At 45.3% G+C, this 115,343-nt stretch carries 91 protein-coding genes, 4 tRNA genes and 1 other RNA gene (2 of these 96 running past the window's edge); 67 read left to right on the forward strand and 29 right to left on the reverse strand.

Annotated features, from left to right (window positions below; translation table 11 throughout):
- Positions 1–331, reverse strand: partial view of a beta-ketoacyl synthase chain length factor gene (locus L1076_RS10540; protein WP_237303581.1) — the start only. 410 nt of this gene lie to the left of the window's left edge; the window shows 331 of its 741 coding nt (coding positions 1–331); it begins with the start codon at positions 329–331; its stop codon lies beyond the left edge, outside the window.
- Between the two features lie 74 nt (positions 332–405).
- Between L1076_RS10540 and L1076_RS10545 the strand changes: the two genes are divergently transcribed.
- The 4 genes from L1076_RS10545 to L1076_RS10560 all read left to right on the forward strand — a co-directional run bounded on the left by L1076_RS10545 (position 406) and on the right by L1076_RS10560 (position 5,836).
- Entirely contained in the window at positions 406–804 is a 399-nt protein-coding gene (locus tag L1076_RS10545; RefSeq protein ID WP_104027384.1) for a hypothetical protein, read from the forward strand.
- A 27-nt stretch (positions 805–831) separates the two neighbouring features.
- The gene (locus L1076_RS10550; RefSeq protein ID WP_038879344.1) at positions 832–1,899 is read left to right on the forward strand and encodes a class I SAM-dependent methyltransferase; all 1,068 of its coding nucleotides are present in this window, start codon (positions 832–834) and stop codon (positions 1,897–1,899) included.
- Positions 1,900–1,907: 8 nt separating this feature from the next.
- On the forward strand, positions 1,908–3,152 hold the full coding sequence (locus tag L1076_RS10555; RefSeq protein WP_038879347.1) for an NAD(P)/FAD-dependent oxidoreductase: 1,245 nt from the start codon (positions 1,908–1,910) through the stop codon (positions 3,150–3,152).
- A 227-nt stretch (positions 3,153–3,379) separates the two neighbouring features.
- A complete protein-coding gene (locus tag L1076_RS10560) occupies positions 3,380–5,836 on the forward strand; it encodes a DEAD/DEAH box helicase family protein (RefSeq protein ID WP_038879350.1) in 2,457 nt (818 codons plus the stop codon).
- A 37-nt stretch (positions 5,837–5,873) separates the two neighbouring features.
- Here the strand turns inward: L1076_RS10560 and L1076_RS10565 are convergent, their stop codons facing one another.
- Complete coding sequence (locus tag L1076_RS10565) at positions 5,874–6,242, reverse strand: hypothetical protein (protein WP_038879351.1); 369 nt, start codon at positions 6,240–6,242, stop codon at positions 5,874–5,876.
- Between the two features lie 76 nt (positions 6,243–6,318).
- On the opposite strand from L1076_RS10565, the gene L1076_RS10570 reads away from it, so the two are divergent.
- Complete coding sequence (locus L1076_RS10570; protein ID WP_080971540.1) at positions 6,319–6,468, forward strand: hypothetical protein; 150 nt, start codon at positions 6,319–6,321, stop codon at positions 6,466–6,468.
- Positions 6,469–6,641: 173 nt separating this feature from the next.
- Here L1076_RS10570 and L1076_RS10575 read toward each other — a convergent pair whose 3' ends face one another.
- Positions 6,642–7,037 (reverse strand): hypothetical protein, encoded by a 396-nt coding sequence (locus L1076_RS10575; RefSeq protein ID WP_038879353.1) that lies wholly within the window; start codon positions 7,035–7,037, stop codon positions 6,642–6,644.
- Positions 7,038–7,186: 149 nt separating this feature from the next.
- Between L1076_RS10575 and L1076_RS10580 the strand changes: the two genes are divergently transcribed.
- The 7 genes from L1076_RS10580 to L1076_RS10610 all read left to right on the forward strand — a co-directional run bounded on the left by L1076_RS10580 (position 7,187) and on the right by L1076_RS10610 (position 16,949).
- Positions 7,187–8,665 carry an N-6 DNA methylase gene (locus L1076_RS10580; RefSeq protein ID WP_237303582.1) on the forward strand — a complete coding sequence of 493 codons (1,479 nt, stop codon included), beginning with the start codon at positions 7,187–7,189 and terminating at the stop codon, positions 8,663–8,665.
- The gene (locus L1076_RS10585) at positions 8,662–10,452 is read left to right on the forward strand and encodes a restriction endonuclease subunit S (RefSeq protein WP_237303583.1); all 1,791 of its coding nucleotides are present in this window, start codon (positions 8,662–8,664) and stop codon (positions 10,450–10,452) included. Before L1076_RS10580 ends, L1076_RS10585 begins: the two co-directional genes overlap by 4 nt.
- A 2-nt stretch (positions 10,453–10,454) precedes the next feature.
- Positions 10,455–11,801 (forward strand): DUF262 domain-containing protein, encoded by a 1,347-nt coding sequence (locus L1076_RS10590; RefSeq protein WP_237303584.1) that lies wholly within the window; start codon positions 10,455–10,457, stop codon positions 11,799–11,801.
- Entirely contained in the window at positions 11,794–13,707 is a 1,914-nt protein-coding gene (locus L1076_RS10595) for a DUF262 domain-containing protein (protein WP_237303585.1), read from the forward strand. Before L1076_RS10590 ends, L1076_RS10595 begins: the two co-directional genes overlap by 8 nt.
- Before the next feature lie 190 nt (positions 13,708–13,897).
- Entirely contained in the window at positions 13,898–15,589 is a 1,692-nt protein-coding gene (locus L1076_RS10600) for a class I SAM-dependent methyltransferase (RefSeq protein ID WP_237303586.1), read from the forward strand.
- A gap of 96 nt (positions 15,590–15,685) precedes the next feature.
- Positions 15,686–16,096 carry a DUF5991 domain-containing protein gene (locus tag L1076_RS10605; RefSeq protein ID WP_237303587.1) on the forward strand — a complete coding sequence of 137 codons (411 nt, stop codon included), beginning with the start codon at positions 15,686–15,688 and terminating at the stop codon, positions 16,094–16,096.
- Between the two features lie 130 nt (positions 16,097–16,226).
- Positions 16,227–16,949, forward strand: coding sequence for a transglycosylase SLT domain-containing protein (locus L1076_RS10610; RefSeq protein ID WP_171373612.1), 723 nt, complete (start codon positions 16,227–16,229; stop codon positions 16,947–16,949).
- A 24-nt stretch (positions 16,950–16,973) separates the two neighbouring features.
- On the opposite strand, the gene L1076_RS10615 is transcribed toward L1076_RS10610, so the two are convergent.
- Positions 16,974–17,765 carry a 2,3-dihydro-2,3-dihydroxybenzoate dehydrogenase gene (locus L1076_RS10615; protein ID WP_237303588.1) on the reverse strand — a complete coding sequence of 264 codons (792 nt, stop codon included), beginning with the start codon at positions 17,763–17,765 and terminating at the stop codon, positions 16,974–16,976.
- Between the two features lie 102 nt (positions 17,766–17,867).
- Here L1076_RS10615 and L1076_RS10620 point away from each other — a divergent pair, with 102 nt between their 5' ends.
- The 6 genes from L1076_RS10620 to L1076_RS10645 all read left to right on the forward strand — a co-directional run bounded on the left by L1076_RS10620 (position 17,868) and on the right by L1076_RS10645 (position 27,969).
- Positions 17,868–18,965, forward strand: a complete 1,098-nt coding sequence (locus L1076_RS10620) for a hypothetical protein (protein WP_237303589.1) — start codon at positions 17,868–17,870, stop codon at positions 18,963–18,965.
- A gap of 290 nt (positions 18,966–19,255) precedes the next feature.
- Positions 19,256–20,476: an isochorismate synthase gene (locus L1076_RS10625; RefSeq protein ID WP_050568409.1), complete on the forward strand. Its 1,221-nt coding sequence runs from the start codon at positions 19,256–19,258 to the stop codon at positions 20,474–20,476.
- A complete protein-coding gene (locus tag L1076_RS10630) occupies positions 20,473–22,092 on the forward strand; it encodes a (2,3-dihydroxybenzoyl)adenylate synthase (protein WP_237303590.1) in 1,620 nt (539 codons plus the stop codon). Before L1076_RS10625 ends, L1076_RS10630 begins: the two co-directional genes overlap by 4 nt.
- A 65-nt stretch (positions 22,093–22,157) precedes the next feature.
- A complete protein-coding gene (locus L1076_RS10635) occupies positions 22,158–23,048 on the forward strand; it encodes an isochorismatase family protein (RefSeq protein WP_042602181.1) in 891 nt (296 codons plus the stop codon).
- A 33-nt stretch (positions 23,049–23,081) separates the two neighbouring features.
- Entirely contained in the window at positions 23,082–27,029 is a 3,948-nt protein-coding gene (locus tag L1076_RS10640; RefSeq protein WP_237303591.1) for an enterobactin synthase subunit F, read from the forward strand.
- Entirely contained in the window at positions 27,022–27,969 is a 948-nt protein-coding gene (locus L1076_RS10645) for a hypothetical protein (RefSeq protein WP_237303592.1), read from the forward strand. The genes L1076_RS10640 and L1076_RS10645 overlap by 8 nt, the downstream gene beginning before the upstream one ends.
- 8 nt (positions 27,970–27,977) lie before the next feature.
- On the opposite strand, the gene L1076_RS10650 is transcribed toward L1076_RS10645, so the two are convergent.
- Positions 27,978–28,700: a 4'-phosphopantetheinyl transferase superfamily protein gene (locus tag L1076_RS10650; RefSeq protein ID WP_038879384.1), complete on the reverse strand. Its 723-nt coding sequence runs from the start codon at positions 28,698–28,700 to the stop codon at positions 27,978–27,980.
- A gap of 140 nt (positions 28,701–28,840) precedes the next feature.
- On the opposite strand from L1076_RS10650, the gene L1076_RS10655 reads away from it, so the two are divergent.
- Positions 28,841–30,802 carry a TonB-dependent receptor gene (locus L1076_RS10655; protein ID WP_042602177.1) on the forward strand — a complete coding sequence of 654 codons (1,962 nt, stop codon included), beginning with the start codon at positions 28,841–28,843 and terminating at the stop codon, positions 30,800–30,802.
- 113 nt (positions 30,803–30,915) lie between these two features.
- Here the strand turns inward: L1076_RS10655 and L1076_RS10660 are convergent, their stop codons facing one another.
- Positions 30,916–32,223, reverse strand: coding sequence for a hemolysin family protein (locus L1076_RS10660; RefSeq protein ID WP_237303593.1), 1,308 nt, complete (start codon positions 32,221–32,223; stop codon positions 30,916–30,918).
- A gap of 182 nt (positions 32,224–32,405) precedes the next feature.
- Here L1076_RS10660 and L1076_RS10665 point away from each other — a divergent pair, with 182 nt between their 5' ends.
- Entirely contained in the window at positions 32,406–33,638 is a 1,233-nt protein-coding gene (locus L1076_RS10665) for a DEAD/DEAH box helicase (protein ID WP_237303594.1), read from the forward strand.
- Positions 33,639–33,747: 109 nt separating this feature from the next.
- Here the strand turns inward: L1076_RS10665 and L1076_RS10670 are convergent, their stop codons facing one another.
- A complete protein-coding gene (locus L1076_RS10670) occupies positions 33,748–35,349 on the reverse strand; it encodes a BCCT family transporter (protein WP_038865577.1) in 1,602 nt (533 codons plus the stop codon).
- 411 nt (positions 35,350–35,760) lie between these two features.
- Here L1076_RS10670 and L1076_RS10675 point away from each other — a divergent pair, with 411 nt between their 5' ends.
- The 8 genes from L1076_RS10675 (at position 35,761) to L1076_RS10710 (ending at position 46,970) form a co-directional block, all read left to right on the forward strand.
- Positions 35,761–36,423: a TrkA family potassium uptake protein gene (locus L1076_RS10675; protein WP_038865576.1), complete on the forward strand. Its 663-nt coding sequence runs from the start codon at positions 35,761–35,763 to the stop codon at positions 36,421–36,423.
- Positions 36,420–37,787 carry a TrkH family potassium uptake protein gene (locus L1076_RS10680; protein ID WP_042602174.1) on the forward strand — a complete coding sequence of 456 codons (1,368 nt, stop codon included), beginning with the start codon at positions 36,420–36,422 and terminating at the stop codon, positions 37,785–37,787. Before L1076_RS10675 ends, L1076_RS10680 begins: the two co-directional genes overlap by 4 nt.
- 227 nt (positions 37,788–38,014) lie before the next feature.
- A complete protein-coding gene (locus tag L1076_RS10685) occupies positions 38,015–40,996 on the forward strand; it encodes a M6 family metalloprotease domain-containing protein (protein WP_237303595.1) in 2,982 nt (993 codons plus the stop codon).
- Between the two features lie 170 nt (positions 40,997–41,166).
- Positions 41,167–41,982 (forward strand): sugar transporter, encoded by an 816-nt coding sequence (locus L1076_RS10690; protein ID WP_104028845.1) that lies wholly within the window; start codon positions 41,167–41,169, stop codon positions 41,980–41,982.
- 178 nt (positions 41,983–42,160) lie between these two features.
- Positions 42,161–43,630: a YdiU family protein gene (locus L1076_RS10695; RefSeq protein WP_237303596.1), complete on the forward strand. Its 1,470-nt coding sequence runs from the start codon at positions 42,161–42,163 to the stop codon at positions 43,628–43,630.
- 216 nt (positions 43,631–43,846) lie between these two features.
- Positions 43,847–44,845 (forward strand): TRAP transporter substrate-binding protein, encoded by a 999-nt coding sequence (locus tag L1076_RS10700; RefSeq protein ID WP_038865570.1) that lies wholly within the window; start codon positions 43,847–43,849, stop codon positions 44,843–44,845.
- Between the two features lie 88 nt (positions 44,846–44,933).
- Positions 44,934–45,605 (forward strand): TRAP transporter small permease, encoded by a 672-nt coding sequence (locus tag L1076_RS10705; RefSeq protein ID WP_054756927.1) that lies wholly within the window; start codon positions 44,934–44,936, stop codon positions 45,603–45,605.
- 3 nt (positions 45,606–45,608) lie between these two features.
- Positions 45,609–46,970: a TRAP transporter large permease gene (locus tag L1076_RS10710; protein ID WP_039978295.1), complete on the forward strand. Its 1,362-nt coding sequence runs from the start codon at positions 45,609–45,611 to the stop codon at positions 46,968–46,970.
- Between the two features lie 37 nt (positions 46,971–47,007).
- Here the strand turns inward: L1076_RS10710 and L1076_RS10715 are convergent, their stop codons facing one another.
- The 3 genes from L1076_RS10715 to L1076_RS10725 form a co-directional block, all read right to left on the reverse strand.
- A complete protein-coding gene (locus L1076_RS10715; RefSeq protein ID WP_038879460.1) occupies positions 47,008–47,190 on the reverse strand; it encodes a hypothetical protein in 183 nt (60 codons plus the stop codon).
- Positions 47,191–47,267: 77 nt separating this feature from the next.
- Positions 47,268–48,605, reverse strand: a complete 1,338-nt coding sequence (locus L1076_RS10720; RefSeq protein ID WP_237303597.1) for a sigma-54 dependent transcriptional regulator — start codon at positions 48,603–48,605, stop codon at positions 47,268–47,270.
- A 12-nt stretch (positions 48,606–48,617) separates the two neighbouring features.
- A complete protein-coding gene (locus L1076_RS10725) occupies positions 48,618–50,414 on the reverse strand; it encodes an ATP-binding protein (protein ID WP_237303769.1) in 1,797 nt (598 codons plus the stop codon).
- Positions 50,415–50,937: 523 nt separating this feature from the next.
- Between L1076_RS10725 and tig the strand changes: the two genes are divergently transcribed.
- The 7 genes from tig (at position 50,938) to L1076_RS10760 (ending at position 59,795) form a co-directional block, all read left to right on the forward strand.
- Positions 50,938–52,245: a trigger factor gene (gene tig / locus L1076_RS10730; RefSeq protein WP_038865559.1), complete on the forward strand. Its 1,308-nt coding sequence runs from the start codon at positions 50,938–50,940 to the stop codon at positions 52,243–52,245.
- A gap of 105 nt (positions 52,246–52,350) precedes the next feature.
- Positions 52,351–52,977: an ATP-dependent Clp endopeptidase proteolytic subunit ClpP gene (clpP, locus tag L1076_RS10735; RefSeq protein ID WP_005430931.1), complete on the forward strand. Its 627-nt coding sequence runs from the start codon at positions 52,351–52,353 to the stop codon at positions 52,975–52,977.
- A gap of 72 nt (positions 52,978–53,049) precedes the next feature.
- Entirely contained in the window at positions 53,050–54,330 is a 1,281-nt protein-coding gene (clpX, locus tag L1076_RS10740) for an ATP-dependent protease ATP-binding subunit ClpX (protein WP_038865557.1), read from the forward strand.
- 130 nt (positions 54,331–54,460) lie between these two features.
- Positions 54,461–56,812 carry an endopeptidase La gene (lon, locus tag L1076_RS10745; protein ID WP_038865555.1) on the forward strand — a complete coding sequence of 784 codons (2,352 nt, stop codon included), beginning with the start codon at positions 54,461–54,463 and terminating at the stop codon, positions 56,810–56,812.
- Positions 56,813–57,003: 191 nt separating this feature from the next.
- Positions 57,004–57,276: an HU family DNA-binding protein gene (locus tag L1076_RS10750; protein WP_005430934.1), complete on the forward strand. Its 273-nt coding sequence runs from the start codon at positions 57,004–57,006 to the stop codon at positions 57,274–57,276.
- Positions 57,277–57,490: 214 nt separating this feature from the next.
- On the forward strand, positions 57,491–59,350 hold the full coding sequence (gene ppiD, locus L1076_RS10755; RefSeq protein ID WP_038865553.1) for a peptidylprolyl isomerase: 1,860 nt from the start codon (positions 57,491–57,493) through the stop codon (positions 59,348–59,350).
- Between the two features lie 145 nt (positions 59,351–59,495).
- On the forward strand, positions 59,496–59,795 hold the full coding sequence (locus tag L1076_RS10760; protein ID WP_039978302.1) for a helix-hairpin-helix domain-containing protein: 300 nt from the start codon (positions 59,496–59,498) through the stop codon (positions 59,793–59,795).
- Positions 59,796–59,929: 134 nt separating this feature from the next.
- On the opposite strand, the gene rrtA is transcribed toward L1076_RS10760, so the two are convergent.
- Positions 59,930–60,481, reverse strand: a complete 552-nt coding sequence (rrtA, locus tag L1076_RS10765; RefSeq protein WP_054756931.1) for a rhombosortase — start codon at positions 60,479–60,481, stop codon at positions 59,930–59,932.
- A 3-nt stretch (positions 60,482–60,484) separates the two neighbouring features.
- Between rrtA and L1076_RS10770 the strand changes: the two genes are divergently transcribed.
- Complete coding sequence (locus L1076_RS10770; RefSeq protein ID WP_038865547.1) at positions 60,485–61,102, forward strand: DTW domain-containing protein; 618 nt, start codon at positions 60,485–60,487, stop codon at positions 61,100–61,102.
- Positions 61,103–61,121: 19 nt separating this feature from the next.
- Here the strand turns inward: L1076_RS10770 and L1076_RS10775 are convergent, their stop codons facing one another.
- The 3 genes from L1076_RS10775 to L1076_RS10785 all read right to left on the reverse strand — a co-directional run bounded on the left by L1076_RS10775 (position 61,122) and on the right by L1076_RS10785 (position 64,373).
- The gene (locus tag L1076_RS10775; protein ID WP_237303598.1) at positions 61,122–62,456 is read right to left on the reverse strand and encodes an anti-phage deoxyguanosine triphosphatase; all 1,335 of its coding nucleotides are present in this window, start codon (positions 62,454–62,456) and stop codon (positions 61,122–61,124) included.
- 3 nt (positions 62,457–62,459) lie between these two features.
- Positions 62,460–63,044: a 5'-deoxynucleotidase gene (yfbR, locus tag L1076_RS10780; protein ID WP_042604605.1), complete on the reverse strand. Its 585-nt coding sequence runs from the start codon at positions 63,042–63,044 to the stop codon at positions 62,460–62,462.
- A 114-nt stretch (positions 63,045–63,158) separates the two neighbouring features.
- Positions 63,159–64,373 (reverse strand): pyridoxal phosphate-dependent aminotransferase, encoded by a 1,215-nt coding sequence (locus tag L1076_RS10785; protein WP_005437583.1) that lies wholly within the window; start codon positions 64,371–64,373, stop codon positions 63,159–63,161.
- Between the two features lie 217 nt (positions 64,374–64,590).
- Here L1076_RS10785 and L1076_RS10790 point away from each other — a divergent pair, with 217 nt between their 5' ends.
- The 6 genes from L1076_RS10790 (at position 64,591) to menE (ending at position 71,824) form a co-directional block, all read left to right on the forward strand.
- Positions 64,591–65,898, forward strand: coding sequence for an isochorismate synthase (locus tag L1076_RS10790; protein ID WP_237303599.1), 1,308 nt, complete (start codon positions 64,591–64,593; stop codon positions 65,896–65,898).
- The gene (menD, locus tag L1076_RS10795) at positions 65,895–67,613 is read left to right on the forward strand and encodes a 2-succinyl-5-enolpyruvyl-6-hydroxy-3-cyclohexene-1-carboxylic-acid synthase (RefSeq protein ID WP_237303600.1); all 1,719 of its coding nucleotides are present in this window, start codon (positions 65,895–65,897) and stop codon (positions 67,611–67,613) included. Before L1076_RS10790 ends, menD begins: the two co-directional genes overlap by 4 nt.
- Positions 67,600–68,394: a 2-succinyl-6-hydroxy-2,4-cyclohexadiene-1-carboxylate synthase gene (gene menH, locus L1076_RS10800; protein ID WP_054756935.1), complete on the forward strand. Its 795-nt coding sequence runs from the start codon at positions 67,600–67,602 to the stop codon at positions 68,392–68,394. The genes menD and menH overlap by 14 nt, the downstream gene beginning before the upstream one ends.
- 26 nt (positions 68,395–68,420) lie before the next feature.
- Positions 68,421–69,287 (forward strand): 1,4-dihydroxy-2-naphthoyl-CoA synthase, encoded by an 867-nt coding sequence (menB, locus tag L1076_RS10805; protein WP_054756937.1) that lies wholly within the window; start codon positions 68,421–68,423, stop codon positions 69,285–69,287.
- A gap of 129 nt (positions 69,288–69,416) precedes the next feature.
- Positions 69,417–70,406 carry an o-succinylbenzoate synthase gene (gene menC, locus L1076_RS10810; protein WP_045408762.1) on the forward strand — a complete coding sequence of 330 codons (990 nt, stop codon included), beginning with the start codon at positions 69,417–69,419 and terminating at the stop codon, positions 70,404–70,406.
- A complete protein-coding gene (menE, locus tag L1076_RS10815; RefSeq protein WP_045408764.1) occupies positions 70,391–71,824 on the forward strand; it encodes an o-succinylbenzoate--CoA ligase in 1,434 nt (477 codons plus the stop codon). The genes menC and menE overlap by 16 nt, the downstream gene beginning before the upstream one ends.
- 50 nt (positions 71,825–71,874) lie before the next feature.
- On the opposite strand, the gene nagE is transcribed toward menE, so the two are convergent.
- Positions 71,875–73,329: an N-acetylglucosamine-specific PTS transporter subunit IIBC gene (nagE, locus tag L1076_RS10820; RefSeq protein ID WP_045408767.1), complete on the reverse strand. Its 1,455-nt coding sequence runs from the start codon at positions 73,327–73,329 to the stop codon at positions 71,875–71,877.
- Between the two features lie 157 nt (positions 73,330–73,486).
- Between nagE and L1076_RS10825 the strand changes: the two genes are divergently transcribed.
- Both L1076_RS10825 and L1076_RS10830 read left to right on the forward strand, forming a co-directional pair.
- Positions 73,487–74,368 (forward strand): LysR substrate-binding domain-containing protein, encoded by an 882-nt coding sequence (locus L1076_RS10825; protein WP_038865535.1) that lies wholly within the window; start codon positions 73,487–73,489, stop codon positions 74,366–74,368.
- A 96-nt stretch (positions 74,369–74,464) separates the two neighbouring features.
- Positions 74,465–74,647, forward strand: a complete 183-nt coding sequence (locus tag L1076_RS10830) for a hypothetical protein (RefSeq protein ID WP_038865532.1) — start codon at positions 74,465–74,467, stop codon at positions 74,645–74,647.
- Between the two features lie 3 nt (positions 74,648–74,650).
- Here L1076_RS10830 and L1076_RS10835 read toward each other — a convergent pair whose 3' ends face one another.
- The 3 genes from L1076_RS10835 to L1076_RS10845 form a co-directional block, all read right to left on the reverse strand.
- On the reverse strand, positions 74,651–75,556 hold the full coding sequence (locus L1076_RS10835) for a putative sulfate exporter family transporter (RefSeq protein WP_054756939.1): 906 nt from the start codon (positions 75,554–75,556) through the stop codon (positions 74,651–74,653).
- Between the two features lie 160 nt (positions 75,557–75,716).
- Positions 75,717–77,591: an MFS transporter gene (locus L1076_RS10840; RefSeq protein ID WP_237303601.1), complete on the reverse strand. Its 1,875-nt coding sequence runs from the start codon at positions 77,589–77,591 to the stop codon at positions 75,717–75,719.
- 13 nt (positions 77,592–77,604) lie between these two features.
- A complete protein-coding gene (locus L1076_RS10845; RefSeq protein ID WP_038865527.1) occupies positions 77,605–78,195 on the reverse strand; it encodes a TetR-like C-terminal domain-containing protein in 591 nt (196 codons plus the stop codon).
- Positions 78,196–78,450: 255 nt separating this feature from the next.
- On the opposite strand from L1076_RS10845, the gene L1076_RS10850 reads away from it, so the two are divergent.
- Positions 78,451–79,323: a TIM44-like domain-containing protein gene (locus tag L1076_RS10850; RefSeq protein ID WP_042602159.1), complete on the forward strand. Its 873-nt coding sequence runs from the start codon at positions 78,451–78,453 to the stop codon at positions 79,321–79,323.
- Between the two features lie 409 nt (positions 79,324–79,732).
- Here L1076_RS10850 and L1076_RS10855 read toward each other — a convergent pair.
- The 4 genes from L1076_RS10855 to L1076_RS10870 form a co-directional block, all read right to left on the reverse strand.
- Positions 79,733–79,817 (reverse strand) — tRNA-Tyr (locus L1076_RS10855).
- Positions 79,818–79,900: 83 nt separating this feature from the next.
- A tRNA-Tyr gene (locus L1076_RS10860) sits at positions 79,901–79,985 on the reverse strand.
- An 85-nt stretch (positions 79,986–80,070) separates the two neighbouring features.
- Positions 80,071–80,155, reverse strand: a tRNA-Tyr gene (locus L1076_RS10865).
- An 85-nt stretch (positions 80,156–80,240) separates the two neighbouring features.
- Positions 80,241–80,325 (reverse strand) — tRNA-Tyr (locus L1076_RS10870).
- Between the two features lie 283 nt (positions 80,326–80,608).
- Here L1076_RS10870 and L1076_RS10875 point away from each other — a divergent pair.
- Positions 80,609–81,697: an efflux RND transporter periplasmic adaptor subunit gene (locus L1076_RS10875; protein WP_039978329.1), complete on the forward strand. Its 1,089-nt coding sequence runs from the start codon at positions 80,609–80,611 to the stop codon at positions 81,695–81,697.
- Positions 81,697–84,810 carry a multidrug efflux RND transporter permease subunit VmeF gene (gene vmeF / locus L1076_RS10880; protein WP_237303602.1) on the forward strand — a complete coding sequence of 1,038 codons (3,114 nt, stop codon included), beginning with the start codon at positions 81,697–81,699 and terminating at the stop codon, positions 84,808–84,810. Before L1076_RS10875 ends, vmeF begins: the two co-directional genes overlap by 1 nt.
- A gap of 89 nt (positions 84,811–84,899) precedes the next feature.
- On the opposite strand, the gene L1076_RS10885 is transcribed toward vmeF, so the two are convergent.
- Positions 84,900–85,475: a porin family protein gene (locus L1076_RS10885; protein ID WP_038866614.1), complete on the reverse strand. Its 576-nt coding sequence runs from the start codon at positions 85,473–85,475 to the stop codon at positions 84,900–84,902.
- A gap of 202 nt (positions 85,476–85,677) precedes the next feature.
- On the opposite strand from L1076_RS10885, the gene L1076_RS10890 reads away from it, so the two are divergent.
- Positions 85,678–85,995, forward strand: a complete 318-nt coding sequence (locus tag L1076_RS10890; RefSeq protein WP_005431642.1) for a DUF1244 domain-containing protein — start codon at positions 85,678–85,680, stop codon at positions 85,993–85,995.
- Positions 85,996–86,066: 71 nt separating this feature from the next.
- On the opposite strand, the gene L1076_RS10895 is transcribed toward L1076_RS10890, so the two are convergent.
- Positions 86,067–87,161: a PLP-dependent cysteine synthase family protein gene (locus L1076_RS10895; RefSeq protein ID WP_038866618.1), complete on the reverse strand. Its 1,095-nt coding sequence runs from the start codon at positions 87,159–87,161 to the stop codon at positions 86,067–86,069.
- 145 nt (positions 87,162–87,306) lie between these two features.
- Here L1076_RS10895 and L1076_RS10900 point away from each other — a divergent pair, with 145 nt between their 5' ends.
- Positions 87,307–87,774 carry an Lrp/AsnC family transcriptional regulator gene (locus L1076_RS10900; protein WP_039978205.1) on the forward strand — a complete coding sequence of 156 codons (468 nt, stop codon included), beginning with the start codon at positions 87,307–87,309 and terminating at the stop codon, positions 87,772–87,774.
- 78 nt (positions 87,775–87,852) lie between these two features.
- On the opposite strand, the gene tesB is transcribed toward L1076_RS10900, so the two are convergent.
- On the reverse strand, positions 87,853–88,713 hold the full coding sequence (gene tesB / locus L1076_RS10905; protein WP_039978202.1) for an acyl-CoA thioesterase II: 861 nt from the start codon (positions 88,711–88,713) through the stop codon (positions 87,853–87,855).
- Positions 88,714–88,880: 167 nt separating this feature from the next.
- Between tesB and L1076_RS10910 the strand changes: the two genes are divergently transcribed.
- The gene (locus L1076_RS10910; protein WP_038875861.1) at positions 88,881–89,315 is read left to right on the forward strand and encodes a YbaY family lipoprotein; all 435 of its coding nucleotides are present in this window, start codon (positions 88,881–88,883) and stop codon (positions 89,313–89,315) included.
- 38 nt (positions 89,316–89,353) lie between these two features.
- On the opposite strand, the gene L1076_RS10915 is transcribed toward L1076_RS10910, so the two are convergent.
- The gene (locus L1076_RS10915; protein WP_038876030.1) at positions 89,354–89,656 is read right to left on the reverse strand and encodes a DNA base-flipping protein; all 303 of its coding nucleotides are present in this window, start codon (positions 89,654–89,656) and stop codon (positions 89,354–89,356) included.
- Positions 89,657–89,929: 273 nt separating this feature from the next.
- On the opposite strand from L1076_RS10915, the gene L1076_RS10920 reads away from it, so the two are divergent.
- The 5 genes from L1076_RS10920 (at position 89,930) to L1076_RS10940 (ending at position 97,462) form a co-directional block, all read left to right on the forward strand.
- Positions 89,930–90,673, forward strand: a complete 744-nt coding sequence (locus L1076_RS10920) for a hypothetical protein (protein ID WP_038866630.1) — start codon at positions 89,930–89,932, stop codon at positions 90,671–90,673.
- Positions 90,674–90,845: 172 nt separating this feature from the next.
- Positions 90,846–92,849, forward strand: coding sequence for a GGDEF domain-containing protein (locus L1076_RS10925; RefSeq protein WP_042602643.1), 2,004 nt, complete (start codon positions 90,846–90,848; stop codon positions 92,847–92,849).
- 136 nt (positions 92,850–92,985) lie between these two features.
- Positions 92,986–93,082: signal recognition particle sRNA small type (ffs, locus tag L1076_RS10930), an RNA gene on the forward strand.
- 707 nt (positions 93,083–93,789) lie between these two features.
- Entirely contained in the window at positions 93,790–96,543 is a 2,754-nt protein-coding gene (locus L1076_RS10935; RefSeq protein WP_237303603.1) for a cation-transporting P-type ATPase, read from the forward strand.
- Positions 96,544–96,727: 184 nt separating this feature from the next.
- Complete coding sequence (locus L1076_RS10940; RefSeq protein WP_237303604.1) at positions 96,728–97,462, forward strand: RNA methyltransferase; 735 nt, start codon at positions 96,728–96,730, stop codon at positions 97,460–97,462.
- Positions 97,463–97,552: 90 nt separating this feature from the next.
- On the opposite strand, the gene fdxA is transcribed toward L1076_RS10940, so the two are convergent.
- The gene (gene fdxA, locus L1076_RS10945; RefSeq protein WP_005431654.1) at positions 97,553–97,876 is read right to left on the reverse strand and encodes a ferredoxin FdxA; all 324 of its coding nucleotides are present in this window, start codon (positions 97,874–97,876) and stop codon (positions 97,553–97,555) included.
- 232 nt (positions 97,877–98,108) lie between these two features.
- On the opposite strand from fdxA, the gene L1076_RS10950 reads away from it, so the two are divergent.
- From L1076_RS10950 to udp, 5 genes are all read left to right on the forward strand, one after another.
- Entirely contained in the window at positions 98,109–99,728 is a 1,620-nt protein-coding gene (locus tag L1076_RS10950; protein WP_237303605.1) for an NAD(P)/FAD-dependent oxidoreductase, read from the forward strand.
- A 344-nt stretch (positions 99,729–100,072) separates the two neighbouring features.
- The gene (locus tag L1076_RS10955; RefSeq protein WP_038866642.1) at positions 100,073–100,492 is read left to right on the forward strand and encodes a CBS domain-containing protein; all 420 of its coding nucleotides are present in this window, start codon (positions 100,073–100,075) and stop codon (positions 100,490–100,492) included.
- Positions 100,493–100,555: 63 nt separating this feature from the next.
- Positions 100,556–102,007, forward strand: coding sequence for an MATE family efflux transporter (locus tag L1076_RS10960; RefSeq protein WP_237303606.1), 1,452 nt, complete (start codon positions 100,556–100,558; stop codon positions 102,005–102,007).
- A 100-nt stretch (positions 102,008–102,107) separates the two neighbouring features.
- Positions 102,108–104,417 carry a zinc/cadmium/mercury/lead-transporting ATPase gene (locus L1076_RS10965; RefSeq protein ID WP_042602651.1) on the forward strand — a complete coding sequence of 770 codons (2,310 nt, stop codon included), beginning with the start codon at positions 102,108–102,110 and terminating at the stop codon, positions 104,415–104,417.
- Between the two features lie 308 nt (positions 104,418–104,725).
- Entirely contained in the window at positions 104,726–105,484 is a 759-nt protein-coding gene (udp, locus tag L1076_RS10970) for a uridine phosphorylase (protein WP_038866646.1), read from the forward strand.
- Between the two features lie 160 nt (positions 105,485–105,644).
- Here udp and L1076_RS10975 read toward each other — a convergent pair whose 3' ends face one another.
- Entirely contained in the window at positions 105,645–106,805 is a 1,161-nt protein-coding gene (locus L1076_RS10975) for a DUF1887 family protein (RefSeq protein ID WP_038866647.1), read from the reverse strand.
- A 165-nt stretch (positions 106,806–106,970) separates the two neighbouring features.
- Complete coding sequence (locus L1076_RS10980; RefSeq protein WP_039978186.1) at positions 106,971–108,962, reverse strand: methyl-accepting chemotaxis protein; 1,992 nt, start codon at positions 108,960–108,962, stop codon at positions 106,971–106,973.
- A gap of 235 nt (positions 108,963–109,197) precedes the next feature.
- Between L1076_RS10980 and hinT the strand changes: the two genes are divergently transcribed.
- From hinT to L1076_RS11015, 7 genes are all read left to right on the forward strand, one after another.
- Positions 109,198–109,548, forward strand: coding sequence for a purine nucleoside phosphoramidase (gene hinT, locus L1076_RS10985; RefSeq protein ID WP_038866649.1), 351 nt, complete (start codon positions 109,198–109,200; stop codon positions 109,546–109,548).
- 73 nt (positions 109,549–109,621) lie between these two features.
- A complete protein-coding gene (locus L1076_RS10990; RefSeq protein WP_039978209.1) occupies positions 109,622–111,016 on the forward strand; it encodes a lipoprotein in 1,395 nt (464 codons plus the stop codon).
- Positions 111,016–111,408: a YcfL family protein gene (locus L1076_RS10995; protein ID WP_038866655.1), complete on the forward strand. Its 393-nt coding sequence runs from the start codon at positions 111,016–111,018 to the stop codon at positions 111,406–111,408. The genes L1076_RS10990 and L1076_RS10995 overlap by 1 nt, the downstream gene beginning before the upstream one ends.
- Before the next feature lie 87 nt (positions 111,409–111,495).
- On the forward strand, positions 111,496–112,086 hold the full coding sequence (gene lpoB, locus L1076_RS11000) for a penicillin-binding protein activator LpoB (protein WP_038866656.1): 591 nt from the start codon (positions 111,496–111,498) through the stop codon (positions 112,084–112,086).
- Between the two features lie 43 nt (positions 112,087–112,129).
- On the forward strand, positions 112,130–113,008 hold the full coding sequence (thiK, locus tag L1076_RS11005; RefSeq protein WP_237303607.1) for a thiamine kinase: 879 nt from the start codon (positions 112,130–112,132) through the stop codon (positions 113,006–113,008).
- A gap of 79 nt (positions 113,009–113,087) precedes the next feature.
- A complete protein-coding gene (gene ycfP / locus L1076_RS11010; RefSeq protein ID WP_038866663.1) occupies positions 113,088–113,627 on the forward strand; it encodes an alpha/beta hydrolase YcfP in 540 nt (179 codons plus the stop codon).
- Between the two features lie 526 nt (positions 113,628–114,153).
- Positions 114,154–115,343: the 5' portion of an NAD(P)/FAD-dependent oxidoreductase gene (locus tag L1076_RS11015; RefSeq protein WP_038866664.1), read on the forward strand. Its footprint extends 100 nt past the window's final position; the window shows 1,190 of its 1,290 coding nt (coding positions 1–1,190); it begins with the start codon at positions 114,154–114,156; its stop codon lies off the right edge, out of view.

A 115,343-nucleotide genomic window follows, 5' to 3' on the forward strand; every position in this document is an offset into this window, starting at 1 on the left:
GAGAAAACGCCATTGGGGAAGCTTCTTCGCCTTGGATAATGTCTTCAATCAACGCTGCGCTGCGATGTAACTCACCATGGCGACTCGCAAACACCAAGTAATCCACATCGTACTGTTTGAGTAAATCAATCGCGGTTTGGACCGCAAGTTTGCTTAATGCGCTCATACGTCGGCGCATCATTGGTGGGATATCTGCGACGTGTAATTTGCCCTCTTCAGGCCATATACAGTCCGATGCCCACTGCTCCCATTCTTCTGGTTGATTTAAACCCAATGAATTGGCGGATAATGCATCGATATTAAACGAAATTTTGATCTTCGAGTTTGGCATATTTGTTTAAATTGTTTATTTTACAGCTCGATAGAATCTGGGTTTCACCAGAGTCACAATAAAAGGAAACGACCATGTCTCGCTTAAAGCTGCTTATCTCTGTGTTATTAACAGTGCTTCTTGTCGGTTGTGGAAGAGTACAACCTGTAATGAATGTGGAGGATACTCCAGTTGCTTATGATCTTCAAAATAAACAAGTAAAAGCTGCGATTGTGCAATCAGCAACAAATCGTGGTTGGACGATAGAAGAAGTGAACCCAGGTGTATTAATTGCCAAAATTCACGTTCGTAGCCATTTTGCTGAAGTAAAAATTCCATATAACAACAAATATTATTCAATTATTTATCTCAACTCAGTAAATCTAAAAGCGAGTGATGGCAAAATTCACCGTAATTACAATCGTTGGGTTAACAACCTGAATGTTGATATTCAGAGAGCCATCGCACTTTTAGGTGCTGAGTCTCAACAATAATTTTATTAATAGTAGTTAGGTTTTTTCGTGTTAAATCAAAATATTGATCCATTCAACGCTTTTGAAGCAAAAACAGAAGCTCAAAAATTATCTTTCGCCCCTATTGTTTTCCAGACCGCGAGAACACTTCGAGATCTTGGGATTTTAGCTGCGTTGGATAGTGCGGGCTCAAAAGGCATGAATGCCGTAGAGATCGCAGAGAAAACGGGCGTATCTGAATATGGCGTCAAAGTGCTGTTAGACATGGCCATTAGCGCGCATATCGTGCTGTGGGAAAAACCTAACTACTCATTGGCAAACCTTGGCTTCTATTTGCTTTATGATGGCATGACGCAAGCCAACATGGATTTCACAGCAGACGTTTGTTATGCCGCAATGATGCACCTAACCGATGCGATCAAAGAGGGCAAACCGTCAGGCTTAAAAGAATTGGGTGATTGGGAAACCATTTACCAAGGGCTATCGACCTTACCAGAGCAAGCGAAGCAGAGCTGGTTCAAGTTTGATCATTTCTACTCAGACCGTTCCTTCCCATTGCTACTAAAAGAAGTGTTTGCCAACAAACCAAGCCACATTGTCGATATCGGTGGTAACACAGGTAAGTGGGCGATGCAGTGTTGTAACCACAATCAAGACGTTCAAGTGACGATTGTCGATTTACCACAGCAGCTTGAAGTGGCGATGTCGAACGCAGCGGATAACCAGCTAAGTGATCGCATCAAACCATTCCCTGCTAACATGCTGGACAAAGCTCAAACCTTGCCTGAGCATGCCGACATTTGGTGGATGAGCCAGTTCCTCGATTGTTTCTCTCCAATCGAAATTCTCAATATTTTAAAGAAAGTCAAAGCGCAACTACGACAAGGCGATACCGTATACATTCTCGAATTGTTCTGGGACGCGCAAAAATATGCCGGTGCCTCTTACAGTTTGAATGCCACGTCGCTGTACTTTACTTGCCTTGCAAATGGTAACAGCCGCTTCTACCGCAGTGATGACTTCCTAGAGATTGTTGAAGCTGCAGGCTTAACCGTGGCAGAAAGAACAGACAACATTGGCCTTGGTCACACACTATTAAAACTACAAGCAAACTAGAAAACAGAATGAAAACAGAGCAAAAGCAAGTCGTCGTTATTGGTGCGGGCCCGTCAGGTTCTACCGTATCAGCATTGCTCAACGCACGAAATATCGATGTTGTTGTGATTGAAAAAGCCACCTTTCCACGTTTCTCTATCGGTGAAAGCCTACTTCCAGCGTGCATGGAAGTTGTAGAGCAAGCGGGCATGTTAGAGGCAGTCAACCAAACTGGTTTCCAATACAAAGACGGGGCTGCATTTCGTCGCAACGGCGTTTACACCCAATTTGATTTTACCGATAAGTTCACCTCAGGTCCGGGTACAACCTACCAAGTCCAGCGTGGTCACTTCGATAAAGTATTGGCAGACAGTGCCGCGCAGCAAGGGGTTGAAATTCGTTACCAGCACGAACTGAAAAGCATCGAATTTGAAGGCTCAAAGTCGGTTCTTTCTGTTATCGATGAAAACGAATTAGCGTATCAAATTGAAGCCGATTATGTATTAGACGCCAGCGGCTTTGGACGTGTGCTTCCAAGATTGTTAGAGCTGGAAGAGCCGTCTTGCTTGCCACCAAGAAAGGCGATCTTTACCCACATTGAAGACAACATCACTGCCGAGAACATCGAATACGATCGCAACAAGATCCTGATCTCTGTGCATCCAGATAACCACGATGTTTGGTATTGGTTGATCCCATTCTCCAACGGCACCTGTTCATTTGGTGTGGTGGGTGAGCCAGCGTTTTTTGAAAACTACCCAGAAGACAAAATCGCAGCCATTAAACGGCTAGCAAGTGAAGAGCCTGGTTTGGCTGAGTTGCTTAATCAAGCCAACTACCCGAACCCAGCCGGTGAGCTCGGTGGATACTCGGCCAATGTAAAACACCTTGCAACATCGCACTATGCGTTGCTTGGCAATGCCGGTGAATTCCTTGATCCTGTCTTTTCATCTGGCGTGACCATCGCGATGAAGTCGGCTCAATTTGCAGCAGACTGTATTGAGCGTCAGCTCAACGGTGAAGCCGTGGATTGGCAAGCAGACTACGCCGATCGCCTGATGGTTGGAGTGAACACCTTCCGCACCTATGTAGAAGGTTGGTACAACGGTAAGCTACAAGATGTCATCTTCTACCAAGAACCGAATCCACGTATCAAACAAATGATCAGCGCGATCCTCGCTGGTTACGCATGGGATGAAGCAAACCCATACGTCAAACAAAGCGAGCAACGCTTATCTACATTAGCGGAACTGGTAAGAAGCGAAAAGCGTTAAGGCTCAGAGCCGAAACTGAGTGATAGTAATTTAATATCAAAGCCCCGATAACTTTATGAGTTTTCGGGGCTTTGTTGTTTTCGCTGCTTTCATTTTCAACATAATCTCTCAAGCCTGCAATTTGTGATCGGATTACCCATTAACCATACTATTGTTGCGTTCTTATTTTTCACCCATATGAACTTTGTTATATAATCCGTCGCAATTCAGTATGGAATCAAAGTTGTATGGTCGAAAAGTTCTCCAAGTCTCAGCTGTCTGAAGCCGACATCATCTCCAAGTTCATTCTTCCCGCTATTAAAGAAAACGGCTGGGATGACATGAACCAAATTCGCCAAGAAGTAAAACTGCGTGACGGTAAAGTTGTAGTTCGTGGTCAGATTGCCGCGCGTAAGAAAGTGAAGTCTGCTGATATTGTGCTGTATCACAAACCGAGTATGCCGCTTGCTGTAGTGGAAGCGAAAGCGAACAAGCACGAAATTGGTAAGGGAATGCAGCAAGGCTTGGATTATGCGTCACTTCTGGATGTTCCGTTTGTGTTTGCGAGTAATGGTGATGGGTTTATATTTCATGATAAAACGAACCCTGAGCAACTAGAAACAGAAATCAGACTCGAAGACTTCCCATCACCTCAAATGCTGTGGGAAAAATACTGTCAATGGAAAGGTTACTCAGACGAGCAACTGCCGCTAATTACACAAGCTTACTACGATGATGGAAGCGGTAAATCTCCGCGTTACTATCAATTAAATGCGATTAACAAAACCATAGAAGCCGTCTCTGAAGGAAAGAACAGAGTGTTGCTGGTGATGGCAACGGGTACGGGGAAAACCTACACAGCATTTCAGATCATTTGGCGGTTATGGAAGTCTGGGACGAAAAAGCGAATTTTGTTCTTGGCAGATCGTAATATCTTAGTTGACCAAACGAAGAACAACGATTTCCAGCCATTTGGTACTGCCATGACCAAAATTGGAAACCGTAATATCGATCCTGCTTTTGAAATTCACCTAGGTCTCTACCAAGCGATGACGGGGCAGGAAGAGCAGAAGAAAATCTTTAAGAACGTGAGCCCTGACTTCTTTGACTTAATTGTTGTTGACGAGTGTCACCGCGGTAGTGCGTCTGAAGACAGCGCTTGGCGAGAAATTCTGGAATATTTTAGTTCCGCTACTCAAATTGGTTTGACTGCTACGCCAAAAGAAACAGACGAAGTTTCTAATATTGAATATTTTGGTGAGCCTGCTTATACCTATTCTCTAAAGCAAGGGATCGAAGATGGATTCCTCGCTCCTTATAAAGTGGTTCGTGTCGATCTCGATGTAGACTTACAAGGTTGGCGTCCAACCAAAGGTCAGAAAGACAAGCATGGGGAAACCATCACTGATCGCATCTACAACCAAAAAGATTTCGACCGAACAATGGTGATAGATGAGCGAACAGCATTAGTTGCTCACACCATTACTAAATATTTAAAACGTACAGATCCGATGGCGAAAACCATCGTATTTTGTAACGACGTCGACCATGCAGAGCGTATGCGACGTGCCATTGCTAACTGCAACCCAGAGCAAATGGCAAAAAACGAAAAATACGTAATGAAGATTACAGGGGATGATGAAATCGGCAAAGCTCAGCTTGATAACTTCATTAACCCGAAAAAAGCATATCCGGTGATTGCAACAACATCTGAATTGATGACGACAGGGGTCGACGCAAAGACATGTAAATTGGTCGTACTTGATTCGACGATCAAATCCATGACCAAATTCAAGCAGATCATTGGTCGGGGCACGCGTATTGATGACCGATTTGGTAAGCTGTGGTTCTCTATTCTTGACTTTAAAAAGGCGACAGAGCTCTTTGCCGATGAACGTTTTGACGGTACACCAGAAAGGGTAAAAGTCACTAAACCAGAAGATTTTGAAAACCCAGATGATCTCAACGATATTGTCGATGGCACAGGTGATGAAGGGATAGATGACTCGTTTTTCGAGGATGATATAGACCCCACTACAATTTCTGAACCGACGACGCCAACAGATACCCCAACGGATGGAGGTAACATCCCTGAAGGTGGAGATGAACCGATTCAAGAAGAAGTGCGCAAGTTTTATGTGTCTGGTGTTTCGGTAACTAAGGTCGCTGAGCGTGTCCAGTACTATGACAGTGACGGTAAATTGGTAACGGAATCATTTAAAGACTATACCCGCAAAGCAATGGCAACGCAGTTTGCGTCAATGGATGATTTCACCAAGAAATGGAATGATGCAGATCGCAAGCAAGCCATTATTGATGAACTTGCTGAGCTCGGCATTATATGGGAAGCGCTGGAGCAAGAAGTGGGCAAAGACATGGACCCATTTGATATGATTTGTCACGTTGTATATGACCAACCGCCATTGACTCGAAAAGAGCGAGCGGAGAACGTGAAAAAGCGCAACTACTTCACTAAGTACGGTGAAACAGCACAGCAGGTACTGAATAATCTACTGGATAAGTACGCGGATGAAGGCGTTCAAGAGATTGAAAATATTCATGTATTGAAAGTAAAACCTTTCGATGAAATGGGTCGACCGATTGAAATCATCAAGAAAGGCTTTGGTGGTAAGCCGCAGTATCTCGAAGCGGTAAATGAACTAGAAGCGGCAATCTATCAAACTTCATTTGAACAAACCGCATAAACTCCCTTCGCAAAGGTCGCTAAATTTAGCGACCTTTTTATTTTGACTCACCCACTCGATCTAACTCTGAAGAAAACTCTGAAAGAAGCTTAGTGAACTCATCGTCTAAGCAAGAATGATTTATGTACTTTGTAGGCACCATATTTAGCTTTAAAGAAAGGTAGTCTGGGTGTTCAGTAATGACTTTTAGATACGCATCAAGGCGCTTTTCCGATGTCGTTTCTCTTTTCAAATGTTTCTTTAGCTTCTCATAAAAGTTTGAGACTGCCTCTGGGGTTACATCTTGAAGATCCTCGTAATCATCGCAATAAAGTTCTTCATATAGCACATCAGCCAACTGACGAATGCTCCATCCCAAAGACGCAATAAGGTCTCGTATCTCTGTTTGTTTTTTTCTTGTCCCCATTTGTCCCAAGTCCGTTCGTTAATATGCAATTGTCTTAGCGAAGACACGTAAATAATCAATTTTAAAGGATAAAATCATGACTAAATCAAAAACACCAATGACACCAGAAGCCGCTGCTCGCATCCAAGGTAATGCCGCAAAACAAAATGGTGGGCAAGTTCCTAAAGGTGACTTTGCTGGCCGAGCTCAACGCGCGGCTGCTCACAACCAAAAACAAGGGAAATAGGAGTTCATCATGAATAAACCAGCTTCAAGTACACCAAAAGGTGGTGCTAAGCCGAATCCAAATTACCCAAGCACGACGGGCAAACCATCGGGCGGTGGTCGAGGAAATACCCCTAAAAACAAATAGCTGTACATACCCAGAGGCGCACTAGCGCCTCTTTTTCGTTTATTTACTCAACAGCTTTTAGAGTTGTGGATGAATGCTGCGATAAACGGCTTGTTGTCAGCTTTATATTCCGAATACGGGATGGCTTTTTCAGTTTTACTCATCGCACATAAACAAGTATCTCGCTTGTTTTCATACCAGCTTACATCGACCATATTTTGGGAAGAATTCACGCAGGTATCTATGATCGCGTACTCCACTTCCAGGGGATAGCGTTCTTCATCGAAAGCATTATTCACTTGGTAACCACCAAAAGCACCAATAAGCAATGTGGTACTTGCTGATATCCATTTTCGCTTACTAAAGCTAAAGCCTTTAAAACTCTTCTCGCACTCTTTACAAGAGATATTCTCAGCAAACTCGATGTCATTATCGGCTTGGCAATGGGGGCATTCTATTTTCATTGGCAACTAACATGATTGATTTATAAGTATTTATTGAATCTATAATTCTAGCGTGATTATACGCCTACATTCATAGACATAAATCGATTTTTTCGAGCGATGTTCTGCTATAATTCGCCCCAATTTTCAGTTAGCTAAAGTAGTAAAACATGTCTATCAGTTCTGTAATTAAATCCATTCAAGACATTATGCGTAAAGACGCAGGTGTTGATGGTGATGCTCAACGCCTTGGTCAAATGTCATGGCTTTTATTCCTAAAAGTATTCGATGCTCAGGAAGAAGAGCTAGAGCTAGAAATGGACGACTACAAAACACCGATTGATGAAAAATATCTGTGGCGTAATTGGGCAGCAGATGCAGAAGGTATTACGGGCGACAAACTGCTGGAATTTGTAAACGATGACCTGTTTTTTCATCTAAAGAACATGACGGCGCCGGTAGATAAGAACCCGCGTGGTTTTGTGGTAAAAGAAGCGTTCAGTGACGCGTTCAACTACATGAAAAACGGTACGTTGCTACGCCAAGTCATCAATAAGCTGAATGAAATTGACTTTACTGACTCTAATGAACGCCACTTATTCGGTGATATCTACGAGCAAATCCTGAAAGACCTCCAAAGCGCAGGCAATGCAGGTGAATTCTACACCCCTCGTGCTGTGACTCGTTTTATCGTTGACCGTTTAGACCCTAAGCTTGGCGAAACTATTATGGACCCAGCAACGGGTACGGGCGGCTTCCTTGCTTGTTCAGTCGATCACGTTAAAAACAACTACGTGAAAACGGCGGCTGACCATCAAACGCTGCAAAAGCAAATTCACGGTGTAGAGAAGAAGCAGCTTCCGCATCTACTGTGTATCACCAACATGATGCTGCACGGTATTGAAGTACCTGTACAAATCAAACACGGCAATACGCTAAACAAGCCGCTTTCAAGTTGGGACAGCAACATCAATGTGATTGCGACCAACCCACCGTTTGGTGGCACTGAAGAAGATGGTATTGAGAAAAACTTCCCTGCCGAAATGCAGACGCGTGAAACTGCAGACTTGTTCTTGCAGCTAATCATCGAAGTTTTAGATGAAAACAATGGTCGAGCAGGAGTAGTACTGCCAGATGGCACATTGTTTGGTGAAGGTGTTAAAACCAAAATTAAAAAGATGCTGACGGAAGAGTGTAACCTGCACACCATCGTTCGCTTACCTAATGGCGTGTTTAACCCATATACAGGTATTAAAACCAACATTCTGTTCTTCACCAAAGGCAAGCCGACAAAAGACGTGTGGTTCTACGAGCACCCATACCCAGAAGGCGTTAAGAACTACAGCAAAACTAAGCCAATGAAGTTTGAAGAGTTCAAGCAAGAGCAAGAGTGGTGGGGTAGCGAAGAAAACGGTTTTGCTTCTCGTGTTGAGAATAAGCACGCATGGAAAGTCTCGATTGAAGAGATCATCGAGCGCAACTTCAACCTCGATATTAAGAACCCATATCAAGAAGAAGTGGTAAGCCATGATCCGCAAGAATTGCTAGCAAGCTATCAACAGCAGCAACAAGAGATCACAGAGCTACGTAACAAACTGAAAGGCATTCTTGGTGATGCGCTGAAATCATCTGTAGGTGAGGGTGAATGATGAGCCTTGACCAAACTCCTATTAATCAGTTGATTACCGACAATATCGACACTTGGACTTCAACAGTAAAGACCAAAGCAACAACAGGCCGTGGCAGTAGCAAAAAGCGCGAGCTTTATGGCGTGAAGAAACTGCGTGAGCTGATTTTGGAATTGGCGGTGCGCGGTAAGTTAGTGCCACAAGACCCAAATGATGAGCCTGCTTCGGTATTGGTGGAATTAGCCGATAAAGCTAAAGAACGTTTAGCTGAACAAAAAATAATTCGCAAGCAGAAACCTCTTGCGCTTATCGATAATGAACAAATGCCTTTTATTCTGCCAAAGAACTGGACATATCACCGTTTGGGAAGTTTAGGGCTTGTAGGTTCGAGTAGTAGGGTTCAGAAAAAAGATTGGACTGATAATGGCGTTCCATTTTATAGAGCTAGAGAAATCGTCAAATTATCGAAAAATGGATTTGTTGAAAATGAATTGTTTATTTCAGAAGAACTCTTTAGTCAGTTGTCTCAAAGTGGAATTATTCCTGAAGAAAATGACATTATGTTTACTGGTGTTGGCACGATAGGTGTGCCTCATGTTGTAAAAGCGCAAGAGAGGTTTTACTTCAAAGATGCTAGTGTTCTAATTTTTAAAAATATTGCAGGAGTTAATGCTGATTACCTATCAATGTATATGCGTTCTCCTTTATGGAATCGAGATATTCATGAAGATAGCATGGGAACGACGGTTCATACTCTTACCATAGCTAGAGCCAACAATGTTGTTACGCCATTTCCTCCCATTAAGGAACAAGACCGCATTGTCGCAAAAGTCGATGAACTCATGACACTCTGCGACCAACTAGAGCAACAAACCGAAGCCAGCATGGAAGCGCATCAGGTCTTGGTGACAAAGCTGTTAGACACGTTAACCAATTCTACTGATGCTGACGAGCTAATGCAAAATTGGGCTCGAATTAGCGAGCACTTCGATACTTTGTTCACCACCGAAGCGAGCATCGACCAACTAAAACAAACCATCCTGCAACTGGCGGTTATGGGTAAGCTTGTCCCACAAGACCCGACCGATGAACCTGCTGCAAAATTGCTTGAGCTTATTGCAGAAGAAAAAGCGCAGTTAATTAAAGACAAGAAAATCAAAAAGCAAAAAGCACTGCCACCGATTACTGATGATGAAAAGCCGTTTGAGTTGCCTAATGGGTGGGGCTTTGCGCACATGCAAGACTTATGTGAATTAATAACAGACGGTACGCATCAAACACCTAAGTATACGGATACAGGGCGACCGTTTATCTCAGCACAATGTGTTAAGCCTTTTCGATTCATGCCTGAAAATTGTCGATACGTATCAGAAGAGCATTATCAGGCATATATCAAAAATAGAACTCCAGAGTTTAGGGATATTTTGTTGTCTCGTGTTGGTGCTGGAATCGGTGAAGCAGCGATGATAGATACAGATCTTGAATTTGCTATCTATGTAAGTACTGGATTGTTAAAGCCACATAAATCATCAGTAATTTCAGAGTACCTTGTTTTGTGGTTGAATTCTCCATTAGGGCGAGGCTTTTCTGAAAGGAACACCCTAGGTAAAGGTGTTTCTCAGGGGAACTTAAATTTATCTTTAATTAGAGCGTTTGTTGTCTCGTTACCTCCGTTACAAGAACAGCGAAGGATAGTGGTTCAATTTGAGGAATTAAGTAATTTGTGTAACTTGCTGAAAGAAAGATTACAGGCCACTCAATTAACTCAGTTACACTTAACCGACGCCATAGTTGAACAGGCGGTATAACCATGGCAATCGTCTTCAATCAGCCTCAAACCATTGTGCAGTTATTGGAACAGAAACTCACTATTCCTGAGTACCAACGCCCATACAAATGGCAACCTAAGCACGTTAATCAACTGATTGATGACATCTTTAACCACCGCACTAAGCCATGCTATCGGCTTGGTACGGTGGTACTGCATGAAGACAAAAAATCAGAAACTGAAGAAGACAATATCACACTCAATATTGTTGATGGCCAGCAACGCCTGCTTACCCTAACGCTACTTTGTACCATCCTGGATAAGGAAAATAAGCGTATTTCATCGACTCTTCTTGAGCACAAATTTGAATCATCAGTCAGTATCGAAAACCTTAAGAATAATGCACAAATCATCTCTGAACGAGTAGCCAGTCTGCCAGCTACAGAAAAACAGGAACTGCTCGATTTCGTTCTTAACAAGTGTGAGCTTATCCAAGTTACGCTAGATGATCTCAGTGAAGCCTTCCAGTTCTTCGACTCACAAAACGCTCGTGGTAAAGCCCTTGCCCCTCATGATCTGCTAAAGGCGTACCATCTGCGAGAAATGATGGACTCAACAGAGCAAACCGAACGTTTACACCATGTTAGCTTGTGGGAGCAGGGTGTAAACCCAGATGACGACTCTGCGAATTTGCACACCATCATGGGTGAGTTCTTGTTCCGCATGCGCCGTTGGGTTGATGGTGACTACGGCATACAGTTCAGTCGCCATAACATTGATGTATTCAAAGGCATCAACCTAGAAAGCACTCAGTACGCCTATGTGGACTCTATGCTTGCGCTCGATTATGCGATTGAAACCTTTAATGCTGATCCCGCACGTAAATGGGACAAGCAAACCAAGGGTTATCCATTTCAAGTTGATCAGGTGATGATCAACGGTAAACGCTTCTTTGAGTACATTCAGCACTACATGGCGATTCACTCGACCTTGTTCGTTGGTGATGAGGCAAGGCTATCTTCATTCGTCGATAAGCACGCTAAGTACAAAGGTAGTAGCCGTAAAGGGGATAGCTATGTACGAAACCTATTTTTGTGTGCAGTGATGTATTACTACGACAAGTTCGGTGATGTGGAGTTAGAGAAAGCGGCACAGGTTTGTTATCGCTGGAGTTATTTCCTTCGCCTTGAGCTGCAACGTATCGGTATGGAGTCGGTAGATAATCATGCCAAGGCACGTAGTGGGTTGTTCAGAGCAATCAGCAAAGCTGTTCACCCTCAACAGGTGTTGAACTTTCAGCCTCCTTACATTCAAGAGCCGAAGTTCAAGAACGCGAAGGACGTGCAGGCATCTATTGAAGCAATGAAGTCGGGATGTGTAAATGAATGATTCGAACCAGGTAGAGCAGTTATCCGTTAGAGCACTTTTCGACAGCAAAACCCAATATGTAATTCCTATCTACCAGCGTAATTACGCTTGGGGGGCGACTGAGGTTGAGCAGCTTATCCAAGATATCAGTGATGCTGCAGGGCTTATTACTCAATCTGATGAAACCGTTACTGCCAAACAAGTAAAGTATTATCTAGGTAGCCTTGTGGTTTATCAGCGCACAACACATTCACACCAATCTAATGTGGTGTACGAAACCATTGATGGACAGCAAAGACATACTACACTCTCTATCTTGTTGGCGTACCTCAAACATCGCAATGTGCTCGAAGAGAATGAGCTAGAAGGGCTAGACATTAATCTCACCTTTGATAGTCGTCCCAAATCCTCCAGAGCATTAGATGACATTTATACAGGCAGAACTAATGGCGAGTCAGAAGAACCTAACATTCATGCTGCCTTCAACATCATCAAGCGTTACTTCAAAACCAAAGGATTAGATACACAGGCGAAAACTAAGCAGTTCTTTGAGTATCTATTAGAAAACGTCACCATTCTTAGAGTCGTCGTTCCACCTCAAACCGATCTTAACCACTACTTTGAGATCATGAATAACCGTGGTGAGCAGCTAGAAAAGCATGAAGTATTGAAAGCAAAATTCATGGCAACGCTTGGTGATGATGAGGAAAGAGGCTGCTTTTCCACTGTTTGGGATGCTTGTGCGAATATGACGTGCTATACCCAAATGGGCTTCCAATCGGACTTACGAAAAGAGGTATTCGGCTCAGATTGGCAGACAATGCCAATAAGCTTTGAAGCGATTCAAGAAAAGCACACGAGCAAGCAGCAAAAAGAAGATGCAATGACTCTGCGAGAAATCATCAGTAACAAGGCATCTAGCTCAAATACTGACGATGATGATCGAGAGAAAGAAGAACGCTTTGGTTCGGTTATCGACTTCTCAAACTTCTTACTTCATGTCTTAAAACTGATGAAGACGGAAGAGAACGTTTCGCTTGATGATAAAAAGTTGATCGATGCATTTATCTCTACAGACGATGGCTTGAAGGTTGGCGCTAAAGCTTTTGTCTATGAACTGCTTAAATGCCGAATTTTGTTTGATAGTTACGTAATTAAGCCTGACCAGCACGATGAAAAGCGTAAGTGGTGTTTGTTAAGACTTAATGCGTATAAATACGGCAATAGTCTAAGTCCTGAATATCCAAATGCGTTTAGAAGTGATCAGAGCGAAAAGATACGGATGATCTTGGCAATGTTCCATGTGTCGAACCCTGCTTTGGTATATAAGCGTTGGTTGAATGACACTTTAAGTTTACTAAACGAACTCGCTACAGAAGGCCGATTGGAAGTTGATGGTAGTTCATACTTGGCTGCCCTTGAAAAGCAAAGTGACAAGTATTTTGGTGAAATCTGCGAAGGTTCTCAGCTTGAGTTTACAGAGAATAATGTCGGTGTGTTACATCAGGGAACTGGTGTGCAAAACTTTGTTTTCAACCGTTTAGACTACTTATTGTGGAAGCGCTTCTCAAACAATGAATCGTTTGATGGTATTGGTAAAAATGAACTTGGAAAGCACTTTGACGATTTCCAGTTTTCATTCCGAACCTCTGTTGAACATTACTTCCCGCAAACCGATCCATCAGGGGCAAGTAAGATGCAGGACGTGGATCGTTTCGGTAACCTTTGCCTTATTTCGCCAAGCAGCAACTCAAGGCTTAGCAATTACTCTCCGCAAGATAAGAAGAAGTTCTATCAAGAAAACAATCGTGCCGAGAGTTTAAAGCAAGCCATCATGATGAGTTATGACGATTGGGGGCCTGATAATAAAGGAAGAGCTAATATCCAGAATCATGAAACACAAATGATAGAGGTGTTAAGAGGCTAAAGCCACTTTTAACCCACTCGGTTTACTTTTACGTATCACTTATCCCGATAGCTACTCGAGTTATCGGGGTTTTGTCGTTTTAGGCGACAGAACTTCCAACGCAACGTTTCCTACAACTTTTGCACTACCTTCTAGTCTTTGCAATCAATAGCACTTACTATGTGTTCAGTTCAATTGCAGTCTTACCTTTATGTCCTCTACCTTCAATTTCTATCACCAAAATGCGAGCTCATTAGCGGAGCAATACAACTCGACGACATTTGAGAATGTTCACGCGAGCTGGCAGGCTTTTTGGCCTCATGCAGGCGATCGGATCTTGGATGTGGGAGCGGGGTCTGGGCGAGATGCAAAATGGATGATGGAACAAGGCTGTGAGGTGATTGCTCTTGAACCAGCGGCATCTCTACTAGAGCTTGGTAAAGTTAAGACGGGTAATTTGGTTACTTGGCTTGATGATGCCTTGCCTGCTCTTGAGAAAACCACCAACTTGGGACTTCGCTTTGATCTGATATTGGTGAGTGCGGTTTGGATGCATCTTGCGACTTCTCATCGTGAGCGTGCTTTCCGTAAACTCTCTAATCTGCTTGCGCCTAATGGCCGATTGGTCATTAGTCTTCGCCATGGAGAGTTTACTGATGGGCGCAAAGCTTACCCTGTCGCTGTTCAAGAGTTAGAACAACTGGCAAAGAACAGTGCGCTTATGGTTAGGCATGTCTCGGACAGTGACGATCAACTCAAGCGTGATGATGTTCATTGGCAGACGGTTGTCATGTCACTTCCCGATGATGGTGCCGGTGATCTCAACAAGGTTCGCCATATCATCGTAAACGACTCTAAATCGGCGACTTACAAACTGGCATTGCTACGAACCTTATTACGAATTGCAGATGCACATTCCGGAGCCGTTATTGATCGTACAGACGGCAAAGTTGCGATCCCTCTTGGTTTAGTTGGTCTGTATTGGATTCGTCAGTTCAAACGCCTCATCGATAAAGAAAACATCCAGCAGAACTCTAATGCATCAAAAGGGCTCGGCTTCATTAAGCCTGATGGTTGGGGCAAGCTTTCTCATTTAAGTCCGGATGATTTAGCAATTGGTACCATATTTGTTGGTGACGATGCCGTCGCTTTAGATAAAGCTGTCAAAGACAGTTTGAAAACCATTAAAGATGGACCAGTTACCTATACATACCAAGGTGACAAATCGAATCCATATTTTGAAATGGTACGTTCTTCTAAAAAGCATAAAGGTACTATCGTTGTTGATGGGGAGTTCCTTGAAAGCTATGGCAAATTTATTTTGGATGAGAGCTTGTGGGACTGCTTTAGGCTTTATCATTCATGGATTGAGCCGCTGGTGGTCAATCAGTGGATTCTTGAAATGCAGCGGTTTAGCTCAAACCAAGACCGAGGCATTGCCCTTCAAACCTATCATGATTGCTTGGTTTGGATTGATAAAGACCACGACACTCGCGCAGTACGCAAAAGGGTAGAGCTGTTGCGTTCGAATCAATCTGAGATCATCAGTGTATGGAGTGGGAGTAAGTTGCGTAACGAGTACCATGTTGATCACTGCTTGCCCTTCGCTTATTGGCCGAACAACGATAAATGGAATCTGCTGCCAACATCCAAAACTGAAAACCTCAACAAGCGTGATCGACTGCCCGCGGTGTATCGATTGAATGCGTCTAAACAACGCATCTTGAATTGGTGGGAACTGGCGTGGGGAGAATCAGAAACCCTGAGTCGGTCATTCTTTACAGAAGCGTCGTTGTCTTTACCGAATGTACCTGCCTCCTGCCAAGATTTTGAGCATGTATTTGAGGCGATGGGATTACAGATTCGTGGTGTGAAAAGCCGTCTTTGTATTGCAGAGTGGTAACTGGGTATCACTCGAAGTTTTGTTATTGTTAAGTGCAGCGATAGTTGGGTTGAAATACTCTCTCATTTTTAGCCAGAGAAGTGAGAGAGTATGATAATGAGCACAATCGGATTCGTAGCGACGGTGGCCTTTGTCACTCCTAGTTGGAATGGGATTTTTCATTGTGATGTCGATTTGGGGCAAAGTAACGCAGGGCCATTTGTGTGGATTGAATATGAACTTCAGGTACAAGATGAAGAGTGCACATTTCGTAGTTTAGGCGTTCAAACTGATGAAAGGATAAAGTGTAAATTGAATAGGCGAGGACCCGCATTAGATGTGTTGTTTGAGTCTTATTCAAATGGCAACTTAACTAACATCCATGGTGTTCAAGTTTACGAACGTGATGCAGTATTAGTGCAGCTCCGACAAGATCAAGGTCGTATTGTCACTCAGTGGTTTACCATCCAACCTAGCGAGAATACACCACAAATTTCTCATTGTTTTCAACGTACAGAAAAACGCTGAGTATACTTTTCAAACAGCATTATTTATAAATTTTCCATTTCTTATAAAGCTCACAGATCTACCTCACATTTTTGTGCCTCATAACTGATACTGATATTAAAAGAGTGAGAAATGGATTACAGTTTGGGACATGTTTTCCAAATGTGGTTGTATCGTGAAAACGGTTTCTAAGCGATTGTATCAGCTATTAAAAATTGAAAAGATTAAGCACAAAAAAGATAAGGTTTTTTCCTTTCAAAACAGGTTGATAGATAATAATTCGAAAAGCCTGAACATTTTTTCACCTTCATCTTTATTCCTTAAAAAAAGTGATGTTTCTTCAGCGTCTTTATCGGTTCCAACTACCGATGCCCTTGCTTGGGGAAATCGCGTCTCGGTAGAGTTCAAAATCAAGGTTTACAACATTTCTAAAGAGCTCAATATCGATCCTAATCATTTGATGGCTTGCATGGCATTTGAAACAGCAGAGACATTTAGCCCAAGTATTAAAAATGGATCGGGAAGCGGTGCGACAGGGTTAATTCAATTTATGCCTTCAACCGCAGAAGCTCTAGGAACAAGCACAAAGAAGTTGGCTAAAATGAGTGCTCTGGATCAGCTGGATTATGTCAAAGCGTACTTTATGCCATATCGAAATGACATGGCGTGTCTTGAGGATGTGTATATGGCGATCCTTTATCCTGCTGCAATCGGCCAACCGCCAACACATGTGCTTTTCAAGAAAGGCTCGATCGCTTATCGCCAAAACGCGGGGATTGACCGCAAGAACTCAGGCAAAATCACATTAGCTGATGTGTCCTATAAAGTGAGGCGCAAGTTAGAGAAGGGCATGCACCCCAAATTTTACGGTTAAACTTTCCGATATTTTGGCGGGGGATCAGAAGGTTGCTCCGCCATCCACTCTCAAATCATGCATAGTGATATGGCCAGATTTATCACTGAGCAAAAATTCAATCGCATTGGTGATGTCTTTGGTTTCGGCAATCTTGTTTAACGGAATGCCAATTCGATGCGACGCTAAGTTGCCTTGAACCGTTTCTCGCTCGCCATAAGATTCATTCCACATTTGCTCTTGCATTGGTGTTCTGGTTGAACCGGGGCTAACAATATTGCAGCGAATGCCATGCTCTGCCAGTTCTAATCCCAAACATTGCATCCACATGTGCAGGCCAGCTTTAGATGTGCAGTAGGCGGACATCTTCACGCGAGGTGTGTCTGCGGCATTTGATCCTACTGCGACAATCGCGCCTTTTCTGCCGTTCTCGATCAACATTTTTGCGAGCTGTTGGGTGAGTAGCATGGTGCCTTTTAAGTTGATATCTAGGGTTTTATTGAGCGCTTCATACGGCAGTTCGAGAATAGAGGCGAGGTGTAATGTACCAGCACAAGTGATGATGAGCTCAGGGATAAGGTTATCCTGCTGAAGGTTCTGGCAGGCATTGAGGATCGCATGTGGATCGGATAGATCAAACGGAAGTAATGTGGTGTATTGTTGCTGGTTGGTCGACAAGTTTTGTTGTAGTTCATCCAATGTTGCTTGAGTCACATCGCAAGCAATAACATGCGCCCCTTGGTCTAATAAGCTTTTAGTACATGCTAGGCCAATCCCTTGTCCGGCACCAGTGACCAAGCACAGTTTGCCGTAGAATTCTGAGCGGTTTTCACGCATCACCTTCTCCCTTTCGCGATACAAATATGAAATCTAAGTTGGATAGATGATAATGATTTTTGTTATCGTTGTCATGATATTAACAAGGAGGTATAGAATTCAATGAAAATATTAGGCTGGAAAATCAAGCCCTTGGTACTGGTTTTAGGGTTGGTTGGGATCTCAGGGTGTGAGTATTTACCGCACTTTGCAAAGGTCGATTTGCCGGAGCAAAAAATTGAACAAGTGGTTGAGCGAGCTAAGCCCGCTGATGCTGCAATTCTGAAGGCATTCGAGCAACACAGTTTTGTTGGGATTGGCGATTACCATTGGAATGACGCTTTTTTACGTTACGCAACGGAACTGGTTTCGACCGATGCTTTCTCTGACCAAGTCACCCATATTGTGGTCGAATTTGGTAATGCGAAATATCAACCTGTATTGGATAAATATCTGGCAGGCGGTGAGGTCAGTGAATCACAGCTGAATGAGGTGCTACGTGGTTCGATTTACTTTATGGCTTGGATGCCAGATGCGTATATCAACTTCTTCAAGGCGATCAGAGCGCGTAATTTGTTGTTACCTGAAGGCAAAAAAATTCAGGTGCATCTCGCGGAAGCGCCCTTTGAATGGGATGGTGTCGCGGATGCAAAAGTTTGGAAACAAGCGGCGCAGAGTAAAACGGATTACTTTTACCAAATTGCTCAAGAGCGAATTGAGCACAATGAAAAAGCACTGTTGATTTTCGGGGCTTTCCATCTGGTGAATGCACCGAAGGACTATGTCGCGAAAACGCAAGCCAGCGCTTGGCCGCTTGCGACTCGATTAGAGCAAGCGTTTCCTGATAGTACGTATTTAATTTGGCCGATGACAGAGCCCGAAGTCGTGCAAACCTTCCACAATGTAAAATCGCCAGCGCTACTCGAGGTGACGAATAGTCCTATTGAGCCACTTCGATTCATCGATTTATTACCTAAAGCGCGCTATAAACTGGCGGCAATGGATAAGATGGATGCCCCGGTCGGGGAACTGTTTGATGCGTTTCTGTACCTTGGTGAGAATGCGCGCTCCACCTTATTTCCACGTGAAGTGATGGCAGATCGTGAATGGGTGAATGAGATGCAAAGGCGTGTCGATTTGATCGGAGGCAAGATGCAAGATCGCTTCAACGAGATACGATCGCTGAGTGATGATAAGTATGGTTTTTCTGATAACGGGTAATATGGCTAATAAGCATTTCTAAGTAAGAACTATCACAACAATCAATGGCTGACAGCATAAGGTGTCAGCCATTTTTTTATGCGTCATTTTGAGGCTATTTTACTGATAAGACTAAAGAATTATTTGCGTTTCCCCATATTAATACTATGGGATTAATTTATAAAATTATAAATAATACGAATGATAATTATTATCAAAAGTGTTTGAATAAATGATTTTGTGTGTGTAGTCTCACCTCTTAAATGAGAAGGAATCTCATTTGGAACGCCATGTTTAATACAGTTTGAGAGATGATTATGCTTCGTAACTCAACGGGAAGCAGCACTATGCTCACAGAGTTTCTTAATGCCCATACGGATGATGCTTCGTTCTTCTTTAGCTCTCCGACAGTGACGTTATTGACTCAAGGGATTGCTGCCGAATTTTCCCAACAAGTCAGGTTCTCAGAATTAGATACTCACATCAGCCAATTATTGGATTCGGCGAAGGAAGAGGGCAATGAAAACCCTATCGCTGTAGGTGTGATCCCATTTTCTGAACACAACCCAGTACATTTTATTGTCCCTGAACGTCTGATTACGACATCACCAATCCGACCGGATAAAGTGTCGGATGTGGATGGGTTAACGGATTGTCATCCATCTTCTATTCAACCCATTCCCGATCCTAGTGATTACATGCGTAGCGTTGAACAAGCCGTAAGGAGTTGCTGTCGAGAGGATGTGGAACTCGACAAAGTCGTCTTATCTCGCACCATGCAAGTCGAGACGGAAGAGGATATTGACCGCGCTCGTTTCCTAAAAACGTTACTCAAACAGAATCCCGGTGGCTACACCTTTTCGACTCGCATTGGAGGAAGCCATTCCGATGCATATTTAATGGGCTCTAGCCCTGAGCTTCTTGTTTCGCGCAAAGGCCCTCATGTTTGCTCCAACCCGTTAGCAGGCTCCCGTCGCCGCAGTGACAACGAATCAATGAACCAACAACAAGGTGAGTTGATGATGGAAAGCAGCAAGGATCTTCACGAGCATGCGGTAGTTGTGGATGCCGTCGAGAAAGCGCTCCAACCTTGGTGCCACAATTTGTATGTGCCGATGGTGCCATCGGTGATTGAAACCAAAGCGATGTTACACCTTTCGACTCGTATCGAGGGCATGGTTTCAGATGCCAATACCAGCGTATTAAAACTCGCGAGTGCATTGCACCCGACACCTGCGGTATGCGGTTACCCTACAGCGCAGGCTTATGATTTTATCAGCAATGTAGAGCCCTTTGACCGTGGTTACTTTACCGGACTGGTTGGTTGGGTGGATGCCCGCGGTAATGGAGAATGGGTTGTCGTGATCCGTTGTGCTGAGGTCGAGAAAAAACGTCTTCGCGTTTACGCGGGTGCTGGCATTGTTGCTGGCTCAGAGCCACAAAGTGAACTTGAAGAAACCGGCAACAAGATGCGAACCGTGCTTAACGCATTGGGTATTGAAATCCGTGAGAACATGGAGGTGGTTCAATGAACCGCCCGTGCATGAAGGCATCAGGATTTACCCCATGGCCGCAAGAGATGACTCAAAAGTATCGCGATGCAGGGTTTTGGACGCAGCAAACCATCCCAGAGATGCTTGAGGCGAGCGCACAGCGTTATTCAGAATGCGTAGCTTTGGTTGCGGGCGATCAGCAATGGACTTACCAAGCGTTAGTTGAACAAGTTGACAAACTTGCTGCCGGGTTCCAGCACAAGCTCAATCTAAAATCCGGTGATAAAGCGGTTTTGCATTTGCCCAACGTTGGTGAGTTTTATTTGAGTTTCTTTGCCTTGCTTAAAATTGGGGTTCAACCCGTTTTAGCGTTACCTGCGCATCGCTATTCGGAGATTCGATACTTTTGTCATTTTACTGAAGCGAAAGTATTGATTACCGCACCTCAATTGGGCGTCAAAACCGCTGAGATAGCTCAACAAGTGGCCGCAGATTTACCGAGTTTAAAAACGGTAGTGTGGGCTGGTGAAGAGAGCTTAATGCCTACTGGTGCCCAAGCGCTAAACACACTGTTTTTGGAAGAGGTTGATGCTCAATCTAATGTCGCCGAAGACTTTGCTTTTTTCCAACTTTCTGGTGGGACAACGGGTACGCCAAAGCTCATCCCAAGAACCCACATTGATTACCTTTATAGCGTTAGTGCGAGCAATGACGTTTGTCAGTTCTCTGCTCGCACTCGTTACTTATGTGTTTTACCTGCTGCGCATAATTTCCCATTAAGTTCGCCTGGTGCGTTGGGTTGCTTTATGGCTGGTGGCATGGTCGTACTAGCGCCAGATGCCAGCCCTCAAACGGCCTTTTCTTTGATTGAAAAACACCAAATCACTGTCGCGGCTTTGGTTCCTCCATTGGCGTTGTTATGGCTAGATGAAGCAGCAAGAACCCAGCAAAACATTGCGTCACTTCAGGTACTGCAAGTCGGTGGCGCTCGTTTTAGTGAAGAGGCGGCAAAGCGAGTGAAGCCAGAGCTTGGTTGTACTTTACAACAAGTGTTTGGCATGGCTGAAGGGCTGGTAAATTACACCCGTTTGGATGATCCAGACTCAGAAATTGTCACTACGCAAGGCCGTCCTATGTCACCTGCAGATGAGCTTTTGGTACTAGACGAAGCAGGTAATCCGGTTCCGAAAGGGACTGCGGGGATTTTGTTCGTGCGTGGTCCTTATACCATTCAGGGTTATTACCATGCACCGGAACACAATCAGCGTTCTTTCACCGATCTTGGTTATTACCGTACTGGGGATATCGTCGTTATGACTGAAGCCGGCAATTTGCAAGTTGTGGGGCGGGATAAGGACCAAATCAATCGTGGTGGTGAAAAAATTGCGGCCGAAGAGGTGGAGAATCACCTTCTTGCTCATGATTCCGTTCACGATGCGGCGGTGATTGCGATCCCAGATGAATACCTTGGTGAGCGCAGTTGCGCGGCATTGGTGTGCAGAGCGCAAAATCCCAAGCCTATTGAAATCAAGCGATTCTTGCGAGGTCGAGGATTGGCGGATTTCAAAATTCCAGATCGCGTGATCTTTGTTGATGTTCTACCTAAAACGCCAGTAGGAAAGATCAACAAAAACAAACTTCTAGAACTGATTTAATCGAACCACCACACCACGATATCAAAGGTGTCGTGTGTATAAATAAAATTTTGGAGATTAGCCCCATGGCCATTCCATCTATCTCTGGTTATTCACTATCTAAGCCGATGCCAGAAAACCGAGTAAATTGGTCTGTAGAGCCAAAGCGCGCTGTGTTATTGATTCACGATATGCAGCAGTATTTTCTCAATTTCTATGATGTCGATAGTGAGATGATCCAAACGCTCACTCATCATATTAAGCAAATTAAACAAGCGTGTATCGATGCGGGTATCCCTGTGGTTTACACAGCTCAACCGGGTGACCAACGCCAAGAAGACCGTGCCTTGCTAACGGACTTTTGGGGACCAGGTCTGAAAGCAGATGATGATATTACGCGTATTTTCCCTGCGCTTGCGCCTTCTGAACAAGACATTGTTTACACCAAGTGGCGTTACAGTGCGTTTCAGCGTACTCCGCTTAAATCCATGATGGATGAAACGGGTCGTGACCAGCTGATCATCGTAGGTATTTATGCCCACATTGGCTGTTTACAAACCGCTGCCGAAGCGTTCATGACCGATATTAAAGCTTTTATGGTTTCTGATGCTGTCGCAGATTTCTCAGCGAACGAGCATGAAATGGCACTCAATTATGTCGCAGGTCGCTGTGGCTATGTGTTGGATAAGCAGCAATTGCTATCCCAAATCAGCAGTGCAGATGAATTTGTCGGTGATGACTTTTCCATTCCTCAATCTCAGCAACATTTAACTCAGCAGTTAGCGGCATTGCTAGAAGTGCCAGTCGATGAAATGACGCCGGAAGATAGCCTGCTGGATTTCGGTTTAGATTCGGTTCGTATGATGTCACTGGTCGGTGATTGGCAGCAAGCTGGTCTAGACGTGAGTTTTATGGAACTTGCCGCCAAGCCCAGTGTGCAAGATTGGTGGCAACTGATTGAGAAGAAGCTGACTTAACAGCCTACGAGGAAGAGTAACAAAGGAATGGACATGTACGATTTACCTTATACAGCGGAGCAATTGCTGCCGCTTACGGATGCCCAAGCAGGGATTTGGTTTGCTCAGTTGCGCGACCCGGATAATCCAATTTACAAGACTGGCGAATACTTAGTGATTGATGGCAAGGTGGATGAGCCTTGTTTTGTTGAAGCGGTAAAAACCGCCATTGATGAAGTTGACTCGTTACACGCGAAGTTTGTCACCACCACCGAAGGTCCTCGCATGGTGATTGATAGACAAAACTGGCAGGTAGAGCGAATCGACTTCTCGCAACATGATGTGCCACTTGAGTCTGCAGTCAATTGGATGAAGAAAGAGTTGAAGCAGCCCGTCGATTTGGAGCAAGGCCCATTGTTTATTATGGCGCTGCTTAAGCTTGCAGAAGATAAGTTTGTTTGGTTCCTGTCACTTCACCACATTGCTATTGACGGCTACAGCATGTCGTTGATCGCTTCGCGTATTGCTCATATCTATGGCCAACTTACGAAGGGAGAGCAGTTTGACGAGATCCAATTGGTGGATCAACACGCTTTGCTTAAAGAAGACAACGACTATAAAACGTCGGATAAATACCAAAAAGACCGTACCTTCTACTTACAACGTTATGCCGACCACTCTGATACGGTTAACTTAGCGGGTAAACCAACAGTGACATCTGATCACTTCTTACGCTTGAAAGGCGCGATGCCAGTAGAAGACTTCCAGCATATGGAATCGTTGGCGAAGCAATGCCGAACGCACTGGTACAGTGTGCTGATCGCTTCCATTGCTGCGTATGTTCATCGTATGACGCGTTCCAACGAGGTGGTGCTTGGTGTGCCGTTGATGGGTCGCTTAGGTTCAGTGGCAATTCAAACGCCAGCGATGCGAGTGAATATCTTGCCAGTGCGAGTGAGTTTTACTCAAGGTACGGACATCAAAACGCTAGTTAAACAGGTAAACCAAGAGTTCTCATCTGTTCGTCGTCACCAAGGGTACCGCTATGAAGAACTGCACCGCGAATTGAATCTAGTAAAAGACAACCGCAATCTATTTGGCCCTTTGGTCAATATCATGCCGTTTGAGTATGAACATAAATTTGGCGAGTTGGCTTCGAAGGCACATAACCTGTCAGCGGGGCCCGTGGATGATATTTCCTTCTATTGTTATGAGCTTGACGGTCAACTTCACATAGATATGGATGCCAATCCAGAGCTGTATTCTGACCAAGACATTAAAGAGCACCAGCAGCGCTTGTTCCACTTTATGAGCGACTTTTTTGCAAGCGCGCAAGCTCAAGATCCATCGTTATGCCAAATCAGTGACGTGAATATTCTTCTCTCTGGGGAGAAAGAAAAGGTCATCGAAACTTGGAATGATACCGACCACGAGGTGCCAGAAACGACCCTAGCTGCCTTGTTGGCAAGGCAACGTATTCTGACGCCTCATGCTCCCGCCCTCATTTTTGAAGGACAAAAGCTCAGCTATGAGCAGTTAGCGAAAAAAGTGTACTCCTTGACTAACTGGTTAACCGCGCAAGGGGTTGAGCTGGGAGATCGCATTGCGGTTTGCATCCCAAGAAGTGAAGAACTGATTGTTGTACAACAGGCGATTCTTGCTGCTGGTGCGGTTTACGTACCGATCGATCCAGATTACCCAGAAGGCCGAATCCACTACATGTTGGAATCTTCTGCACCGAAGTTTGTATTCTCGACGACCGAGCTACAAAGCAAGTTGCCACAAGGTGTGGAGGTGAAGTTGGTTGATGACGCGACGTTGCCAACTATTTATAAGGTGGTTGAGGCATTACCACCACAAGTGCGTCCGGAACCTCACTCTCCGGCTTACATGATTTATACCTCTGGTTCTACGGGCAAACCAAAAGGTGTTGTGGTTACTCACGATGCTATCGTCAACCGACTACTTTGGATGCACGACCAATACCCAATTGATGCCAAAGACCGAGTATTACAAAAAACGCCTGCAGGTTTTGATGTCTCTATTTGGGAATTTTTCTGGCCAATGATCGTCGGTTCATGCTTGGTGGTCGCAAAACCGGAAGGGCATAAAGATCCTATTTATCTGCAAGATCTTATCCATCGAGAGAAAATCACGACCTTGCACTTCGTGCCTTCAATGCTGCAAATCTTCGTCCAACAAGCCGATGCCAATTTGTGCCAGAGTTTACGCCAAGTGTTTTGTAGTGGTGAAGCGCTACCGATGGAATTGGTGAATCATTATTACCAAGACTTTAGTGCGCCATTACACAACTTGTACGGTCCGACAGAAGCGGCTGTTGATGTGACTTATTGGCCAAGTGAGGCGAATGCGCAAGGTAATTCGACACCAATAGGCCGCCCTGTGTGGAACACCCAAATTTACATTTTGGATGATGCATTAAATCCAGTACCGCCGGGTGTCGTCGGTCATCTTTATATTGCGGGTCGACAATTAGCGTTGGGTTATCACGGCCAGCCAGAACTGACCGCAGAGCGTTTCATTGAAAGCCCATTCGGACCAAAAGGCAGCCGAATGTACTTATCTGGTGATTTGGCTCGTTGGCGAAAAGACGGGGCGATTGAATACTGCGGGCGTAGTGATTTTCAGGTCAAGATTCGAGGTTTCCGTATTGAGCTTGAAGAAGTTGAAAACGCCTTAGCAAATCACCCAAGTGTCGCGCAAGTTGCGGTATTGGCGCAGGAATATGCCGATGGTGACAAACGCCTCGTAGCGTATGTTACGGCAGAAGATCCAGAACAGGGTGTTGATAGCAACTTGCTGCAGCGATTCCTTGCCGAACCGCTGCCAGAGTACATGGTTCCAAGTTACTTTGTGACGTTGGATACTTTCCCGTTAACGCCAAACGGTAAGCTGGATCGCAATGCGTTGCCGAAGCCAGATTTGTCTGGTCAGGTTGGTACAAAAGGGCCAAGCAACCTTGTTGAAGAACGTTTGTGTAAGCTGTTCTGCCAACTGCTTGATTTACCTGCGGTAGGCGTTGACGACAACTTCTTCGAACTAGGTGGCCACTCTTTGCTTGCCGCACAGTTGATTGCTCATGTGAAAGAAATCATGGGAATTGAACTGTCATTGGCAGCCGTATTTGAATCGCCGACTGTCTCTGGGATTGCCGCCAAGTTGAATGGCAGTGAAAGTGATGATGCCCTGAACATGTTATTACCACTGCGTAAACGTGAAGGGAAAGCGGCCATTTTCTGTGTACACCCTGCGGGTGGCTTAAGTTGGTGCTACGCGGCTTTAACGCCGATCATTCCATCCAATGTTCCTCTCTATGGCGTGCAAGCTCGTAATCTGGGTGACCCTTCTGCACCATTGCCAAAGAGCATGAAAGAAATGGCAGAAGACTACGTTGCCGCGATTCGTGAAGAGCAGCCTTTTGGTCCTTACCATCTTCTGGGCTGGTCAATTGGTGGCATGATTGTTCACCTAATGGCGGGCATCTTACAAGAACAAGGCCAAGAAGTTGGTTTGGTTACGCTGTTAGATTCTTACCCTGCAGAGCAGTGGCAAACCATCCATCCACCGGGAGAAGAGCAAGCGCTCGGCGCACTGATTCGTATGGCCGGCGTTGAGTTTGATGAAGCCGCGCATTCCAGTATTACGAAGCCAGAAGTGATCGATATCTTGCAGGATGCGGGCTCGTCTATGGCGCACTTAAGTACTGAAACCATCACGGCGATGATCGACGTCGTAATTAACAACAACCAACGTGTCCGTGATGCCATTGACTATCAATATCAAGGCGATGTGCTGTTCTTTAATGCTGAGAAGCCACCAGAAGAGGCCTTTTTGGATCGCAATGGATGGTTCAAATACATGGACGGTGACTTGAAAGTGATTGATGTGGCCTGTATTCACCGTGACATGATGCGCCCAGATATGCTGCGTGAAATCGGTACGCATATGGTGAAAGAGTTGAGAGAGAATTTCGATGTTTGATTCGACAGCTCAATTTAAGCCAAGTGCGATGTTGGAGGGGATGATTTCCCCTCTGACTTTCTTCAAAAATAAGTTGGAATCAGGCGCTATTTTGGCGCTTGGCGAGGCACATTGGTATGCCGATTTATTTGAGCAAATGACCGAGGTGTTGCTCGATCCTCAATTGGATGGGGCATTCACGCATTTGTTCATCGAGTTTGGTAACGCTAAGCATCAAGCGCTGCTTAACAACTACTTATTGGGAGAGGCGGTCACCGACACTGAATTGTCTGCCGTATGGTTAGATTCAATCGCCTTTCCTGCATGGATGCATCCGTGTTACGGCCAATTTTTTCATCGATTGCGAGCAGCGAATGCTGAGCGCAACGTGCCGATCAAAGTCGTGCTGACGGAGCCGTCGTTCAATTGGCAAGCCATTCAACATCCTTCTGAACTGAGTAAGTTGAATGCTCAACGTGACCAAGCCTTAGTGGACGGCGTTGAAAAGCTGCAACAGAAACAGGCACAGAGTGTGGTGGTGCTTGTTGGAGCAAGACACATTCTTAAGCGTTCCCCAACCTTAGGGTTCATGTCCAAACATAAAACTTTTGGTGACCTAGCGAAACAGAAGTTTGGCGAACAATATGTATCAGTTTGGCCACACATTTTACCAAGTGAATGGGGCAGCACTGAGCGGGGTATTTATACAACGACGCAGCCTCATCTTAAAAAGAAATCGTTTCTCGACATTATTCCGAAAAAGCCACCGGTGAACCCTTACGCGTTTACTTCCCTTGAGCAGCTGGTGGATGCCTATTGGTATTTAGGTCCACAAACGCGTCAGTTAGATGCCAAGGGCGTCACAGTACCACCAATGTGGAAAGCGCTTTTAGAACAACGGTTGCCGCTGGTTAATGCTCGACAACAAATGGTGATCAAAAAGGTTATTGAACAAAAATAATGACACATTCATGAGGAAAAAAAGCACAACGAGAAAACGTATTGCTCGGTAAAGCAATAGCGGCCATGAAAGGAGAGATTCGGCAAGTTAGCCTGCAATAAAGTTCGATTCTCTCCAATCAGTTCGAAGTGAAATTGACCGGTGTTTTCAGCGTCCGGCTGCAGGGTGATTTGTGCATCTAGAAAGTCGAAATACACCTGAACAAACGGGTAGAGACATTTAAACAGGCTCTCTTTAATGCTGAATATCAGTGTATCTGGGAGGGTGTTGGACGTCTCCATTAATGCCTTTTCGCTCTGGGTGTAGATGCTAGAAAAAAGGTGCGAGGCGAGAGGGGTATTGTTTTCCACATCAATACCCAAACTCGGTACTTCACTTTTTAACGCACACGCTGCGAGGCATAGGCTGTCGGTGTGACTGATGCTGCCGCTGATGAGGCTCGGGAATAAGGGCTCTCTAGCTTTGCCTGAAAGAATGGGTACCTGAGCTAATTCAGAATCGTTTGATACCAATCGCTTTATGGCTTCTCGAGCGGATTGACGTCCGGCTCGGAATTCTCGTTGACGCTTTTTAACGGCTTTATGAATTTGTTGCTCTTCCTCGAGAAGGCCCACTTTATCGTACATATCGGGTGTGGCTTTTACGATGTGAACCGTTGGACTGGCACTTTCTAAGTGAAGACAGAGAGGGGCAAGAATGTTAACTAGCTTGTCGTTTTTCAATAGTGTCACTTTTCAACCTGTTGCAGTTCAAAAATACAATACAGCTCAAATGTAAATGCTAATGCGAGTAATAATAATTGTCATTTATACATTCGTTTATTAGAGTTTGCGAGCTCAATTTATTTATAAAATAGATATAAGGATATGCAGTGAAAAGTTTAGTTAAAAAGCCCACATTTATGCCTTCTATGCTCGCAGGAGCACTTTTGACGGCGCTAAGTGGTTATGCTGTTGCTGATGATCAAGATGAAGTGTTGGAAATGGAACGTATGGTTGTTACTGCAACCCTTACCCAACACTCAGAATTGACCGCACCAGCTTCTGTTTCGGTTATCACCGCAGAAGACATCTCAAAGATGCCAGTGAAAGATATCTCAGAAGCGATTCGTAGTGCGACGGGTGTGAGTGTTTTGAGCAGCACCGCTTATGGTCGTAATACTATCCGTATTCGTGGTTTGGATTCCAAGCACACGCTAATCTTGATCAATGGTCGTCGAATTAACTCACAAGATGCGCTTATTCGAGGTAATGACTTTGACCTATCGAGTATCCCTTTAACGGCTATTCAGCGTATTGAAGTGGTTCGTGGCCCGGTTTCTTCCCTTTATGGTTCTGAGGCCATGGGTGGTGTGGTGAACGTGATCTTGAAATCACCAACGGAAGAGTTATCCGGCTCGGTTGGTCTTGAATACGAGAGCATTCTTGAAGGTGATGGTGGTGATGGTCTGAAAGGTCATGCTTACGCGAGCGGCGAACTGACGCAAAATGTAGAAGGCAGCATCATTGTTGAAAGCTCTACACGTGACCCTTGGCGCACAGACACAAATCCTAATTTTGATGCGCTAGAGCAGAAAGACACGACCAATGTGTTTGGTGAGGTCGCATGGCAATTAACCGAAGAACAGCGTTTGATTGCGGATGTTATCTACACCAAAGATGAGCGTGAAGCAGATTGGGTTCACCCTCGTTCAGGCCCTCAAACGAACACACAAGACTCGACGCGCTGGAACTACGGTTTAACGCATGAAGGCGCTTGGGACACGGTAGATTCACAAGTACGTCTCTACGGTGAAAGCATGCAACTTGACGATGCAAGTACGGCTTACACTAACGGCGCTGCGGATGTCGACTTACAAAATAATACTCTCGATTTCAAACTTTCTGGTTTGTGGCGAGATTCGCATGAGTGGGTATTCGGTGGTGAATACCGTACTTCTGAGCTGAAAAACAGCCGTGATGTTCCATCTGGTGATATCGATAACTACCAAGGTGCGGTATTTGTTCAAGGTGAATTTGATCTCGACAAACTGGCGCTGACATTGGGTGGCCGTCAAGATTTTCATGAGGTCTATGGTAGTCACTTTAGCCCGCGTGCTTATGCCGTTTACAGCATCACCGATGAGTTTGTCTTGAAAGGCGGTGCTGGTGGTGGCTTCCGAGCTCCTGGCATGATGGAAAGCAGCGACCAAGTTCGCGTAATCAGTTGTGGTAACCGTTGTTGGTTAACGGGTAATGATGATCTTAAACCGGAAGAATCAGAAAGCTACGAAGCGGGTCTTGCGTACGAATCAACATCAATGGGTGTAGGTCTGATGTACTACTACACGGACTTGAAGAACAAGATCGAACGTGACCTAACCAAGGTTGTTGGTATGGATGGCCCTATGCCAATCTTCACTTACCAAAACATCGGTAAAGCGGAGATCAAAGGTATTGAGCTTGAAGGTTGGTATGACATTACAGACAGCATCAACCTGAAAGGTAACTACACTTACACGGACGCTAAAGACAAGAGTACAGGTGATACGCTCATGCAAACACCTGAGCATCTAGCGAACCTGGACGTCAATTGGGAAGTGTTTGATTCATTCACAACGTTTGCTCGTGTGAATTACATCGGTGAACAAGTGATCACGAACCTAAGCCGTGAAAACAAAACGGTGGATGGTTACACGCTAGTCGGTCTTGGTGTGGGTTACGATTTCCAACAGTTGAACCTTAAAGCGGGTTTAAACAACATTTTTGATGTCGAGTTGGACGATGAAGACGATTACTACGGCTACTCTGAAAAAGGCCGTAGTGCGTATGTAAGCGCAACGTACTTGTTCTAATCGAAACGAAGATCGTGAATCTCATTTAGCAAAACAGCCTCTATCGAGAGGCTGTTTTTTGTTTGAGTCAAACACTCGTAAATTCGTAATTAGCCTTATTGCTCAGCTTCGAATTATCTCACCATTTCCGTTACTTTAACTTGTGTGATCCGATTGCTCTTGACCTGCAACACGTCAAATTGCCACTGTTGATATTCAACGGTTTCTCCTTGAGCAGGCACGCGGCCAATTAACCAAGTCAGAAAACCATTTAAGGTTTGGAAGCCCTCGCTTTCTTCTCCCTCAATGCTGCTGAGCTCAAGTTTGTATTTCAGCTCATTCATCGGAATCAAGGCGTCCATTATCCAACTGCCGTCTTTCTGTTTTTTCGCCCAGATTTGCTGTGGTGCCATGCCTAACTCACCAGCGATAGATTTGAGCAAATCGTAGTGTGTCACTAGGCCCTGCACGTCGCCATATTCGTCAACGATAAAGACCATTTCGGTGCTGGTTTGCTGCATATAGTTGAGCAACGGTAGCCCTTTCATGGACTCAGGAACAAAACGTGAACGTTTGAGTAATTTTGCTAACCGCGATATTGATAGCTCGTCATACTCATCGAGCAACGCTTTAGAAGAAATGGTCCCAATGATGTTATCCAAGCCGCCTTTACATACCGGCCAAACGGAATGCTGAGTTTGACGTAAATTCTTCAGCATTGCATCGAGTGGTAAATCCAGATCGAGATAGTGAATGTCACAGCGTGGTGTCATTAAAGAGAGCGCCAAACGGTCATTCAAGTGCAGAAGGTTACGGATCATCAGCTGTTCCTGAGGCTCGATTGCACCACATTCAGAACCTTCACTGACCACAGCAAATATATCTTCTTCTGTTACGATTTCACCGGTGTGGTTTTGGCGTAGCAATCTCAGTAAAGATTCTGTCGATAGCGTCAGTAACATGACAAACGGAGTCGTTAACTTGGCCAACCAATGAATAGGGTAGGCCACAAGAACAGCAATACGCTCTGCGTTGTTTTGAGCGAAGCGTTTCGGAACTAGCTCACCCACTACGATTGCAAAGTAGGTGATCACGACGACGACAATGGCGGTGGCAAGGATGGTGGCAACTTCTCGTTCTAGGCCTTGTGCGACAAGCCAATGCTCAAAGGGAACTGAAAGGGTGGCTTCACCAAAAATACCGCTGAGGATACCAATCACGGTGATGCCGATTTGGATTGTGGAGAGGAATTGCGTTGGGTTGTTTTTTAATTGCAGAGCGAGGCGGGCAGAAGCGCTGTGTTGGGCAAACTTTTTCAGTCGGCCGCTTTTGGCTGTGACTAACGCTATCTCAGACATGGCAAAAACACCATTAAGCGCGATTAATCCAACCAGTAATAAAATATCCATGAAGTTTTCCAGTGATGCACACTCTTGCAGCATAACGAGGTTCAAGGGGAAGAAATGTGAGGTGGTCAATAAATCATCACGCCGTAACAATCAGATGCCTTATTAAAAGGATAGAATTTGCTTATCGTCTCCGGCTTGTTCAGGTATGAATGATTCTGTTACTTAGTTCGGATTCTGATACACTACGCGCCCATTTCCTCTGTTGAGACTTTTCTATGCCATTTTCTAAGCTTGGTTTAAGCGCACCTATCACTGAAGCAGTGAAGGCGCTGGGTTATGAAAAACCGACTTCTATCCAACAAAAAGCCATTCCGATTGTTTTGCGTGGCAGCAATTTGATTGCCGCAGCACAAACTGGTACCGGTAAGACTGCTGGCTTTGTACTACCAATCTTAGAAAAACTCAGCAAAGGGGAAACTCAGCGTAAGAAGCGCGCTCGTGCGATCATTTTGACCCCGACACGTGAGTTAGCACTTCAAGTACACCAGAGCATCGAGGCATACGGCAAAAACTTATCGCTTCGTTCTATGGCGATGTTTGGTGGTGTGGATTATGCGCCACAGAAACAAGCGCTGATTGAAGGCGTGGATATTGTCGTAAGCACGCCAGGCCGTTTGATTGACCTTTACGGCCAACGTGCCATTCACTTTGATGAAGTGGAAATGCTGGTTCTGGATGAAGCCGATAAGATGTTGGATATGGGCTTTATCGATTCGATTGATAAGATCGTCGATTGCATGCCAGAAGACATTCAAAGCTTGTTGTTCTCAGCGACGCTATCAAACCCAGTTCGTGACTTGGCGAAAAACGCTATCGTTGACCCTGAAGAGATCACCATTGCGAAGCACAGCGCATCTAAGTCGAACATCAAGCAGTGGATCACTACCGTCGATAAAGACATGAAGTCGTCACTACTGAGCCATATGCTGACGGAAAACGACTGGTCGCAAGTGTTGGTGTTTATAGAGACAAAACACGGCGCGGCGAAGTTGGTTTCTCAACTAGAGAAGCGTGGTATCGTGGCAGAGGCGTTCCACAGTGGTCGTAACCAACGCGTTCGCCAAGAGTTGATTGAGCAGTTTAAAGCGGGTGAAATCCAGTACTTAGTGGCAACAGGTGTTGCGGCGCGTGGTATTGATATCGACAACCTACCTGTTGTTATTAACTACGACTTGCCATTCCCAGCGGATGAATACGTTCACCGTATTGGTCGTACTGGCCGTGCTGGTGCACAAGGTGAAGCGATTTCACTGGTATCAAAAGATGACTTCAAAAACCTATGCATGATTGAAAGCCGTCTGGGTCACTTGCTTGAACGTGTGGAAATCGAAGGTTTCACACCAAGAAAGCCTGTGCCAATTTCTATCTTGAACTACGTACCAAAGAACAAACGTAAACCACAAGACAATGATCGTCCTCGTCGAGACAACGCTGACAAGCGCGATTAAAAATAATCCTTGTTAAAGACGCAGAACTAAAAAAAGAAGCCGCATTTCGATGCGGCTTCTTTGCTTTTTACAACCCTGTTCAAGCTAGGTGGGTTCAGGTTCTGTCTGTCTAGTTCGCTTTCGCTAAACGTCGCTGAATGAACTGAGGTTCTGTGCGCATACCCATCACCAGACTGACACACATAACCAATAGAATGATGGTGAATGGCAGACCAGTTGAAATCGTACCGGCTTGCAGGGCTTGAATTGCTTCTGTACCACCAATCCACAGTAGAACAGCCGCAATAGCACCTTCTATGGTTGCCCAGAAGATACGTTGTGGTACTGGCGCATCCACTTTACCACCAGCGGTAATACTATCGACAACCAGCGATGCAGAGTCTGACGAGGTAATAAAGAACACCATGATCAGAACAATCGAAATGACAGACAAAATCGAGCTCATTGGCATTGCTTCATAAGCATAGAATAGTGACAGTGTTAGGTCGGTAAGCCCATTCGTACCAAGCTCTCCCACTTTGTTCATTACTTGGTCTATCGCAATGCCACCAAATGCGGACATCCAAATTAGCGTTATGAGCGTCGGAATTAAAATCACAGCAGTAAGGAATTCGCGAACCGTACGTCCTTTTGATACTCGTGCAATGAACATACCCACACATGGTGACCATGAAATCCACCAAGCCCAGTAGAACACCGTCCAACCGTGCATCCACGCTTCATCTTCTCGGCCATACGGGTTGCTAAGAGGAATAATGTTCTCAACGTAACCCATTAGCGTAGTCGGGATAGTACTCAACGCGACGGCAAGACCCGCTAGGATAACAAAGACCAATAGAGCAAAAGCCATAGTAAGGTTGATGTTGCTCAGCACTTTTACGCCGCCATCGATTCCTCGAATGACCGACACAACCGCAAGTGTAGTAACGAAAGCGATCACCCCAAGTTGCATTCCAATGCCACTTTCAATGCCCATCACATGCGCGATACCGCTTGCAGCTTGCTGCGCGCCTAGACCTAACGAGGTTGCTAGACCAAAGAGTGTTGCGAGCACGGCCAGAACATCAATCACATGGCCAAACCAACCCCACGTGCGATCACCAAGCAGTGGGTAAAAGACGGAACGGATTGAAAGTGGTAGGCCTTTATTAAAGGCAAAGAAAGCCATAGACAGTGCAACAACGGCGTAGATTGCCCAAGGGTGCAGACCCCAGTGGAACATGGTTGCCCCAAGTGCGACTTGTTTGGCTTCTTCTGTAAATGGCGTTACGCCAAGTGGAGTCTCGTACCAACCTGTAAAGTATGCGACAGGTTCGGCAACGCCCCAAAACATGAGACCGATGCCCATGCCAGCAGCAAACAACATCGCAATCCAAGAAATGTTGGAATGTTCCGGCTTTGCGTTCTCACCGCCAATGCGGATCTTGCCAAAAGGAGAAAAGATCAAACCAATACAGAAGATTAAAAAGATATTGCCAGCCCACATGAAAAGATCATCAAAGCTTCCGATGATCTGCCATTTGACACCATCAAGGCTTGCTTTTGCAGTGGCTGGGTCGACGAGCAGAAGTGCGATTAAAAAAATAATGATCAAGCCAGCGCTGGTGCCAAAAACAGGATTATGAACATCAAATCCCCACTTTTGAACGTTGTCTTGGCCGACCGTGTAGTCAGTATTATCAATACTGTACTTATCCTTAGTTGTAGACATCATCCCTCTCAAACTACTTAGAGTACAAACTAATTTGTCGGCGCGCACTATAACAAACGTCAGAGTAAATGGCTAATTTGTTGATGAAAAGATCAACTTGGTTGGTTTTTATACGTGCAAAAAGCAAAGAACACGAAATAATTTTCGGGATTGATAGTCTTTACAAATAAAGCATCTGTCAAAAATATATATTGATAACTGTGTGAATAGCATGAGTGTGAGTCAGTTAGCTATTGTTCTGATTTAATTGACAATAAGTAGGAAAACTCGCTAGTTGCGTCTACGCTTTAAAAAGTTTTTGTGCGAATGTTTCAGTTAATCTTCTGTCAATTTTCTGTCGTCTAGTTTGCAGATGATAGGGAATAGGCGCAGACTTTCGCGCTTGCTATTCAACGCATAAATGAGGCACAAATGAAAACGGGTGATAAGCAATTTGCTGTAATTGGTCTAGGTCGTTTCGGCTTAGCCGTGTGTAAAGAACTGCAAGATTCTGGCTCACAAGTTTTGGCGGTAGACGTTAATGAAGATCGTGTAAAAGAAGCGGCGAGTTTTGTTAGCCAAGCCATTGTTGCAAACTGCACTCATGAAGAGACGGTGACCGAACTTAAGCTCGATGACTATGACATGGTCATGATCGCCATCGGTGCTGATGTTAATGCCAGCATCCTCGCCACTTTGATCGCGAAGGAAGCCGGCGTGAAATCCGTTTGGGTGAAGGCAAACGACCGCTTCCAAGCTCGCGTACTGCAAAAAATTGGTGCAGACCACGTGATCATGCCAGAGCGAGACATGGGTATCCGCGTTGCACGTAAGATGTTGGATAAGCGTGTGTTGGAGTTCCACCCTCTGGGCAGTGGCTTGGCAATGACTGAGTTTGTCATTGGCTCTCGTTGGATGGGCAAAACCTTGGGCGAACTGGCTTTGTGCAAAGTGGAAGGTGTTCAAGTGCTGGGCTTTAAGCGTGGTCCAGAAATCATCAAAGCGCCCGAGCTCACCACGACATTAGAAATTGGTGACCTTATTATTGTTGTCGGCCCTCAAGATAAATTAGCAAGCAAGCTGAAATCATTATGAGCCAATTTCACCAGAGAGGCGTGTTCTACGTCCCAGACGGCAAACGAGATAAAGCGAAAGGTGGCGAGCCGCGCATTATATTGCTGAGCTTTCTCGGTGTGTTATTGCCTTCTGCTGTTTTGCTAACCTTACCTATGTTTTCGGTGACCGGTCTGTCGATTACCGATGCGCTATTTACTGCGACTTCTGCCATCAGTGTGACGGGGCTTGGGGTCGTTGATACGGGGCAACACTTCACCTTGGCCGGTAAGATTTTGCTGATGTGCTTGATGCAAATCGGTGGGCTAGGGCAAATGACGTTGTCTGCGGTATTGCTTTATATGTTTGGTGTTCGCCTTAGCTTGCGCCAACAAGCCTTAGCAAAAGATGCCTTAGGACAAGACCGTCAGGTTAACTTGCGTAAGCTGGTTAAGAAAATCGTGGTGTTTGCCCTGATCGCAGAAACGATAGGTTTTATTTTCCTTTCTTTCCGTTGGGTGCCTGAAATGGGTTGGCAAACGGGGATGTTCTACGCACTGTTCCATTCTATCTCTGCGTTCAACAACGCCGGATTTGCATTGTTCTCAGATAGCATGATGAGCTTTGTGAATGACCCAGTGGTGATCTTTACGTTGGCGGCATTGTTCATATTCGGTGGTTTGGGTTTCACTGTTATTGGTGACTTGTGGTTGCATTGGCGAAAAGGTTTTCACTTTTTGCACTTGCATACCAAGATCATGTTGATTGCGACCCCCGTATTGCTTGCCGTTGGGACCATCATGTTCTGGTTATTGGAAAGACACAATCCGAACACAATGGAATCTTTGCCTGTAGCGGGGCAGTGGTTAGCGGCGTTCTTCCAATCTGCCAGCGCACGTACAGCGGGTTTTAATAGTGTCGATCTAGCACAATTTACTCAACCAGCTTTGCTGGTGATGATTGTATTGATGCTTATCGGTGCAGGTTCTACCTCAACCGGCGGTGGTATTAAGGTGTCTACTTTTGCTGTCGCGTTTATGGCGACATGGGCGTTCCTTCGTCAGAAAAAGCATGTCGTCATTTTCAAACGTACCGTCAATTGGCAAACCGTTACTAAGTCGCTTGCGATTATTGTTGTGAGCGGGGCTATTCTCACGACGGCAATGTTTTTGCTCATGCTCACCGAGAAAGCCGACTTTGATAAGGTGATGTTCGAGACGATTTCTGCTTTTGCGACTGTTGGATTAACTGCTGGTTTGACGGCTGATCTTTCTGAACCAGGCAAGTACATCATGATAGTAGTGATGATCATTGGTCGTATTGGTCCACTGACACTGGCTTATATGCTAGCGCGTCCAGAACCAACGCTAATCAAATACCCAGAAGACAATGTCTTAACTGGTTAGTAATAGATCTGTTATCAGCAAACGATTACGCGAGTATGGCGGTTTAACTGCGCTCGCGTTTTTTATAAATACGCTGCAGAAATGAGAATAATTTCGATTTATTTGCATTAGTAGTATTTCAATCCTTAACGATTTCTGTACTATCCCATAGTTCTTTCATATACAACTTGTTGTTTTATTTGCGTATGGAATGCGTAATTCGCGCATCGAACTCATGGAGCCGTAGTTTGAAGTTCAAGACACTAGCACTCACCATGCTGGCCGCTTTCGTATCTGGTCAAAGCATGGCAACCACCCCTCCTTCCCCCAATTGGCGAGTAGTCGCCCTAAGCGATGGTACTTCTAGTGATGTGATTCTGCGTGGTAGCGCAAGTTTTCACTGGCACGAAGATAAACAAGGTAATGCGCTGATCAAACAGGGTGAGACTTGGTTTTACGCCCAAATTGAACGTAAATCCGATCGCCCTATTTTGGTTTCAACGGGCGTTGAAAAGACACAAGCAGCCACTGCACCTGCCATTGCAAAAAATCGCCCAAGCGTCTTGCTCAAGCAGTCGATGTCTTCATTGAAAGGCATAGAACCAAGAGCGCGCGCCAATATGATGCGCCAAGCTCAGGGAATTCAAGCGATGAGTGGGGCGAGTGTTAAGCAGCAACCACTATTGGTTGTCGAAGTGTCCTTTAATGATCAAGCGATGGTGCATGATTTCCAACCTTTGGTGTTTGGTGAAAATCGTCAAAGTGTGGTGGATTACTACGACAAGAACTCGAAAGGGCAATATCGTGTTGTTCCAGCCGTTGAAACATACGGGACGGAAAATGATGGTGTGATCGGTGTTAGCGTTAACCAAAACCACCCAGATTGTAACAGCAGTTTTGGTGGTGATGCGTGTGATGTAAAGACCAAGGCCGTTTTTGCGGAGGCCTATCAAAAATTGGACCCGTACTTAAACTTGGCCCAATACGATGTCAATGACAACGGGCGTATTGACCCGACAGAACTGTCAGTGATGTTTATTTTTGCTGGTGGTGACCGTTCGACAGACTATCTTGATCGTCCATCAATTTGGCCGCACAAATTCTCTCATGATGATGTAACCATCGACGGTAAAACGATCACAGAGTATTGCGTATTTGCTGATTTCCAAGTGACGCATCAATCGACATTGGGAGTGATCGTTCACGAACTCGGTCATCTTATGCTTGGTTTACCGGACCTATACTCCTACAACGGTTTGGCCTCTATTGGTCAGTGGGGAGTGATGGGCGCTGGTTCATGGGCGATGAAACCAGGGGACAGCTATGCTGGCGATACCCCCGTTAATATGAGTGCGTGGAGCAAGCATGCCGCTGGGTTTGTCGTACCAGAAATTGCCCAAACGGACGAATCTTCCTCGGTATCGAATGGCGAGGTAGAGCTGGTTTACCTTGATCCTTACTTAAAAGAACATGGCCCTCGCGTTTACCTTGAAAATCGTACCCATGTTGATTACGACCGTGCATTGGCAGGAGAAGGTGTTCTCGCTACGTCGGTGAATATCTTGAATCCTTTCAATGGTGCTGGCGATATGCAGGTGCAAATCATGCAAGCCGATGGTGAGCGTGAGCTTGAGTGGGGATTCCCAAGTGACAGTGGCGATTTGTACCCAAATGGTGCTACGGCTATCTCTGATTTCTCTATTCCTAGCTTGAGTAGTATTACGGGATACAACACTGACGTCACTATTTCGAATATTACGAGTAACGCCAGTAGCGCGACCTTCTCATTAACGATGCCAAATGAGCCAAATAAATCGGCTTGGAAAAATTCGTTCTATCAAGGCTATGTGATGTCGGGAACGGATAACGCGTTGGGCATTTCTATTGACCTCAAAGCCGCATCGCAACTTGATGGCCTTCAGGTTTACGCCACGTTAGACAGCTTTGAGAATTCGATGAATTATAAGGTGTGGCGTTTTCCATCAACAGGTTTAGAAACTTACAGCCTGTGGTTAGAGGAAAGTGAAGCTCAGTTGCTACAAGAAGGTTCTTTGCAAGGTTCCTCACGTATTCTTTTTGATCAACCTAGTCAACTAAGTGCGGGTCATCACTTGCTAGTCGTTGAGCTTGAAGGTGGGCGTTTTGAAACTAATTTCAATTTTGAAAGTGCGTTAGCGACAGAATTGCAATCTCAACCAACGATGTGGGCTGGTCGCAGCAACGCGATTTACGCAAATGGTTTAACGAGACAAAGCTTTTCTTTCATTCCTTTCGCCGCCTTATTTGATATCGACACAAACAGCCTTGTTGAAGCAAAAGCCGATATCATTGAAACCGATAAGAATGTTTCTGTTGATCTGAACTTAATGGACAATGACTTTGTTGCTCCAGGTTATCAATTTAATGTTGAATACACGCAGCAACCGACACATGGATCTATTAGTGGGAATAAATACCAACCACAAATGGGCTTTGTAGGGACAGATCGTTTCCAATATCGTCTTGTTTCTTCTGATGGTGCATTGAACTCGGCATCAGTCACCGTTCAAGTGACAGTGAATGGTCAAAATGAAGCGCCAACCGCGAGTATTGACGTTGATACCAGCAGCATGAGTGTTGATGGCAAAGGAAGCTTATCAGCGGCATCGAGTACGGACCCAGATGGCGATACGCTTGAATATACGTGGGTACAAACCTCCGGTACGGCAGCAACATTGACGAATACAAGCAGCGCAGACGCAAGTTTTAGTGTCGTTCAAGGTACGAAAGCCGGTGAGGTTCTAACGTTCCAAGTGACGGTCACCGATCCAAGCGGATTGTCTTCAAATGCAACAGTCGATGTTGAAGTTGAGAATACTGCGCCGGTGACGCAACCAGACTCTGCCAGTGTTGAAGCGGGTAAGAGTATTGTGATTGATGTGTTGAGTAATGATTCGGATTTCAATGGAGACACACTCATATTGCAAAGTGTAAATAACTTGTCTGGAGACGGCTCTGCGAGTGTCCTTAACGGTAAAGTCGAATATCAAGCACCAGATGATGAAGTCGCGAACGTTCAGTTGGAATACACTGTTTCTGATGGCATGGGTGGTACTACCAAAGGATCCATCAATGTTTCCGTCGTGGCTTCAGTTAAGAGTGTCGATTTCAAAAAATCTGACAGTGGCGGTAGTGTCTCTTATTGGGCATTAATGTTACTGGCGCTACTTGGTTGGCGTCGCCGCACTTAATTGATGTTTCAAAGCCACTCTTTTGAGTGGCTTTTTTCTGTTCATTCTTATTCCAACAATGTACTCATCGATCTTTTTACTATGAGATGAGTTTCACCTTTATTTTTGTACGCCTTCTATTCTTGAGGCGTAATCTATGGCTAGGTATTTATAAAAGTAAGGATATTTTTATGTCTGATAATCGGTTTTCTGTTGCGGCTCTTTGCCAAGAAGCAGTAGTAATGGTCAGAGCAAACCTGCTCGCGATAGTTGTCGCTTGTATTCCTTTGATCGTGGTTCACACGATCTTTATTACCCAATACCAAGAAGCCCTAGTTCAAGGATCGCAAGAGCCTGACTTTTCTAACTTTGGTGCTGGTTTCTTTATTACGACTTTCCTTTTGTACCCTCTGGTTGCGGCAATGGCGGCGGTTCGCATCCACCGTATTTATCTTGCTCATGAATACATGCGTTCTGTTCTCGATGTAATGCGCTTATCCATGCGAGAGTTACGGTTTATTGGCTGGTGGATTTTGTTCGGTTTATCAATGGGCTTGATCATCGCGTTACCAATATTTCTCGTGACGTTTTTTATCGTCTTTGAAGGCGGAGAGATCAGTGAGTTCACAATGAACCTTGTTACCTTGCTGCTGAGTGTTCCGGGATACTGGGTTCTTTCCCGTTGGTCCTTAGTGTTACCTGCAACGGCGTTAGATCGTGAACCGAGAAGCCTTGGTAATGCATGGCGACAAAGTCGTCCTTTCAACAAGCAGATTTTTATTTTGATGGGGCTAATTCCTTTGGTTGTGGGATCGGTTAGTCAATTTGTGTTCGCTGAGTTCACCCATCTTTTCGCATTGGTCGTATCTGGCGTTATTTTCGGTATTTTTGGAGCCTTCCAAATCGCACTTCTATCTTTGAGTTATCGAACGATTCTGGATATCGAACGCGCTCAGTTTAAGGGTGTTCCAGACTCTCAGAGCGATGCTTACGAGTTTCGAGGGTAAGTCATCATGGCAGCCCCGTTAACGATGCTGTAAAGCGGGGCCGCTTCTTTTTACTCCTTTCGCTAAAGTGGTTTCTTTGATCTGCTCTTTCTGAAATACCCATGAATAATTCGTGGCTGAAAGCTATGGCATACAGGGCGTATACTTTCTAACAGGAAGCCGTATTTGAGGAACCATCATGCCTATCTTAGAAGGTGTCAATTTCACCCATCGATTTAGTGAACTACCATCTGCGTTTTTCACCTATGTTACTCCGCAGCTCTTAGACAATACGCGTTGGGTAGTGTGGAATGGCGAGTTTGCTCAACAGTTTGGTTTACCAGTGAAAGAGAGTGACGAGCTTTTGAAGGTATTTTCTGGGCAAACGGATTTTGTGCCTTTCGCGCCTTTAGCAATGAAGTACGCAGGTCATCAGTTTGGGGTTTATAACCCAGACTTGGGGGACGGTCGCGGCTTGTTGTTCGCTGAAATGCAGCACAATGATGGCACTTGGTTTGATATTCACCTCAAAGGAGCAGGGCTTACCCCGTACTCGCGAATGGGGGATGGCCGAGCGGTACTACGTTCTACTATTCGTGAATATCTGTGCAGTGAGGCGATGGCTGGGTTAGGCATTCCGACCACCAGAGCACTGGGTATGATGGACAGTGATACCCCCGTTTATCGCGAGAAGATGGAATATGGTGCGTTGTTGATTCGCGTAGCAGAAACGCACATCCGTTTTGGTCACTTCGAGCACTTCTTTTATACCAATCAACTTGCTGAGCAAAAGCTGCTCGCTGACAAAGTGATTGAATGGCACTTCCCTGCGTGCTCCCAAACGGAGAAGCCATACGCAGCTATGTTCGAGTCTATTGTGGAGAAAACCGCAGAGATGATTGCCTACTGGCAAGCTTACGGTTTTGCGCATGGCGTGATGAACACCGATAACATGTCGATACTCGGACAAACTTTCGACTATGGCCCGTTTGGCTTCCTCGACGATTATGATCCAAATTACATTTGTAACCATTCAGACTACCAAGGTCGTTATGCGTTTGAGCAGCAGCCACGCATCGCGCTGTGGAACTTATCTGCCTTAGCGCATGCATTATCGCCGTTGGTGGTGCGAGAAGATCTTGAAGCGGCGCTTGGTAAATTTGAAGTTCGCCTGAGCCAGCAATTCAGTGCACTGATGCGAGCCAAACTCGGTCTCCATACTAAGGTGGACGAAGATGGACGTTTGTTCGAAGCTATGTTTGAGCTGTTGAACCAAAACAAAGCTGACTACACTCGCTTCTTCCGTGAGTTGTCTAATCTCGATGTTAAGTCGCCTCAAGCTGTGATCGATTTGTTCCTTGATCGCGAAGCCGCTAATGCATGGGTGGATTTGTATCTTGCTCGCTGCGAATTAGAGGTTGATGAACGAGGTGAATGTGTTAACGCAGCCACACGATGTGGACGCATGCGTCAAGTGAATCCGAAATACATCTTACGTAACTACCTTGCGCAGCTTGCCATTGATAAGGCAGAGGAGGGAGATTTCAGTGAAGTAAATCGTCTCGCTGAGTTGCTAAAGCACCCATTTGATGAACAGCCAGAGTTTGATGATTATGCCAAGTTACCTCCAGAATGGGGTAAGACGATGGAAATCAGCTGCTCTTCCTAAAATGTGTCATTTCCCACCCATAGAGCCTGTTCTCGTGGGTGGATTTAACCCCTTATCTTCACCATTGATTATTCTTTATTATTTAAATTACTGAATAATAGGGATTAATTAACTTGGCCTGCAACTTGCCCCTTGTTGAACATCCGTACCCATCACCCTCTACCCATTTAGGTACTCATGGAAAGGATGGGATGTGATTCAACAAGGAGAATAATAATGTTTAAACCTCTAACCCTTCTGTCTGTCTCTGCTCTTGCTGTCACTAGTTTTAACGCTGCCGCAAATTGTGACCCTGGTGAAACCGTCATCAAGTTCAGCCACGTAACTAACACTGATAAACACCCGAAAGGCATTGCAGCTTCGCTGCTAGAAAAGCGCGTGAACGAAGAGATGAACGGCAAAGTCTGTATGCAGGTTTTCCCTAACTCGACACTGTACGATGATAACAAGGTGCTTGAAGCGCTCCTTAATGGTGATGTTCAACTCGCTGCCCCTTCTCTTTCAAAGTTTGAGAAATTCACCAAAAAGTACCGCATCTTTGACCTTCCTTTTCTATTCGAAGATGTGGCGGCTGTTGACCGTTTCCAAAACTCAGAATCTGGCGAGAAGCTAAAGAACGCAATGAAGCGTCGTGGCTTACAAGGTCTCGCTTTCTGGCACAACGGTATGAAGCAGATGTCTGCCAACAAGCCATTAATGCTGCCAAGCGATGCCGAAGGGCTGAAGTTCCGCGTGCAAGCATCCGACGTTTTGGTCGCTCAGTTCGAGCAACTTGGTGCGAACCCGCAAAAAATGTCATTTAAAGAAGTGTACGGCGGTCTTCAAACCAAAGTTATAGATGGTCAAGAAAATACGTGGTCGAACATTTACGGTAAGAAGTTCTTCGAAGTACAAGATGGCATCACTGAAACCAACCACGGCATTCTGGATTACCTTGTTGTAACGTCAAACGACTTCTGGAAAAAACTCCCAGATGATCAACGCGAGCAGCTCAATACCATCATTCAAGAGGTAACGACTCAGCGCAATGCAGAATCGACACAAGTTAACCTTGCGAATAAGAACAACATCATTGAAGCGGGTGGGGTAGTTCGAACTCTAACGCCTGAGCAACGCCAAGAATGGGTGACTGCACTTCAACCTGTGTGGAAAAAGTTTGAGAAAGACATCGGTACCGATCTTATTGATGCCGCAATAGCGTCTAACCAACAATAAATATTACACGAGCACTACGATTGGCCCTCATGTACTCAGCGGTCTGAGGAAGAGGGCCCTTTTCTCCCAATAATGATGTGATGTAATTATGGAACAGACTTTTTTTGCCAAGGCAGGGCGAATCACTGACGCCTTAGAAGAAACGCTGATTGCATTTTTTCTCGGTGCAATGACGTTGCTGACGTTTGCCAATGTGATTTTTCGCTATGTCTTTAACGACAATATACTTTGGGCGCTGGAGCTGACCGTATTCATGTTCGCGTGGATGGTGTTGGTTGGTGCGTCTTATGGAGTAAAGAAACATTTTCACATTGGTGTCGATGCCATCATCAATATGGTTTCTGAGCCTAAACGTAAAATACTCGCGTTGCTTGCCGCTGTTTGCTGCCTAGCGTTTTCGGTTCTACTACTGATTGGTTCTTGGAATTACTGGTACCCATTTGCGACGGAGCGTGCATGGTATGAGACGGATGACATTCCAATGCCAGAGATGTTTCAATTCTTGGCCGATTGGCTTAATGAAGGTGAACGCTACGAAAAGCTACCAAGATTTATTCCTTACTTTGCGCTGCCACTTGGTATGGCGCTGCTGACGTTCCGTTTTGTACAAATTACATGGCAAATTGCGACAGGTAAACTCGACCGTCTAATTGCAGGTCATGAAGCCGAAGAAGAGTTAGAAGCGTTAAAAGAAGAGCTGAGTGAAGCGGCGGATGCCATTCCAAATAGTTCCTCTTCATCAGATCGCAAGGAGCAATAAACCATGGATATTCTGTTTTTATTCTTGATGGTGATTGGCTTCATGCTGATTGGTGTGCCAATTGCTGTCTCGCTGGGCCTTTCTAGTATTCTGTTCTTATTGATGCACTCGGATGCATCTTTGGCCTCTGTTGCTCAAACTCTGTTTAATGCGTTTGCTGGTCACTACACCCTTTTAGCGATTCCCTTCTTTATTTTAGCCTCAAGCTTTATGTCTACCGGTGGTGTAGCCAAACGTATTATCCGCTTCGCGATCGCTATTGTCGGCTGGTTCCGTGGTGGCTTAGCGATGGCGTCGGTTGTGGCGTGTATGATGTTTGCCGCGCTTTCGGGGTCATCTCCAGCAACGGTAGTCGCGATTGGTAGCATCGTTATCGCCGGTATGATCAAAAACGGCTACTCGAAGGAGTTTGCGGCGGGTGTTATCTGTAATGCGGGGACATTGGGCATTTTGATTCCACCTTCAATTGTGATGGTTGTGTATGCCGCTGCGACGGATGTATCGGTGGGGCGTATGTTCCTCGGCGGTGTGATACCGGGCTTGCTTGCGGGTGTGATGTTGATGATTGCTATCTACATCGCCGCGAGGATTAAGAACCTGCCAAAACAACCTTTTGTCGGTTGGAAAGAAACCTTCGATGCCGCTAAAGACGCCAGTTGGGGATTGTTGTTGGTGGTGATCATTCTTGGTGGTATTTACGGTGGTATCTTCACACCAACAGAAGCTGCGGCGGTGGCAGCAGTTTATTCGTTTTTGATTGCCAACTTTATCTATAAAGACATGGGACCATTTGCGGATAAACATAATACCAAACCAGCGTTGGTAAAGATCTTCCAAACGTTTGTCCATAAAGACACCAAGCACACGCTCTATGAAGCCGGCAAACTGACCATCATGCTGTTGTTCATCATTGCCAATGCTTTGATTCTTAAACATGTACTGACAGAAGAACGCATCCCGCAAATGATCACTGAATCTATGCTGTCTGCGGGGCTCGGCCCGATCACCTTCTTAATTGTGGTCAACGTGTTGCTGCTGATTGGCGGTCAGTTTATGGAGCCTTCAGGGTTGTTGATTATCGTCGCACCTTTGGTTTTTCCAATTGCAATCGCACTAGGTATCGACCCTATTCACCTTGGTATTATGATGGTGGTGAATATGGAGATAGGCATGATAACGCCACCTGTGGGGCTTAATTTGTTTGTAACCGCCGGGGTGGCGAAAATGTCGATGATGAACGTGGTGAAAGCGGCTTTGCCTTGGGTGGCGGTGATGTTCTTATTCCTCATTATCGTAACGTATGTACCTTGGGTTTCGACTTGGCTACCAACCACGCTGATGGGACCAGAAATCATCACTAAGTAATGGTTTTTAGCCACAAAAGCAAAAGAGGTGTGACTGTTCACACCTCTTCGTTTATGGATTTATAGGTTGGCCTTCTCGGATCGGGTTTGATCCTCCGCTCGTAGCCAAGCCACTTCTTTTTGTTTTTGCGCCTATCTTCGCCAGAACGCCTTTCTTCTTGATAATGTCCGTCGACCATTACTGTATCAGTGATCACCGGTATTTTAATTTTTTCTGTCATATCCGTATGAGCCATCTTTTCGTTGTTATAAAAAGTATGATTCAAGTTGGATATAACAACAAACCGCAAACTGCGTTTTATTTATATAGATCTTTATCTATCTGATAGCGTTGCATTTTGTCATACAGGGTTTTTCGAGGCACATTCAATTGTTCCATGGTGTGCTTAATACTGCCGCGGCTTTCTAGTAAAACACTCTCTATTGCTGCTTTCTCAAATTCTGCCACTTGTTCTGCAAGGCTTGATGCCGTTGTTGGGTGAGAGGGTGTCTCTCCGAGTTGTATCAGCTTACCCAGTAAGACAAAGCGTTCGGCTGCGTTGCGCAGTTCACGAACATTACCGGGCCAATCATGGGCCATTAATTGAGCGAGATCTTGCGACGAAAGGCTAGGTGAGGTTTTACCATAACGTGATGCAGCGACTAACAGAAAGTGGTGGAACAGCGCAGGAATGTCCTCTTTTCGTTCGCGCATGGGTGGTAAGTCGAGCGTGACTACATTGAGACGATAATACAGGTCTTGTCTAAAGTAGCCTTCTTCAGCGGCTTGCTTTAAGTCGACCTTAGTTGCGGCAATGACTCTGATGTCCAATGGCAGTAATTCATTTGATCCTACTCGTTCAATCACTCTTTCTTGAAGAACACGTAGTAATCGAATTTGTGCCTGAATCGGCATAGATTCGATTTCATCTAAAAACAGAGTGCCGCCCTGAGCGAATTCAAATTTGCCGATACGACGGGTTTCTGCGCCGGTAAACGCGCCTTTTTCGTGACCGTACAACTCGCTCTCAATTAGGTTTTCCGGTACTGCGCCGCAATTTACTGCGACAAAGTTTTGATTGCGGCGAGCACTTTGCTCATGCAGCGAACGAGCAATCAGTTCTTTGCCTGTTCCTGTTTCGCCAAATAGTAAAATATCGGCGTTCGTATCCGCGATGTGACTGATGGTTTCGCGCAGCATCTGGATGCTAGGAGTTTCGCCGATAATTCTTGGCCCAAGGGTTTTGCTGGCTTTGAGTGACTGTCGCAGTTTTTCATTTTCGTTGGTGAGCTTTCGCTTCTCAATAGCCCGCTTAACGGTTTCTACTAGATGATCTGGCGCAAAAGGTTTCTCGATAAAATCGTAAGCGCCCTGATGGAGAGCTTGTACTGCCATGGATATATCGCCATGTCCGGTGATCATGATGACGGGGAGGTTTGCATCGCGCTGAGTGAGTGTGGTCAGCAAATCCATTCCGGAAATGCCCGGCAAACAGATATCAGTGACAACGACGCCAGCTTCTTCGCCTTGCTGCATCGCAATTAAAGCCGATTCTGCATCGGAGAAAAACTTGGCGCCAATATCGGCAAGTTCGAAGGTTTGTTCTATCGCCAGTCTGAGATCGGCTTCGTCATCAATAAAAAATACCTGACACATGGTCTCATCCTTCTATGGTTTGGCGTTTGGTGAAGCAATAGGTAAACAGAGTGAGAATCGAGCACCACCTTGTTTTCTATTCTGAGCACTCAATCTACCGTTCATCCCGGCTAAGATTTGTTGGGAGATTGAAAGCCCTAACCCCAAACCGTTTTGTTTGGTGGTCAAAAACGGTTCGCACAATTCTGAAAGTGTGAATGCACCCAAACCTGAGCCGTTGTCATCGACATGAATCCAGACAGTTTTCGTTGTCTCATCACGTTCCACAGACAACGCCACTCGTCTCTGTTCTTGGACTTTCATTGCTTCAATCGCGTTGGTTAGCAGATTTACTAATACTTGCTCAAGCTGGATAGTATTGATGTACACATCGATATCATGCTTTGGAACATTCGTTTCTAATGTCACTCGCGCCGATTTGAACGCGGGCTTCATCAACTCTTGTGCCGACGCAATGACGGGTAATAGGCGGGTGTGAAGTAGTTCACTCCCACTGGTTTTCTTGGCAAAAGAACGCAATTGTTGGCTGATGTTTGCCATTCGGTCGGTGAGTGCGGAAATGCGGGTGAGGTTATCTTCAACTCGTTCCCACTTTTCTTTTTGAAGAAATAGCTTCCCGTTCTCAGCAAAACTGCGAATGGCGGCGAGCGGGTTATTAAGCTCATGACTGATGCTTGCTGACATTTGCCCAAGTACCGCCAGTTTTGCGGCTTGTATCAACTCATCTTGCGTCAAGCGTAAGGTCTGCTCGGTTTCGGTACGCTGGGCAACTTCGGCTTGCAGCTCAGCGGTACGCGCCATGACTTGATATTCAAGTTTCTGATTGGCTTCTTGCTGGATTCGATCAAGTTGACGATGTCGCTGCTGGCGGTGATAAACCAGTTGGCCTAGAAGGAATAAAACGGTAAAAGCTAGAGTCAAAACGAGCAAATAGCCCATGGTGAACCAAACCACCGTTTGCTTAGGCGAGAGTACCCGGATCGTCAGTTTGAGTTCGTCAAGGGGCAAGGAAGAGATCACCAAGGTTCCTTTATTGTAAGGGTAGCCCTGCTTTACCTCAGAATGTTTCGGCAGCATGTCACCGACAAAACCAAGTGACTCAATATGAGTGTCTAAATACTGTCGGCTTGCCCAAACTTCGGCTTCTTTTATTTCATCAAGTGATTGTAGGCTTTTGAACAACCAGTCGTTACGGCTGCTCATAAACACTATGCCATTTGGGTCACTGGCGACGAAAACACTTTTAGGCTGCTGCCAATTGTCTTCTATCTTGTTCAAATCCATTTTGACCACCACGACACCAATTACGCCACCGGCATAGACGATGGGGTAGGAATAGTAATAGCCGCGTTTACCCGAAGTGGAGCCGAGGGCGTAATATTCACTTCTCTCACCGACAATGGCTTGCTTGAAATAAGGGCGAAAAGCGAAGTTGCGCCCCACAAATGAACGCTCTTTGCGCCAATTACTGGCGGCGATCGTCGTCCCCCATTTGTCGATCAAATAGGTGTCTGCCGCTTCAATCACGTGATTAACCGATTCTAGATAGCGGTTGGTGATTTCGAGCTGCGCACTGTTATTCGGGGTTAGTAGTGCTTGTACCAAAGGTTCATCTTTAGATAGTAAATGGGGAATGTGCGCGTATTTGTCTAATTTGTTTTGGATATGACTGGAAAAACGTTCCAGCTGAGACTGGTGTTTTTCGAGCAAAGATTGGTAGCTGTGACTCCAAACCCAATGCCCACCGATGAAAGCGCAAAGTAAATAGAAGGCAAAAAAAATCAGTAGAATACGGTTTTTCTGCGACATCATTACGCTCCTTGCCCCTTCCTTTGGTGACGTAAGAAAATGTTAATAGTTTGTAGTGATGAATAGGGATTTAGTTTTCAACTCTGTGGAGTAAAACAAGAGCAAGATCTCTTTTTAGGCTTTTCAATAAAAAAAGCAGTCGATTCTCTTGAAAAAGTCGCTATTGTCCCCATTCTAGATATGCTGGCTAAGGCGAAGCGATGCTAAAAGGGCATTTTTCGCAAAAATTGAGCCCGTATTCGAGAATTTAGCGCAGACAATGTCCACATAGTGGCTATTGGCTCGACAGGATTGCGACAGATCGCTAGAATGTCGCGTCTAAAAATTCTGTCCTGAGGCTAATAGGAGATACCTTTTGCGTTTGCGGAGGATATCACTGATTAGTCTGGTGTTGGTTTCCAGCATCGATACTCGGTTTTAACTTAGGTGTTCGGACAGAACACTACACAAGGATGAAGCGTGAACTCACAGAGTCTCGCTCATAAGCTCGGGAAGACCGAGCCACTTTAGAGGTTTATATATAATGCAAGTTACTGTTGAAACGCTAGAGGGCCTAGAGCGCCGTCTAAACATTACTGTTCCAGCTGCAAACATCGAAGACGCTGTAACAGCTGAACTACGCAACATCGCTAAAAACCGTCGTTTCGATGGTTTCCGTAAAGGTAAAGTGCCTCTAAAAATGGTTGCTAAGATGTACGGCAAAGCAGTACGTCAAGACGTTCTTGGTGAAGTTATGCAACGCCACTTCATCGAAGCGATCGTAAAAGAGAAAATCAACCCAGCAGGCGCTCCAACTTTCGCACCAGTTGAAAACAACGAAGGCGCTGACCTAGTTTTCGCTGCAACTTTCGAAGTTTACCCAGAAGTTGAGCTAAAAGGCCTAGACAGCATCACAGTTGAAAAACCAACAACTGAAGTTAACGATGCAGACGTAGAAGAGATGATCGAAACTCTACGTAAGCAACAAGCTACTTGGGCTGAAGTAGAAGAAGCTGCTGAAGCTGGTAAGCGTGTAAGCATCGACTTCGTTGGTTCTATCGATGGTGAAGAGTTCGAAGGCGGTAAAGCTGAGAACTTCCCACTAGAGATGGGCGCAGGTCGCATGATCCCAGGTTTCGAAGACGGTATCGAAGGTAAAACTAAAGGTATGGAATTCGAGATCGACGTAAACTTCCCAGAAGATTACCACGCTGAAAACCTAAAAGGTAAAGCTGCTAAGTTCGCAATCAAAGTGAACAAAGTTGAAGCTCGCGAACTACCAGAACTAAACGACGAATTCGTTTCTAAGTTCGGTGTTGCTGAAGGTGGCGTTGACGCACTTAAAGCTGAAGTTCGTAAGAACATGGAGCGCGAACTTAAGCAAGCTATTAAGAACCGCATCAAAGAGCAAGCTATCGACGGCCTAGTTGAGCAAAACGAAATCGACGTACCAGCTGCACTTATCGACCAAGAAATCCAAGTTCTACGTCAACAAGCTGCACAACGCTTCGGTGGTAACCCAGAAGCAGCTGCACAGCTTCCACGTGAACTGTTCGAAGAGCAAGCTAAGCGTCGCGTAGTTGTTGGTCTTCTACTAGGTGAAGTAATCAAGTCTGAAGAGCTAAAAGCTGACGACGAGAAAGTGAAGTCTCTTATCGAAGAGATGGCAACAGCTTACGAAGATCCAACAGAAGTTATTGCTTACTACGAGCAAAACGAGCAAATGATGAACAACATGCGTAACGTTGCTCTAGAAGAGCAAGCAATCGACGCGATCATCGCTAAAGCACAGGTTACTGAGAAAGAAGTAAGCTTCAACGAGCTACTTAACCAACAACAACCTGCTGCTTAATAAGCAATATCTTGCGTAGAAGGTTGACTTAACGTCGACTATTCTGCTAACAATGGTCCGTATGATAGTCATCATCCGGGCCATTTATTTTAGGGACATAAGAATATGAGCTACCAAGAAAAAAATGCAATGTCGCCAATTATTGACGCGCTAGTGCCAATGGTGGTTGAACAAACTTCCCGCGGCGAACGCTCTTACGACATTTACTCACGTTTGCTTAAAGAGCGCGTGATCTTTTTAACCGGTCAAGTGGAAGACCACATGGCAAACCTTGTCGTGGCTCAGCTACTTTTCCTAGAATCTGAAAATCCAGATAAAGATATTTTCCTATACATCAACTCTCCAGGCGGCAGCGTGACTGCGGGTATGTCTATTTACGACACTATGCAGTTCATCAAGCCGAATGTGAGCACAGTATGTATGGGTCAAGCTTGCTCAATGGGTGCGTTCCTGCTTGCAGGTGGTGCGCCAGGTAAGCGTTACGTTCTGCCTAATTCACGTGTGATGATCCACCAACCACTTGGTGGTTTCCAAGGTCAAGCTTCTGATATCCAAATCCATGCTCAGGAAATCCTGACTATCAAGCAGAAGCTAAATAACCTGTTGGCAGAGCATACTGGTCAGCCTCTTGAAGTGATTGAACGTGATACTGATCGTGATAACTTCATGTCGGCAGATCAGGCAGTAGAATACGGTATTGTGGATGCAGTGTTGAGCCATCGCGGCGAGTAATTTAGCCAGCGCATTTTGGCTAAATTTGATATACACTCAATTCATAAAGAGTAAAGGCTAAGAGGTTAGCGAATGACAGATAAAAGCAAAGAAAGTGGCAGCGGCAAATTGCTGTACTGCTCTTTCTGTGGCAAAAGTCAGCACGAAGTTCGCAAGCTAATCGCAGGTCCGTCAGTTTACATTTGCGACGAGTGTGTCGACTTATGTAACGATATCATTCGCGAAGAAATCAAGGATGTTCTCCCTAAGAAAGAATCTGAGGCGTTACCAACGCCAAAACAGATCCGTGAACACCTTGATGACTATGTGATCGGACAAGATTACGCGAAAAAAGTGCTCGCAGTTGCGGTATATAACCACTACAAGCGTTTACGCAATGGTGATACAACGAGTGAAGGTGTGGAGCTTGGTAAGAGTAACATCCTTCTAATTGGTCCAACGGGTAGTGGTAAAACACTGCTTGCTGAGACGCTAGCTCGATTCTTGGATGTGCCATTTACAATGGCTGACGCTACCACACTAACCGAAGCTGGTTACGTAGGTGAAGACGTTGAAAACATCATCCAGAAGCTTCTGCAAAAATGTGATTACGATGTAGCTAAGGCTGAACGCGGCATTGTATACATTGACGAAATTGACAAGATTTCTCGTAAAGCTGAAAACCCATCAATTACGCGTGACGTATCTGGTGAAGGTGTTCAGCAGGCGCTACTAAAACTTATTGAAGGTACGGTTGCATCGGTTCCACCACAAGGTGGTCGTAAGCATCCACAGCAAGAATTCCTACAAGTGGACACGTCTAAGATCTTGTTCATCTGTGGCGGTGCATTTGCTGGCCTAGATAAAGTGATTGAGCAACGTGTAGCAACAGGTACTGGTATCGGCTTTGGCGCAGAAGTGCGCTCTAAGAACGAAACCAAAACCGTCGGTGAACTATTTACTCAGGTAGAGCCTGAAGATCTAGTGAAATACGGTTTGATTCCTGAGTTTATTGGTCGTCTACCAGTAACGACAACGTTAACTGAGTTAGATGAAGAAGCGTTAATTCAGATCCTATGTGAGCCGAAGAACGCACTAACCAAGCAATACGCAGCATTGTTCGAGCTAGAAGACGCTGAGCTTGAGTTCCGTGAAGACGCACTACGTGCTATCGCTAAGAAAGCAATGGAGCGTAAGACAGGTGCTCGTGGTCTACGTTCAATTCTAGAAAGCGTTCTGCTGGAAACCATGTATGAACTGCCATCAGCGACGGACGTAAGTAAAGTCGTGATTGATGAATCAGTCATTAATGGTGAATCAGAACCACTGCTTATTTACAGCAACGCCGACAGCCAGGCAGCTGGAGCAGAATAAATTCAGCCATGAATAAAAAGGAGGTAAGTAATTACCTCCTTTTTTTATTTCTCTTATTGAATCCAAATAATTAGACCCCATATACTTCGTTAAGTAATACGTTAAACGTGAAAGCGGAAGAGAGAATTATATGAACTTGGAACGTTCCGAGCGTATCGAGATCCCGGTATTACCTCTACGTGACGTAGTGGTCTACCCACACATGGTTATTCCATTGTTTGTTGGTCGTGAGAAATCGATTAGTTGTCTAGAAACGGCAATGGAAACAAACAAACAAGTTCTGCTTGTGGCACAAAAGCAAGCTGATACTGACGAGCCGACGGTTGATGACCTATTTGAAGTAGGTACGGTTGCAACCATTCTCCAGCTTCTTAAGCTACCTGACGGCACAGTTAAAGTGTTGGTTGAAGGTCAACAGCGCGCGAAAATTAACCACTTTAAAGAAAGCGAATTCTTCCTAGCAGAGGCAGAGTTTGTGGTTACGCCTGAGCTTGAAGAGCGTGAGCAAGAAGTGATTGTTCGCAGTGCGATCAACCAATTCGAAGGCTTTATTAAGCTAAACAAAAAGATCCCACCAGAGGTGCTTACCTCACTAAATGGTATTGATGAAGCAGCTCGTCTTGCAGACACCATTGCTGCGCACATGCCTCTAAAGCTGGTGGACAAACAGCAAGTACTTGAAATTGTTGATGTGACTGAGCGTCTTGAATTCCTTATGGGTCAGATGGAATCAGAAATCGATCTTCTTCAAGTCGAAAAACGCATCCGTGGTCGCGTTAAAAAGCAGATGGAAAAATCTCAGCGTGAGTACTACCTGAATGAGCAAATGAAAGCGATTCAGAAAGAACTTGGCGAGATGGAAGATGCTCCTGACGAGTTCGAGACCCTGAAGCAAAAGATCGATGAATCGAAAATGCCTCAGGAAGCGCGTGAAAAGACAGAACAAGAGCTGCAAAAGCTTAAGATGATGTCTCCAATGTCAGCAGAAGCGACAGTGGTGCGTAGCTACATCGATTGGATGGTGAGTGTGCCATGGGCGAAGCGTTCAAAAGTTAAGAAGAACCTTGCGAAAGCAGAGGAGATTCTAAACGAAGACCATTACGGTCTAGAGCGTGTTAAAGAGCGTATTCTTGAATACTTGGCGGTACAAAACCGTATCAACAAACTGAAAGGCCCTATCCTTTGTCTTGTTGGTCCTCCTGGTGTTGGTAAAACATCCCTAGGCCGCTCTATTGCTGCTGCTACGGGCCGTAAATACACGCGTATGGCACTGGGTGGTGTACGTGATGAAGCGGAAATTCGCGGTCACCGTCGTACATACATTGGTTCATTGCCGGGTAAGCTCATTCAGAAAATGTCGAAAGTTGGGGTGAAAAACCCACTATTCCTTCTGGATGAGATCGACAAAATGTCTTCAGACATGCGTGGCGATCCGTCTTCAGCACTGCTTGAAGTACTAGACCCAGAGCAAAATAACGCGTTTAACGATCACTACCTAGAAGTCGATTACGACTTATCAGATGTGATGTTCGTTGCAACGTCGAACTCGATGGATATTCCTGGTCCTTTGTTAGACCGTATGGAAGTGATTCGTCTGTCTGGTTACACAGAAGACGAAAAGCTGAACATCGCGAAACGTCACCTTGTTGACAAGCAAGTTCAACGTAATGGCTTGAAACCAAGCGAAATTATTATCGAAGACTCAGCGATCATTGGCATCATTCGTTACTACACGCGTGAAGCGGGTGTGCGTAGCCTAGAGCGTGAGATTTCTAAGATCTGTCGTAAAGCAGTGAAGAACATCCTGCTTGATAGCAGCTTGAAATCAGTTACCGTGACAATGGAAAACCTAAAAGAGTACCTAGGTGTTCAGCGTCATGACTTCGGTAAAGCGGACGATAGCAACCGTATAGGTCAAGTAACGGGTCTAGCTTGGACACAAGTTGGCGGCGACCTACTGACCATCGAAACTGAATCAATGCCGGGTAAAGGTAAGCTGACGCAAACGGGTTCACTTGGCGACGTAATGAAAGAGTCGATCCAAGCTGCAATGACCGTTGTGCGTTCACGTGCCGAGAAACTGGGTATTAACTCTGACTTCTACGAAAAACGAGATATCCACGTCCACGTACCTGAAGGTGCAACACCAAAAGATGGCCCAAGTGCGGGTATCGCAATGTGTACTGCACTTGTTTCTAGCTTGACGGGTAATCCTGTAAAAGCAGAAGTGGGTATGACGGGTGAAATTACGCTTCGCGGTGAAGTTTTACCTATCGGTGGCCTAAAAGAGAAGTTACTTGCGGCACACCGCGGTGGCATCAAAACGGTACTGATTCCAAAGGACAATGAGCGTGATTTGGAAGAGATTCCAGAAAATGTTATCGCTGATCTGAAGGTTATCCCTGTACAGTGGATCGACGAAGTTCTTAAAGTTGCACTAGAGCAAGACCCGACAGGCGTTGAGTTTCCGTCTCAAAAATAGTGATGTGCAGCAAAAATAAGTAAAACTTTACGCTGATAGGCTCAAAAAGGCTTGTCAGCGTTTTTTTTGGAAGCTAAGTTAAGTTCGATAGCTTCCAGCCCTTGAAGGATAAGGGGTGGGGCATATTTTTTAATTATGGAACGAAACGTCATCACAAAAATAATCACAGATGACACAAAGGGGAAATCACAGTGAATAAAACTCAACTAGTAGAACAAATCGCAGAAAACGCAGACATCTCTAAAGCATCAGCTGGTCGCGCTCTAGATGCATTCATCGAAGCAGTAAGTGGTACGCTTCAGTCTGGTGACCAAGTTGCGCTTGTTGGCTTCGGTACTTTCAGTGTTCGCACTCGTGCAGCACGCACAGGCCGTAACCCAAAAACTGGTGAAGAAATCCAAATCGCAGAAGCTAAAGTACCTTCTTTCAAAGCTGGTAAAGCTCTAAAAGACGCTTGTAACTAATTCTTTGCGTCGATGACGCAGAGCTGGTTCAGCGAACGGCCATTGCATAGTTTTTGTTCAAACAGTCAGATTTGTACAAAAATTTACAAACTAAGAGCCGAACTTTCTTAAATTATGCGCATCCTACTGATGCGCATTTCTTTTTCTGATATTATCGCGACATTACATTTTCTATTAGAAGCAGTCGGCTTCAATTGTGGAGAGCAGTTAAATTATGATGGATCGACTACGCGAAGGCGTGAATAGCATCGCGGTCAAAATTATCCTTGGACTTATCATTCTATCTTTCGTATTTGCAGGTGTAGGTAGCTACATTGTTGGTGGTAACAACAACTCTGCGGCGAAAGTAGGTAATACCGAGATCGCTCGTGGTGAGTTCGAAATGGCTTACCAAAATGAGCGTAACCGCATGCAAGCTCAATTGGGTGACAACTTCTCTCAGTTGCTAGCAGACCCTGCATACGTTGAATCTTTCCGCAAATCAGTTCTAGATCGTATGATCAACGATGTGTTGCTTGATCAACAAGCTGAAGCACTAGGTCTACGCATTAGCGATGCTCAAGTACGTAGCATGATTCTAGACATGCCTCAGTTCCAGTCTAACGGCCAATTTGACCAAGACATCTACCAAGCTTCTTTGCGCCGTGCTGGTTTCTCTCCAGATTCATTTGCAGAGTACATGCGTCGTGAATTGGTTCGTGAGCAACTGCTTAACGCTCTACAAACCAGTGAGTTCACTCTACCAGGTGAAGTTCAGTCAGAAGGTAAGCTGTTCACACAAACTCGTGACGTTCGTACTGTGACTATCGACTTAGCTGAGTTTGCTAAAAAAGTAGATCTTACTGATGAAGAAATTCAAGAGTACTACAAAGCAAATCCAGATATGTTTACTCGCCCAGAGCAAGTAAAAGTCGCTTACATTGAACTATCAGCTGAAGCACTGAAAAAGCAAATCCAAGTTTCTGACGAAGAAGTTAAGAAATACTACGATGATCACCTAGACAAATACTCTTCAGAAGAGCAACGTCGCGTCGCACATATCCTAGTTGAAGGTGATGATGAAGCGAAAGCACAAGCCATTCTTGATGAACTTAACGGTGGTGCAGATTTCGCTAAGCTAGCAGAAGAAAAATCTGACGACTTTGGCAGTGCTGAAAACGGCGGCGACCTAGGTTGGATTGAGCGCGATGTAATGGACCCTGCATTCGAAGAAGCGGCGTTCGCACTTAAGAACCCTGGTGACGTGACTGGTCTAGTGAAGTCTGACTTTGGCTACCACATCATCAAGCTTGAAGAGCTTAAAGACTCTGTTGCTAAGCCTTTCTCTGAAGTCGCAGCTGAAATCAAACAAGAGATGGTTGACCAAAAAGCAGTTGATCAATTCTACGAGCTACAAAACGAGCTAGAGAAAGTGGCGTTTGAATTCCCTGACTCTCTAGACGACGCTTCTAAAGCGGTTGGCCAAGAAGTGAAAACGACAGACTTCATTTCTCAAGTTGACGCGCCTGAAGTGCTTAAGAACCAAGCAGTAATGCAGGCGATTCTAAGCCCAGAAGTGAAAGAAGATGGTCTAAACTCTGAAGCAATCGAAGTCGCGCCTGAGCACATCATTGTTGTTCGCGTTGAAGATGCTCGTGACGAGACCGTACTTCCTCTAGACGAAGTGAAAGACCAAGTGGTTGCTGAGCTATCTCGCGTTAAAGGTGAGCAAGGCGCAATCGAACTAGGTACGAAAGTGGTTGCGGCGCTTAAAGAAGGCAACACGGCTATCCTTGCTGAAAACAATCTAACGTTTGGTGAGCAAGAAACCGTAGACCGTCGTTCTCCACTGGCGAGCACAGTATTTGCTATGGCGAAACCAGTTGATGACAAGCCTGTATACGGTCAGTCAAAAGACCTTGCTGGTAACATCGTGGTTATCGAGCTTGATGCTGTGAAAGCTGAACTAGATGCTTCTTTAGAAGAGCAAGTAGCAATGCAGATGCAACGTGCTTCTTCACAACAAGATCTTACTTCTGTTATCGCAGTACTACGCGCAAACACTGACATCGAGTACTTTGTTGTGAGCAACTAAGCACTACGAATGTAATTTGCATGTTAACTAAAACGGGTCGCATTAGCGGCCCGTTTTATTTTTATCTGAAGTCACTTCAATGCCGTGCTCGGTTTATCTAGAGTAGTCAGTACTTTGACAAGATAACTCAGGAGGAGCACTCAATATGAAATGGATGTTAACGCTGTGCTTAATGCTATTGACACCAGTGGGATGGGCGGCCGGCGGTGAGACAACAAAGTCGAAATCGTCGAAATACGAAGGTATTGAGATTACTGTTAATGTGAATACCGCTTCAGCGGAAGAGATCGCGACATTACTTAATGGTATTGGCGAGAAGAAAGCCGAACAGATAGTAGAGTATCGTGAAGAGCACGGTCCATTCAAAACGGCAGCGGACCTAAGCAAAGTGAAAGGCATTGGGGAAGCAACGGTGAAGAAAAACCAAGAGCGAATTTTGCTGTAAATACATTTTGGCCATTGAAAAGCGAAGTTTCTGTTTCCTATTACTGCTTTCCCGAACCAATCCTCATTACCGGTTCGGGATTTTTTATTTGGTCAGATTTAAATTTGAGGAAGTCCAAAGATCGCTTATCTGGTTTAACCAAAGATCCGGCGATGCATTAACTTTTCCAACCAAGCCATGCCTAAACCACCAATTGCACCAAATAAATGAGCGTCAACCGCAACACGTGCGCCAATCATAGCTGCAGTACTAGTGGAGGGGCCGTAGAATTGCTCCCACGCGACTTTTGCAATTAAGCCACCTACCAACACCAAACTGCTTCTTCTGCCGTCGAAAACCTCACTGAGCGCCCAGAAACCAAAGAGTCCATGCAATACACCTGACAACCCGACATAAACTGACATATTGGTAAAAAGATTTATCGCACCGACAAATGAACAAAGAATCAAAAATACGATGGTGAAGTTACGTGCTGTCGGTCGAAAGATAAAACCAATAACCCATAATCCAGCGAGATTCATGCCGAGATGAGCAAAGTTGGTATGCGTGAGATTTCCTGTTACGATTCGCCACCATTCGCCATGGCGTATATTGTAAGCATGCCATTCAGTCAGACTTGCCATGGGTTCGAATTGAAGAATTAAACAGATAACGCTGATGATGCTCAGCAATGTATAAAGGTTCACTCTATGTCTCGTTATTGTTCTCAGTGTGGAAAATCGCGCAAAGCCTGTATTTGCCAATGGATTGTACCGCTAGCAAGCGAGGTTGAACTTATCATTCTTCAGCATACGAGTGAAGAACATCGTCCTCTTGGTACGGCACGGATTCTCAATTTGAGCCTAAATCATTGTACTTGCCTGATTGGAGAAGACTTTTCTGACAGTGCGGCCTTGAATGCGTTGCTTGAAGATGAAACCTACCAACATTTCATTCTTTACCCTTCAGAGCAATCGTTGTGCCTTTCAGAATTGGCGACGGTTGCAGAAGTGCCCGATAAGAAAACACGTTTAATCTTACTCGACGGTACTTGGAAGAAAGCCTACAAGATGTGGCAACTGTCGACGAACCTTCATACTATCCAGACGGTTAAACTACCGGAAGACTTACAAGGTCATTATACGATTCGTAAAGCGCCTTCTGATAACAGCTTGTCGACGGTAGAAGCGGGGTTTCATGCGCTCTCGTTACTTCAACCTAGCAAGGATCTTACTCCTTTGTTGATTGCTTTTGAGAAGATGATTGAATTTCAAATCGCCCAGATGCCTCCGGGCGTATTTGAGAAGAACTATCTGAAAGGTGAGTAGCGAATCTATAGAGCATTCTCTATAAGACAATTGAAGAAAACAACTGACGGTGCAGCTTCTGTGCATGGCCGTCGGTCATCGCTGAGATGTAATCTGCAATGACGCGCATTTTTGTACTCTCATCCATTGCTTCTTTCCAAAGTTCTTGAGTGTGTTTGGGTAGCAAGCGTTCAGGATCTGCACTGAGCGCTTCAAATAAATCCATGATGATTTGCTGGCCTTTGTATTCAACAATCTGTACTTGATGAATTTGAATCACATATTGGCTCACGAAGTGTTTCAATGCTTCTAGTGCTTTTGCCATATGAGGTTCTAAACAGGCGTTCCAAGCCAGTAAGTGGTTATTGAATGGCTCATCAACTACTTTGATTGAGATACTCGTCAATAGGGCGTTAACCATGCCACCAATCGCGTCTTTACGTCGATGATGTTTACCACTAAACAACATTTGACCGATGGAACCGATGTGTTCTTCAAACCAAGGGTCTCCGCAATCGGCAAGCTGGCTTGCTGCCCCTTCTTGCCACTGCTGTCGAGTTACCATACCAAGCACAATGGCATCTTCTAAATCATGTACGCCATAGGCGATGTCGTCCGCTAGCTCCATGATTGAGCAGTCCAAAGACTTAAACCGAGTTTTACAGTGCTCCAAGTCTGATTCAGGGCGGCAACGCATTTGGCTTAATAGTGCTTTGTCGTTTTCGGTCAGTGGCGCAATGACCCAATCGAATAAATCCTTATCGCAATCATAAATGCCTTTTGCAGGGCTCCAATCTTTGGCTTTGAGTTTGCGTTGATGCTCAACCGGGTCCGGTAGGCGTGTGGAGCGTGTTTGACTAAGCAGAGCTGGGTACTTTATTAAACCGAGTAAAGCGCGACGTGATAGGTTCATGCCGAAGTGCTCGGTATAAGGTTCAAGCTTGGTGACGATACGGAAGGTTTGAGCATTGCCTTCAAAGCCGCCGTGATCACGCATCATGTAGTTTAAGGCGACTTCACCACCATGCCCATAAGGGGGATGACCAATGTCGTGTGCGAGACACAATGAATCGATCAAACTGTCTGAGGGCAGTAAGTCTCGGAATTCCGGTTGTTTCTTTTTCAGTTGAGCGACAATGCCTGTGCCCAGTTGTGCCGCTTCAAGGGAATGGGTCAAACGGGTACGGTGGAAATCTTCTAAGCTGTTGCCATGCACTTGGGTCTTCGCTTGTAAGCGTCGAAATGCTGCAGAATGCAGAATGCGTGCACGATCACGTTGATACGGGCTACGATGGTCATCGCGGCGGATTTTATGTTCATCATCATGGCGTTCTTGCCATAAAGCGTTTAATTCAAATGACACATTTCTCTCCATCAACTAGCTAATTTCATCCAGTGATAATTCAAAACTTGGGGCAAAGGTATGAAGGAAGTATTCCATTTCCGGTGTTTTGCGTTCTTGCAATGTGATATCTAAGCGTTTCTTTGCCAAGGCAAATTCGTGGTTACCTGCACTGAGTTCTTCCAAGCATTTAAGGTACGCACAGATAGAATCTGCTTGCTTAACGATTTTAGCGTCTTCTTCATGAGCGGAATGCGAGAGCAAGTAGGGTGCGAAATCATCTTGAAACTCTTCAGGTAACATCGAGAGCAGTTTTTGTTCTGCCGCTGCTTCAATCTTCTTATATTCTTTAGAAATTTCAGGATTGTAGTACTTAACGGGGGTCGGTAGATCCCCAGTGAGTACTTCACTCGAATCATGGTACATGGCGAGTATAGCGATACGTTCAGGGTTTAGTATACCGCCGAATTTTTTGTTTTTAATTAATGCTAGGGCATGCGCTACGAAGGCAACTTGTAAGCTGTGTTCAGAGACATTTTCTGGCGAGACTGAGCGCATCAGTGGCCAGCGTTGGATGAGTTTCATTCGGGCCAAGTGGGCGAAAAAATGGCTTTCTTTCATTGCACTCTCCTATGTACCGATCCCACAAACCGTTCGTAAGTGACATTGGTATTTGATACGAAAAAGGAGCTCACTGGGAGCTCCTCTAAGCATATGAGAGATCAGCAGTAATTACTACTGGCTATACGTTGATAGGAAACGCTCAAAGCGGCCAATCGCGGTTTCGAGATCTTCTACGTGCGGCAGTGTAACAATACGGAAGTGATCCGGTTTCGGCCAGTTAAAGCCAGAACCTTGTACCAGAAGTACTTTTTCTTGCTTCAAGAAGTCGAGCACCATTTGTTGGTCATTCTTAATGTTGTACATCTTGGTGTCGATTTTCGGGAACAAATACATCGCACCTTTCGGCTTCACACACGAAACACCAGGGATCTGGTTGATCAGTTCGTAAGCTCGGTTACGTTGCTCAAGCAAACGACCACCCGGCAAGATCAGCTCATTAATACTCTGGTAGCCACCCAATGCGGTTTGAATCGCATGTTGCATTGGTACGTTGGCACATAAACGCATCGAAGAAAGCAGTTCTAAGCCATTGATGTAACCTTGTGCTAGATGTTTAGGACCCGTTAGGAACATCCAACCGCCACGGAAACCACAAACGCGATACGCTTTTGAAAGACCGTTGAACGTCATTACCAATACATCTTCTGTTAGCGTTGCAACCGAGGTGTGTGTCGCGCCGTCGTAAAGGACTTTGTCGTAGATTTCATCAGCGAAGATGATCAGGTTGTGTTGGCGCGCAATCTCGATAACTTCTAATAGGAAATCACGACTGTATACCGCACCTGTTGGGTTGTTCGGGTTGATAAGAACAATACCACGGGTTTTTGGCGTGATTTTCTTTTTGATGTCTTCAAGATCTGGGTACCAGTCTGCCCCTTCATCACAGATATAATGCACAGGTTTACCGCCAGACAAAGCAACAGATGCCGTCCAAAGCGGGTAGTCTGGCGCAGGGATCAGCATTTCGTCGCCATTGTTCAGTAATGCTTGCATCGCCATCACGATCAGCTCTGATACACCGTTACCAACGTATACATCTTCAACATCTAACGAACGGATGCCTTTGCGCTGATAGTGCTGCACGACAGCTTTACGCGCCGAATAAATGCCTTTGGAATCACAATAGCCTTGAGAAGTTGGCAGATTACGAATGACATCTACTAGAATCTCATCAGGGGCGTCAAAACCAAATGGGGCGGGGTTACCAATGTTTAGCTTTAGGATTTTATGCCCCTCTTCCTCCATGCGTTTAGCATGTTTGAGTACAGGACCCCTAATGTCGTAGCAGACATTGTCGAGTTTTGACGACATCCCGATATTTTGCATTGCTTAATTCCTAAAAAATCGTTAATTTCTTTATTAAAATACAATAATTTGTTTTTTATTAGAATAAAAATCTGTAAATTATCCGTTTGGTGATTAAGTTTTGTTCTGTTGGTATCACAGGAATTTGCAAAAGATCGTATACGACCTTGATTTGCTTTGGGTCTAAACTTAGAGTAGCCGTCAGTTATCCTTTATCCTCACACGTTTCGAGGTTGATTTGTCACAGTTCCATCAAGCCGTAAATAGAATTATCGAGCGAGTTCAGCAAACGGAAGGCAATCAAACACGTTTAATCGAGCCACTCAGCGAGAAACCCAATTTCGCGTTTATAGACTGGCTTGAAGCACAACCACTTTTTCCCAAGTTTTACTGGCAGTCCCGTGATACTCGTGAAGAAGTTGTTGCTCTAGGCCAACTCCACTCCTTTGTCGAGCCTGGACCTGCCTATACGATCCTTGGTGAAGGCCAACGCGTATGGGGCGGTCGTTCATTTGACGGTCAGCACGAGAAAAATCGTCGCTGTATGCCATCCTTCTTTTTTCTTCCGCAAATTGAGTTGATTCGGTTTGACCAGCAATGGTCACTTGCGGTGAATATCGCAGAAGATAAAACTCGTACATTAGCAGGCTTGAAAAAGCTGGTCTCTGATGTGCCTAGCTTAGCGCCAATCTCTTCTCATATCCGTTCGATTGATCACGCTCCGACGAAGCCACAATGGAATGATTTGGTAGAGAAGGTGCTCACTGGTATCGACAATGACGAGTTTAAAAAAGTGGTGTTGGCTCGCAAATCGACTGTTCATTTAGATTCGACACTTTCTGCTGCGCAGCTATTGAAAGCGAGCTACCTCAACAACCATCATAGTTTTCATTTTCTGTTGAGCTTAGACAGTAAACACAGCTTTATGGGATCCACACCAGAGCGTTTGTATTCGCGTATCGGACACGAGTTACATACAGAAGCATTGGCCGGTACGATAGGCCGTGGCGAGAATGCGACTCAAGATATGGAATTGGCGAACTGGTTATCTCAAGATTCTAAGAACCTCAATGAGAACCAGTATGTGGTGGACGACATTATTGAACGTCTTTCACCCCACTCAGAAAGCGTTGAAGTTGAAACTGATCCTCGTTTGGTTCGCCTGAGAAAAGTGCAGCATTTAAAGCGTAATATCCATGCGGATCTTAAAACGGGCATTAATGGCGTTCAGTTACTCTCTGCTTTACAGCCGACAGCCGCTGTTGCTGGGTTGCCCCGTAAAGAGTCGATGCAGTTTATTTTAGATAATGAGCCGTTTGCACGCGGCTGGTATGCAGGCTCCATGGGTTATATCAGCCATGAGCGTGCAGAGTTTTGTGTCGCAATCAGAAGTGCGTTGATCCTTGAAGAACAAGTTCAACTGTTTGCTGGCGCGGGTATTGTTCCAGGTTCCATTGCAGAGCATGAATGGGCCGAGTTAGATAAAAAAATGTCAACGTTACTTTCTCTTATTTCAGACCACCCACCGCTTGGGGTTGCATCATGAATGCTGATCAAGCTGTTTTAAATCGAATTTGGTCTGAAACCATCCTGACAGAATTAAACCGCTTTGGTGTAAATCATATCTGTATTGCACCAGGTTCTCGCTCTACCCCTTTAACGGTGGAGGCGGCGGATAATCCAAATTTTACCATTCACACGCACTTTGATGAGCGTGGTTTGGGTTTTATGGCATTAGGGCTAGCAAAAGCCAGTAGAGAGCCTGTGGCATTGATCGTGACCTCTGGTACTGCCGTCGCCAATCTGTTGCCCGCTATTGCAGAGGCAAAACTCACTGGTGAAAAGCTGGTGGTATTGACTGCCGATAGACCAGTCGAGTTGGTAGGGTGTGGTGCAAATCAAGCCATCAATCAACTTGGTATTTTCTCACAGCATGTTTCTGACAGTCTGAATTTGCCAAGCCCGACATTGTCTACGCCACTCAACTGGCTTTTGACCTCTGTGGACGAAGTGATGTTCACGCAGCGGCTAAAAGGCAGTGCGGTACACATCAACTGTGCCTTCCCTGAGCCGTTATACTCAAACGTAGAAAAAAGTACTCACCAAGATTACCTCGATACGGTTGCTGGTTGGAAAGAAAGTCGCGTGACTTATTGTCAACGATTCAACCCGAAAACGAACAGTGCGATTCCAAGCTGTGGTGACAACAAAGGTATCGTGGTCATTGGGAGTTTGCCTTTAGCTCAAGCACAGGCTGCACGTTCGTTTGCTGAGCAAATGGGGTGGCCTGTTTTGGCTGATCCTCAAAGTGGTGTGAGTTCGGATTGGGCCCATTTTGATATGTGGTTGCAGCATCCAAGATTGGCGAGCCAGTTAGATAGCTGTGATTTAGTGGTTCAATTTGGTAGCCGAATCATCTCCAAGCGTTTTAACCATTGGCTCGATAAACATGTTTCGCGTAGCCAACATGGTAGAGATATTCAGTACTGGTATGTTTCTCCACGTTTAGACCGTGATAATCAAAGCCACTTGCCACAATGGCATTGGGCTGAACAACCGAGCTCTTGGGTAGAACGTACCACAGAGTTTGAATCGGAATATACTGGTTGGGCAGACGACCTTGCGACTGACATTAAGCAAGTGACGCAGCATGCAAAAGGTTTGTTTGTTTCTGATCCTAAGAGTGAGCTAAGCGAGATTGCATTAGCCATTGACGTTGCAGAGCGCGCAAAAGGTGTTGACCTGTTTGTGGGTAACAGCTTATTTGTTCGCTTAATTGATATGTTTGGTAAGCTCGACAATACTGAAGTGTTTACCAACCGTGGTGCTTCAGGCATTGATGGCCTGTTTGCAACGGCAAGCGGGGTGCAACGCGCGCGCCAGAACCCGATGTTAATGTTTATTGGCGATACGTCGGCATTGTATGGGTTGAACTCACTGGCGTTGTTTACGCACAGTAAGTTACCGTCAGTGTTGGTGATTACGAACAATGATGGCGGCGCGATTTTTGATTTACTGCCGGTGCCGCATGAACATCGTGAGTCGTTCTACCAAATGCCTCATGGTTACGACTTTGAGCACGCCGCGAAGCAGTTTGGTTTAGAGTATCGTCAACCAAGCTCATTAGCAGAATACCAATCTTTGGTTTTTGAGCATTTTGCTTCAGGGCAAGGCGCATTGGTGATTGAAGTGCAAACGCCGTCTAACCAAGCTGTTGAGCATTTAAAATCGTTCAACAAGAATTTGCATGCTCTATTCTGAGCACTTTTCAGCAACGGAAAAGCACCAAGGTAGCACTTTGCCTACTCTGGTGTTTTTGCATGGCTTGTTAGGTAGCGGAGCGGATTGGCATCTATGCTCAAACGCGTTACCTCAATTCGAACGTGTGACGATTGACCTTCCTGGTCATGGTCAAAGCCAATCTATTTCTTGCAGTGATCTAGATGATTGCTGCAAATTGCTCAATTCCACACTATCTTTACTATTTCCTTCACAACAGCCGCTTATTTTGATCGGTTACTCAATGGGGGGACGCATTGCTATGCATGGCCTTGCGCACCAGTGTTTTTCAGATCTCAATATTTGTGGTGCCATTGTTGAAGGAGGAAACTTCGGTCTACAAAACGAGTCAGATAAGCAGGCCAGATTAAAGAATGACACTCGCTGGGCAAAGCGTTTCAAAATTGAGCCTCTTGCTTGTGTTTTGAACGATTGGTACCAACAGTTGGTCTTTTCTTCACTAAACCATGAGCAAAGACAAACATTAGTGACAAAACGAAGTGCTAATCTTGGCTCGTCAGTCGCAGATATGTTGCTTGCGACTTCTTTGGCTAAGCAAGGTTATTTGCTACCAGCACTGCAACAACAAGCGGTTCCGCTGTATTACGTGTGCGGTGCTAAAGACAAAAAATTCAGTCAACTGGCAGAAATGAGCGGGTTGGCATATCGACAAATTGATGGAGCAGGGCATAACGCTCATCAAGAGCAACCCCAGAAGTTTGCGATACAGATTAATCAAATAATTCATTCTCACTTTCAGTGAGAGCAACGAGAACAATGGGAATCACCATGGCTAAAACAGTAGGCATTTCTGAAGAAGAACTTTACGCTCCGGTTCAATGGAAAGATTGCAGCGAGAAATACGAGGATATCCACTATCACAAGTCTGTTGATGGTATCGCGAAAATTACCATTGCACGTCCACAGGTACGTAATGCTTTCCGTCCTCAAACTGTAAAAGAGATGATTGATGCACTGGCAGATGCGCGTTATGACTCGACTGTTGGTGTGATCATCCTGACAGGTCTAGGTGAAGATGCGTTCTGTTCTGGCGGTGACCAGAAGATCCGTGGCGACTACGGCGGCTACAAAGACGACCAAGGTACGCACCACCTAAACGTATTAGACTTCCAACGCGATATTCGTACTTGTCCAAAACCAGTGATCGCATCGGTCGCAGGTTGGGCTGTCGGTGGTGGTCACGTGTTGCACATGATGTGTGACCTGACGATTGCGGCGGAGAATGCACAATTTGGTCAAACTGGTCCTAAGGTGGGCTCTTTTGATGGCGGTTGGGGCGCGTCTTACATGGCTCGTATCGTAGGTCAGAAGAAAGCTCGCGAAATCTGGTTCCTATGTCGTTTCTACGATGCTCAAGAAGCGGTAGACATGGGTCTAGTAAACACGGTTGTACCACTAGAAGACTTAGAAAAAGAAACCGTTCGTTGGTGTCGTGAAGTTCTACAGCACAGCCCGATGGCATTGCGTTGCTTGAAAGCCGCATTGAACGCGGACTGTGATGGTCAAGCGGGCTTGCAAGAACTGGCTGGTAACGCAACCATGATGTTCTACATGACAGATGAAGGCCAAGAAGGCCGTAACGCATTTAACGAGAAACGTCGCCCAGACTTCGACAAGTTCCCTCGTAACCCATAATCCGTAAAGAAAGAGGAGCCTTTGTGCTCCTCTGTTTCGTTTTTCGTCCTGAGCGTCTCGCCCTCTGGGAGACTGCGAGTTCTCTCGTTAAAAAGCTCAGAATATACGGCATTACATAGGATTCGAATTATGCGTAAAGCGAAGATTTACCGTTACTGTCTACCAATGGACAGTGGCGTAATACTACGTGATAACAAGCTGACGGAACGTAAAGGTTATATCCTTGAATTAACGGACGGTGACAAGGTTGGTCGCGGTGAAGTTGCCCCTTTGGTTGGCTTCAGCCTAGAAGGCACTGAGGAAGCGGGCATTCAGCTGCAAGCGCAAGCAGAGCGTTGGGTGGCAAACTTGCCTTTAGATTACAACCACATGTATCCATCGGTTGCTTTTGGTCTGTCTATGGCCCAGTTGGAACTTGAAGGCGGTTTACCTGCACAAGGTAAGTACCAAGTCGCCCCTCTGTGTAACGGTGATCCAGACGATCTGATCCCGAAACTGAACGAAATGGAAGGCGAAAAAGTCGCGAAAGTAAAAGTGGGTTTGTACGAACCTATTCGTGACGGCATGCTAGTGAACTTGTTCCTTGAGTCGATTCCACAGCTGACGCTTCGTCTTGATGCTAACCGCGCTTGGACGCCAGAAAAAGCCCAGCAGTTTGCTAAGTATATTGCACCATCACTACGCCAGCGTATTACCTTCTTGGAAGAGCCATGCCGCTCTCCGGGTGATAGCCTGTCTTTTGCAATCAATACGGGTATTGCAATCGCGTGGGATGAAACACTGCAAGATGCGGTTCGCCGTGAAGATTTCAGCTTAGAAGATCTCACTGGCGTAAAAACCATCATCATCAAGCCAATGCTGATCGGCTCAGTTGATTTCTGTATTAAGCTGATTGAAAAGGCGAAGACATTAGGTATTAAAGCCGTAATCAGCTCAAGCATTGAATCAAGCCTTGGCCTGAACCAACTTGCTCGTTTAGCACAATGGCAACTACCTAATGAGATCCCAGGTTTGGATACGATTGGTTTGTTCAAAGTGCAGCTAGAGCAAAGTTGGCCTAAATGTGAACTTCCAGTTCTTCCGCTATCTGAGCAGGAGTTAGTGTGGCATTCAGCATAGATACTATTGCGATTGCACCATGGAAATATTGGGCTCAAGTGAGCCCTTTTTCTATTGCGCTTGAGACGACCAAAGAGCAAGTTAACTGGCAACAATTGACTGCTCGTGTCGATTTGTACGCTCGCTACCTTCAACAACAGGGTGTCGCGAGTGGAGACTTGGTGACGCTAGTCGGTAAGAACCAAGTTGAAACCCTGTGGTTTTATCTTGCTGCTCAGCAGATAGGCGCAATTGCTGCGTTGACCATGCCGCAGCCTTTTGAGGCACTTGCAGGTAAGTTAACGACGCTATATAAGCCAACTCAACAACGTTTTGTGTGGTTTGCTGATGGTGTTGCCGCTAGCTACTCTGAACAGCAGTTATCGCAACTAGGTATCATCCAACTTTCGACTCTGGATAGCGAATCGCAATGTGATGCTGGCACTTCAAACGAAGGCTACGCACATGATGCTTTAGCGTCTATTGTGTTTACCTCTGGCTCGACGGGCACCCCTAAAGCCGTGGTGCATACTCATCGTCAGCACCTTGCTTCTGCTCAAGGTCTGTTAAGCGAATTCCAATTCAACCATCAAGATACTTGGCTGCTTTCCTTGCCGCTTTATCACGTGTCAGGCTTGGCGATTGTCTACCGTTGGCTATTTGCAGGCGCAACGCTTAAGGTAGGAAGCGGAAATCTTGCTGATGATATTCTTGGTGTCTCTCATGCCTCTCTCGTTGCGACCCAGCTTAAGCGTTTACTGGATGAACAAGTCAAATTGTCTCTCACGCATGTCTTACTCGGCGGCAGTCATGTTGCCCATGAACTCGCACTGCGAGCAACACAGCAGGGTATTGAAACTTGGCTGGGTTATGGCATGACAGAAGCGGCCTCTACCGTAACGGCAAAGCAAATCGATAGCATCAGTAACGCGGGTCACCTATTGCAAAATCGCGATATTAAGCTGGTGGAAGAACGTATTTATATCGGTGGGCAAACGCTAGCAGCAGGCTATTTCAAACAAGGCTCAGTTACCTCGCTTCTGAATGAAAACGGTTGGTTCGACAGTAAGGATCTCGGAGAGTGGCAAGGGGATGAACTCAAGATTATTGGTCGAGCAGATAACCAATTTATCTCTGGTGGTGAAAACGTTCATTGTGAAGAGATAGAAGCGGCACTGAACCAAATAGAGAGTGTTTCGCAGAGCATCGTTGTACCGGTAGAAGATGTGGAATTTGGACATCGACCAGTAGCAGTGATGCAGACGGATTCATTACTGGACAAAGCTCAATACGAGCAACACCTGCAAACTAAGCTAGAAAAATTCAAATGGCCAGTCGCGTATTACGTAATGCCTCAAACCTTATTGGTTGGAGGAATTAAAGTATCGCGCAAAGCGGTAAAAGACTGGTTAAAAAATGAAGTGCAAAACGGTGACTAAGCGTTATTGCACTTCAGGGGGATGTGGTGATGGTGAGTCACCACAATTCTTTAGTTAGCGAGGGCGACTTTCATTTGCTCCGCTACTTTATCTACTTTACCTAGGCCGATGATGACTTGCAGGCCACCTTTACCAATACAAACTACACCTGCTGCGCCGAGCTGTTTTAGTTTTGCTTCGTCAGCCAGTGAGGAATCTTTTACGGTTAAGCGTAGGCGGGTAATACAGTTGTCTACCTCTAGGATGTTATCTGCACCACCGATAGCGGCAATGTAATCTTTTGCAAGTTCGCCAACGTTTTCTGTTACTTCCTTCTCCATGTCTTCGCCACGACCGGGAGTGCGTAGGTTGAACTTAACGATCGCGAAGCGGAATATCGTGTAGTACAGAGCGAAGAACACTAAACCTTGTGGGATCAACATGTACCATTTGGTTGCTAGTGGATTTTGGCTTGAAAGCACAAAGTCTACGAACCCAGCGGAGAAACCGAAGCCTGCCATCCATTGCATGCTTGCAGCAATGTACATAGAAATGCCCGTTAGTACTGCGTGGATTAGGTAAAGCACAGGCGCTAGGAACATAAAGCTGAACTCTAGTGGTTCGGTGATGCCTGTGAAGAAAGACGCCATTGCAGCGGCAAGCATGATAGAAAATACTTTGTTTTTGTTCTCTTTATCTGCGCAGTGGTACATCGCAAGCGCAGCGCCCGGCAGGCCAAACATCATGATAGGGAAGAAGCCTGCTTGGTACATACCAGTTTGGCCAACAACCGCAGTGCCATTCGCAATAGATTGTGCTCCACCGAGGAAGTTTGGAATGTCATTAATCCCAACTACATCAAACCAGAACACTGGGTAAAGCGCATGGTGCATGCCGATGGTCAGCATCAGGCGGTTGAAGAAACCAAAAAGACCGGCACCGACAGCGCCCATTGCTTCCAACTTAGTGCCGAAAATGATCAGTGCATCGTAAATCACAGGCCAAACGTAAAGCAGAACGAAGGCCAATGCCATACCAGCAATAGAAGTTAGGATCGGAACTAGGCGTTTTCCACTGAAGAACGCTAATGCCTTAGGTAACTCGACTCCAGAGTAACGGTTGTAAATCTCCGCTGAGATTATGCCAACTAAGATACCGATAAACTGGTTATTAATCTTGTTGAACGCATCAGGCACCTCATCTGCTGTGATGCCCATCAGTTGAGTGACCGTTCCTGGCGCAAGCAATGTGGTTAAAACCATAAAACAAATAAAGCCGGAAAGTGCGGCAGAGCCATTCTTGTCTCTGCTTAGACCAAAAGCGACACCGACGGCAAATAGCACCGCCATGTTATCGATGATGGCACCACCAGATTTGATTAAAAATGCGGCCAGTACGCTTTCTGAGCCCCACCCGACAGGGTCAATCCAGTAGCCTATGCCCATCAAGATTGCCGCAGCGGGTAGTGTCGCTACGGGAACCATCAACGCCTTACCGACTTTTTGCATGTAGCCGAGTATATTCATATTTGCCCCTATAATTTTTAATGCCTCCCAGAATATGATCTATGCTGGAAATTGGCGTTTTTATTAAATTTCTAGGGACTATTTGAAACTTAATTATCGACGCAAACAAACGAATTCACTACTATCATGAATTAATATTTTTAATGCATGGTGTGTCATGGCTAACCAACAATTACTGCTTAGGAATCTTCATACCTTTAGTATCGCAGCGAAGCACCTTAGCTTTACTCATGCAGCGAAGGAGTTGCATTTAACCCAAGGTGCGGTTAGTCATCGCATTAAAGTACTCGAGCAAGAGCTGGGTTTTACCTTGTTCGTTCGCGGTACGAGAAAGCTTGAGCTGACAGAGGAAGGGCGTCGTTTTCAAAAGACGTTATCTACATCGCTCAGTACCATTTTTAATGAGATTGAAGAAATAAAGTCGACGGATTTAGTGGGCGAGATAAACATTGCCGCCTCTCCAGGATTCTTAAACGGTTGGTTAATGCCAAGGGTTGCGGACTTTAAGCGCCATTACCCAGGTTTCAATCTCAATCTATTTGCGCAAGAAAGTCAGTTAGATCTTGTAACAAATCAGATCGATGTGGCTATCTTTTATGATACTGAGCACCTTGTGGATGTTTATCGTCAGCGATTGTTTGGTGAAAAGTACATTCCTGTTTGCACACCGCAGTACATGAAAGAGATGAATATTTTAGAAGATGGGCTCGCCTCTCTACACCGTATTAATTTTATTCATGCATTAGGCTCTGACGTATGGCAGAGGTGGGTGTCTCACATGGCATTAGATGTGGATGTTTTCCAACACTTTTATTGTGTTAGTCACCGTGATATGGCTGTGTTAGCTGCAAGAAATAACGTTGGCGTTGCGATGGGACGCTATCGGTTTGTCAAAGATCTCTTAGACAAAGGAGAACTAGTGAGCCCTTACCCTACGATGGATACTCAGCAGGGGTATGATTTACTCTGTCCATCTGGGTATGAGCACCGCCCTAAAGTGAAGACTTTCATTTCATGGGTGGAGAGCCAACTTAGTTGATTTAGCAATGAATTAGTCGAAAAGGGAATTTCGAATCCTTATAACTCTGAATCATAATTATGCTTAAAGTTTAAGAAATAAAGCATAAGGTTCAGGATGATCAAATTAGCTTTAGTGGCAGCGGTGTTGCTACAAATTGGCCTTGCGATGAGCACTGAGGGACTAACGCGCTCATTGGCTGAGCTAACCGCCTTTCTGGTCGCGATAGCTTTAGTGTTGGTACACAAAAACCAGAGCGCGAAAAAAGCAGAGCTCACCCAGCCACAGAAAGTTAATTAAGGTTTAGCTCAGCAGTAGCCAACCGAGTGATGTTGTAGAAATCAGCACCCACAGTGTGACACCAAACAATAATGGTTTTGCCCCTGCCGACTTCAGCTTCGATACTGAAATACTGCAACCAATCAAGAACAGACACACCACAAGCGCTTGCTTAGCAGTAGCAAAGATGCCTTGATATACCACTTCAAATTGCGGGAAGAAGTCGCTGAATGCAATAGCAGCGCAGTACCAGAAAATGAAGTAAGGAATCACTAACTTGTTTTTACCTTCTTTACCGTTTCCACGAGAAAAGATCACGGCACTGATCAGTGCGACAGGAATGATCCACAATGCGCGAGCAAGCTTCAATGTGGTTGCGGTAGTCAATGCTTCTTCACCGTAAGCAGATGCCGCACCCACAACGGAAGAGGTATCGTGAATTGCAATCGCAGCCCACGTTCCGAACGTATGCTGATCCAAACCAATAGCGTGACCAATTACAGGGAAGATAAACAGCGCCAGTGAGTTCAGAACGAAAACCGTTGCAAGTGCAAGACCGATTTGTTCGTCCTTTGCTTTGATCGCTGGAGCGACAGCAGCAATCGCACTACCACCACAAATGGCAGTACCAGAAGCAATCAAATACGCCGTTGTGCGTTCAAGTTTTATTGCTTTGGCAATCATCATGCCGATCACAAGTGTGCCAAGGATGGTCGCGATGATTAGACCTGTTCCATCAGACGTGACCGCGAGAGCTTGGTCAAAGTGAATCCCAAAGCCCAAACCAATAATGGAATAAGAAAGCAGCTTCTTGGTAAATGAAGCAATAGGAAGCTCTGTCGGTACTAGGCTAAAACTCGCCAAAAGAAAACCGATCACAAGCGCGATAGGAGAGGACACAAAAGGGGTTAAACAAAACAGCAGTGCCAATCCAAAGGGGATATTCTTTGTATTCAAGGGTGTCTTCGTTGTAGTGAGTTAAAGCGCAGAGTATATCGTAACGCCTATGGTCAGAAAGTCTTAATGAATTGAACGTGCGTTCAGAAAAGCTAAACGCATGTTCAAAAATTAAGAATTGTTCTGTTTGAGTTTAGCGCCAGTCGCCGCGAAGTGCTTTTACTTTCTCAAACATAGCTTGTGCTGTGGCATGTTTTGGATCGACAGGTGCACCAGCTTCGATTTCCAGTCTAGACCAGAAACGCGTTGGTAAGCCCTTACATGCTCGGCCTTTTGCGCGACTGAAGTAGCTGCCCCATAAGCCTTTCAACGCCATTGGTATCACTGGAACAGGGCTACGACGAAGGATGATGTCTATACCGCGCATAAACTCGTTCATCTCACCATCTGATGTCAAACGACCTTCAGGGAAAATACACACAATATGCCCCTCACTTAGTGCCGCCTCAACATCACTGAATGCACGACGAATAGAAGTGCGATTGCTGGCCGAGATCGGAATCACGCCAGCTCGGCGAAGAAAACGTCGTAGAGGTGGAAGGTTGGCGTAATCTTCTTCCATCACAAAGCGAATCAAGCGTGGGCAAACCGCACTTAATAGTAGCGAGTCCATATAACTCACATGATTACATACGATTAATGCACCACCATGCTCAGGAAGGTGGTGCAAATTCTTGTGTTTTACGCGGTAAATCGTGTGAGTGACTACCCACATAGCAAAGCGCACAACGAAAATTGGGATTTGCAGGAAAATGTATGCCGCAACTAAGAAATTTAAAACAGCCAATAGAGCGAACAATTGGGGGATGGTCATTTCAAGCACGCTTAGGCAGACGATACCCAATATTGCGCTACCCACCATAAACAACGAGTTAAAGATGTTTAGCCCCGCAATGACTTGTGCTCGCTCTGTCTCTTTTGCTCTGTGTTGCATAAGCGCGTACAGCGGTACGATGAACAAGCCGCCAGAGATTCCGATCATTAGTAGATAGAAGAACAGCGGCCAAAAAGCGTCGAAGCTTACAAACTCAACAAAGGTATGAAATCGAGGTAAGTCTGTAGGAATAGATGTCGCCATCAAGAAGCCGAATATGGTGATACCTAGAGCACCAATCGGTACGATTCCTACTTCAATTCTGTGGTTTGAGAGCCAGTTACAGGCCATTGAGCCAACAGCAATACCGACCGAGAACAAAGCTAACAGAAATGAAACCGCGCTCTCTGTACCATTCAAATACTCTTTCGTGAAATTAGGGAACTGGGTGAGGTAAGCCGCGCCTAAGAACCAGAACCAGCTGATTGCCATGATGCATTGGAAGACGATGCGGTCAGACTTGGCAATAGAAAGCGTGTGTTTGGTTTGTTTGTATGGCTGCCATTTAAATTGAATATCGGGAGCGCTAGCGGAAGCAAAGGGAATTGAACGGCTTGATAAGTAGCCAAGAAGGGCAAAGATAACCACACAAAATGCAGCAAGGTATTTAGCGTTATCTGCGGAAGTAATTAGCCCAGCGCCTAGTGTACCGATCAAAATAGCAATAAAGGTACCAGCTTCTACTAGTGCATTGCCCGGAACGAGTTCTTTCTCGTTAAGTTGTTGTGGTAGCAATGCATATTTGACTGGGCCGAAGAATGCTGACTGCGTGCCCATCAGGAATAACAGTAGGAGTAAAACACCGTAGCTCTCGGTAATGAAACCTACAGCCCCAAGCAACATTATGCCTATCTCGAACAGTTTTACCTTGCGGATAAACCAAGATTTTTCATACTTATCTGCCAGCACCCCTGCTGATGCGGAAAATAGAAAGAACGGGAGGATGAACAAGCCAGCGGCTAAGTTGATAAATAAGTTGCTAGAAACGGGCAGTGCACTAGACCCCGCAAAGGCGACAAACAGCAACAGCACATTTTTGAAGATATTGTCGTTGAAAGCACCAAAAAACTGGGTAATAAAATAGGGAAGGAACTTTCGTTGCCTAAGCAAGGACGACTGGCTGTCTGATGACATGAATAATCCTTTATTACCAGCTGATCAGATAGTTTGAAATCAGGTTATCAATAAGCTCTTTACCATCAATAGGTTCACTAGAGAAAAACTTATCATCAACGCTTAGTAGCGTGATTCCATGTACTCCGGACCACAATACGCGACTCGCTTGAAGTACTTCAGACTCAGTACGGTGCGGTGCGATTTGAGCAAGTAAGGATTCTAGCATGCCAGTCATACCGTCGATGCGTTTTGCATGCCATTCAGGAAGTTCTGCGCCATTCATATTGTGCTCAAAAACTAACTGCCAACGATGCGGGTGTTTTTGCGCGAAATCGTGATAACAATAAGCCAGTTCAAATAAGGCCTGATGGGCATCTTTACTGTTCTTGGTCGCTTTCACTGCTTCTTGTTGTAGCTCATCTAACGTTTGAGCAACCGCGTGTAAAAGCAACAAGTTATAGTTGCCGAAAATGTTTACTAAAGTGCTTGGCACGTAACCAATCATGTTAGCAATCTTACGAAGACTGAGCTCGTGGTAAGAGTTTTCGTCTAAAAAGTCTTTGACCGTAGTAAGGGTCAAGTTGACTAACTCTTCTCTGGTGTGATCGTTTCTGCGCGCCATAATCTAAAACTACTTATTGAACAACGTTCAATATGATAGACAGCTACTGAATCACCGTCAATAACACAAACCAGTCAGAAACCTATTGCTTGGCAATATTCTGATACATGTCTTCTATTATGGAATGTTTCATTGTTGTATCTGACGGAGTATGATGGTCATATCTCATATTTAGCGTGCTACTGATATGGATGCTTGTTTGCTTCATCATCAATCAGCATGATTAAGTACATATCGTCAATTTTAAGGATAACGATGAAACGTTTATTTTCGATTGTCGCCCTACTGATGTTTACTGTTGCCGTAACGCCTATCGCAGAAGCGAAGAAATTTGGTGGTGGTAAGTCTTTTGGTAAGAGTTACAAAACCGCGCCTGCTCCTAAACAGCAGCAACAAAACACAAACACCATTGGTAAAGAACAAGGTGCTAAATCATCAAGCAAAAAAGGTTTGATGGGCGGCTTACTTGGTGGTCTTCTTGCTGGTGGTCTTCTGGCAGCATTCTTTGGTGGTGCGTTTGAAGGTATCCAGTTTATGGATATCCTAATCATTGGTTTGATCGCATTCGTTATCTTCAAACTGATGCGAGGCATGCTTGGTGCTAAGCAGGGCAGTATGAATCAGCATCGTCAGCAGCCAGCCTTTGGTGGTAACAACACGAAGTTCGAGCAGCCAAACATGCAGAATTTTGAACAACAACCAAACACAAATGCTGGTGGCTTTGGTGGTTTCGGCGCACAAACTGATATCCCGCATAACTACCCACCGGGTTTTGACCAAGCGGCATTCATCAACGGCTCTCGTGAGCACTACCGAATCCTGCAAGGCGCGTGGAACCACAACCAACTTCATACAATTGAAGAGTACGTTTCACCAAGCCTATTCGAAGACTTGAAAGCAGAACGTGCGAAGTTAGATGGTGAGCAGCACACAGATGTGATGTACGTTGATGCTGAAATTGTTCGTGCAGATTATGATGCAAGTAAGGCACAGCTCAGCTTACAGTTCAGTGGTCGTTACCGTGATGCTGAAGAAGGTGTCGAAGAAGAAATCGAAGATATCTGGCACCTAGAGCGTGACCTAACTGTGCCAAATGCACCGTGGTTGATCGTCGGTATTCAAGGTTAATTATCTTAAGTATTCAATTTAGTCTTAATAAAATCCCGCTTTCGTGCGGGATTTTTTATGCCTGAAGATCAGAGACTCTAAATCTATCGAGACAGTACGAGTGGTTGAAGTCGACTTTAATAGGGTTGTTATGAGGCAGCGATGAGTCGCACAGTAGGGAATAGTGAAGATAAAGCTAACGGAGATGATCAATGGCTTGATTCCATTGACCTAAATAAACCAACTAACACTTGGATTCCCTCTCAAGCAGAGCTAGTTAAAAGTACCTAGGTGTCGTACTACTTACTATTTGGCTAAATCTAGCCTCACTCAACGCGCGATTCTTAATGATCTTTCGTTAAGGTAAGCCATTGAAAAATTATAGCTATAGAACGAAAAAAGCCAGCTCAATGAGCTGGCTTTTTCAATGTGGTGGAGGGGGACGGATTCGAACCATCGAAGGCAGTGCCGGCAGATTTACAGTCTGCTCCCTTTGGCCACTCGGGAACCCCTCCAGGGTATTTTTATACTTAGATGTTAGTTTCCCAACCTAGCTTCCAAGTTGTTCTCATGTTCAAGGAAAACATAAGAAAGAATATGGTGGAGGGGGACGGATTCGAACCATCGAAGGCAGTGCCGGCAGATTTACAGTCTGCTCCCTTTGGCCACTCGGGAACCCCTCCAGGGTGTTTTTATACTTAGATGTTAGTTTCCCAACCTAGCTTCCAAGTTGTTCTCACGTTTAAAGGAAAAACATAAGAAAGAATATGGTGGAGGGGGACGGATTCGAACCATCGAAGGCAGTGCCGGCAGATTTACAGTCTGCTCCCTTTGGCCACTCGGGAACCCCTCCAGGGTGTTTTTATACTTAGATGTTAGTTTCCCAACCTAGCTTCCAAGTTGTTCTCACGTTCAAAGGAAAAACATAAGAAAGAATATGGTGGAGGGGGACGGATTCGAACCATCGAAGGCAGTGCCGGCAGATTTACAGTCTGCTCCCTTTGGCCACTCGGGAACCCCTCCAGGGTATTTTTATACTTAAGATTTGTTTTCCCAACACATCTCTCAAGTGCGGAGCGCATCATAGCAAACTCGCTCCGGCTGTAAAGCGTTTTTCTTACGTTTTTACGTTGAATGCTGCCTTTTTGGGCAAAGATGGTAGAAAGTCAGCGTTTTGTATGTCGTTTATACAAAAGGAAAACCTTCTTTTTACTTGAATTTACACTACTTGACGTTAGAGGACGTATCTACTGATAAACTGTATTCAGTTTAATGACATAAGTTTATTCGATTAATAGTCAAGATTATGAGTATGAGAGCCACTTTATCTGTTTTAACGCTTTCTATTTTAATGGCTTCGCCAGTAGCTTTTGCTGCCAAACGTGGTCCATCTACAGTTACGGTAGTAACTGAACAAGTAGAAACGCATGAAATTAACCAATCTCTGTCGTTGATCGGCAAGTTAGAAGCGGCCGAATCCGTAGTGGTTGCTTCTGAAGTCGCTGGCAAGGTGAAACAAATCGCCGTTAACGCTAATCAAAACGTTCAGCAAAACCAGCTTTTGATTCAACTTAACGATGATAAAGCACAAGCTGCCTTAATAGAGGCAAAAGCATACCTAAAAGATGAACAGCGTAAGTTAAAAGAGTTTCAGCGTTTGGTTAAACGTAATGCGATTACCCAAACTGAAATTGATGGGCAAAAGGCGAGTGTTGAAATTGCACAAGCGCGTCTAGATGCCGCTAAAGCTAACTTATTGGATCTTCATATTAGTGCACCTTTTGCCGGTACCGTTGGTTTTATTGATTTTAGCAAAGGTAAAATGGTCAGCGCTGGTTCTGAATTATTGACGCTTGATGACCTCTCTGTCATGGAATTGGATCTTCAAGTTCCTGAACGTTACCTATCGATGTTGTCGGTCGGTATGGAAGTGCATGCCACCACCAGTGCTTGGAATAATCAAGAATTCGTGGGTAAAGTGACAGGTATTGATACGCGAATTAGTGCTGAAACCTTAAACTTACGTGTTCGTATCGAATTTGATAACCCAGAAAATCACTTAAAACCTGGCATGCTGATGAATGCATCGTTGGCATTTCCTGCGATTAAAGCGCCAATCATTCCGGTTCAAGCACTTGAGTATTCAGGTACTAAGCGTTTTGTATACGTGATTGATGAAGACAATAAAGCAATGCGTCAGGAGGTCTTCCTAGGAGCGCGTGTTGATAATGAGGTTGTGATCGAATCGGGTGTTGAGATCGGCGACAAAATAGTGGTTCAAGGCATCGTAAATATGCGTGATGGCGTTGAAGTCGCTGAAATTGTCGCGCCAACTCAATCGAAAAGTGCACATGCTGCAGATGCAGAAGGCAAAGCGGCTAAGGAAGCGAACTAATGTTACTTTCTGACGTTTCCGTAAAGCGCCCTGTCGCTGCGCTGGTATTGAGTATGCTGCTGTGTGTATTCGGCTTTGTGTCGTTTACTAAACTTGCAGTCCGTGAAATGCCAGACATCGAAAGCCCAGTGGTTTCGATCAGCACACGTTATGAAGGCGCCTCTGCCACCATCATCGAGAGCCAAATAACGTCGGTATTGGAAGACCAGCTTTCTGGTATCAGTGGTATCGACGAAATTAGCTCGACGACGCGCAACAGTATGTCGCGTATCACCATTACATTTGAGCTGGGTTATGACTTAAACACCGGCGTGAGTGATGTTCGCGATGCCGTTGCTCGCGCTCAACGTTCGCTGCCAGATGAAGCTGACGATCCCGTTGTTTACAAGAATAATGGTTCTGGTGAAGCCTCCCTCTATATTAACCTCAGTTCATCAGAGATGGACCGTACCCAGCTAACGGATTATGCCGAGCGCGTACTTATGGACCGCTTTAGTCTGATATCGGGCGTCAGTTCGATCGACTTGTCCGGTGGTTTATACAAAGTGATGTACGTGAAGCTTAAACCAGATCTGATGGCTGGTCGCTCGGTTACTGCATCTGATATCACGACAGCATTACGAAGTGAAAACTTGGAAAGTCCAGGAGGTGAGGTTCGTAACGATTCAACCGTCATGTCAGTTCGTACAGCACGTACGTACAATACGCCAGAAGACTTTCAATATCTTGTTGTGAAACGTGCTAGCGATAACACGCCTATTTATTTGAAAGATGTGGCAGACGTATTCATTGGTGCGGAAAACGAAAACTCAACCTTTAAGAGTGATGGTGTAGTCAACATTAGCTTAGGCGTCGTTCCGCAATCAGACGCTAACCCACTAGAAGTGGCACAAGCGGTGCGTTCAGAAGTAGATAAGATTCAGAAGTTCTTACCGGACGGTACTCGTCTGGCCATAGACTATGATGCCACAGTATTTATTGAACGCTCGATTGATGAGGTATACAGCACGCTCTTTATTACGGGTGGTCTGGTTATTTTAGTCCTCTATATTTTTATCGGTCAGGCGCGCGCAACATTGATTCCTGCGGTGACGGTACCAGTCTCACTGATTTCTTCATTCATTGCGGCTTACTACTTCGGCTTCTCTATCAACCTAATCACCCTGATGGCGCTTATCCTATCTATCGGTCTAGTTGTGGATGATGCGATTGTTGTTGTAGAGAACATCTTCCACCATATTGAGCGCGGCGAGTCACCACTGCTGGCGGCTTATAAAGGCACAAGAGAAGTCGGATTTGCCGTTGTTGCTACGACCTTGGTTCTGGTGATGGTCTTCCTGCCGATTTCTTTTATGGATGGCATGGTAGGCCTGCTATTTACTGAGTTCTCAGTATTGTTGGCGATGTCAGTGATCTTCTCATCTTTAATTGCATTAACGCTGACTCCAGTGCTCGGTAGTCAGATACTAAAAGCGAATGTGAAGCCGAATCGATTCAACCAAGCGGTCGATAAATTGTTTGCTAAGTTAGAGGTTGGTTACCGAAAAGCGCTGCGTGGTGCATTGAAGGTTCGTTGGGCTGCGCCTTTGGTTATCCTTGCGTGTATGGGAGGCAGTTATGGTTTGATGAATCAAGTGCCTGCACAGCTAACGCCACAAGAAGACCGAGGGGTTATCTTTGCTTTTGTTCGTGGTGCAGATGCGACTTCCTACAACCGAATGTCGGCGAACATGGATATCGTAGAAGATCGCTTGATGCCATTGTTGGGACAAGGTTTCCTGAAATCATTCAGTATTCAAACACCAGCATTTGGTGGGCAAGCGGGTGACCAAACTGGCTTCGTTATCATGATTTTAGAAGACTGGAACGAGCGTGATGTGACGGCACAAGAAGCACTCAACCAAGTTCGTAAGTCATTGGCCGGTATTCCAGACGTTCGTGTTTTCCCATTCATGCCGGGTTTCCGTGGTGGTTCTAGCGAACCTGTTCAGTTTGTTCTTGGTGGCTCTGATTACGATGAGTTGTTGGTCTGGGCTGAAATGCTCAAGAACACAGCTGAAGAGTCACCAATGATGGAAGGTGCGGAAATCGACTACTCAGAGAAAACACCAGAGCTTTTGGTGTCAGTGGACAAGCGCCGTGCTGCTGAACTTGGTGTGAGTGTACAAGACATCTCTGAAACTCTAGAAATCATGCTTGGTGGTAAGAGTGAAACCACTTACGTTGACCGTGGTGAAGAATATGATGTTTACCTTCGAGGTGACGAAAACAGCTTCAATAACGCGGCTGATTTGAGCCAGATTTACTTACGCACCAACAGCGGTGAGCTAGTGACCCTAGATACGGTTACTAAAGTCGAAGAAGTGGCGGCATCAATTCGTCTGTCCCACTACAACAAACAGAAGTCGATCACCATTACTGCTAACCTATCGGAAGGTTACACCCTAGGTGAGGCGCTAGATTTCTTAGATCAAGAAGCGATTGATAACCTGCCGGGTGATATTTCGGTCAGTTACTCTGGTGAGTCGAAAGACTTTAAAGAAAACCAAGCCAGTGTTGCCGTTGTATTTGCCTTGGCATTACTTGTTGCATACCTAGTATTGGCAGCGCAGTTTGAAAGCTTCGTCAACCCACTGGTGGTAATGTTCACCGTGCCTATGGGCGTATTTGGTGGCTTCCTTGGGTTGGTCGTCATGAGTCAAGGAATGAACATCTACAGCCAAATCGGCATGATTATGTTGATCGGTATGGTAACCAAAAACGGTATTTTGATCGTTGAGTTTGCTAACCAGCTACGTGACCGTGGTATCGAGTTTGAAAAAGCGATCACTGATGCGGCAGCTCGCCGTCTGCGTCCAATCATGATGACGGCATTTACGACGTTGGCTGGTGCGATTCCGCTGATTATGTCAACAGGAGCTGGTTATGAAAGCCGTGTGGCCGTCGGTACCGTTATCTTCTTCGGTATGGGGTTTGCGACGTTAGTTACACTGTTTGTTATCCCTGCGATGTATCGATTGATCTCTGCGAAGACGCGTTCCCCTGGTTATGTTGAAGCTGAGCTGAATAAAGCGCTTAGCCATGATACGAAGGGACGTATCGCGCACCCTTAACCAAACTCTAAAACACAAAAGCCGAGGCAATGACCTCGGCTTTTCTTTGTCTCCAATTTTGGGTTTTAAAACCAGCTTGGAGCGTTCGATTAGAAGCGTTTACCCAAGCTCACTTGCACGCCTTCATAGCTGTCGTAGAAGTCATCAAAGCCCATGTCTGCAACGTTGTAGATGTATTCTGCACGTAGCCAAATATCTTTACTCATATCCCAATGGACACCTGCACCAATGTTGAATAGTGCACCAGAATCGTCTGTGACTTTTTGTTCGTTTGGAACATACATTTCAGCTTGAGTGCCAAGCGCGGTTACGCGGCCAAATAGTGACAGTGGCGTATCGCCTAAGTTATCACTCGTTACAACAGCAGACATACCTGCTTGGTAATAGTGAAGGTCTAAGTCAGTTTTTAGAGCATCATTCTTAAGTTCATTTTGTGAATAACGCAGTACCCCTTCAAATGCGAGGTATTGGTTTACATGGTAACCCCAGCCAACCGTAATGTGAGGTGTCGACCAGCCACTGTCGCGATCAGAACCAAAATTCGGAGTGTCAAAACCAACATTACCTGTGCCTAGGTATAAGTAGGATTGGTGAGTTTGCTCTTGAGCTGCGAAAGTTGGCAGACTCAGGGTCAGTGCCGATAATATTAGAATGGCGTTTTTCATAACTTGGCGATAACCTTTGTGAAGAACTGTTTTTAGAATTAGTATTAATTTAATCAATAAGATAAGTGGCAGTTATCATATCAGTCTTTTGGGTGAGTATGCGATGTTGAGAGAAAATTTGTTGTGATGGCGCAAGTTTTAAGCAGATCAAACTCGCTCATTTCTCTGCTATGAGCTGTGAGATAAATAAAAGGAAAGTAAAGTGGCTGAATTCAAATACAAAAATCTGACTCAAGAAGAACAAGACAAGCTGGACGCGGCAACATTTCGTCGTCTTCTTGCACATTTAGATGCAAACAAAGACGTGCAAAACATCGACCTTATGATCCTTGCTGGTTTCTGTCGTAACTGTTTCAGCAAATGGTACAAGGCAGAAGCGGAAGATCTTGGTGTGGATATCGACATCGATGATGCTCGTGAGCGCGTTTATGGTATGACTTACGATGAATGGAAACAAAACCACCAGCCAAAAGCGACACCAGAACAGTTGGCGGCATTTGAAGCGCGTCAGAAAAAGTAATAGACACCATTTAAGCAGATACAAAACAGCCCGCTCATTTCAGCGGGCTGTTGCTTTATTCTCAGCGAAAATCACTCAGTGATTGGGCCGCAACATGCGGGTTCCACACAGCCTTCTGCTTGAATAATCTCAAGTTGAGCAAGATACGGTTGGATATCACCGATGTTCTCTTTTACCCAATCAGTGTTGTAGTAAGTATCTAGGTAGCGTTCTCCAGAGTCACAAAGCAAAGTAACGATAGAGCCGTTCTCACCACGCTTTTTCATCTCACATGCAAGCTGTAACACGCCGTACAGGTTGGTACCTGTCGATGCGCCAACTTTACGACCAATCAGACCTGATAGCCAATGTGCTGTCGCCACGCTTGCTGCATCAGGGATTTTACGCATTTCGTCTACGACGCCAGCAATGAAGCTCGGCTCAACACGTGGGCGACCGATACCTTCGATTTTGCTACCATTTTCACCTTTGATATCGGCATTACCAGACTGGAAGTAGTCAAAGAATACTGAGTTCTCAGGGTCAACAACACACAGTTTTGTGTCGTATTTTTGGTAACGGATAAAGCGACCAATCGTTGCAGATGTACCGCCAGTACCTGGGCTCATCACAACCCAACTTGGGATTGGGTGATCTTCTAGCTCCATTTGGCTAAAGATAGAGTTCGCAATGTTGTTGTTACCACGCCAGTCGGTTGCGCGCTCTGCGTAAGTAAATTGGTCCATGTAGTGACCGTTTAGCTCTTTCGCTAGGCGACGAGACTCGTCATAAATTTGGTCTGAACGGTCAACAAGGTGCGCTTTACCGCCGTAGAATTCGATTTGTTCAATTTTCTTGCGTGCTGTGGTTTTTGGCATTACTGCGATAAACGGTAAGCCAAGTAGACGCGCGAAGTACGCTTCAGAAACCGCTGTACTGCCTGATGATGCTTCGATCACCGTGGTTTCTGGACCAACCCAGCCGTTACAAATTGCATAAAGGAATAGCGAACGCGCTAAACGGTGCTTTAATGAGCCTGTAGGGTGTGTGCTTTCATCTTTTAGGTAGATGTCGATGCCTTCAAGAGAAGGGAGATCAAGTTTGAAAAGATGAGTGTCTGCTGAGCGTTGGAAATCAGCTTCAATCTTACGCACTGCGTTGTTGATCCAGTTGTGGTCAGTACACATAACGTGTCTCCTCGGAATTTTGTAGGGTAGTTGTTTTTGTCTATAGGAATAATCTACCTATAAATGTAGAGAAAAACTTTGCTATTATTGTTTTGATATTCACTAGTGATAGAAAAAAATTCTACTTTGTAAGGTTTTTATAGGAATGAGCTTAGATAAAATCGACAAGACGTTACTTTCTTTACTTCAAACCGATGGCACCTTGTCTTTGAACGACTTAGCTGAACGGGTGAATTTAACCACAACACCTTGTTGGAAGCGGATGAAGAAGCTAGAAGATGAAGGTTACATAGAAAAGCGAGTCGCGTTGCTGAATGCAGAAAAACTTGATTTGTCATTCATCGCTTTTGTCCAATTAAAGACCAGTGACCACTCTGAAGATTGGTATCACCATTTTGTTACCACAGTGAGTGATTTCCCTGAAGTGATGGAGTTTTATCGTATGGCGGGTGAATACGACTATATGATGAAAGTATTGGTTAAAGACATGAAGTGTTTTGACGAGTTTTACAAGCGGCTCGTCAACAGCGTAAAAGGTTTGTCGAACGTGACATCAACTTTTGCAATGGAACCGATAAAGTACACGACGGAGTTGCCTATTTACGGTGGTTAAGTGATTTGATTTAAGATAATTCGGAATAGTAGGAAGGAGCGCTTCGGCACTCCTTCTTCCGTTGCAATTTACAACAAGCTACTTGGTATAACGCATCACGCCTTCTTGAACTGCGGTAGCAACAAGGTGGCCTTGTTGGTTGTAGATCTCACCACGAACCAACCCACGCGTATTGCTTGCTGTTGGGCTTTCGATGGCATACAGCAACCATTCATCCATCTTAAATGGACGGTGGAACCAGATAGAGTGGTCGATGGTCGCCACTTGGAAGTTTGGCGTCATCAGCGATACTTCATGCGGGTGCAGTGCTGTGGTTAAAAAGCCCCAATCAGAAGCATAAGCCAATAGATATTGATGAATGAGCTGGTTGTCTGGCATCTCTCCGTTGGCACGAATCCATAGATATTGCTTCGGTTCTGTCTTTTTAGGCTTGAGAGGATTGACGATGTTCACTGGGCGAGTCTCTATCGACTTCTCTCCACAGAATGTTTTGCGCAGCCTTTCTGGCAAAAACTCAGCAATGTGACTTGCGAGTTCCGATTCGGATGGAAAGTTTTCTGGCCCCGGAATGTCGGGCATCGCGTTTTGATGGTCAAACCCAGGCGTATCCCCATGGTATGAGGCAGTAAGGTAGAAAATAGGGCGACCGTTCTGAATCGCCTTCACGCGTCGAGTACTGAAGCTGCGGCCATCACGCAGGTTTTCAACATCGTAAATGATCGGCTTTTCAGGATCGCCAGGGTATAGGAAGTAACTGTGGAATGAATGCACGGTGCGTGCGTCTTCTACCGTGTAACGTGCTGCGGATAACGCTTGTCCAATAACCTGACCACCATAAACTTGAGGTAAACCTAGGTTCTCGCTTTGACCACGGAACAAGCCTTCTTCTAGTTTTTCGAGTTGTAGTAGGCTGAGCAATTCTCTTAATGGTTTACTCATGATGTCTCCTCACCTTGTTTTTATTACTGCTTCAATTATGAAACAAAATCAACTGTTTGGTAATTTCTAACTTAGTCAAACTATTGTCAAATGAATCCATTTAACGCAGACAGTTTAATATTCTCCCTCTATACTTAGCGCGAATCGATACACCCGTTGAGGAAACTATGAAAAAAACACTACTACTTGTTACTTCTTTACTATTCGGTGCTGCACTAGTGGGTTGCCAAACTTCTCAAACAACAGAAATGGAATCGGCTGAGGCGTCAATGAAGACAATTACAGGTACAGTGGCTTACCGCGAGCGTATTGCACTGCCTCCACACGCAGTAGTAACGGTAGCACTTGAAGATGTTTCTTTAGCGGATGCTCCTGCGAAAGTTTTAGCGAAACAAACGTTCGAAACAGAAGGTAAACAAGTGCCTTTAGCGTTTGAACTGAGCTACAACAGCAACGATATTAAACCTAACCATCGTTATAGCCTACGTGCTCGTATCGAAGTTGATGGTAAGCTGCGCTTTATTAATGATACTAGCATTCCAGTTATCACGGATGCAGAACAAACGCACGAAGCGAACATTCGCCTTGTTGGTACGCGTTAATCGCTACCTTCAAACAAAACGAATAAAAAAATGGCAGCTTAAGGCTGCCATTTATATTTTCTAAGGGATACTTTTCCGACTTCAGACACTTCGATGCCTTCTGCTTCTAGCTTGCTCTTTTGTCGTTCAAGATCTCGGCCTTTTAACGAAATCTTTCCTTGACTATTAATGACTCGGAACCAAGGTAATTTGCTGCCTTCTGGTAGGTTACCCAGCGCTTTACCAACGTGCCTTGCATAGCCCGGATAGCCTGCCATTTTGGCAATTTCACCGTAGGTCGACACTCGCCCTGTGGGAATTTGGTGAATTACAGCAAAGATTTGCATTAAAAATTGGTCCATACTGACAGTGTCCATTGTTGTTTACCAAGGAATGGTAATACACAAGACTTGTATTTCGCTATCAGTTCTTGCTCCTTAACATCACTTACTGCTCACAAAATAACACCGTTTACGTTCCCTTTTTTTCTGAGCTGTACATTGATCTCAAAGAGTAGGTTAGCAATGCAAAAATAAGCTCAAGCTTAGCTTGAATCTAGACCCGTTCAATGACGTTATAACCGAAAGAGGTTGGCCGTTGAATTACCAAGTTGGTTGGGGAAGCCAGGAGGCGCTATGATTTTTTCGACACTTCAATTTCTTGTTACGACTCTACTTGCTGTGGTGTGCGCGCGTGCCATTAGTTTAAGTGAGGGTGACATTCCTGTTATTGCTTTGATGATTCCTGCACTGTGGATCTTGCCGCAAGGGGGCTTCGCTGGCCTAGTGTTACTGGGCGCGATGACTGTCTATGGTGTTACGTTGTCTATGCAGCCGATCGCCTTATCCATTGGTACCTTAGTGCTGTTTCCGTTGCTCATGGTGGTTTTTTCTCGACGCAGCTCATTGGGCGTGTTGCTCACCGCAGGTTTGATCGTATTGACACTTCAAGTTGGCATTATGGTAACGCAGCAAGCAGGTAAGTTAGATGGTTCACCATGGCTTACTGTTTTGCAGACAATGTCCGTTGTGGTGATGTGGTGGGCCGCGAGAAGTTGGAGGCCTTCCGAAAAACACAGCTGGTGGTCGTTGTTATTGTTGCTGCCATTGTGGATAGCTGGCCTACCTTATGCGGTACTTTTGGCATTAGGTATCACAGGTATTTTAGCGTCCATGGAAGCGCTGACTAAGATTAAAAATTCAATACGCTGGGGTAAATTACTGTGTTGGACGTTACCGACAGTAGGTTTTGCCGCTTTGGTAGTCAGTCCGAATATTGAAGTGCCAAACCCTGTTTTCGTGGTTTGGATATGCTTACTTGGTACAGCATGGATGACAGACTACATCTTACGTAGTAGTGATGAGCAGGCCGAGTTATAAAATAGTTGTAAGAGCGCTGACTAAATAGTGACCCGTGCGGCAGACTCCTGATCTGATTATGAAATAATAGGCCGGATGTTATATGTTCGGCCTTTCATATTTATTGTGTATTTAAAAATAAAAATTCAATCTTAATCTCTATGGATATAGAGGCATTTTAGAAACGTTAGTCATGGTTAAAGTTGTTCAAAGGCTGTTGGTTTTTGCTTGTTTTTTACTGAGCCTGAGTCTCAAAGCAGAGCCCGTAACACCCTCTTATTATAAAGTTGCGACAGAAGCGGATGATGTCGTTACTCGAGTCCTGTTTGATGCAGTAGCAGAAAACTTTGATGTCTCGATCCAATACGTAAACTACTCCAGTTTCGATGCCATTCTTGATTCGGTAGCGACAGGTGAAAGTGATTTCGCTGCCAACATTACCTACACCGATGAGAGAGCAGCGCGGTTTAGCTATTCGCGTCCGACCAATATTGAATACACTTACCTCTATGGGGTGAGTGATACTAGTTTAAAAGACACCGCTGTTGTTGGTGTTCCCCAAGACACTATTTATCAAGACCTGATCAAACAAAACTATCCCGAAGTCATTCAGGTTCCCTATCAAGGGTATGAAGAAGCGTTGATGCTGCTACGAGCAAATCGAGTTGATGGCGTTGTTGATGCCATCAACCAACTCAAGCCTATGTTGCTTGAAGGCTTTGATGCCAAATTGCTCAACGATCACATATCAATAAAGCCGGTATCAATCGTAAGTGCGAAAGGCACCCATCTGGACGAGCTTGATCGCTTTGCTGATTTCATTCATAGCGAATCGGTGCAAAAGCTATTACGAGAGCAAGTAGCACTGTACCAATTTGAATTGCGTCAGACCGCGTTACGAGAGTCGTTAAAACAGCTTCCTATCGATTTAAATGAGCCGTTTAGGATCAAACTGGAGTCTATTTTTCCCTACGTTGTCTATAACGAGGATGGCTCGGTAGAGGGTATGACGGCAGATGTTGTGCTTAGGAGCTGCGATATTCTGGATCTAAATTGCGTGATTGTTGGTCAGCCAAGTGAAAGTTGGGAATCCATGTATCATCAATTTATTCGGGGGGAGTTTGATATGCTTGCTCCATTGACGATCAGCCGAGAAAGACGAGCATTCAGTTATTTCCCGCAGCCTCATTACTCTCCGACGTCCGTGATGGTTAAGCGTCTTGGCTACAAACCCAACGTTTATTCTCATGTCTCTCAGTTGATCTCCGAACGTATTGGCGTAGTGAAAGACGATTTCTTCGATCAAATTTTGACGCAAATGTTGCCGTTAAAAGAGCTTAATCGTTTTGATTCACAGCAAGCGATGCTCGAAGCACTGCTAGCAAGAGAGATTGATTACATCGCAATGGATACCGCGATGCTCAACCACTTCTTACGCTTGAGCGAACTTATCCCCATTGAGCAAGATGATGCGATTGGTGAATTCTACCAATCAGAGCTGTCGGTTGGGCTGGCGGCGAACGAGCGCGGAGCAATTCTTGCGCCGTATTTCAGTCGCGCGATTTCTATGCTCGATCTTGAGAAAATTGTCGCGCAATACGATTTAAGGCCTGATTGGCGAACTGCATTGGAATACGAAGTACGTTTGGCCACGCAAACTCAAGCAGTGTTTATCTTTGTGTTGGTGTTTGTACTTGGGGTGACATTGTATTTATATCGTCAGTCTAATACCGATAACTTAACCGGATTGAGAAATCGTCGCGCTCTGCATGTGAAGTACCGCCAAGGAGTACCAAAAGACTTAGCGATTCTTTATCTGGACATTAATCAGTTTAAGCAAATCAACGATACCTACGGACACCGAGCTGGTGATCGCGTACTGCAATTGCTGTCTCTCAAAGTACATCGAGTATGGGCGGGTAGGAGCTACCGAATCGGAGGGGATGAATTTATTTTGCTCGGATACCCAACCGAAGTTCAATTGCAAAGAGCAATGGAGGAGCTCAGTCAGTTGGATGTCAAAGATGAAGCTTTAAATGGACTGAGTGAAGTGACTATCTCTGTCGGGGTTTCAGCTAAACGTGAGCGTAGCGTGAGTCTGGAGCAAGCCATGCATTTGGCTGATGAGAACATGTACTCCAGTAAGCAGGCGTCGCGTGATTGTTGTGACGGAAATTCCTGTCCGGCGGGGACCTAATAGGCTGAATTGACCGAGTTTTGTGCAAACAGAAGTGAAATGGTTAAATTCGTCGCTTTAGCCCTTGCAATCTGAGAGGCGATACTGAATAATCCTCACATCATTTGAGACACGCTCTCAAAACAGAATTATGGGGCCCTGGTCCTCTCGCAACAATAGCTCGTGAACTCGGTCAGGTCCGGAAGGAAGCAGCCGCAGCGGGTGACTTGTGTGCCGGGATGTGGCTGGGGTCCCACCCTTTAAAAGCCTCGCTTATACAGCGAGGCTTTTTCGTTTCTGCGCTATAAAACACTCTCTTAGATCTTATCCCATTCTCTCAACTGGCTATTAGTCTGGCTGGTGGCTTCTCGCTACTCATAACCAAATTTGTATGAAGCATTCGGCCGTGTCTCTTGTGATTTCTCCTTTGTTTTAGTGTGAATAAATATGCTAATTGCATAACTCGAACGGGATGCATTTCGACTAGCTAAATTTGGTCATTCTTTATTAGCAATTTTTCTATCTCCCCTTGCAAATCTTTTCGGATAGTTTGCATTTTTGTCACGCTTGTTAGCCACTCTTAATAAAAGCATCTTGTAGAAAAATTACACTTTTCGGGAAAAATGAAGTGTTTTTTCAGTCTAATCGGGGTCTTATTCATGTTCATTTACACTTAATTGATATTTTGTATGACAAAATAAAATTGAGATTGATTGGGGTCAAAGATTCGTCCGCATTCGCTATCTGCCTATCTGAAAGTTAATTACAAGTATTCATCGGTTCGGGTAGGTTATTTTTACTCGCTGGCATAACACTGAATAGATTCTTGATAAATATTCAAAATGAAAATAAACGGTGCAACGGTGACTAGCGAGGCGATTTAACTCAATTCTATTCAGCGAATGCTTTTTATCAGTTTGAAATTGTACTGATGTCGCTTGAATGCTTTTTGGAGACCCCCATGACTAAAAAGTGGTTTACTGAGTCGGTTGAAGAAACACTGACTCAATTAAATGTATCAACTGAGCAAGGTTTGACTTCGGAAGAAGTAGAGCAGCGTCAGGCTGAACACGGCAAAAACGAGCTACAAGAGCAAGAAGGCAAATCTGCCCTTGAGCTATTCCTACACCAATTTAAGAACCCATTGATCTTCATTCTGGGTATTGGTGCGATTGTTTCCTTCTTTACTGGTCACCTTGTGGATGCGATTGCCATCACTGTGATCATCTTCATCAATGCCATCATCGCATTTTGGCAAGAGTTTAAAGCTCAGAAGGGCATGGAAGCGCTGCGCGAAATGGCAGCCCCAACGGCTCAAGTTCGTCGCAATGGCGAATGGATCGATGTGTTGGCACGTGACATTGTGCCGGGTGACATTCTAAAGATTAATACGGGCGATATCCTTGCTGCGGACGTGCGCATCATTGAAGCGAACCGTCTTGCGGTAGATGAAGCCGCGCTTACTGGTGAGTCTGAGCCGGTTGATAAAATCGTTAAGGTGATTGAAGACGAAACCGTCGGCCTTGGTGATCAGCGTAATATGGGCTTTATGACCACGATTGTGACCACTGGTACAGGCTTAGGTGTGGTTGTCAGCACTGGCATGAAGACAGAAGTTGGTCACATCGCGGACATGATGGCAAACACCGAAGAAACCAAAACACCAATGCAAGAGCGTATGGATACCATCGCAAAAACCTTGATGGTTGCGGCTTTGGGTGTGGTGGCTGTGGTTTGTGGTATCGGTCTTTACCACGGTATGCCTTGGTTGGAAATCCTGAATACGGGTATTTCGTTGTCGGTAGCGGCGATTCCAGAAGGTCTGCCAACAGTTATCTCAATTGTTTTGACGATGGGCTCAACGCGCATGGTGAAGAACAACGCATTGGCGAAGCAGCTTTCTGCAATTGAGACGCTGGGTTCAACCACGGTTATCTGTTCAGATAAAACCGGTACGCTGACACAAAACCAAATGCAGGTAATGAAAGCGTACGACGCAAGTGGTCGTTACTGGGAAGTGTCAGGCAAAGGCTTTAGCCCTGAAGGTGAATTCAAACCTCTAGGCCACACGGTTGATGCAAAGCAAAGCCCAGAGATGATGAAAGGCTTAGTGGTTGCGACCCTGTGTAATGATGCGGAGTACATCAAAAATGGTGATAACTCGTCTGTGCGTGGTAACCCAACCGAAGGCGCATTGATTGTTGCAGCGGCAAAAGCGGGTCTGGAGCAATCAGACATGCTATCGACAGGCGGTTACTCTATCGTTGAGAAGTTCCCGTTTGATTCTGCTCGTAAGATGGCGTCAGTGATTGTCAAAGGACCGGATGGTAAGCACTTCCTTGCTATTAAAGGTGCGCCAGATGTGGTGTTGCGCAATGCTTCTGGCTTTATGGTCGACGGTGGTGAGCTACCTACAGCACCAACCATGTCCACAGGCAGCTTAGCGTTAGCAGCAAGTCCAGCAGAAGAGGTGATTGCGAACTACGAAGCGGCAATTCAGGACTTTGCAGAGCAAGCGCTTCGCACTTTGGCAGTAGGTTATAAAGAGCTGACAGAAGAGGATCTCAAGCGTGAGCCTGCTGAGCTAGAGAAAGATGTGACCGTGCTTGGTTTGTACGGAATTATGGATCCACCACGTCCAGAAGTTCGCGACGCAGTAGAAAGCTGTTACAACGCAGGCGTTCGCACGGTGATGATCACTGGTGATCACGCACTTACTGCAGCGGCAATTGCACGCGAAATAGGCATTATCCGCAGTGAAAAAGACTTGGTTATTACGGGCGCACAACTGGATGAGATGGATGATGAGGCACTACGTAAAATCTGTCCGGAAGTTGCCGTCTTTGCTCGTGTAACACCAGAACACAAGCTGCGAATTGTTCAGGCTCAGCAACACAACAATGAAGTGGCAGCGATGACAGGTGACGGCGTGAACGACGCGCCAGCTCTTCGTCGTGCGGACATCGGTGTTGCAATGGGTATCACCGGTACATCGGTAGCCAAAGATTCGGGCGATTTGATTCTACTGGATGACAACTTCAGCACGATCGTTAAAGCCGTGCGCCAAGGTCGTCAGATCTTCGATAACTTGCGTAAGTTTATTCGCCAAGCCCTGACGGCAAACGTGGGTGAAGTATCGGTTATCTTGTTTGCTTTCTTGATGATGGGCCCAGAGGCGATTCTGCCACTTACGCCGCTAATGATTCTATGGATCAACCTAGTCTCAGATGGTCTGCCAGCGCTGGCATTGGGTGTAGAACCTGAAGAGAAAGATCTGATGGAGCGTAAGCCGCGTAAGCGTAACGAAAGCTTCTTCAGCGACCATCTGGGTACACGTATTGTGACGCGTGGTTTGGCATTGGGCGGAATGAGCTACTTGGCGTTCAACTGGGCACTGAGCAGTGGTCAAAGTGCGCAGTATGCACAGACAATGGCATTCGCAATGCTGATTTTTGCGCAGTTATGGCACTTGTTCGATTCGCGCAGTTTTAGTTCGCTATACCGCAAGAATCCATTCACCAACAAATACCTGTTGGGTGCTGTAGCGGTCTCGGCAACGCTGTCCCTTGGTGTTATTTATACTGGTCTCGGTCAGCTGATCTTTAACACAGAGGCACTAAGTGCTGGTCACCTATTTGGTGTGATTCTTGTGTCTTCACTGCCGACATTCATTTTGTCTGGCATTAAAGAGATGACGAAAACCAAAGTCGTTTAAGAATGGTGGTGTCGATTCTTTCAGCATAGGGAAGCGACAGATACCTAAAGCCCGCCGAGAGTGATAGCTTGGCGGGCTTTTCTTTTCTCTCAAGCAAGGCATCTCTTTAGCTGTGCGAAGGTTTACTCTATAATCCCCCCCGTTTTCATCTGGTACTTCACCAACTTTCATCTGGGATATTTTCATGATTTCAAAAAACCAACTAAAACTGCTGCGTGCTTTAGGTCAAAAGAAGCAGCGTAAAGCGCACGGCTTATTTCTGGTTCAAGGTGAAAAGAACGTACTGGAATTGGCGAACAGCTCACTCATGGTAAAGCAGATTTTTGCGACTGCTGAGTTTCTAGAGCAGCACAACCAAGAACTAAATGGCTTCGAGTGTATTGAAGCGTCACTAGATGACTTAACTAAAGCAAGTACGCTGGTGAGCAACAATGCAGCCATTGCTGTGGTTGAAATTCCAAACGTAACAGTGCCTCAGGCAAAAGGCTTGATGATCGCATTGGATGGCGTTTCTGATCCGGGCAACCTAGGTACGATCATTCGCATAGCGGATTGGTACGGTATCAAGCACATCATCGCGAGTACAGATTGTGCCGATCCATACAACCCAAAAACCATCAGTGCAACCATGGGCAGCTTTGGTCGCGTGCAAGTGAGCCTAGTGGATTTACCAAGCTACCTAGAAGAGGCAAATTTGCCAGTGTATGGCGCTTTCCTTGAAGGCGAGAGTGTGCACAAGACGGAATTCTCAGCAGAAGGCATTTTGTTGATGGGCAGTGAATCTCACGGTGTGCGTGAAGCGGCATCGAAGTTTGTGACCGACAAGATTACCATTCCAGCGTTTGGTGGTGCAGAGTCGCTAAACGTGGCAATGGCGACAGGTATTATTCTGGACAACATGCGTCGTCAACACAGCTAATCGCAGCAGCGAATCATAGATACAAAAAAAGCGTAACGAGCCAGACTTTTTCAAGTTGAGGTTCATTACGCTTTTTTCGTTTTAATGCGCTTATTTTTCTAGCATGTCCAATTTGTTTGGCACGCCGTTCCACTTTTCCGCTTCATCCATTGCTGGCTTGACTTCAGTTTGTACCGGCCAGATTTCTGCAAGTTCTGCGTTGAGCTCCTTGTAGATCACTTGATCTTCTGGCAGCTCGTCTTCTTGGAAGATAGCGGCTGCGGCACATTCGTCCACGCACAAACCACAGTCGATGCACTCAATCGGGTTGATTACCATAAAGTTTGGGCCTTCGTGGAAGGCATCAGCAGGGCATACCGCGACACAGTCAGTGTATTTACATTGGATACAGTTATCGGTTACGACAAACGCCATGATAATCAGCTCTTAAGTTAGTCAAAATTGAAGAATGGGGATAATACTCATCCCAAGGCAAAATTCAACATTCGCTACGTTAATTCCGCCGCGCAACTTGGATTTAGTATGACAGACAATTCAATTTCTCGTAAAATGCGCGCCATTGTGAGCTGACTGCTTTTTCACCCTTGATATTAACGAGGAAAAAATAGCAGTTCTGGCTAAGACACCTACCATAACGAGACATCACATGATTCGTATTAATGAAATTAAACTTCCTCTTGATCACGAGGAAGGCGCGCTATTGGACGCGATTACTAAAAAGCTTGGCATTGCTGCTGAGAAAGTTATCTCTTTTAATGTCTTTAGACGCGGCTACGATGCTCGTAAGAAAACTAATATTCATCTTATCTACACGCTAGACATCATCGTTGAAGGTGATGAAGAAGCGTTGCTAGCGAAATTCGAAAAAGATCCGCACGTTCGCCAAACACCAGATATGGAATACAAATTTGTTGCGAAAGCACCTGAGAACCTAACTGAGCGCCCAGTGGTGATCGGTTTCGGTCCTTGTGGTCTGTTTGCGGGTTTGGTTTTGGCTCAAATGGGTTTTAACCCAATCATCGTTGAGCGTGGTAAAGAAGTGCGTGAGCGTACTAAAGACACGTTCGGCTTTTGGCGTAAACGCACACTAAACCCAGAATCAAACGTACAGTTTGGTGAGGGCGGCGCAGGTACTTTCTCTGACGGTAAGCTTTACAGCCAAGTGAAAGATCCAAATTTCTACGGTCGTAAAGTGATCACTGAGTTTGTTGCAGCTGGCGCACCAGAAGAAATTCTATACGTAAGTAAGCCGCACATCGGTACCTTTAAACTGGTAACTATGATCGAGAAGATGCGCGCGAAAATCATCGAACTAGGTGGTGAGATCCGCTTCAGCACTCGTGTTGATGATGTGCATATGGAAGATGGTCAAATCACAGGCGTAACGCTATCAAACGGTGAGGAGATCAAATCTCGTCACGTTGTTCTGGCAGTTGGTCACAGTGCTCGTGATACTTTCGAAATGCTGCATGACCGTGGCGTTTACATGGAAGCGAAGCCATTCTCTGTTGGTTTCCGTATCGAACATAAACAAGCGATGATCGACGAAGCGCGTTTTGGTCCAAGTGCAGGTCACCCAATTCTTGGTGCAGCGGACTACAAACTGGTTCACCATTGTAAGAATGGTCGTACGGTTTATAGCTTCTGTATGTGTCCTGGCGGTACTGTTGTTGCTGCAACTTCTGAAGAAGGTCGTGTAGTAACAAACGGTATGAGCCAATATTCACGTGCAGAGCGTAACGCGAACAGCGCAATCGTAGTGGGCATCTCTCCAGAAGTTGACTACCCGGGTGATCCTCTGGCGGGTATCCGTTTCCAACGTGAACTAGAATCGGGCGCTTACACACTCGGCGGTGAGAACTACGACGCACCAGCACAGAAAATTGGTGACTTCCTGAAAGGTCGCGATCCAAGTGCGTTGGGTGATGTTGAACCATCGTTTACACCTGGCATCAAACTGACTGATCTTTCTAAGGCGCTTCCACCGTTTGCAATCGAAGCGATTCGTGAAGCGATTCCAGCATTCGATCGTAAGATCAAAGGCTTTGCTTCTGAAGACGGTCTACTGACTGGTGTTGAGACGCGTACGTCTTCTCCAGTTTGCATCAAGCGTGGTAAAGACTTCCAAAGTATTAATCTGAAAGGTTTCTTCCCAGCGGGCGAAGGTGCAGGTTACGCAGGGGGTATTCTTTCTGCGGGTATTGATGGAATTAAAGTCGCCGAAGCGGTTGCTCGTGATATCGTTGAAATAATGCAAAATGCATAATTTCAGCAGATAATAGTTTGTCGAAAGCCAGCCCAATTTGAGGCTGGCTTTTTTGTGCGTGATGCATAGCTAATTAACCTAACCCCTTTTTCTTTTCCGAGTTTAAGCCTGTTTGTTTTCAGTTTGTTCCTTATTTCATCGCATTCTGTCAGATCTTTCCGTGCGGGTGGAGTACAACATAAATATGCAACTGATCTTTCATTGCTCTATCTTATGAATCTATTGTGACTGTTATTAATAGACAACGCCTATAAATAAAATTGCCATTTTCCATTTAGTAAAATCAAGAAATTAGACGACACTTATCTTAAAGGCAGCAAAAATGTGCCGCTAAGGAGATAAGAATGCACTCACTAAAAGTAAAAGATTACATGACGTTGCAAGCGGTGACTTTCACCAAAAACATGTCGCTCACAGCGGCTTTGGATAAGGTGATGCAAAGTGTTACTCTAGGTGGTCCCGTTATCGACGAAAACGAGAAAGTCATTGGATTCCTTTCTGAACAAGACCTTTTAGACAAACTCGTTAAAGCCAGTTACCACTGTCAGGATACCCACACAGTAGAAGAGTGCATGCACGAAGATGCACTGTCTGTGTCACCAGAAATGTCCATCATCGAACTAGCAGATATGATGAAGGTGGGGAAACCGAAAATGTACCCAGTGGTGGATGATAAAGATAAGCTCGTCGGTGTAATTACTCGCCGTGATGTATTGAGGGCTATCGGGAAGACGCTAAACGAATGTTTCAAACATCCTGTTTAAAGCCAAAATAATAAAAGTTCAGACAAAAGACGCCTCGGCGTCTTTTTGTCGTTGAGGAAGAATATGTCCACGCAAGACGCGAAGTTTGTCCAAGGTTCTACCATGCGCCACATCTTAGTGATGTCTGGCGCAGGTTCAGTTGGTTTGATGGCGTTGTTCGTCGTCGATTTACTCGATATGTTGTTTATCAGTATGTTGGGGCAAGTTGAATTAGCGGCTGCCGTTGGTTTTGCTGGGACATTGATCTTTTTCTCAACGTCAGCATCGATTGGCACGTCAATCGCGATGGGAGCACTGGTCTCTAAGTCTATTGGTGCAAAGGACTTTGACCGAGCGAGGTTGATGAGCGGCAGTATCATGCTCACTGCCTTTATGATCAGCTTGGTTATCACTATTGGCATGTACATGCACATTCCCGAGCTCTTGGCTGCGATTGGTGCAGAGGGCGTTGCCGCTGAAAGAGCCGAAGCTTACCTTAATATTCTACTTCCAAGTGCTCCTATTCTCGCCTTAGGCATGTCAGCAGGCGCAGGTTTGCGTGCGGCGGGAGATGCTAAACGTTCCATGTGGGCCACTCTAGCGGGAGGCATTGTTAACGCTATTCTTGATCCTCTGTTTATTTTTGTCTTCAAATGGAATGTTGAAGGGGCTGCAGCTGCGTCGGTTATTGCTCGATTTACCGTATTGGCTTTCTCGCTCTATCCATTAGTGAAAGTGCACAAGTTGGTTTCATTCCCGGATTACAGCATCCTCAAAAACAACCTTAAGCCAATTCTAGCCATTGCTGTGCCCGCTATCATTACTAATACCGCAACCCCTGTTGGGAACGCTATTGTAACGACGCACATTGCGCATTTTGGGGAAGACTTTGTGGCTGGTTTTGCCGTTATTGGACGTTTGACGCCAGTCTGTTTTGCTGTGATTTTTGCTTTATCAGGTGCGGTAGGGCCGATTATTGGACAAAACTTTGGTGCAGAGCGAATGGATCGCGTGAAAAAAACGCTGACGGACTCGTTGTTAGTCACCACGATTTATACACTTTCGGTGTGCGTTGTACTGTATCTATTGCAAGACTACATTGTTGCGATGTTTAGCCTTACTGGTGATGCTGCAATCATTGTAATGGCCTTCTGCACTTATGTGGCAATCAGCTTTGTGTTCAATGGCACTCTGTTTGTGGCAAATACCTCGTTTAACAACCTTGGTAAGCCACTTTACTCGACAGCATTGAATTTAGGTAAAGCGACGATTGGTACCTTACCTTTTGTGTACTTTGGGGCGCAATGGTATGGCGCGCTTGGTGTGCTCTATGGACAAGCGGTCGGTACCATCGTGTTCGGCTTGCTGGCATTGGTTGTGCTAAATAAACACATTAAAGATCTGATGCAAAACTTTGGCGAAGACTTGGTGGAAGACGACCCTGCGATAACGTGCGTAAATACTCAGCCTTTCTGTTCTCACGATGCGGTTTTGATCGATGAAGTCGTCACCGCCTTAGAAGAAGAAAAAGCGTAAATTTTAATAATTTCACATAAACACTCTTGACCTTGGAGTAAGCTCCAAGGTTTATTCTTTACGGTAGATAAAGACTTATCACCAATAAGGAAAGTGAATTATGTGTAATAAACATCAAGGTTGCCAATCAGGCAAAATCAAATCTGCGGTGGCAATAGGTGCTACGGAGTCTTGTTCCGCACCAACAAAACCAACCTTAAATATCACTCAAGCCAGTGTTATGGCTTCAGAAGAGTCATGTTGCAGCAGCAGTGGTGGTTGTAGTAATGACCCTGCTGATGAAGAAGGCCCTGCCGAACCCATAGAAACCTCCATTCGCCATAGCTGGTTGGTGTCTGGCATGGATTGCCCTGCCTGTGCCCAAAAGCTTGAAAAAGCCGTTTCTTCTATAGACGGTGTACTCAAGGCCAAAGTCTTGTTTGCGACGGAAAAGCTGGTGGTTGATTTTGACAATCGCGCTCTTGCGCCTGTGATTGAACAAATCTCACAACAAACAGGATTCCCACTGTCTTCGACCGATGCTCCAAAGCCAAAAGCTGAGAAGAAGGGTTGGTTAGGTATCATCAAAGACAATGCTCAGATACTTTCTATTGCAGGTGCGATGGCATTTGCCGGTCTTATTTCGGACGTTAATCCGATGCTGAGCACGTGGTTGTTTACCTTGACCTGTTTGTTGGGTCTATACCCAGTGGCAATGAAAGCTTTCAAACTCGCACGCAGTGGTACGCCCTTTGCTATCGAGACGCTCATGAGTGTGGCGGCTTTAGGTGCGCTGTATCTTGGTGAAACCGCAGAAGCTGCGATGGTGCTATTGCTTTTCCTTATTGGTGAAAAGTTAGAAGCATATGCATCCTCCCGTGCTCGTAGCGGTGTTCAGGCTCTGATGGATTTGGTGCCAGAAAACACGACTTTGATTGTGAACGGAGAGCGTAAAGAAGTCCCTGCTTCTCAACTTCAGCCGGGTGACGTGATTGAAGTGGCACCGGGGGGGCGTATGCCTGCTGACGGTGTTCTTATCAATCAAGCCGCAAGCTTTGATGAAAGTGCTCTTACCGGTGAATCGCTACCAGTTGAACACATTGAAGGTGGGAAAATCATGGCTGGCGCTGTGGTTGTCGACAAAGTCGTGCAAATTCAAGTGACGTCTCGCCAAGGTGAAAACGCGATTGACCGAATTCTTCATTTGATCGAAGAAGCGGAATCACGCAAAGCTCCACTAGAACGCTTCTTAGATAAGTTTAGCCGTTGGTACACTCCTTTGATGATGTTGGTATCGCTACTTGTCATTATCACACCACCATTGCTGTTTGCTCAGCCTTGGGAAACATGGGTATACCGAGGCTTAGCGTTACTATTGATTGCTTGTCCATGTGCGTTAGTTATCTCGACACCTGCGGCAATTACTTCTGGTTTAGCAGCGGCAGCAAAACGAGGCGCCCTCATCAAAGGTGGTGCAGCATTGGAACTGTTGGGACGTGTTGAGTCTGTTGCGTTCGACAAAACAGGTACATTGACACAAGGTAAACCTCAAGTGACCGATGTGGTTGCGATAGGTGTGACTGATGAGCAGCTATTGAGCCTAACAGCATCGATTGAAATCGGTTCAAGCCATCCGCTAGCGATTTCACTGGTGAACAAAGCTCAAGACCAAGGCGTGATGATTCCGGAAGCCACAGACAAAACTGCGCAGGTAGGTTCTGGTGTGACTGGCTTAGTCGATGGCAAAGTGGTTCAAGTGATTGCACCTTCTAAAGCCGAATTCAAGTTGAATAAAGAAGTCGAAGATCGTGTACTTGAGCTTGAAGGGCAGGGTAAAACAGTGGTTGTTGCTCGCCATGACTCTCAAGTTATTGGTCTGATTGCGTGGCAAGATACGTTACGTCAAGATGCTCAGCAAGCGGTTGCGGCTTTGAAGCAACTGGGTATTTCATCTGTGATGTTAACCGGTGATAACCCACGCAGTGCTGAAGCGATTGCGAACCAAATTGGTCTCGATTACAAGGCGAGTTTACTGCCTGCCGACAAAGTCCATTACGTCGAAGAAATTTCTGCGCAGCATACGGTTGCAATGGTCGGTGACGGTATTAATGATGCCCCAGCAATGAAAGCATCCAGCATTGGTATTGCCATGGGAGGCGGTACAGACGTTGCCTTAGAGACTGCAGATGCTGCGCTGACTCACAACCGCTTGGTGGAACTGCCAGCCATGATTGAGCTATCACGCGCAACATTAAATAACATTCGTCAGAACGTTGCTTTGGCTTTGGGTTTAAAAGGGGTGTTCTTAGTGACTAGTTTGTTAGGTATTACAGGCCTATGGGTTGCGGTACTTGCTGACAGTGGTGCTACGGCCTTGGTGACTCTAAATGCTTTGAGATTGCTTCGATTCGAGTCCAAACAAGTCAAGTAATTTCACGATCTAATCGATTAATTATTAGCCCGAGGTGGATTCGCCTCGGGCTTTTGTATTTGTATGATTGAAATCATTTTCCTGAATGATTTGATTGAAGAGTCACTGTTTATTATGCAACACAATAGTTTCATGGCTTTCAAAGTGTGATCAAAACCGTTTTTATTTGAAAGTGTAAGTTTATTACATTGTTTCATTGTGATTATGATCACTCTATGTTGGTAAAAGGTTCGCTACAGTGCATCTGTACCCAACAACTTACTAATGAGCTTATTGCTTACAAAATAAGCCACAACAAGGAGCGACTTATGTCTCAAGCTGTATTCCATTTAGGTGTTACTGAAGCGGATCTTAATGGTGCGACTCTAGCAATCATTCCAGGCGATCCTGCACGCGTACAAAAAATCGCAGAAGAAATGGAAAACCCAGTATTTCTAGCAAGTCACCGTGAATACACGCTATACCGTGCAGAGCTAGACGGTAAACCTGTTGTGGTTTGTTCTACAGGTATCGGCGGTCCATCTACGTCTATCGCAGTAGAAGAACTAGCGCAGCTTGGCGTTCGCACTTTCCTACGTGTTGGTACTACTGGTGCAATCCAGCCACACGTAAACGTAGGTGATATGATCGTTACTACAGGTTCTGTTCGTCTAGACGGCGCGAGCCTACACTTTGCTCCAATGGAGTTCCCAGCAGTAGCAGACTTCGAAATCGCAACAGCAATGAAAGCTGCTGTTGAAGAGTCTGGTGCAACCGTTCATATGGGTGTGACTGCTTCAAGTGACACTTTCTACCCTGGTCAAGAGCGTTACGACACGTTCTCTGGTCGTGTTGTTAAGCGTTTCCAAGGTTCTATGCAAGAGTGGCAAGACATGGGCGTTCTGAACTTCGAAATGGAGTCAGCAACACTGCTAACCATGTGTGCAAGCTCTGGCTTGAAAGCAGGTTGTGTGGCGGGTGTTATCATCAACCGTACACAAAAAGAGATTCCAGATCATGCAACGCTGAAAGAAACGGAAGCTCGCTCAATTAAAGTTGTAGTAGAAGCAGCGCGTAAGATGCTTTAAGCACAACGGTTAGTTGGCATTTAAACAAACGGGAAAAACCAGAGGTTTGCCTCTGGTTTTTTCTATCTGGCAGTTTTGTCTGAGTATTCAAACAACAAATCTGACGCAATAAAAAAGCAGCTCGAGGCTGCTTTTTTTGATTTTTGATCTATATCGACGATTAGATTTCGTCAGAACCACCGGCGGCTTCAAACCACGCACTTAGATGTGTTTTCAGATCTTTCAACTCATCAGGGCCAATAAGCGCCAACCCTAAGTCTTCAGCACGTGTGATATCGTTATGACGCAGTGGGCGGAAGCTAACTAACATTGCTCGCGCTTGCAGACCACCTAGAAGGTCGCGCAATGACTCCAATTTGTACAAGGTATCATCGCCATCATCACGCATGCCTTTAGTTTTACATTCGATGATGTGTAACTTGTTGTTCACCACAGTCGCAACATCAAGCTCGTTACGAACTTCGCTTTCACCGAGTTTGCGATAAACCTGAACGTTCAACGATCGGTCTTGAATAGTCGGCATTGTGTCTTGGATTTGCTTCACAGTGCTGTGAACTAACGTTTCTAACCATTCACCATTTGAGAAGCGACGAGCATCTTCATCGATAAAGGTGAGAACCCCATTTTCATAGGTTGCAATTTCTGCTTCCACCAAATCAGTCAGAAGCATATTCAGTTCACGGTAGCCTTGCTGCTTCTCAGAAAGCTCTACATCTAATTTTTGTTCTTTACGACATGTCGTCGCAAGATAGTTAAGCGTCGCCAGTCCAGGACCAAGTTCTAGCGCATTAGAAGCCCAACGCTCACCCAGTTCATAAAGTTTTTGGTCTAGTTGAGGAGGCAGATCGACGTGGTGGAATTCACCGCGTGCACCGAAGATAGTCAGGTAATCAGAGATGGTGATGTGGTCTTCAACTTGCGTGTCTTCTTTACCATCAGGATACAGCCAGCAGAGTTTATCGCTGTTTGGCTCAACGACAAAGATTGGCCAGCGGTACGTACGGAAAACTTCATACACAGAAAGCAGTCGGTGACGAAGGCCGCAACTTGCATTCAGTTTTACTTCTTCACCTCTATCATGGAGGTCTTTTGCCAATTTATGGATCGATTGCTTAATAAGAGAAGTGTTTACAACAGAAGGAATTTCAAAAAATTCAGAAGTAATTTCTCGCTGCTCCAACACGGCACTCAGTCGCTCGTACATATCAGATTGGCTTTTGTCGCCGATGAAGACGATATGTGTGCTAACAGTGCGATTATCCAAAAGAGGAGTGACCAATCTCACTGGGTCTTGGTCGATAATACCAACATGAACAGCCATAGATTTTCCTTCTTATTTGGCTTGCTCGAAAAGAGAAAAGAAAAGGGATGAGCAAGCCATATTAACCATATGTAGACAAGGCTCATAAAAAACAAGGGCGACTTCAATAAAAAGTCGCCCTTATACAGTTGGTTGCAAAAAATCTGTTAACTGTCGATGCTGCTCTTATAGTTTAAATCGATGAACTAACTCGTTTTGCTGATGAGCCAGTTGGGTTAACGATTCGCTGGTCTGAGCGATGCTCGACATCGCATGGTAGCTTTCATCTGCGATACTGTTGATGTCTTCAATATTGCGTGCAATGTCAGCTGACGTCTCGCTTTGCTCTGCTGCCGCCTGAGAAATATGCGTACTCATTTGGCTGATTTCGATAATGAGCGCTTGGATTTCTTCCATTGAGCTATTGGCTTTCGATGCTTGCTCTACTGACATTTCCATGTCACTCATGCAACTTTGGATGACTTGGTTAGCGGATTGCGAACTTGATTGTAGGTTACTGATCATTGCCTCAATCTCAGTTGTCGATTGTGTGGTCTTGGAGGCAAGCACACGAACTTCATCTGCGACGACCGCAAAACCACGACCTTGTTCGCCAGCACGTGCAGCTTCAATTGCGGCATTTAGGGCAAGCAAGTTGGTTTGTTCGGCAATGTTACGAATCACATCCAGAATCGAGCCGATTTGACCACTCATCTTTTGCAGTTCAGAAACGGCAGACACCGATTCGTTCAAGCGTGTTTCAAGTTGGTTAATCGTCGAAATGTTGCTGTTCATGACATTTCGACCTTGGTCCGAGGCGGTTTCTACACGCTGAACCATTTCAAGTGAGCCTTGTGCACTTTGCGCTACTTCCTGCACCGAATGTGACATCTCTGTCATTGCGGTTGCGACGGTCGCGGTTTGCTCGCGCTGCGCATTCAATTTAGATTGCGCTTGAGAAGAAGTTTGTTCATTCGTTGATGCGGTAGATGCAAGGTTATCTGAGGCATCATTTAATTTCACAAGAATGTTGTGCAGGCTGTCTGCCAACGTATTAATGTGACCACTCACGCGGCTGAACTCGTTGTTGTAACGGTTATCGATGCGCTGCGTCATGTCACCTTCGGTCAAGCTTTCTAATACCTTCAAGATACGAGTCAATGGTTCACGTACACTTTGTGCAATGTGATAGCCGATAGCCGTCGCAAACAGAACCACAATCACTGCGATCACAATAGCTTTGGTTACACCAGCAGAATAGATGTCACCTGCATCGGTCAGAGACTCATTCAATTTGTCTGTCGCTGTTGTTGTAAATTGCTCCAGAATCGACATGCTTGAATCAACTTTAGTCGCTAGATTTGCGATATTGTTGTACAGCGCAGAACGAGCAGATAAGTAGTTGTTGTGTTGGTCTAATACACCACCACGCATGCCTACGTCTCGAGTAAATTGATCCACTGAATCACCAAAGGCTTTTTTAAGCTCAGGTAACTGAGTAACTAATCCACGAAATGCGTAATTCAGGTGCGTAACCGCTTTACGGTTTTTCGCAACGGCTTGAGTCACAAACTCTGGGTTTGAGCTAGCCAATGCGTCCGATGTGATCACCTCTGCATCTTTTAGCTTAATGAAATAGCTTTTTGCCATCACTTTGACTGAGATGCTTGATTGATCGGCTACGTATTCTTTCAGACCAACGGAAAGTTCGGTGTTGAGCTTTTGGAAACGACGAGAAGACTTCTGCACTTCTTCTTGTGCCGCAAACATCGCTTCGTAGTTGTCCATTGCTTCCTTTGCTTCGGTAAAGTAGCTCTGCTCAAGTTCTTTAAGCTGAGAAAAAGGTTCTGCTAGGGAAGGGTAGATTTGGCTGGCCACTTCAAGTTGGCCTAATGTGCCTTCGAATCGTTGTTGAGATTTAGCAAACTCCTGACGCATTTCATCCATGCGCTGTTTATTCTCCGTGGTCAGGAAGTCTTTGAAAGATTTGTCCGCAGAAAGTAGCTCGACACTGGTTTGGTTGGATAGGGATACCAGTGGAAGTGATGATTTAGATACTGTCTCAAATTTGCCGTGAATATCATTCATGCCCCCCATCATAATGGCAATCGTGACCGCGAAAAGGACGATGATCAGCGCGAAGCCTGCATACATCCGTTTAATTACTGAACCTCGCATAAGTGAGCTTCCTCTCCCAAAAATAGACAACGTAAATAAGAATTGTCTTAAAAAAGTAACAAAATTCATCGGATTGTATTGAGTTTGCGACGCACGTTTTATGACGCACACGACAAAAAAAGCTTCAACGTCACGAGTTATATTGATAATGTTAAGTGAACACTGTTTTTTATTGAGCTCGCTTTTGGCTTAGCGCATACTAAATAGGTTACACACCTTATAAAATGGAGTACCCATGGCGGAAGAAACCATCTTTAGCAAAATTATTCGCAAAGAAATCCCAGCAGATGTCCTTTACCAGGATGATCTAGTGACGGCATTTCGCGACATTAATCCGCGTGCGCCAAGCCACATCCTTATCATTCCAAACAAGCTAATCCCAACCACAAATGATGTGGAAGCGGATGATGAAGCAATGATGGGACGCATGTTCACCGTAGCGAAAAAACTAGCGAAAGAAGAAGGCATTGCAGAAGACGGTTACCGTTTAATCGTAAACTGTAACTCACATGGCGGTCAGGAAGTCTATCATATTCATATGCACCTAGTGGGCGGTCGTCCTTTAGGTCCTATGGTATTGAGCTAATCTTTAGAAGGAAGTGGATGAAGAACGTCATCCACTTCTTTATTCCTCGAACGACACATTTGTGGAGATAAATGTGAAACATGGTGTGAAGCTATTCGGATTAATTAGCTGGACCTTGCTCGCGACAGGGTGTGCGAATTTATCCGCTGGCAACCTGTTCAGTCATTACAGTGACCAAAATAAAGAAGTTTACCAAGCGGTGGTTGCAGGTGAATACGCGAAAGCTGAGCAACTTCAATCAAGCGATGTAGGTGGCGAGATACTTGGTAATTTCGAGCAAGGCCGAATCTCTTTTCTTGCAGCAGATTACCCAACCAGTTTGAGCTCGCTTGAAGACAGCGACCGTGCAGTACGTAAGCAACAAGACCGTGCCACGATTTCTGTCACGGAGACGGCGACCAGCGTGGGTTCTTTAGCCGTTAACGACAATCTAAATGAATACCAACCAGCCGACTATGAACTCGGCTTTTTGCATTTGTATTTAGGCCTTAACTACTTACAGAAAAATGATCTTGAAGGAGCTTTGGTTGAAATGCGCCGAGCCAATCAAGTTCAGGAAGCTGCAAAGAAAGCTCGTGAAAAGGAACTAAAGCAGGCCGAAAAGGATCTTAAGAAGCAAGGTATGTCTGCCAACTTGGGTAGTGTACTTGCGAACTATCCGGATGCCGGTAAAAAGCTTAGCTCCGTACAAAACGGTTACTTGTTCTATCTTTCTGGTTTGCTTTATGAAGCGTCACGAGATTTGAACAGTGCGTACGTAGACTATCGTCGCGCGCTCGCTGTGATGCCAGATAACAAGCAAGTGATTGAAAGTACAATGTATGCCGCGAAAAAACTCGGTATGCGTCAAGATCTTCGTATGCTGGAAAAACGTTACGGCAAAGCGCCTTCAGGACTGAGTAAGTCACAAGGCCGTGTGATCGTTATAGACGAACAAGGGGTGGTGGAAGCGTTGCAAGGTTGGCGAATTGATTTGCCGATTTATGACAGCCGAGGTGACGGTGCGATTTATTCACTCGCACTGCCTTACTACCCAAAACGTGGCACACAACGTTTCGGTGATGTGGCTTTGAATGGCAAGAAACTGCCTTCGAGTACGTTAGTGGATGTGAATGCGATGGCGCAAAATGATTTGCATGAGCGTTTAACGACCATCGTGATCCGTCAAGCCATTCGTGTTTGGGCGAAAGACCGAATTCGCAAAGAAGCCGCAAAAGGTGACGATGTCGGAAACATTCTTTTCAATGTTTGGAACACATTAACAGAACAACCTGATACCCGAAGTTGGCAGACGCTTCCTGGGACGGTCAAAACGGCGTCTAAAGTCGTGAAACCGGGGCAGCAAAGTATCAATGTTGGTGATCAGGTGTATCAATTTGAAGTGCCAGCACAGCAAACCACGTTGGTGTGGGTTTCTCGACAGGGAACGCATTCAACGGTATGGCACAAACAATTAGGGAGATTGTAATGAAAGCATGGCTTATTGGCTTGGTAATGATCATCGGTTTAGCGGGGTGCGCTGATAATACCGCGGGTATCCGAATTGACGGCCAAACACAAAAAGTATTCTTCCACGATAACGTAATGGGCAGTCGTTTATTAGTCGATAATATTACGACGACTTACGTGGATGATCGTCCACGCGGTGTTGTACAACTAAGTAGCAACTACAAAGGTGACCAAGAAATCCTTTATCGTTTTTACTGGTATGACAATTCTGGGTTGGAAGTGAACACCAAGCCAGGCCCTTGGCGAAAAATGATCGTACGTGGATTTGAGCAAGTGACGCTGTCAGAAGTGACAGTGAATCCAAACGGTACTCAATTCCGTGTACAAATTCGCGAAGCACAAGATAACTAACCCACTTTTGGGTAAATAATTTTAGGCAGCTTGCTGCTTTTCCAAGGTGGAGACGCCTTGGGATGAAACACAAACTAAGGAACTCTCATGAAAAAAAGTATTATTGCTCTTTTAGGTCTTGCCGTCATTTTGGGTGGTTGTTCAAACAAAGTCTCTTACGGTGATGCGCAAGCGACTGAAACTACAACCATCGATTTCGGCTCGACGGATCTACAAAAAATTGCTGGTGAAATGGTAGACAGCATGATGATGTCAGGTTCAGTGGCAGCAATTACTCGTGACCAACGTCCTATCGTATTTGTTGAGCGCATCAAGAACAAAACAAGTGAGCACATTGATACGGAGTCTATCACCGACACTATTTCTACTAAGATGTTGAACTCAGGTAAGTTCCGTTTCGTGGATATGGATCGTGTTGAGTCAGTTCGTGAGCAACTAAACTTCCAAAATACGGATGAGCTAGTGAACCAAAGTACGGCAATTCAGTTCGGTAAAATGGTCGGTGCGCAATACATGCTTTACGGTAACCTTTCTAGCATCGTAAAAGATGCGGGTAGCGACAAAGACGTATATTACAAAATGACAATGCGTCTGATGGATCTAGAAACTGGTCTGATCGAATGGGCGGATGAAACTGAAATCCGTAAAGAGCAATCGAAGAGCCTATTTGGTCTTTAATTGATTCTATTTGGTCCTACGATCTTGAGTGGAGAAGTCATTAATGGCGTGGTTTTCTTGGCAACAAGCGAAACAATTAGACCCAAGTCTTAATACCCTTGATAGCTTCTTTGCTTCTCCACCAGTGAAGGTACAAACCGTCACTGGTGGGTTAACCAATCGCTGTTGGCGGTTGGAATCCTCAGAAGGCCTTGCTTACGTCTGGCGCCCGACCAGCAACGTGTGTAAGGCCTTTGCTATATCTCGTCATAACGAATATCAAGTGCTTAACGCGATTGCCCCTCTAGACCTAGGTCCAAAGCCCATCTTTGTGCATGAGCAAGGTTTGTTAGTGGAGTGGGTGCCAGGTGAAACGCTGACGAAGCCAGGTATTGATATTGAAGAGCTATTGCCGATTGCTGCTAGGATTCATGAATATCCTGCAAAGGCGGTTCCTTTAGTACCGTTCTCGTATCTTTCGCGCATCGACCATTATTGGTTGGAACTGGTTGGCCAGTACGTCGGCACTGAGTACGAAGCGCTTTATCTAAAGTGGCGTTCTGAGCCAAGCGTGGCGCAAGTCCCTGCAGCGCTGTGTCATTTTGATCTTGGGTGTTACAACTTAGTTCGTGGCGAAGAGGGCGTGAAAGTGATCGATTGGGAGTACGCTGGCTTAGCGGACCCAAGGCTCGACTTGACCTTGATTCTGCAACTCGCCGACGTGCCTATTGAACAAGGTGTAGAACAGTATTGCCAAACTCGTGGCATTGAAGACGTCGCTTTATGGTTGGAAGGCGTGCGAGCGTGGATGCCAAGAACTCGAATGATGGCGATGCTTTGGTATTTATTGGCCTACAAATTGTGGGATGATGAACAATACTTGAGCAGTGCATACGAGTTTAAAGACTTATTATGTATGGAAGATCACTGTTTTGAGAACTGATGGCTTTTTCCTCTTTAACCATAAGGAAATAGTGGTAGTTTAAAGTGAAAGTACCAGCAAGTCACAGGGAGAGGTACACATGATTATTTACTTGCACGGCTTTGATAGTACAAGCCCAGGTAACCACGAAAAAGTTCTGCAACTGCAATTCATCGATGATGACATTCGTTTCATCAACTACAGTACACTTCATCCAAAACACGATATGCAGCACCTGCTGAAAGAAGTGTCTAAGGTGATTGACCAATCTGACGATTCGAACCCATTAATCTGTGGTGTTGGTTTAGGTGCTTATTGGTCAGAGCGTATCGGTTTTCTCTGCGGCATTAAGCAAGTGATGTTCAACCCGAACTTGCATCCTGAGAAGACAATGGCAGGACGTATTGATCGTCCAGAAGAGTACGAAGACATTGCGACCAAGTGTGTTGAGGAGTTTCGTGCTAAGAACAAAGCGCGTTGTTTAGTGATTTTGTCGAAAGAAGATGAGATTCACGACAATGGAAAAACGGCGTCGGAATTAGAGAAACACTACGACATCATTTGGGATGAAACCCAAACGCATAAATTCAAGAAGATCTCTCACCACTTGCAGGCGATGAAGGCATTCAAGAACGCGTAACTTGCATAAAAACGAACAAACTGACTATGTTTAAACAGCACTTTTCGAAGTGCTGTTTTTGTTTTTGCAAGACGTAACTTGATAGCAATAATTCTGTAGATATTTACATTTTGTAGCGATTTATTACCTTGATTTATCGTTTTAACCTTTTGTGGCACGAAAACGATACCGTTAAACAGTTGAAAATTAGCCAATCCGTATTCCTAGCAAGGATTTTTGTTGCCATCAAAAGATTGCCCTATATAATGAACTTGGTAAAAATAATTTGATAAATATCAAAAAAAATTGAGAGCGAGTAAGAAACTTGCCCATTTTTTGTCTGAGATCGTATCTTTCAGACAAACGAGCAATGCCATATCAGCAAGTTAATCAAACACGCACATTAAAGATGGCATTGGATTTATCCAAAAAGTGAGCTCACCTCTAGAGACCAAAGAATTCATCGGTTGGATGCTTTACCACAGTAAGACTGTGAGTCAGAGCTTCGAGCTGAACCCATATATTCATTTTTGTAGAGGATAACATTGTGACACGCATTATCGTTGTAGGCGGCGGTGCTGGTGGCCTTGAATTGGCAACCAAGCTAGGTCGCACTCTTGGTCGTAAGAACCGTGCGCAAATTACACTGGTAGACCGTAAAGCGAGCCACTTGTGGAAACCGCTGTTGCATGAAGTAGCAACTGGTTCATTGGATGAAGGTGTGGACGCATTGAGTTACCGTGCTCACGCGAAAAACCACAGTTTTGACTTCCAAATGGGCAGCCTTCAAGACATCGACCGTGAACGTAAAGTGATCATTCTTAGTGAGCTTAAAGACGAACATGGCGAGCTTCTTATGCCAAGTCGCGAACTAGAGTACGACATTCTAGTGATGGCGATTGGCTCTACGTCTAATGACTTCAACACTCCCGGTGTTCGTGAAAATTGTATCTTCCTAGATAGTCCAGAACAGGCGCACCGTTTCCGTTCTGGCATGAACAATGAGTTCCTAAAACTGCACGCGAAAAATGGTAACGGTACCGTTGATATTGCGATTGTTGGTGCGGGTGCAACGGGTGTGGAGCTGTCAGCAGAACTGCACAACGCAGTGAAAGAGCTGCGTACTTACGGCTTTGGTGACTTAGACTCGAGCAAACTAAACGTGAACCTAGTGGAAGCAGGTGAGCGTATTCTTCCGGCATTGCCACCGCGTATTTCTTCTGCGGCGCACCAAGAGCTGGTTAAACTCGGTGTTAACGTGCGTACTGCTACCATGGTAACGCAAGCGGATAAAGACGGTTTAACCACTAAAGACGGCGAGAAAATTCCTGCGCAAATCATGGTGTGGGCAGCGGGTATTAAGGCCCCTGACTTTATCAAAGACATTGCCGGCCTAGAAACAAACCGTATCAACCAACTTGTGGTTAAAGGTACGCTTCAAACTACTCGTGACGATGACATCTTTGTTATTGGTGATTTGGCGCAATGTACTCAACCTGATGGTTCATTCGTACCGCCACGCGCTCAAGCAGCACACCAAATGGCAAGCCAAGCGTTCAGCAACATCGTCGCTAAGCTTAACGGTCGCGAACTGAAAGACTACGTTTACAAAGACCATGGTTCTTTGGTTTCGCTAAGCCGCTTCTCTACAGTTGGTAGCTTGATGGGGAACTTAACCAAAGGCTCTATGATGGTTGAAGGTCGTATCGCGCGTGTTGTATACATCTCGCTATACCG

It is taken from the genome of Vibrio sp. MMG023 (genome assembly GCF_021654215.1).
GTDB classification, from domain to species: domain Bacteria; phylum Pseudomonadota; class Gammaproteobacteria; order Enterobacterales; family Vibrionaceae; genus Vibrio; species Vibrio jasicida.

Coding starts and splice junctions, on each gene's coding strand:
- L1076_RS10545 (WP_104027384.1), top strand. CDS start 406: ATGTCTCGCTTAAAGCTGCTTATCTCTGTGTTATTAACAGTGCTTCTT.
- L1076_RS10555 (WP_038879347.1), top strand. CDS start 1,908: ATGAAAACAGAGCAAAAGCAAGTCGTCGTTATTGGTGCGGGCCCGTCA.
- L1076_RS10560 (WP_038879350.1), top strand. CDS start 3,380: ATGGTCGAAAAGTTCTCCAAGTCTCAGCTGTCTGAAGCCGACATCATC.
- L1076_RS10565 (WP_038879351.1), bottom strand. CDS start 6,242: ATGGGGACAAGAAAAAAACAAACAGAGATACGAGACCTTATTGCGTCT.
- L1076_RS10570 (WP_080971540.1), top strand. CDS start 6,319: ATGACTAAATCAAAAACACCAATGACACCAGAAGCCGCTGCTCGCATC.
- L1076_RS10575 (WP_038879353.1), bottom strand. CDS start 7,037: ATGAAAATAGAATGCCCCCATTGCCAAGCCGATAATGACATCGAGTTT.
- L1076_RS10580 (WP_237303582.1), top strand. CDS start 7,187: ATGTCTATCAGTTCTGTAATTAAATCCATTCAAGACATTATGCGTAAA.
- L1076_RS10585 (WP_237303583.1), top strand. CDS start 8,662: ATGATGAGCCTTGACCAAACTCCTATTAATCAGTTGATTACCGACAAT.
- L1076_RS10590 (WP_237303584.1), top strand. CDS start 10,455: ATGGCAATCGTCTTCAATCAGCCTCAAACCATTGTGCAGTTATTGGAA.
- L1076_RS10595 (WP_237303585.1), top strand. CDS start 11,794: ATGAATGATTCGAACCAGGTAGAGCAGTTATCCGTTAGAGCACTTTTC.
- L1076_RS10600 (WP_237303586.1), top strand. CDS start 13,898: ATGTCCTCTACCTTCAATTTCTATCACCAAAATGCGAGCTCATTAGCG.
- L1076_RS10605 (WP_237303587.1), top strand. CDS start 15,686: ATGAGCACAATCGGATTCGTAGCGACGGTGGCCTTTGTCACTCCTAGT.
- L1076_RS10610 (WP_171373612.1), top strand. CDS start 16,227: ATGTTTTCCAAATGTGGTTGTATCGTGAAAACGGTTTCTAAGCGATTG.
- L1076_RS10615 (WP_237303588.1), bottom strand. CDS start 17,765: ATGCGTGAAAACCGCTCAGAATTCTACGGCAAACTGTGCTTGGTCACT.
- L1076_RS10620 (WP_237303589.1), top strand. CDS start 17,868: ATGAAAATATTAGGCTGGAAAATCAAGCCCTTGGTACTGGTTTTAGGG.
- L1076_RS10625 (WP_050568409.1), top strand. CDS start 19,256: ATGATTATGCTTCGTAACTCAACGGGAAGCAGCACTATGCTCACAGAG.
- L1076_RS10630 (WP_237303590.1), top strand. CDS start 20,473: ATGAACCGCCCGTGCATGAAGGCATCAGGATTTACCCCATGGCCGCAA.
- L1076_RS10635 (WP_042602181.1), top strand. CDS start 22,158: ATGGCCATTCCATCTATCTCTGGTTATTCACTATCTAAGCCGATGCCA.
- L1076_RS10640 (WP_237303591.1), top strand. CDS start 23,082: ATGTACGATTTACCTTATACAGCGGAGCAATTGCTGCCGCTTACGGAT.
- L1076_RS10645 (WP_237303592.1), top strand. CDS start 27,022: ATGTTTGATTCGACAGCTCAATTTAAGCCAAGTGCGATGTTGGAGGGG.
- L1076_RS10660 (WP_237303593.1), bottom strand. CDS start 32,223: ATGCTGCAAGAGTGTGCATCACTGGAAAACTTCATGGATATTTTATTA.
- L1076_RS10665 (WP_237303594.1), top strand. CDS start 32,406: ATGCCATTTTCTAAGCTTGGTTTAAGCGCACCTATCACTGAAGCAGTG.
- L1076_RS10670 (WP_038865577.1), bottom strand. CDS start 35,349: ATGTCTACAACTAAGGATAAGTACAGTATTGATAATACTGACTACACG.
- L1076_RS10675 (WP_038865576.1), top strand. CDS start 35,761: ATGAAAACGGGTGATAAGCAATTTGCTGTAATTGGTCTAGGTCGTTTC.
- L1076_RS10680 (WP_042602174.1), top strand. CDS start 36,420: ATGAGCCAATTTCACCAGAGAGGCGTGTTCTACGTCCCAGACGGCAAA.
- L1076_RS10690 (WP_104028845.1), top strand. CDS start 41,167: ATGTCTGATAATCGGTTTTCTGTTGCGGCTCTTTGCCAAGAAGCAGTA.
- L1076_RS10695 (WP_237303596.1), top strand. CDS start 42,161: ATGCCTATCTTAGAAGGTGTCAATTTCACCCATCGATTTAGTGAACTA.
- L1076_RS10700 (WP_038865570.1), top strand. CDS start 43,847: ATGTTTAAACCTCTAACCCTTCTGTCTGTCTCTGCTCTTGCTGTCACT.
- L1076_RS10705 (WP_054756927.1), top strand. CDS start 44,934: ATGGAACAGACTTTTTTTGCCAAGGCAGGGCGAATCACTGACGCCTTA.
- L1076_RS10710 (WP_039978295.1), top strand. CDS start 45,609: ATGGATATTCTGTTTTTATTCTTGATGGTGATTGGCTTCATGCTGATT.
- L1076_RS10715 (WP_038879460.1), bottom strand. CDS start 47,190: ATGACAGAAAAAATTAAAATACCGGTGATCACTGATACAGTAATGGTC.
- L1076_RS10720 (WP_237303597.1), bottom strand. CDS start 48,605: ATGTGTCAGGTATTTTTTATTGATGACGAAGCCGATCTCAGACTGGCG.
- L1076_RS10725 (WP_237303769.1), bottom strand. CDS start 50,414: ATGTCGCAGAAAAACCGTATTCTACTGATTTTTTTTGCCTTCTATTTA.
- tig (WP_038865559.1), top strand. CDS start 50,938: ATGCAAGTTACTGTTGAAACGCTAGAGGGCCTAGAGCGCCGTCTAAAC.
- clpP (WP_005430931.1), top strand. CDS start 52,351: ATGAGCTACCAAGAAAAAAATGCAATGTCGCCAATTATTGACGCGCTA.
- clpX (WP_038865557.1), top strand. CDS start 53,050: ATGACAGATAAAAGCAAAGAAAGTGGCAGCGGCAAATTGCTGTACTGC.
- lon (WP_038865555.1), top strand. CDS start 54,461: ATGAACTTGGAACGTTCCGAGCGTATCGAGATCCCGGTATTACCTCTA.
- ppiD (WP_038865553.1), top strand. CDS start 57,491: ATGATGGATCGACTACGCGAAGGCGTGAATAGCATCGCGGTCAAAATT.
- L1076_RS10760 (WP_039978302.1), top strand. CDS start 59,496: ATGAAATGGATGTTAACGCTGTGCTTAATGCTATTGACACCAGTGGGA.
- L1076_RS10770 (WP_038865547.1), top strand. CDS start 60,485: ATGTCTCGTTATTGTTCTCAGTGTGGAAAATCGCGCAAAGCCTGTATT.
- L1076_RS10775 (WP_237303598.1), bottom strand. CDS start 62,456: ATGGAGAGAAATGTGTCATTTGAATTAAACGCTTTATGGCAAGAACGC.
- yfbR (WP_042604605.1), bottom strand. CDS start 63,044: ATGAAAGAAAGCCATTTTTTCGCCCACTTGGCCCGAATGAAACTCATC.
- L1076_RS10785 (WP_005437583.1), bottom strand. CDS start 64,373: ATGCAAAATATCGGGATGTCGTCAAAACTCGACAATGTCTGCTACGAC.
- menD (WP_237303600.1), top strand. CDS start 65,895: ATGAATGCTGATCAAGCTGTTTTAAATCGAATTTGGTCTGAAACCATC.
- menH (WP_054756935.1), top strand. CDS start 67,600: ATGCTCTATTCTGAGCACTTTTCAGCAACGGAAAAGCACCAAGGTAGC.
- menB (WP_054756937.1), top strand. CDS start 68,421: ATGGCTAAAACAGTAGGCATTTCTGAAGAAGAACTTTACGCTCCGGTT.
- menC (WP_045408762.1), top strand. CDS start 69,417: ATGCGTAAAGCGAAGATTTACCGTTACTGTCTACCAATGGACAGTGGC.
- nagE (WP_045408767.1), bottom strand. CDS start 73,329: ATGAATATACTCGGCTACATGCAAAAAGTCGGTAAGGCGTTGATGGTT.
- L1076_RS10825 (WP_038865535.1), top strand. CDS start 73,487: ATGGCTAACCAACAATTACTGCTTAGGAATCTTCATACCTTTAGTATC.
- L1076_RS10830 (WP_038865532.1), top strand. CDS start 74,465: ATGATCAAATTAGCTTTAGTGGCAGCGGTGTTGCTACAAATTGGCCTT.
- L1076_RS10840 (WP_237303601.1), bottom strand. CDS start 77,591: ATGTCATCAGACAGCCAGTCGTCCTTGCTTAGGCAACGAAAGTTCCTT.
- L1076_RS10845 (WP_038865527.1), bottom strand. CDS start 78,195: ATGGCGCGCAGAAACGATCACACCAGAGAAGAGTTAGTCAACTTGACC.
- L1076_RS10850 (WP_042602159.1), top strand. CDS start 78,451: ATGAAACGTTTATTTTCGATTGTCGCCCTACTGATGTTTACTGTTGCC.
- L1076_RS10875 (WP_039978329.1), top strand. CDS start 80,609: ATGAGTATGAGAGCCACTTTATCTGTTTTAACGCTTTCTATTTTAATG.
- vmeF (WP_237303602.1), top strand. CDS start 81,697: ATGTTACTTTCTGACGTTTCCGTAAAGCGCCCTGTCGCTGCGCTGGTA.
- L1076_RS10885 (WP_038866614.1), bottom strand. CDS start 85,475: ATGAAAAACGCCATTCTAATATTATCGGCACTGACCCTGAGTCTGCCA.
- L1076_RS10895 (WP_038866618.1), bottom strand. CDS start 87,161: ATGTGTACTGACCACAACTGGATCAACAACGCAGTGCGTAAGATTGAA.
- L1076_RS10900 (WP_039978205.1), top strand. CDS start 87,307: ATGAGCTTAGATAAAATCGACAAGACGTTACTTTCTTTACTTCAAACC.
- tesB (WP_039978202.1), bottom strand. CDS start 88,713: ATGAGTAAACCATTAAGAGAATTGCTCAGCCTACTACAACTCGAAAAA.
- L1076_RS10910 (WP_038875861.1), top strand. CDS start 88,881: ATGAAAAAAACACTACTACTTGTTACTTCTTTACTATTCGGTGCTGCA.
- L1076_RS10915 (WP_038876030.1), bottom strand. CDS start 89,656: ATGGACCAATTTTTAATGCAAATCTTTGCTGTAATTCACCAAATTCCC.
- L1076_RS10920 (WP_038866630.1), top strand. CDS start 89,930: ATGATTTTTTCGACACTTCAATTTCTTGTTACGACTCTACTTGCTGTG.
- L1076_RS10925 (WP_042602643.1), top strand. CDS start 90,846: ATGGTTAAAGTTGTTCAAAGGCTGTTGGTTTTTGCTTGTTTTTTACTG.
- L1076_RS10935 (WP_237303603.1), top strand. CDS start 93,790: ATGACTAAAAAGTGGTTTACTGAGTCGGTTGAAGAAACACTGACTCAA.
- L1076_RS10940 (WP_237303604.1), top strand. CDS start 96,728: ATGATTTCAAAAAACCAACTAAAACTGCTGCGTGCTTTAGGTCAAAAG.
- fdxA (WP_005431654.1), bottom strand. CDS start 97,876: ATGGCGTTTGTCGTAACCGATAACTGTATCCAATGTAAATACACTGAC.
- L1076_RS10950 (WP_237303605.1), top strand. CDS start 98,109: ATGATTCGTATTAATGAAATTAAACTTCCTCTTGATCACGAGGAAGGC.
- L1076_RS10955 (WP_038866642.1), top strand. CDS start 100,073: ATGCACTCACTAAAAGTAAAAGATTACATGACGTTGCAAGCGGTGACT.
- L1076_RS10960 (WP_237303606.1), top strand. CDS start 100,556: ATGTCCACGCAAGACGCGAAGTTTGTCCAAGGTTCTACCATGCGCCAC.
- L1076_RS10965 (WP_042602651.1), top strand. CDS start 102,108: ATGTGTAATAAACATCAAGGTTGCCAATCAGGCAAAATCAAATCTGCG.
- udp (WP_038866646.1), top strand. CDS start 104,726: ATGTCTCAAGCTGTATTCCATTTAGGTGTTACTGAAGCGGATCTTAAT.
- L1076_RS10975 (WP_038866647.1), bottom strand. CDS start 106,805: ATGGCTGTTCATGTTGGTATTATCGACCAAGACCCAGTGAGATTGGTC.
- L1076_RS10980 (WP_039978186.1), bottom strand. CDS start 108,962: ATGCGAGGTTCAGTAATTAAACGGATGTATGCAGGCTTCGCGCTGATC.
- hinT (WP_038866649.1), top strand. CDS start 109,198: ATGGCGGAAGAAACCATCTTTAGCAAAATTATTCGCAAAGAAATCCCA.
- L1076_RS10995 (WP_038866655.1), top strand. CDS start 111,016: ATGAAAGCATGGCTTATTGGCTTGGTAATGATCATCGGTTTAGCGGGG.
- lpoB (WP_038866656.1), top strand. CDS start 111,496: ATGAAAAAAAGTATTATTGCTCTTTTAGGTCTTGCCGTCATTTTGGGT.
- thiK (WP_237303607.1), top strand. CDS start 112,130: ATGGCGTGGTTTTCTTGGCAACAAGCGAAACAATTAGACCCAAGTCTT.
- ycfP (WP_038866663.1), top strand. CDS start 113,088: ATGATTATTTACTTGCACGGCTTTGATAGTACAAGCCCAGGTAACCAC.